The organism is Oceanisphaera sediminis (genome assembly GCF_039539745.1).
GTDB classification, from domain to species: Bacteria; Pseudomonadota; Gammaproteobacteria; order Enterobacterales; family Aeromonadaceae; genus Oceanimonas; species Oceanimonas sediminis.
Genome location: NZ_BAABDS010000036.1, coordinates 57,672 through 171,243, shown reverse-complemented (window position 1 = coordinate 171,243; position 113,572 = coordinate 57,672). Strand labels below are relative to the sequence as shown.

Genomic DNA, 113,572 nt, shown 5'->3' with positions numbered 1-113,572 from the left:
CATAATGTTGCTCCCAGCTCTGGCCGACCTCATCGATAATCAGCCGGCACTGATGATCGTAGAGGGTGTCGTGATTATAGGAGGGCGGGCTCTGGCGATAATCTACCGCGTAGTGATCCAGAATGCGGCGAAAGCTGACCACCAATTGTTGGTATTGCTGCTTATCCATGAAATCTCTCCATTTTCCTGAGTATATGCTACCCCGGCGGCTGCGGCTTTTTGGCTCTTTTATAGGCACTTGCCGCCGACAGCATAAAATAACCGATTTTTGCGCTTCATCAGGCTTTGCAAGGCGGCCCGGCCTTGGTAAGGTGAAAGTGGTTGCGTAAGAAAGAAATAACTTGATGTCAAATACGGCGCTGTTTTTCTTTTTATTTGGTTGTAATTATTTGTTTACAAGTGAGGATGTCATCATGCAGAAAGACACACTGAATAATATCCATATTCGATCCGAGAAGGTCATGATTACCCCGGCAGAGCTGAAGGCCAAGTTGCCTATCTCGGAACAGGCGCTGTCGTACATCGGCCAGGCCCGGCACACCATTTCCGATATTATTCAGCGCAAGGATCACCGTCTGCTGGTGATCTGTGGTCCCTGTTCCATTCACGATATCGACGCAGCCAAAGAGTACGCAACCCGCCTCAAAAAACTGCATGATGAATACAGTGACAGCCTTTATATCGTGATGCGCGTCTATTTCGAGAAGCCGCGCACCACCGTCGGTTGGAAAGGCTTTATCAACGATCCTCACCTGGATGGCAGCTTCGACATCGAAGAAGGTCTGCACAAGGCGCGCGAGCTGCTGTGCTGGCTGGCCGAGCTGGAACTGCCGCTGGCGACCGAAGCGCTGGATCCCATCAGCCCCCAATACCTGGCCGAGCTGTTTTCCTGGTCGGCCATCGGTGCCCGCACTACCGAGTCCCAGACTCACCGCGAGATGGCCTCCGGCCTGTCGATGCCGGTCGGCTTCAAGAACGGTACCGACGGCAACCTGGGTACCGCCATCAATGCGCTGAAGGCGGCGGCGGAGTCTCATGCTTTCATGGGCATCAATCAGGAAGGGCAGGTCGCGCTGCTGGTCACTCAGGGTAACCCGGACGGCCATGTGATACTGCGTGGCGGCAAGCACCCGAACTACGATTCGGTCAATGTCTCGCTGGCCGAAAAGGCGATGGTTTCCGCCGGGCTGTCGCCCAGTTTGGTGGTGGATTGCAGCCATGGCAATTCGAACAAGGATTACAGCCTGCAACCGCTGGTGACCGAGAACGTGGTACATCAGATTCAGGAAGGCAACCAGTCCATTCTCGGCATCATGCTGGAGTCGCACCTGCATGAAGGTAACCAGTCCAGCGAGCAGCCCAAGAGCGAGATGCGCTACGGAGTATCGATTACCGATGCCTGTATCGACTGGGACACCACCGCCGAGCTGCTGAAACGTTGTCACCAGCAGTTGGCCGCGCCCTTGAAGGCCCGACAGGGCTGAGGAGCGCCTTGGTGGTGACTCTAAAAATTGAATAGAGCCGCCTGACGCTAGGGTCTGTTGACCTTTCGAGGTTAAATTTTGTTCGAGTTAAACGCGTTTTTATCGCGGCGAGAGGGGTGTAGCCTAGTCATTCTAAGCAAAGCCCTCTCAACAAAGAGAAAAACGCGTTTAGCCGAACCCGCAGGGCAGCGCTTGTGGGGGCTTGCTACTGCGTTATCGCTTATTTATGTAGAGTGACTACACGGCATAAGCGATGCCTTGTATCAAGACCCCACAAACGGCTGCAAAAATCATCGCGAAAGGTCAACAGACCCTAGGGGACGACTGTCCCCGCCGGCGCTTCACAGGCATAATAGAGCACCGCGTCCGGGAAGGGCCGGTGCTTTTGTAATTGGGATGGGACCAATGGTAGATGAATTAGCAGTCCTGCGGGATCAGATAGACGAAGTTGACCAGCAGCTGGTTGAGCTGTTTGCCCGCCGCCTGAAACTGGTGGCGGGGGTAGGGGAAGTCAAGAGCCGCCAGGGGGTGCCGATTTATGCGCCCGACCGTGAAGCGGCCATGCTGGCCCGACGCCGGGCCGAAGCCGAAGCGCGCGGTGTACCGCCGGATTTGATTGAAGACGTGTTGCGCCGCGCCATGCGCGAGTCTTACGCCAGCGAAAAAGACACCGGCTTCAAGTGCATGAACCCCACACTGGGCAAGGCGGTGGTGATCGGTGGTGCCGGTCAGCTGGGTGGCCTGTTTGCGCATCTGCTGACCCTGTCCGGTTATCCGGTCGAGATCCTGGAAAAAGACGACTGGGCGCGAGCCGACCAGCTACTGGTCGGTGCGGGTCTGGTGGTGGTGGCGGTGCCCATCGATCAGACGGTGGCGGTGATCGAGCAATTGCCTCGGCTGGCCGACGACTGCCTGCTGGTCGATCTGACCAGCATCAAGGCCGAGCCGCTGGCGGCCATGTTGCAGGTACACGCCGGTCCCGTACTGGGGCTGCACCCCATGTTCGGGCCCGATGTGTCGAGCCTGGCCAAGCAGGTGATTATTTACAGCGAAGGCCGTGGCGCCGAGCAGTATGAATGGCTGCTGGCCCAGATGCGTATCTGGGGTGCGCGATTGCAGGCGGTAAATGCCGACGAGCACGACAAGGCCATGAGCCTGGTGCAGGCCCTGCGTCATTTCACCAGCTTTGCCTACGGTGCCCACCTCTGTGCCGAACAGGCGGATCTGGCGCAACTGTTGCGGCTGAGCTCGCCTATCTACCGGCTGGAACTGGCCATGGTAGGTCGTCTGTTCGCCCAGGATCCGGTGCTGTATGCGGACATCATTTTGTCGTCGCCTGGTAATCTGGAGATGATCCGTCGCTACCACCGCCGCTTTGGCGAGCTGCTGGAGCAACTGGAGCAGGGCAAGCGCGATGCCTTCGTGCAGCAGTTCTCCACCGTCAGCGAGTTTTTCGGCGACTATGCCGACACCTTCCTCAAGGAAAGCCGCATTCTGCTGGCCCAGGCCAACGACAGTCGTCATCATGCGGATTGATGGTGCGAGGTGTGAAAGGAATGTGAGGCGTGAAGGGTAAGGTGTGAGGAGAAAAACACCGAAGCATTAAACGAAAAAAGGCGCCGAATCTTCAGCGCCTTTTTTGATCTTGAGAGCCGACGGAATAGCAGCGATGTGCAACACCCCCTCCCTGCCTCCCCCTGGCGAGACCCCGCTGTGATGCCTGTATCCCTACTGCCAAGGGGGAGGGGCCGTCTGGCGCCAAGCTTCAAGCACGGCACCCGTTTTGCTCCCTCCCCTTAACTGCTGATTTGCAGAACGACGGCGGGGTGCAATGCAAGGGGAGGGCTGGGGAGGGGGTTCTGCAGCGCGTTCACATATTCGCCTCATCCTTCCCCCCTCACGCTTCAGTCCTGATACAGCCGCTGGGCCAGTTGCTGCAGCGGGACCATGTCGTCTTCTTCATTCAGCGTAATGCAGAAGCCCTGCATGCCGGCTTCCTTCAGGGCATGACCCAGTTCGGGCAGCAGGCTGTCCTGGCCCGGCAGCTGGCCGAGCAACGGCAGGCGACTCTGTTGCTGCAGACGCAGCAATTCGGGCAGCGAGCGACTTTGGGTGTCTAGCAGCGCCAGTTGCTGGTTGCCTTCGGTCAGTATCTGCTCGGCCTCGGCCAGGGTGTGTTCCAGCTTGTCTGCCAGTGGCAGCAATACCGGGCGGGTGCTGCGACCGGCCGCGGTCAGCAGCTCGTCGCGTCGGCCCTCGATGGGTTGCAGCAGCAGCAAATCGAGGGACTCTGCGGCCCGGCTCAGTTGCTCCGGGGTATGAACCAGGGTCATGGCCGCCAGGTCAAACTGGGCGGCAATCTCGCGCAACTGCTGCAGGCGTTGTTGTTGCTGCCGGCTGTCGCCCTGCTCGAAACAGGGAGCGGCCAGTACCTGACCGCCGTGCTCTTTCAGGCGTCGCGCCGCCTCCTGCAAGGCGGAGCGATCGGGCCAGGTCGCCAGCATGGCGGCCAGCAGCGGCTCCTGGCGGCTCATGTAAAAGCGGCCTATCTGCAGTGACATTGCGGCATTCTTGTCGGCAGGGCGGTGGGGCGGCACTGCCGGTACACCGGCGTTACCCTGGCTCAGTGCCTTGGAGGGAATGCGGGTCGGCGCCACCTCGGCGCTGGGATAACAGCCCAGTATCTTGATGAAACGGACGATATCCTTCAGCTCTTTCAGCGCCGCCTGCATCTCGTTACTGTTGACGTTGGCTGCCACATCCACATAGAACATTTCTTCCCAGGGATTGCCGATAATGGGGCGGGACTCGAGTTTGGTCATGGTGATGTGATGACTGCGCAGCACCAGCAGGGTTTCTACCAGGGCACCGCTCTGCTGGCCGGTCGACATGATGAAGCTGGTTTTGGCGGGAATTTGTGCCGCCACTTCTACCGGCTTGCGCGCCACCACGATAAAGCGGGTCATGTTCTGCTTCTGGTTGGCCAGGCCGCGTACCAGCGGCTTGAGGCCGTGCAGTTCACCGCCGTCGGCGCTGCCCATGGCACCGATATCGTCTTGCTTGAGGCTGGCCACCAGCTCCATGGCGTTGGAGGAGGCGGCACAGAATTCGACTTTAACGCCCGGCAGCGTTTTCAGGTACTGGGAACATTGCTGATACACCTGCGGATGGGTATACAGGGTTTTCAGTTTGCTGACGTCGGTGTTTACCGCCACCAGCAGACAGTGCTCTATGGGCTGGGTCAGTTCGCCGACGATGGACAGGCTGGTGTGCTGCATTAGATCGAACACGTCGTTGATGGCGCCCGAGCTGGTGTTTTCGATGGGCAGAATGCCGTATTGCGCCTGACCGGACTCGACGGTATCGAAGATCTGCTGAAAGGTTTCGCAGTTATGTTCGACCATGGTGGCCTGAAAACGGGACAGATACTTGCGGGCAGCCATGTTGGAGTAGGAACCGCGCAGGCCGAGAAAGGCCACGCTGATGGCCGGCACCTCATCCTGGGGGTTGAGCAGGTCCTGCAGCAGCGCCTGCTGCGACAGCACCGAGTCTTCGATGATGGTGTGGTAAAGCTGGGTGACGTAATGGGCGTCGAGCCCAAGCTGGCGGCCCTGGTTGATCAGCTCCACCAGCAGCGCCTGTTCCCGTACCTGATCCCGAATCGGTCGCGGGTTTTCCAGCTTGCTGCGGGCCACTTCCAGGCTCAGGCCCTTGCGTTTGGCCAGCAGGGTCAGCAGTTCCTTGTCGAGACGGCTGATGTGGGTTCTGATCTCATCCAGATTCATGAATAGGGCTTCCCTTATTACCTAAAAAAAGTGTCATCTAGGGTCTGTTGACCTTTCGCGGTGAAATTTTGTTCGAGTTAAACGCGTTTTTATCGCGGCGAGAGGGATGTAGCCTAGTCATTCTAAGCAAGGCCCTCTCAACAAAGAGAAAAACGCGTTTAGCCGAACCCGCAGGGCAGCGCTTGTGGGGTCTTGCTACTGCGTTATCGCTTATTTATGTAGAGTGACTACATGGCATAAGCGCTGCCTTGTATCCAGACCCCACAAACTGCTGCAAAAATCATCTCGAAAGGTCAACAGACCCTATAAAAAAACCTCCCGGTGGGAGGCTTGTCTGTTCGTCTTTCGCTTATTTCTTGCCAGACCAGATGCCGCCCCGTTTATGATGTAAACAAGCAGGATGCGAAAAAGAAGCGAAAGAAAAACAGGGAAACAGACACGGTGATTCTCGACGTTGATATATACCCTGATAGAAATACTTAAAAGCGGCGGCAAGGGCAAGCCTTTTCCGGGAATTTTTGGCGGCGAGGTGGGATTGGATGGCAAAAGGCGGTAAATGGTCGTTTTTTGCCATTTACCGCCTGACGCCTCGTGCCGAAAACGGCGCCGACTTCGGGAGCCATACTCTGGCTCCCGGGAGGACAATTATTCCGCTTCTTCGCCTTCGCTTTCGGTGATTGGCTGTGGGGTCTGGGTGCGCTGGGCCAGCGGTTTGTCGGCATAGCGGTTCAGCTGGCGCTCCAGCCGCTGTCCCAGTTCCTTGATGGCGGCGTACAGGTTTTCATCTTCTGCCTGGGCGAAAAGGGTATCGTTAGGAACACCTGCGGTCGCTTCCACCAGATAGTTTTGTCCCTCTTTCTGAATGATGACATGGGGGCTGATCAGCGCAACCTGGCGCCGGTTCAGCTTTTCGAAGCGACTTTCAATCCGTTCACGAATAGCGGGAGAGATGTCGATAACGTTGCTGGTAATGGTAATGGACATATGGACCCCCTGAGGTGTTTCTTTGTTGGTGTACGACTTCAGACTACCCTGACAGTAGTTTAATTTTGTGACCCTGATCAACTTTTACTGCCCGATCTGTCGTCACGACAAAAATCTGTGATCGAGCCGCGGCTACTATCAAAAAGCCCTTGTCAGGAGAGAGTGAAACAGGCCAGACTCGATCGGATAAGTTGTTCCGTTCTTTCCTCTACCCTCGTTATACCAATCTGTAAAACTAACTGATCTATTTAGCTGCTCGGTAAAGGTCGAACGAAGGGTCTACTCCACCGACACGCTGCAAGCACCTCCATGTGGCGCTCAGCACATGACGTCCTGTCATGTGATGGTCTCTGGAGTAGAACCCTTCATCCGCCCCTCTGCGGCGGCGGCACCTGTGGGGGTGCTCTGCAGACGACTCGGTGCTTAAGGAGAGGCAACAGAGATCGATTCCCACGACCGTGAAATGCCAAGGCCGGAAAATGCTCCTGCCGTTCCGGCATTCCCGCCCTCCCTGGCGGTCAGATGGCATTTCCCGAGCCCGTATGGGGCAGCTTGCTGCCGTGTATCTTTGTTGGGTAATGGACCGAATATCCAGTGAATATTCGCAGCCGTTACCCAGCAAAGATGGCTAGCCCAGTGGCGTGTCGAGGGAGGTGACTCTGTTTCCTCTCGTGTCCAGCTTTGAAATAGATCATATTTAGATTGGTATTAAATACGGCCTAAACTCGTCCGTGGCATCTGTCGTTACGTCCCGCCTTGTCTCGTCCAGACAGGCCCTTGCCTGACGCAAAAAGAGAATTTATCGCGCCCCATTGGCAGTGTTGTCACTATTCCTTAGGATAGCTCTCTATATCGCCATTTAAGGGAGTGCGCCGTGAGGGGCTGGTTGGGAGTAGGGCTGCTGCTGTTAAGTCTGGGAGCGAGTGTTCAGGCCTCGCCGTTGCGCGAGCAGTATCGTCAGGCCGAGCAGGCGCTGAAAAAAAATGACATACCCGGCTATGAACGGCTGCGCAAGGGACTGGATGCCTATCCATTGACGGTGTATCTGGATTATCAATATCTTGCCGATCGAATGCAGCAGCTGACCACGGCACAGGTGACCCGCTTCATGAACCGTTATTCCGACTCTTTGCTGGCCGACCGGCTGGAGCGCCGTTACCTGTTCCGGCTGGCGCGCGAGCAGCGCTGGCGGGAATTTCTGGCACTCTATCCCGCCCTGCCCAACAGCGTTGAATTACAGTGCGCTCACTACCGAGCCAAATGGGCAACCGGAGACAGAGCCACGGCCATCGCCGGTGCAGAAACGCTGTGGCTGCACGGCTATTCGCGGCCCGATATGTGCGATCCCTTGTTTGATGCCTGGACCGGCGCCGGTGGGCGAGGCGATGAACAGGTCTGGCAACGGATGCTGTTGGCATATGACCAGCGCCAGGACGGCCTGATGACCTATCTTGGCCGCCAGCTGAGCTCTTCCGCCAAACCGGCCGGTGATTTCTTGCTGTCGCTCGACAAGAAGCCCGAATTGCTGGCCGGCTCCCGTTTGCTGGTGGCCGGCTCGGACCGCCACAAGGCGGCGCTGGCCCGGGCCCTGTCGCGACTGGCAGACACCCGGCCCGAGCTGGTGATGAGCCTTTACCCCAAATATCGGCGTCAGTCAGACTTGAGCCGGCAGCAGGTGGCCGATATAGAGCGGCAACTGGCCCGGCGCCTGATGTTCAATCGTACCCGGGATTATCGCAGCTGGCTCGACAGTCGCCTGCCGGTGGTGGGCGATGCGGACCTGTTCGAGCTGCGAGCCCGGCTGGCCATCTGGGAGCAGGACTGGCGTGAGCTGCCCGACTGGATAGAGCGTTTACCGGCCGAAGCACAAAGAGACAGTCGCTGGCAATACTGGCGGGGCAGGGCGTTGAAGGCCCGGAACCGTCATGCAGAAGGGGACAAGGCCTGGCAACAGGCGGCGCAAAACCGGGATTACTACGGCTTTTTGGCGGCGCAGCAGGGTCGGCATCCGTATGATCTGCAAAAGCAGCCCTCGCCATCGGCCCCGTCCTTGAGCCAGGCTCGGCGGCAATGGCCGGCGCTGTTGCGGGTAGAAGAGTGGCTGGCGCTGGGCAACAAAACCGCGGCACGCACCGAGTGGTATCATCTGCTGGGCCGGGTCAACAAGGCCGATGGCCTGGCGCTGGGCAGTCTGGCCCTGAGCCGGGGCTGGTACGATAAATCCATCGTGGCCAGCATTCGGGTACGCGCCTGGGATCATCTGGATCTGCGCTTCCCGATTGTCTACCGTGATCTCTTTCAACGTCAGGCCCGCAAGCTGGGGCTGGATGAAGCGACGCTGTTTGCCATCGCCCGGCAGGAAAGTGCCTTTTATGAGCAGGCGCGCTCGCCGGTGGGTGCCGGTGGCCTGATGCAGTTGATGCCGGCCACCGCCAGGGAAACCGCGCGCAAGCACGGTATCGGCGATTATCAACATCCGGCCGATGTGTATCGCGCCGAGGTCAATGTGCAGCTGGGCTCCAGTTACTTCAGCGAGCTGCTTGAGCGTTACGACAACAACCGTATTCCGGCCATTGCCGCCTATAATGCGGGCCCTTCACGGATTAACCGCTGGCTGAACAACAGTGGCAGCCGCCCGATGGATGTGTGGGTAGAAAACATTCCCTACCGGGAAACCCGGGGTTATGTACAGAACGTGCTGGCCTTTTCGGTGATTTATCAGGATATGCTGGGGCAGCAGAAAACCTTCATCAAACCGGCGGAGCTGAAATATGTCTACTGAACTGCGCACCGAGTCGAACCTTGAACCGAACGTCGTCATCATGGGGCTGGGCTGGCTGGGCGAGCCGCTGGCGAAGACATTGCACGCCCGGGGCTATCGCGTGGCCGGCACCACCACCTCGCAGGAAAAGGCCGAACGGCTGAGGCTCGAGGGCATCAAGGCGCGGGTATGGGACATCAACGCCCCCTTGCCGTCGGCCTGGCCGGCCGATTTGGTCGCGAACACCCTGGTGCTGTGCGTACCGCCGGGCAAGGTGGATGATTATGCGGATACCCTGGGGCGGGTAGCTTCGCTTGCCGCCAGGGTCGGAGTGCAACGGCTGCTGTTTACCAGTGCCACCTCTGTGTATGGCGGACTCGGGTGCAAGACCGAGGCGGATGCCGCGCCGGACTCCCCCCGGGGGGAGCGCATGCTGGCGGCTGAGCAGGCGGTGCGCCACAGCGGCATGGCACAGGTGTTGTGCCTGCGGCTGTCCGGTCTGGTTGGCGGCAGCCGCGAGCCGGGGCGTTTTCTGGCCGGGCGCCGTTTCGACGGGGGTGAAGAGCCGGTCAATCTGGTGGCGCAGGAAGACCTGTTGCGCTTTATTCCCGCTATTCTGGCCCGTCACGACTGGCCGGACGTGCTTAATGTCAGCGCGCCGCACCATCCGAGCCGACGTGAATTTTATACCCGGGCCGCGTTGCTGCGTGACTTGCCAGCGCCGCTATTCGACGGCGGCGGCGAGGGCAAGCGGATCGACGGCAGTGCGCTCAGTCGCTGGCTGGGTCTCGACTATCGGGTAACGGACTGGTTTGCGTGGCTGGCAGCGCGTAAGGCGCAGGGCTGAGCAGGGGCGCCAGCGCCAGCAGCAGCGTATCCCGATACACCCGGCGCCGATCCAGCAGGTTGCGGGTCAGCACCCCGATGGCGCCGCCCTGCTGCTTGCAGTTGCTGAGGTTGAACAGTCGGTCCATGGCATGACCCAGCTCTTCCCCCTCGGCCACCGCCTGAGCGACGAACGGCGGTAGCGTCAGGCTGGCGCTGCGGGCGGCGTTGTCCAGCCCCGGTCCCAGCACCTGCAGCCAGGCGAAGGTGATGCTGTGTTGTTGTACCCGGTCGATACCGCCTTCCATACCAATCCACAGACTGGCTTCGGGAGTCGCCGCCCGGGCCGCCAATGCCCGGTTGCGGGCGCCGGTGAGGGTTTCGGCATCGCTCATCGGCTGCTCGGCCACGCCGGACGGTACGGCCAGGCCGCTTACCTGACAGCGGTTATCCGGAAATATCTGCTCAAGAGCCAGGCGGGCGGCCTCGATTTTGGCCGGGTTGAGCGATGCGACAATGACCTTCATGGAATCCCTTTTTACGTTGAAAATTGCGGCCGACGGGCCGGCTGATTATTATGCCCACTTTACTTGTCCGATAGGAGACGCAAACGCGATGACCGATCAACAAACCCCCAGGGGAGAGCTGCTGTTGCGCACCATGGCCATGCCGGCCGATACCAATGCCAATGGCGATATCTTCGGTGGCTGGATCATGTCGCAGATGGATCTGGGTGGCAGCCTGCTGGCCAACGAAATTGCCCTGGGACGGGTGTGTACCGTGGCGGTCAGCGACATGACCTTTCTGCGCCCGGTGCAGGTGGGGGATGTGGTGTGCTGCTATGGCGAGCTTGCCAAGGTGGGGCGCAGCTCCATTACCGTCAAGGTCGAGGTCTGGGTCAAGCCGGTACTGGTGCCGGAAAACGGCCCTCGCTATCGCGTAGCCGGCGCCCAGTTTGTGTATGTGGCCATCGACGAGAACGGACGCCCCCGTGCCGCCAAGCCCGGTGCTTAAATCCGGCCTGCTGGCCTCGGCGTTGTTGCCGGCGTTGTTGCTGAGCGGCTGCATCGAGGTGCCGAAAACGGTACTGCTGAGCGATGGCTTCGAGCCGGTGGCCGCCGCGTGCCTGTTTCCCTCTATGGACAGCAGTCAGTCGTTACCCTCGTCGTTTTCGCTGCTGAGCTGGAATATCTACAAGCAGCAGGGCGACTGGCAGGCAGAGCTGAATCGCTGGATTGATGACAGCGATCTGCTGTTGTTGCAGGAGGCCCAGAGTTCCGATGAGCTATACGGCTGGCTGCAGGTCCGGGATTATCGCTGGTTTCAGGTGGCTGCCTTCACCTGGCAGCAGCAGGCCAACGGTGTGCTGACCGCCTCACCAGGGCTGCCGACCCGGGTGTGCGGCCAACGCATACGGGAGCCGGCAACCCGAATTCCCAAGTCGCTGCTGTTTGGTTATTACTCTCTCGAGGGAGCAGATGAGCAACTGCTGGTGGTGAACCTGCATGCGGTGAATTTTTCGTTACGGGGCCGAACCTATCAGCAACAGCTGGATCATATCAGCGGTTTTATCGAACATTATGGTGGCCCGGTGATCGTGGCCGGTGACTTCAATCGCTGGAACCCGCGCCGAGTAGGTTTGCTGCAACGCTGGGCCGAGCGGGAACAACTGACCGAGGCGGTTCCGGTGCCGGATCACCGCACCCGTTTTGCCGGTTATCCGCTGGATGCGGTGTTTTATCGCGGGTTGGAACTGAATGGTGTGCAGAGCATGCGCTCACAGGCGTCCGATCACGGACCCTTGCAGGTCAGCTTCAGGGCGAAGGGCAGCGATAAGCCGTAAGCCGGCAGCGGTCAGACAGAATATCGTGAGGCGAGGGAACAAAAAGAGCCGCAATGATTGGCATTGCGGCTCTTGGTATTCACTTATAGCTGAAAGCTGATGGCTTAACGCTGTGTTTGTTACCCGGCGTTGGCGGCGACGATTAGGCTCTGTCCGGCGCGCAGGCTGTGCTTGTCGGGCAGCTGGTTCCAGCGCAGCAAGTCGGTAATGCTGACGCTGAAGCGGCTGGCGATGGCCGACAGGGAGTCCCCTGACTGCACGCGATAAACCCCGTCATTGGACGAAGGCGTCACAGCCCCGTATGCCCTGGGCAGCATCAGCGTCTGGCCCACTCGAATGGTGGTACCACGCATATTATTGGCCTGCTTGATGGCTTCTATGCTGGTGCCGTTGCGACTGGCGATTCTGCCGAGGCTGTCACCGCCCTTGACCTGATAACGCTGATAGGACTTGCGTTCCTGCTCGGGCAAGTCGGCCATGGCAATTTCAAAGCCCTCGGCATGAGCCACCGGCACCAGAATTTCGGCGTTGCGCACCGGTGAGGTGGCGGCACGCTTGAATGCCGGGTTGAGCTGCTTGAGCTGGCCCCGGTTCATGCCGGCCAGATCGGCGGCCATGTTCAGGTCAACCTGACCTTCCACTTCCACCACCGCCAGCTGCGGCCGATTGGGCACCGCCGGCACCTCCATACCATAGTGGCCGGGTTGCTTCAGAATATCGGCCAGTGCCAACAGCTTGGGCACATAATTCTGGGTCTCTTTGGGCAGCGACAGCGACCAGTAATCGGTGGGCTTGCCCTGGCGCCGATTGGCCTTCATGGCGCGCTGTACCCGGCCTTCGCCGGAGTTGTAGGCGGCCAGCGCCAGCACCCAGTCGCCATCGAAGAAACCGTTCAGGTATTCCAGATAGTCGAGTGCGGCGCGGGTGGCAGCCATCACATCGTACCGGCCGTCATACCAGCTGTCGTAATGCAGACCAAACTGCTTGCCGGTGCCCTGCAGCATCTGCCACAGACCCGCGGCGTGGCTATGGGAATAGGCACGGGGATCGAAGGTACTTTCCACCACCGGTAACAATACCAGCTCCATGGGCATGTTCCGTTTCTCTATCTCTTCCTTGATGAGATAGAGAAACGGTCTGGCGCGTTCGGATACGGAACGCATATAAGCCGGGTGTTTGAGGTACCACTTCCGTTGGGCCACAACCCTGGGATGATCCAGCGGCATATCCAGCTGCATGTTTGCCGCCAGATCGAGCCACAGATCCGACTGCTGCTGCTCAGCTTGCTGGCGCGGCGGTCGTTTGGTCGATGAATGGGATACGGTGCTGTAAGTCCGACCACTGGTGGTGGTCTTGCTTTGTATCCGCAGCGACGAATAGGTCGCTGATTTGGGGTAGAGCGGGCTGTTCGCCTGCTCACCAGCTGTTTCCTGATGGCCATAGGGATGTCGAACCGAATCGGTCGACATCGCCTGGCAGCCCGCCAGGAGCAAGGCACTGGATAATAAACAGAGTCTTCTCATGGTGTCTGCGTCTCACAAAAACGGCGGCCAGTGTATGCTTTGTGAGCAGCTTAATCAAGTTCGTTAAAAATCGTCCTTCCAGCGGCGAAGTGCGGCGAACACCTCGATGTCTCCGATCAACTCCGCTCCCTGATGCACCTGGGCCGCGGCTCGAACCCCCGCCAGATGGGCGCGGAGGAAGACATTGACGGCTTTTTCCCGGGCCAGGGTGCTGGGTAACGTAGGCACGCCCTGCTGGCGTAATTTGGCCACATTTTGCAGGTATTTCTTCAATTCAGGGTTGTTTGGCTCTACAGCATGACAAAAAGCCAGGTTTGCCTGGGTGTATTCGTGGGTGCAATAGACACGGGTATCGTCCGGCAGACTGGCGAGGCGCTGCAGAGACTCGTGCATCTGTTTTGGCGTGCCTTCAAACAGGCGGCCGCACCCGCCCGAAAACAGGGTGTCGCCGCAGAACAGCAACGGGGCTTCCGGCTGCTGATGGGCATAGTAGGCGATATGGCCCAGGGTATGGCCGGGTACCGACATCACCTTTAATTCCAGTGCCAGCGTGGGCAAAGATATCTTGTCACCATCGCTCAGCGCAATCGCGCCGGCTGCGGGCATGGCTTCTGCCGCGGGGGCATAAAGCTGTGCCTGGGGCCGGCTGGCCAGCAGGGCCTTGACGCCGCCGGTGTGATCCCAGTGGTGGTGAGTGATCAGGATGGCGTCCAGTGTCAGCCCGCGTTCGGCCAGTATTTTTTCGACCGGCGCGGCGTCACCCGGATCGACCACGACCGCATGGTTGTTATTCGTTATCAGCCAGATATAGTTATCCTGAAACGCGGGGATGGGACTTACGTTAAACATGGTGCTGTCCTTATGATCATATTCTGCAATAGCTTATCAGAGGCGCGATGAAATCAGCCAGTACGGATGCGGCTCCTGCCGCCTGGTCACGGTTGTTACGCGGCCGTCACCTTGCCGAACAGTTACAGCTGCGTCTGGACGAGTGGGCGCCGTCGCTGTTCGGGTTTACCCTGCTAAAAGTCGACGCCCTGAGTGCGGCCCTGTCGCTGGAGCAAAGCCGGCTGCTGCATTCGGTGCTGATGGGGCAGTCCGGTTTTGCAGGAATGGAACTGCAGGGGGATGCCACCGCCATGCCGTTTGCTCCGGGCAGCCTAGATGCCTGCCTGCTGGCCAATGTGCTGGATTACAGCAAACATCCCCATGCCATACTGCGCGAAACCGAAGTGGTGCTGCGCGACGATGGCTGGCTGATCATCACCGGCTTTAATCCCTACAGCAGTGCCGGTCTGGCCAGCCTGCTGCCGGGGCTGGGCCATCGGTTGCCGCCCTGGCAGCGTATGCTGGCGCCCGGGCGGCTGGAAGACTGGCTCAAGCTGCTGGGATTTGAGGTCATCAAGCAGGATGATATGGGGCTGACCGGCTGGTTCGACTTTCCTCGGCTCGGTCGCTGGCGACGCCGGTTTTGCCCCCGTTACTGCCCGTCGCTGGCGGCGGTGTATATCATCATGGCGCGCAAGCGGCGCTATCCGCTGACCCCGATTCGGCAATTCAAACCGCTACCCAGCGCGCTGCAGCCGGGCATGGCCTGTCAGCGCGAATAGCCGGTATCTTCATGGTGGGCATCGTTCAGCGCGGCTTCCCGGGCGAGATCGTCACAGCGTTCGTTTTCCGGGTGGCCCGAGTGGCCCTTGACCCAGTGCCAGGTGACCTGATGGCGCTGACAGAGTTCATCCAGCCGTTTCCATAAATCGACATTTTTGACCGGTGCCTTGGCGGCGGTTTTCCAGTTATTGCGTTTCCAGCCGGTGATCCACTGGGTAATGCCCTGGCGTACATACTGGCTGTCTGTGGTCAAATCCACGCTGCAAGCGTCGCTGAGGGTCTCCAGTCCGGCAATGGCGGCCATCAGCTCCATGCGGTTGTTGGTGGTCAGTCGGTAGCCTCCGCTCAGCTCCTTGCGGTGCTGTTTGTAAACCAGCACGGCGCCATAGCCGCCCGGGCCCGGATTTCCCAGACAGGAACCGTCGGTATACATCTGAATCTGTTTCATGATTATCCGTGTTGCAACAAGCAAACCGGAAGTCTGCCACAGCGCGGCGGCGCTCACCAGTCACCCGCGCGATTGTGCCAATAACGATAACCGCATATGTAGCCCGGTGGCGTTGGCAGTGGCAGTTATTTATACTGACCGTCGAATTGAGTGGAGAAAGCATTGATGAACCAGCAAAGTCACCAGCGGCAAATAGTGCTGGATACAGAAACCACCGGTATGAACATGGATACCGGCCCCCATTATGTAGGGCACCGGGTGATTGAAATCGGCTGTGTGGAAGTGGTCAACCGTCGCCTGACCGGTCGGCATTTTCACGTTTATCTCAAGCCGGACCGCAAGGTGGACGAAGAGGCGATTCGAGTACACGGCATTACCGATGACTACCTCGCCGACAAGCCGCCCTTTGCCGCCAAGGTTGACGAATTTTTGCAGTTTATCGACGGTGCCGAGCTGGTGGCGCACAACGCCCCCTTTGACGTCGGCTTTCTCGATTATGAAATGCAGCTGCTGGGGCGGCCCGAACGCATGGCGGCCCTGTGCAAGGTAACCGATACCCTGGCGCTGGCGCGCAAGATGTTTCCCGGCAAGCGCAACAACCTGGATATATTGTGCGACCGATTCGGCATAGACAACGGTCACCGAACCCTGCACGGCGCCTTGCTCGATGCGGAGATCCTGGCCGACGTTTACCTCTTGATGACCGGTGGCCAGACCAAGCTCAACCTGCAGAGCGATAACGGCCAGCAGGGTGATACCGGCGGCATTCGTCGCCTGAGTGCCGGTCGGGCGCCGCTGAAGGTGATTCGGGCCGATGAGCAGGAATTGCAGGCCCACGAGTCCAGGCTGGATCTGGTGATGAAAAAGGGAGGCAGTTGCCTGTGGCGCGCAGAATAGGCGCACTTCTGCTCGCCTTGTCGTGCGGGTTTGCGATGACGGCAAGCCATGCCGGTGAGCAGAGTGCCCGCTGGCTGAGCAACACCTTTCGTATCGATCCGTCCATTTCTTCCATTACCCTGCTGATCGAACGGGAAACGGCAACGACTCCTGTGGTGTTGATCCGGCCCGATGGCAGCAAATACTACTATCAGGATCATCCGGATAACGTCAGCTGGGCTGCCACCGCCAACCGGGATGTGATTACCCTGTGGCAACCGGAGCCCGGCCCCTGGCAGGCGACCGGCAAAATCAACCGGCACAGGGGCATTTCACTGCTCAGTGTGTTCGAGGTGCAACTGGCGCCTCTGCCGGAGCGGATTTTTCAGCACGAAGTGTTCAAGCTCGACGCCGAGTTGCGCCATCAGGATACTCGGCTGGATGCCAATTATTACCTGAAAGACCTGTCGCTGCGGGCGCAGCTGATCAAGCCGGACAAGGATGAAACATCGGCTTTTGCCCCGGTGCCGTTGGTCATCGGCGACTTTGCCGATGACGGTACCGGTCTGGATGCCTATCCCTCGGACGGCAAGCTGACGGCAGAAGTGCTGGTCGATACCTTGCCGGGCGAGTACCTGTTTCAGGCCCAAATCAGCAACCGGGTACTGGCACGCACTCACGAGCAACCGGTGCTGGTTTATCCCATGCCGGTCACGCTTGGATTCTCCACGCCGGACGCCAATGGCAAGTGGCAGATGAAGGTGACCGCCGCGAGTGTTCTGCTGCCGGATTCACTGGTGGTCACGGGAGAGCTGACCACACCGGACCGGCAGAGCATGGCGGTATCGGGCACGGGGGCGAACATTCGTTTGCCGGATGCGGTCGACCCCGGTAATTACTATTGGCAGGGACGTGCCTTCGCCACCACCCGCGAGGGGCGTGAAGTCCAGCTCAATCTGATGGAACAGGTGATCCGGGTCAGCCCCCCGGTCAGCGTGGCTGCCGTCGAGACGCCTCCGGTAAAAACAGGCTTGTCCATGATCTACCTGCTGGCAGGAATAACGTTGTTAACGGCGTTACTGGCCACTGGTTGGTTTTTGCGCAAAAAAATAATTGGCAGGCGGAAAAACAGCCCGGAACAGCAGAGTTAACTCCCTATTATCGGGAGTTGTGGGCAATAAATGGTCGAACGGCAAAAAAGGGGCTTTTTCAGTCTTGACCGCCGCCCGGAACGACTCTATTATCGCCCTGTCTGAAGCGATAGCATCAGGCGCCGGAGCGGTAGTTCAGTTGGTTAGAATACCGGCCTGTCACGCCGGGGGTCGCGGGTTCGAGTCCCGTCCGCTCCGCCAAACTCCAGAAAAAAGCCACCTTAACAGGTGGCTTTTTTCGTTTGGCTGCGCCGGACCTGCTGGATGAAGTCGGCGCTGCGCGCCTTCGCCTTCAAACGCGGTGCGTTTGCCACTTCGCCAAAGTTAAGAAGCCCTTAGCTAGTTGATAGCTAATACCAATCCCACTAAATAAATGATCTATTTCATTTTTGTATAAAAGTCGGGCAAAGGGCCCGCTCCCCCGACCCGCCGTGAATCCCTCCCTGGAGGCTCAGCCGCGCCATCCGTAGCGCGGATGGTCGGCTGAGCAGATCCCTTTGTCCTCCTTGATGCAACCGAGTTGTCTGTTAGCACCGTCTACAGACAACTCGGTGCTTAAGAAGAGGCAACAGAGAGCGGCTCCCACGACCGTGAAATGCCATGGACGGCATTTCCGAGCCCCCACGGATGGGTCTATGGCGTGTCGAGGGAGTCGACTGTGTTGCCTCTGAGCTCGAAGTTTAAAAATGATCAGATCTTTATTCAAATTGGTATAAGGGCTTTTTGCTGTCTGTTATTCAGTAAATTCATCCTTTCCTATATTGTCAAACCACCCCTCGTGCCATTTGGTGACCCAGAGCCAGTGTCCCTGTTCACCTAGAAGACCACAGGTTTTTCTCACCCATGCTCACGCTGTGGGTCAGCACCAGATGCACGCCATAGCCGATGATCACGCCCCATAGCGCCGATGACAGCCCGTATAGAGACAGGCCGGAGGCGGTGACGATAAAGGTGAGCAAGGATGCTTCGCGTTCGCGGGCATTGTCCAGTGCGGTCAACAAGTTGCTGGTAATGGCACCGAGCAGAGCCAGCCCCGCCAGCACCGCGATAAAGGCCGGGGGCAGGGAGGTGAACAGGCTGACAATGGTGCCCGCAAACAGGCCGCCCACCAGATAGAAGAAGCCATTGAACACCCCGGCCACATAGCGGCGGTCGTGATCTTCGTGAGCATCTTTACCGGCGCAGATGGCGGCGGTAATGGCGGCCACCACTATGCTGATACCGCCGAACAAGGCCATGGGTAGCGATACCAGACTGGTTATGCCGATCACCGGTTTGGTGCTGACCGGATAACCGGCGTTGTGCAACACCGCCATGCCCGGCAGGAATTGCCCGGTCAGGCTGACCAGTATCAGCGGTATGGCCAGGCTGAGGGTGGATGATAGGGTCCATTGCGGACTGATGAATTGTGGCGTGGCCAGCTCCCAGCGAATGCCGGAAAGGGAAGCGCCTTCAAACAACACGGCCAGCATAATTCCGACGACCAGCAGCAGGACCAGGGTGTACTTGGGCCACATTCGGCGAAAAAACACATAGGCAATGAGCATGCCGATGGCCAGCGCCGGCGAGGTTTCTATGGCGGTAAAGGCCCCCACGCCGAACTGGAACAGAATGCCGGCCATCATGCCGGCGGCGACGCCCTTGGGAATGAGGCGGACAATGGTATCGAATAGGCCGGAAACGCCGATAAGCAGCATAACGGCGGCCGCGGTAATATAGGCGCCGATCGCTTCGTTAAGGGACAACTCGGGAAACAGGGTGACCAGCAGGGCGGTGCCCGGTGCCGACCAGGCGGTGACCACCGGTGCCTTCAGCCACAGCGACAGCAGTATGCCGGAGATGGCGGCGCCGATCGAAATGGCCCACACCCAGGAGGTCATCATGGGGGCGGAAACGCCGGCGCCGGCACCGGCCTGAAACAGAATGGCCAGCGGCCCCGCATAAGACACCAGTACCGCAAGAAAGCCGGCGGCGACGGCGGGTAGCGACAGGTCACGCAGAAAGGACGACATAATTCAGCTCCTTTGAATCAGGGTGAACAATAAAAACAGCCCCGGCATAGGCCGAGGCTGTTTTGTCATTGGCCGGCAATCAGCTGTCGGCGGCGACCCTGGTGCCATCGGTTGCCTGGTCGGTGGCAGCCTGACGCCGACCCACCAGGGCAATGGCGATGGTGGCGATGGCGCCGGGCACGGCCAGTGCCAGAAAGTTCATCTGGTGGGGCAAGGCCAGCGCCAGCAGGGTACCGCCGAGCATGGGGCCCAGAATGGCGCCGTTACGGCCGATGCCCGAGGCCCAGCCGAGGGCGGTGGAGCGAATGTTGGCCGGGTAATACTGGGCTACATAGGCGTACAGCAGTATCTGCGAGCCGATAGTGGTGGCCCCGGCCACGGCCATCAGGCTGTACAGCAGCCACATGGGATGCGGATAACCGAGCGACACCAGCGAGGCGGACGCCAGCAGGAAGAAGCTCACCAGCACAGATCGCAGCGAGAAACGGTCGGCCAGCCAGCCACCGCCCACGGCCCCGACGATGGCGCCGATGTTGAGCACCATCAGGAACATCAGGCTGGAGCCCAGCTCGTAACCGGCGGCAGACATCAATTTGGGCAGCCAGGAGCCCAGCGCATACACCATCAGCAGGCAGCAGAAGAAGGCGGTCCAGAACATCAGGGTGCTCAGGTTACGGCCACCGCGGAACAGTTCCAGTACCGGCGCCTTCTGCACATTGGCCGGGGGAGCTATCAGCTGGTCCTGCTTGGTAATCTGCTGGGCGGGATCCACCTTCTGCAGCAGCGCGCGGGCTTCTTCCTTGCGATCTTGCGCCATCAGAAAGGCCACGGATTCGGGCAGGTACTTGATCATCAGCGGCAGCAGCAGCAGGGGCACGATCGCCAGATAAAACATGATCTGCCAGCCGTAGTTGGGCACTATCCAGATCCCGAGACCCGCAGACATCATGCCACCTACCGCATAGCCGCTGAACATCAGTGCCACCAGGGTACTGCGGCTTCTCTTCGGCGAGTATTCACTCATCAAGGAGACCACGTTGGGCATGACGCCACCGATCCCCAGGCCGGCGATAAAGCGCAATATACCGAATTGCCAGGGATTGGTGACCAGACCGTTGATGCAGGTGGTGAGGCTGAACAGCACCACGCAGATAAGGATGGTTTTCTTGCGTCCGAGCCGGTCCGACAGCATGCCGAAGCCCATGGCGCCGAACATCATGCCGAACAGGGCACTGCTGCCGAGCAGGCCGGCCACATAGGGGTTGAGGGCCCACTGGTCCATCAGCAGTGGCAGCACCACGCCGTAGATCACCAGGTCGTAACCGTCGAAAATAATGATGAGGGAACACCAGAACAGCACCTTCCAGTGAAAGGGGGTAAAGCTGGCGTTATCTATGGTTGCATTAACATCGATATTTCTCATTGCGGTATTACTCCGAATATTATCCTTAAGTCTGGAGTCCGAGGGAATCTATCCCTCCCGTTCATACAAAAAGGCTGCCCTTTCCGTTGGGCAGCCTTCTTTACATCAGCCCAGATCCCCGCCTGCGACGGGGAGTATGGTACCGGTGATATAACTGGCATCGTCGGAGGCAAGGAACAGGATGGCACCTGCCTGCTCATCCAGGGTGCCGTAGCGATGCATCAGGCTGGTGGCCTTGGTCTGATCCACCAGCGTCTGGTACCACTGTTGCTCGCGCTCGCCCTGGGTTTCGGTATTGCGCGGGGTCAGCCGAGGGGGTGCTTCGGTGCCACCGGGAGCGGTGGCGTTGACCCGAATACCCAGTTCGGCGTATTCGAACGCCAGCGCCACGGTCAGGGCGTTGACCCCGCCCTTGGCCGCGGCGTAGGGCACCCGCATCAGGCCGCGGGTGGCCACGGAAGACACGTTGACGATGACGCCTCCCTCGCGTTTCAGCAGATAGGGCAATACGGCTCGGCAGCACCAGAGGGTGGGAAACAGCGACCGCTGCACCTCTTTCTGGATCTGTTCCGGGCTGTAATGTTCGTAAGGCTGGGCCCAGATGGTACCGCCGACGTTGTTGACCAAGATGTCGATGCCACCAAAATGCGCGGCGGCTTTGGTCATCACGCTGTCGGCGCCATCCCAGGTTTCCAGGTTGGCCTGCACGGCGATGGCCTCTACGCCCTGCTGGTTAAACTCGGTCGTCAGCTCGAGCACATGATCGGCCAGATCCACCAGCACCAGCCGGGCACCTTCTTCTGCCGCCCGTTCGGCCACGCGCCGGCCGATACCCTGGGCGGCACCGGTGATCACCATCACCTTGTCGGTGAAACGCGGCTTCATGCGACCGCTCCCGCCACCGCAGAGACGCTGGGGCTGAACTTCTCGTAATGGAAGGAATTCGGTTTGATGCCCTGGTCACGGAAGTAGCCCAGCACGGCGTCCACCATGGGGGGCGGTCCACACAGGTAGACATCCACCTCGCCGTGATGGATGGGCGCATCCTGCATATGGTTGGTCACGTAGCCTTTGAGCGGATGAGCGCTGTCGGCGCTGGCCACCACTGTCTTGAAGCTGAAGTTCTCTATTCCGGCGGCAAACTGCTCCAGCGCCTCGATACACACCAGATCGTCATCGTTGGTAACACCGTAGATCAGATGGGTCGGCTGCCCGGTGCCGTTGACCTTGAGGTGCTCCAGCATGGCGAGGAAGGGCGCCAGGCCGGTACCGCCGGCCAGCATCAACACCGGACGTTCCACCGGGCGCAGGTAGAAGCTGCCCATGGGACCGGTGAGTGTCAGCGAATCTCCGGCCTTGCACTGACCAACCAGATAACTGCTCATCAGGCCGCCAGGCACGTTGCGGATCAGGAAGCTCAGTTCCCGGCTGCCGGGCCTGGAGCTGAATGAATAGGCACGGGTCTCTTCGGTACCCGGCACCTGGATATTCACATACTGGCCCGGCAGAAAGGCAATATCGTCTTCTGCGGCTACTTTCAGTTCGATGGCGGTGGGAGAAACCAGGTTCACCTCGAGTACGGTACCTTGGACCCTGGCGATGCCGGTCTTGCACATGGTGGACGCAACGGGGATTTCCACCACACAGTCGCTGGCGGGCACCATCTGGCAGGTCAGAATCATGCCCTGCTCGGCTTCATCGTCGGTCAGTGCTTCGTCGATGTACTCGTCACCCAGGTCAAACTTGCCCTGGTGGCAGCTACCCTTGCAGGTGCCGCATACGCCGTCGGAGCAGTCCATCGGCAGATTGATCTGGTTGCGGTAGGCCGCATCCAGTACGGTTTCCCCTTCATTACAGCGGATGAAGCGGGTAATGCCGTCTTCAAAGTTGAGCGCGATGTTGTAACTCATTTTGGTTTCTCCCCACCAATTACAGGTGATAGATATCAATCACCTGATTGATGTAATCGTTGTTCAGAACTACCTTCTTCTCGGTGATCAGGGGCTGGTCGCCGCCGATATCCAGGGTATAGAAGGAGGTACCGAAAAAGGTTTCGGTCTTGTGGTAGCGATGGCTGTTGGTCTGCCAGTTGAAGCGCAGTTTCACCTGGTTGCCTTCCCGGGACAGGATCTCCAGGTTGCTGGTCTGGTGAGTCGTGCGCGGCTCCGGCATGGAGCTGGCACCGGAGCGTTCGGTCTTGATCCGATACACCCGATCTTCCAGGCCATCACGGTTCGGGTAATAGATCAGCGAAATCTCGGTCTGCGGGTTCTCGGTCAGCCGGTCTTCGTCGTCCCACGCCGGCATCCAGTACACGACGTTTTCGCTGTAGCAGGTGAGCCACTCGTCCCACTGGCGGTCGTCCAGCAGACGGGCTTCACGGTAGATAAACGCCTGAATCTGTTCGAAGTTCATTCGGAGTCCTCCATGGAAGTGATGGAAATAAGCTGGGCGCGCTCGGTCTCTACCGCCTGCAGCATCTCTTTTACCCAGTGCTGGTGATGGGTCACGTACAGGCCTTCGTCTTCCGGCTTGGTACCGCTCAGCAGGGGCTTGAGGCCGATGGCGTCGGCGCCGGCATCCGGGCCTTCAATCCAGTGGCTGGCGCCCCGGCTCATGTCATTCCATTTCAGGCCACTGGCTTCGTAACCTTCCTGGCAGGCGCGGAATTCTTCCAGATCATCCGGGGTACCCATGCCGCTGACATTGAAGAAGTCTTCGTACTGGCGCAGACGCTTGGCGCGATCTGCCGCCGGCTCGTTTTTCGGTGCCCAGCAGTAGATGGTGATCTCGGTCTTGTTGACGGCAATCGGACGTAACACCCGAATCTGGGTGGAGAACTGATCCATCAGATAGACGTTGGGATATACGCACAGGTTTTTGGTGGTATTGACGATGGCGTCGGCGCGGGCGTCGCCCACTTTTTCCTGCAGTCGTGCCAACTGGTTGAACACGGGGCGTACCTGAGGGTTGGTCAGCCGGGTCCACAGCATCATGTGACCATGCTCGAAGCCATAGAAGCCACCTTCGCTGGACCAGCTTTTGGCATCCACGGCCTCGGTGCCGCCTTTTTCGTAGTTACGCTGGCCCATGGTGGACAGGTAGTTCCAGTGCACGGTGCCAACGTGATAGCCGTCGGCGCCGTTTTCGGCGGTCAGCTTCCAGTTGCCTTCGTAGGTGTAGGTAGAGCTGCCGCGCAGAATTTCGATGCCGTCTTCCGCCTGATCGACCATGTTGTCGATGATTTTGGTGGTTTCACCCAGGTACTCGGTCAGCGGCAGCACGTCGGCATTCAGGCTGCCGAACAGGAAACCGCGGTAAGACTCGAACTTCGGCAGCCGTTTCAGATCGTGGGAGCCGTCGTTGCTGAAGCTTTCCGGGTAACCGCCTTTCTTCTGGTCGCGGGCTTTCAGCAGCTTGCCGTCGTTCTTGAAGGTCCAGCCGTGGAAGGGGCAGGTGAAGGAGGCCTTGTTGCCGCGCTTCTTGCGACACAGGGTAGCACCACGGTGAGAGCAGGTGTTCAGCAACGCCTGCAGCTCGCCTTCCTTGGTGCGGGTGATCACCACCGGCTGGCGACCGACGGTCGTGGTGTAATAATCGCCGGGATTTTCCAGCTGGCTTTCGTGGGCCAGATAAACCCAGTTGCCTTCGAAGATGTGTTTCATCTCCAGGTCGAACAGTTGCTGATCGGTGAAGACGCCACGGTCACAGCGATAGTGGCCGGTGGTCGGATCGGCTTCCACCGCACCCCGGATCTTGTTTTCGAGTCGGTCGAGTTGGCGAGTCATGTTTGGTTACTCCATCTGGCGTTGCCGGCCTTTCGGGCCTGTGTGGTATCCGACCGCCTGCTAACGGCAGGCGGTCGGCTCACAAACAGCGTGTTATTAAAGGTTCAGGAGCCGCTGGCTCAGCTTTCCAGGGCGCGCAGGCGTTCGTGGCGGCTCTGCAGCTCGGCCTTGTCGGTAGACACCAGACGGATATTGAACTCCACGCGGGTGAACGGTTGGCTCAGGCCATATTGCTCGGCGGCGGCCGCATCTTCGACACGCACGGCGTCTACCACCAGCTCTTCGCGGGTGGCGAAGGCGAAGTCATCAAAGGTGTACTGATCACCGGCCAGGTTGATCTGGGTGGTCAGATGCTTGTGACCCGGCTTTGATACGAAATAGTGAATATGCGCAGGGCGGTTGCCGTGACGACCCAGCTGGTTGAGCAACGCCTGGGTTGAACCTTCGGGCGGGCAGCCGTAGCCGGACGGAATGATGCTCCGGGCGGTGTAACGGCCGTCGGCGTCGGTCTTGATGCGGCGGCGCAGGTTGTACTCGCTCTGGGACTGATCGAAGTAGGAGTAGGCACCTTTCAGATCGGCGTGCCAGATGTCGACGATGGTGTCGGCCAGCGGTTGGCCGTTTTCGTCGGTGACCTGGCCGGTGAGGATCATGGTCTCGCCTTGCTGGGTGCCGTCGTCCATGCGGGCGAAGCCGTCGGAAACCGGGGCACCGGCCACATACAGCGGACCTTCGATGGTGCGTGGGGTGCCACCGGACAGGCCGGCTTGTTCGTCTTCGGCATCCATGCGGATGTCCAGATACTTGTCCATCCCCAGGCCCGGGGCCAGCAGGGCGGCTTCGCCGTTTTTGCCCAGCTCGTTGATGTAGTAAACGGCGCTCCAGAACTCTTCCGGCGTGATATCCAGGTCTTCGATGATCTGAAATACGTCGTGCATCACACGGTGCACTATGGTCTTGACCCGGTCGTTACCGCCGGACTGATTGAATCCTGCCACTTTTTCCAGCAGCGTGATGACTTCCTGCGTTTCCATGGTTTTGACTGACATTGCTCTGACTCCTTGCGTGTCTTGTTATGTAGTTATTTGGTCGAAGGGTATTTCTGTTTGCTTAACGGTCATCCAGGTGGATGGAGGACGGGTGCCGACAAAGGGGCGCGACACTGATGTCCATGTAGGGAAACAGGGGCAGGGCACTGATCAAATCCTGCAATTCGGCGTTATCGGCCACATCGAAGATGCTGACGTTGGCGTAGCTGCCGGCCACCCGCCACAGGTGGCGCCACTTGCCCTGGGTCTGCAGTTCCTGGGCGTAGGCTTTTTCCCGGGCCTTGATGTCGGCAATCACGTCGGCCGGCATGTCATGGGGGATATTTACCTTCATCTCGACTTTAAACAGCATGATGCTTTCTCCGTTTGGATATTTTGGCGTCGGCGTTTATTTCCGGCGATAGTGTGTCAGCTTGTCTTCGTCTATCTCTATGCCCAGACCGGGGCCTGTGGGCAGCGCAACGCCGTTGTCATGGAAGTTCAATCGCTTGACCACGATGTCGTCCTTCATCAGCAGCGGGCCGAACATCTCGGTCCCCCAGTGAATTTTGTCGAGCGTGGACCAGGCATGCAGCGCGGCCACGGAGCCGATGGTGCCTTCCAGCAGGGTGCCGCCATAGAGGCCGATACCGGCGGCCTCGGCCACCCTGGCCACTTCCAGCGCCCGCAGCGGGCCGCCCGCCTTGGCAATTTTCAGCGCCACGGCACCGGCGAAGCCGGCGGCGGCCAGACTGAACATGTCTTTTGCATCGGCCACGGCTTCGTCGGCCAGAATGGGCAGATGGAACTTTTCGGACAGGCGCACCAGCGCCGCCAGATCCTTCATCGGGGTCGGTTGCTCGACCAGATCGATACCGGCGGCCTGCAGCTCGGCCATGCCTCTGGCGGCGGTGGCCTCATCCCAGGCCTGGTTGACATCGACCCGCACGCTGGCACTGTCACCCACGGCCGCCTTGATGGCGGCCACATGGCGCACATCGTCCATCAGGGCACGGGAGCCGATCTTCAGCTTGAAATCACAATGACGTCTGGCGGCAATCAGGCTGTGGGCTTCATCGATGTCTTTGGCGGTATCGCCGCTGGCCAGGGTCCAGAGCACGGGAAGGTGTTGATGCACGGCGCCGCCCAGCAGGTCCGACACCGGGCGATTCAGGCGCTTGCCCTGCAGATCCAGCAGGGCGGTTTCGATGGCGGACTTGGCCAGGTTGTTACCCCGGGTGGCATTGTTCAGCCTTACCCGCAGGGTATTGATGTTGTCTGCGGCCTGGCCAATCAGCAACGGTTTGAAGTAGGTGTCTATGGTCAGTTTGACACTTTCGGGGCTTTCCGGGCCGTAGGCCAGGCCGCCGATGGTGGTGGCTTCTCCCAGTCCCTCCAGACCATCTGAGTCTTTCATCCGGACGATCACCATGGTCTGAACCCCCATGGTGGTCATGGAAAGCTGGTGCGGGCGTATGGTCGGAATATCGACCAGGATGGCTTCAATGGACTGGATGCTTGCTGACATGTAATCTCCCGGTGTTACCGTATGACGCTTTGTTATTGGAAGGTTATGATGTTGAATGAATGTGAACCAATATTGATTAAGTTGCGAGTGATACCCTGGGGGTATGGATGGAGTTGAGGCACCTGCGATATTTCGTGGTGGTGGCCGAAGAGTTGAACCTGACCCGGGCCGCCGAGAAGTTGTTTATTGCCCAGCCGCCGTTGACCCGGCAGATCAAGCAACTGGAAGAGGAACTGGAGGTACAGTTGTTTATTCGCAAAGCCCGGGGGCTGGAGCTGACTCAGGGTGGCCAGTATTTTCTGCAGCAGGTACATTCGATCATGGACAGGCTCGATGCCAGCATCGAAGGGACGCGCCAGGTGGCTCAGCATCGCAAGACGGTCTTTTCCATCGGCTTTGTGCCGTCGGTGTTCTACGGTCAGTTACCCTTGATGGTGCGTCGTCTGCGCCGCAACAAGAACCTGGAAATCGTATTGCACGAGTTGAAGACTCAAGAGCAAATCGACGCGCTCAAGAGCGGCAAGATCGACATCGGGTTTGGCCGCATCAGCATCGAGGATCCGGACGTGGAGCAGGAAGTGCTGTTCAATGAACCCCTGATTGCCGCCCTGCCGGCCGCTCATCCCCTGACGAAGCAGGTGCCGACCATGCAGCAACTGGCGGAGGTGCCCATGGTGACCTTTCCGGCGGGGGCCGGGCCCAATTTTTCCGATGTGGCACTGGGGCTGTTTCATCGGCGGGGCCTGAAGGTGCAGGTGATTCAGCAGGTCAACGATTTGCAGACGGCGCTGTCACTGGTGGCGTCGGACATGGGCTTTGCGCTGGTGCCCGAGCAGGTGAAGAAACTGCGGCGTGAAGGGGTAGAGTTCGTGACGGTGGCCGATGAGAACATCACCACGCCGGTGATCGCCTCGCGTCGCCGCGGTGAAAACCCCAATGCGGTGATGCGGCTGGTGAACACCATACTGGCGGAGCTGGTCGAGAACCGGCTGAGCGGCCGCTACCCCTGACGTTGCCAGTATGGAATACGTTCTCTATGGCCGCTTCTTGAGTACTTGGCAGCCCAGAGACGGCAATAACTGATTTAGCTGTAACACGGCGTCACCCGATATTGATGACGCCGTGGCGAGTATCAATGACTGTTGGTGTAGTCCAGCACCAGGGCCGTCATGGCGCTGACGCCAATCGGTAGCGCCCCTTCATCCGGATTGAACCTGGGCGAATGATTGGGATAGGCCAGCGCCTGTCCCTCTGGTCTGGTGCCGAGGAAGAAGTACATGCTGGGGATGTCACTGGCGAAATAGGCAAAGTCCTCGGACGCCATGCTGCGGGTCGCTTCGCGGAACTTGTCGCCGGCGATACGCTGCAGGGTCGGGACCATGGCAGTGGTCAACTCGGGATTATTGATGGTAGCCGGATAACCCTTGTTGATCTTCACCTCAGCCGTCGCCCCGGTGCTTTCGGCAATATTCACCGCGGTCCGTTCGATACGCCGGTGGATCTCGTCTCTGGTGGTGTTGTCGAAGGTACGTATTGTTCCCTCCATCACCACCTCATCGGGAATGATATTACCGCGCACACCGCCCTTGATGGCACCGATGGAGATCACCGAGGGGGTGTTGGTGACGTCAAGCTGGCGAGCCGGAATGGTTTGCAAGCCCATGATTACCTGACTGGCGGTCACGATGGGATCCACTCCGTTCCAGGGCATGCCGCCATGGGTCTGCTTGCCCTTGATGGTGATGTGCAGTTGATCCGACGAGGCCAGCTGCCCCTGGCTGCGTACCGAAATTTCGCCCAGCGGGCTGGTCATGACATGCAGACCGAACATGGCCTCCGGCTTCAGGTCGCCGAACAGGCCTTCCTTCAACATCAGCGCGGCCCCGCCTTCCTCACCCACAGGAGCACCTTCTTCCGCCGGCTGAAATACAAAGATAACGGTACCGGCCAGTTCATCCTTCATCTCGGCCAGCACCTGGGCGGCGCCCATCAGAATGGCCACATGCATATCATGGCCGCAGGCATGGGCCACGCCTACCTCCTCGCCGTTGTATTCGGTTCTTACCCTGGATGCGAAGGGCAGTCCGGTGTCTTCGGTGACCGGCAGTGCATCCATGTCTGCGCGCAGCGCGACCACAGGGCCTTCTTTCGCTCCCTTCAGTATGCCGACTACACCGGTATGGGCGATGTCGGTGCGTACTTGCATCCCCAGCGACGTCAGGTGTTCGGCCACCAGGCCGGCGGTACGGGTTTCACGGTTGCCCAGCTCGGGATGCTGGTGGATATCGCGGCGCCAAGACACCACCTCTGGAGTGACCTGCTCTACCAGACTCTGCACTCCGGCCGGCAAGGTGTTACTGGAAGCCGCACCCGCCAGCATGGGCATGGCCAGCAGGCCGGCTATCGCCATGACCAGACCGGTACGTTTCAGACGTGGGATTCTATTCATAACAAGATCCTTTTTAGTTACGCTACAGTGGATGGACGGGAACTTAAGCCACTTTTCTGAGTTTGGTTGCTACCTTGCCGTCTTTGGTCAGGCTGAACAAGTCTCTGGGGTCGTCCAGTTCGGGTACCCGCTTGATAAAGCTGCCGAGATCGTCTTGTTCAGCCAGATCAAACAATAGGCACAGGACCGAGTCGCCTTCCAGTGCGAAACCGACCGAATCGAAGATGATGATCTCGTCGGCGCCGGTGCGACCGGAGTGGTTGTCGATAATCCGTTGGCACATTTCGGCCAGGGCCCGCCTTTGTGCGTTGGCAAACTTCATCAATGATTGTCTTATTCTCAATGCACCGCCATTCGTATCAGGCCGGCTTTCTCCTGCAGCAGCGGCAGGAAGCGCTCCCTCAGTGTTTCCATGTCTACCCGGGCCGCATTGGTGCTGATGTTGATGGCGCCCAGCAGAAATCCTTGCCGATCGAACACCGGTACCGCCACCGAACGCAGGCCGGAGTCCAGCTCCTGATCGACGATGGCATACCCCTGTACGCGCACCTCTTCCAATACCTGACGTAATGCATCGCTATCCACAATGCTTCGCTCGGTGTGGGCCTGCAGCCGAACCTGTTTCAGAAAGGTGTCCAATTCGGCGGTAGAGAGCTGAGCCAACAGCACCCGTCCCATCGAGGTGTAAGCGGCGGGCAGCCGGGTGCCCACCGACAGCTGTATGGCCATCAGCCGATGTTCGGCGGCGGAGCGGGCGATATAGACCACCTCGTCGCCGTCGAGGATGCCGAGCGAGGTGGACTCGTTGATTTGCCGAGTCATGTCTTCCAGATAAGGCTGAATCATGGTGCCGTAGCGGTTGACCGACAGAAAGGCATGACCCAGTTGCAGCACCTTGGGGGTCAGCTCGAAATGACGGTGCTGTTTCTTCAGATAATCCAGCGCATGCAGGGTCAGCAGAAAGCGGCGGGCCTTGGCCCGGTTCATGCCGGTTTTGGCCGCCACTTCGCTCAGGGTCATGCGAGGGCTGTTTTGATCGAACGCCTGTAACACTTCCAGTCCGCTGGCCAGCGCGGTGACGAAGTCGCGATCGTCCGGGTTGAGTTTGTCGTCCTGATTCATGCCGTATTTCCTGTCGCGGTATTGCTGGATAAAGGAGCCATCCATGATAGCAAAAGTTCGCATTGCGAACATGCATCATGGGTTATTTCTCCACGCCTTTAAAATGTCACCTCCAGGTAAAAAAATAACGGCTTATTTTACAGGTGGTTATAGTTTTTATTTGACGGGTGTCGAATTTTTTGGTTTGCGAGACCGGGAAAAGAGTGCAAATATGTTCGCAATGCAAACACAAGGTTCGCAATGCGAACTTTTAGGTTCACTCAGGGAGGCAAACACTCATGGCCCAATTCATGAGCTTGCACGACGCAGTTGCTCGCTATGTCCAGGATGGCGCTACTATCGCCATGGAAGGCTTTACCCATCTGATCCCCTTTGCGGCGGGTCATGAAATCATTCGGCAGGAAAAGCGCAAGTTGACGCTGATCCGCATGACGCCCGATATCCTCTATGACCAGTTGATTGGTGCCGGCTGTGCCGAGCAGCTGATTTTTTCCTGGGGTGGCAACCCGGGGGTCGGCTCCCTGCACCGGCTGCGCGATGCGGTGGAGAAGGGCTATCCCCAGCCGCTCGAGATTTTCGAACACAGTCACGCGGCCATGGCCTGTGCCTATGAAGCGGGTGCCGCCGGTCTGCCGCTGGCGGTGTTGCGCGGTTACATCGGCAGCGATCTGCCCAAGGTCAACCCGCAGATCCGTTTTATCGAATGCCCCTTCACCAATGAGCGGCTGGCGGCGGTACCCTCGGTGCGACCCGATGTCAGTATCATTCATGCCCAGCGTGCCGACCGGCAGGGCAATGTGCTGGTGTCCGGCATCGTCGGGGTACAGAAAGAAGCCGTTCTGGCGGGCAAGCACAGCATTGTGACCGTTGAGGAAATCGTCGATGACCTGCAGGCCGAGCCGAATGCCTGTGTGATCCCGGGCTGGGCCATCGACGCCATTGCCGAAGTGAAAGGCGGCGCCGCGCCGTCTTATGCCTACGGCTATTACCCGCGCAACAACAGCTTCTACAAGGAATGGGATGCGATCGCACGGGATCGCGACAGCTTCAATAACTGGCTGCAAGAGAATGTCTACAACGCAGGAGGGCAATCATAATGACACTCGAATTCACTTCTTCCGAAATGATGACGGTCACCGCCGCCCGCGCGCTGAGCAACGGCATGACCTGTTTTGTCGGCATCGGCCTGCCCAGCGAGGCGGCCAACCTGGCCCGACTGACCCATGCCCCCGAGGTGGTGCTGATTTATGAATCCGGCACCCTGCAGACCAGGCCCGATATATTGCCGTTGTCCATCGGTGACGGTGAGCTGTGCGAGTCGGCGCTGACCACGGTGGCGGTGCCCGAGATGTTTCGCTACTGGCTGCAGGGCGGCCATATCGATGTGGGTTTTCTCGGTACCGCGCAAATAGACAAATTCGCCAACCTCAATACCACCCTGATCGGTGACTACCAGTCGCCCAAGGTGCGCCTGCCCGGTGGCGGCGGTGCGCCCGAGATCGCCAGCAACGCCAAGGAAGTGTTTATCACCCTGAAGCACTCGCCGCGTGCCTTTGTGGAAGCGGTGGACTTCATCACCACCCTGGGCTATGGCCGCGATGGCAAGGGCCGTGATGATGTGCCCAACATCGGACAGGGTCCGACCAAGGTGATCACCGATCTGTGCGTGATGGCCCCTGATGCCGACACCAAGGAGCTGACCGTGGTGTCTCTGCACCCGGGCGTGACCCGCGAGCAGGTGAGTGAGGCCACCGGCTGGCCGGTACGCTTTGCCGACGAGCTGGCGCTGACCCCCGAGCCGAGCGCCGAGGAACTGGTTATTCTGCGTGAACTCAAGGCCAGAACCGCCGCCCATCACGCCAAACCCATCTCCCAGGAGGCCGCACAATGAAGCCGGTTTATCTGTGTCATCCCCGTCGCAGCGCCATCGGTCGCTTCGGCGGCACCCTGGCGGCGGTGCGTCCCGACGATCTGGCGGCCCAGGTGTTCAAGGCGGTACTGGCCGAGGTGCCGGCGCTGGATCCGGCGGCTATCGACGAAGTGATCATGGGCTGTGGCAACCAGGCCGGTGAAGACAACCGCAACGTGGCACGCATGTCGTCCCTGCTGGCCGGTCTGCCGGTAAGCGTACCCGGCACCACCATCAACCGCCTGTGCGGCTCGGGTATGGATGCGGTGGGCACGGCGGTGCGAGCCATCAAGGCCGGTGAGCTGGATTTGGTGCTGGCCGGCGGCGTGGAGTCCATGTCCCGCGCGCCCTATGTGATGGGCAAGGCCGACTCGGCCTTTACCCGCGGTCAGAAAATAGAAGACACCACCATCGGCTGGCGCTTTGTCAATGCGCAGATGAAAGCCCAGTACGGCGTGGATTCCATGCCGGAAACCGCGGAGAATCTGGCCGAGCAGTTCAATATTTCCCGGGAAGATCAGGACGCCTTTGCCGCCCGCTCCCAGGAGAAGGCTGCCGAGTCCCAGCGCAATGGCCGCTTTGCCGAAGAAATCGTGCCGGTGGAAATTCCCCGCCGCAAGCAGGAGCCGCTGATCTTCGCCGACGACGAGCACCTGCGCCCGGGCACCACCGCCGAGAAACTGGCCAAGCTGCCGACGCCGTTCCGCGCCGGTGGCAGCATCACCGCCGGTAACGCCTCGGGCGTGAACGACGGCGCCGCCGCCATGCTGATCGCCAGCGAAGACGCGGTGCAGCGCCACGGCCTCAAGCCGATGGCCCGTATTCTGGGCATGGCCACCGCCGGGGTCGAGCCGCGCATCATGGGCATAGGCCCGGTGCCTGCGGTGCAGAAGCTGCTGGAACGTCACCAGTTGACGATGGATGACATCGACCTGTTCGAGTTCAACGAAGCCTTTGCCGCCCAGGCCCTGGCCTGCATGCGCGAACTGGGGCTGAACGATAACGACCCGCGGGTGAACCCCAACGGCGGCGCCATCGCCCTGGGTCACCCGCTGGGCATGTCCGGCGCCCGTTTGCTGCAGACCGCCGCTCATGAACTGCATCGGCAGAACAAACGTCTGGCCCTGTGTACCATGTGTGTGGGCGTGGGTCAGGGTATCGCGACCCTGATTGAACGAGTTTAAGAGCTAAGGCCCAAGGCTGTCTTTTAGTGATAAATCGTTGAAGGCAATCGCAATACGAAGCAGCAGCGCGGTTGCGCTCCGCCGACACGCTTCAAGCCATCCTTGGGCGCTCGTCAAATGCCATCCCTGGCATTTGACGGTCGGCTACGGCAATCCCCGCTACTGCTTCGTGATGCTGCTGTGCGGTCTGTCAGATACGGGCCGTCAACTCGGAGCTCAGCCAAGGAGGGCAAAGCGTACCTGCTTTGCTGGCCCTCTGCGCCATGGCCGACGAAAGTACACGGTATGACAAACAACAATAACTTGTGATTAGGATCCAGGGCCCAAGGCCCAAGGCCCAAGGCCCAAGGCCCAAGGCCCTAACTATTTGGAGGCTGAATGTCTTTTCTGGAAATTAACGGTCGTGCCGTCGGCTACCGCCTGCTGGGCGATCCGGCGTTGCCGCTGGTGGTACTGGCCCACCCGCTGGGCATGAGCCAGGCGGTGTGGGATGAATTGCTGCCCATTCTGCTGCCCCACTACCGGGTGCTGAGCTGGGATCTGCCCGGCCACGGCAGCAGCGCGGCCTGGAACGGGAATGAAATCACTCCCGCCGCTCTGGCGGCGGAAGCCCTGGCCCTGGCCGAGGTGGCCGGCGCCGAGCGGTTTCATTTTGTCGGCACCTCCATCGGCGGCGTGATCGGCCAGCAACTGCTGAGCGCCCACGCCGAGAGGCTGCTGTCCGCCACCCTCACCAATACCGGTGCGGTGATCGGCACCCCCGAGGCCTGGCAAACCCGGGCTGCGGCGGTACGCGAACAGGGTCTGGCCATTATGGCGGCAGACATAGTGCCGCGCTGGTTTGGTCCCAACGCCTGTGAGGCGCAACCGGCGCTGCTCAAGGGCTGGAGCACCATCATGGGACGCGGCGACGCCAACAGTTATGCCTTGTTGTGCGAGATGCTCGGTGCCTGCGATTTCAGTGATCGGCTGGGTGAGCCTGGCGTGCCGCTGCTGCTGGTGGGAGGCCGCGACGATGTGGCCACCCCGCCGGAATCCCTGGAACACCTGGCCTGCTGTGCCGAAGCCGGTGAGCCGGTGATCCTGGACAAGGTGGGCCATGTGCCTTCGGTGGAAGTACCGGCCCGGTTTGCCGAACTGCTGCTCAAACGGGTGAGCTAACCCTCAACGATGGCGCCCCTGCCTGCTGGGACGCCATCGTTATCCACTGCAAGGTTCCTGTCTGCCGCAACCTCAGCCCAGAACCGGAAAGAGATAACTCATAATGGACTCCTATGAAGCTGGTATTGTTCGCGCAACCTGCCCGGGTTCTCATACCAAAACGGCGTTGATCACCTCCATTTGTACCACCATGATGCTGCTCATCGCCCTCTCCATTCGGCTGGGGGGGGAGGATGGCGTGGCGCTGACGCTGTCTCTGTCGGGTGCGCTGCTGGCTCTGGCTACGGCTTGCCTGGCCCTGCGGTTGCCGGCGCGTATTGTCTACCAGGTGGCTGCGAAGCCCGTCGTGGTTGAAACACCGCCGGTGTTGCCTCCGGCGGTGGTGCCCGTGCCAACCGCCGATCCGGTGCCCACTTCTGTCTACCCTCAACGCCTGCTGGCACAGCTCGACCAACTGGGTGCCAACGCCGGGCTGATCCTGGAAGAAATGGCACAGGCCGGCATGCTGGCCCAGCAATCCGGTAACAAGGTGGCCGAGACCGCCCACAGCATCCGCGCCTCGGAGGCCGCGATCCGCTCACTCGCCGGTGATATGGAGAAGATCGATCGGGTATTCAATCAGTTGCAGGATCAGTCCGCCGAGATCGGCGCCATCGTGGGCAATATTCAGGATATCGCCAAACAGACCAACCTGCTGGCCCTCAATGCCTCTATCGAGGCGGCCCGAGCGGGGGAACACGGCCGGGGCTTTTCGGTGGTGGCGGACGAGGTCCGCAATTTATCCCGCCGTGTGAACCAGTCCAGCGAACAAATTCGGGAGATTGCCGAGAACCTGGGGCATTCCGCCACCAGTGCCCGCACCGGGCTGGAGAACATCGACCAGTCCCGTGGTACCTGTTTGCAGGAGGCCGGCCAGGCGCTGGCCGCGATTGATGACATTCAGGCGGGCGCACAGACCCGCATGGAAATTGTGCAACAGGTCACCCAACGCGTGGGCCACCAGCAGTCGCTGGTGGCGGAGGTGCTGGCGGACATGGCCGGCCAGCACCGGTGGAAGCACTGATTAACGGCAACATCCTGGTGGCAGGATCTTGTCACAAAAATGAAAAAGGGCCTGCATGCGCAGGCCCTTTTTACTCAGGGAGCGGGCTTGTCTTCCGGTCGAAGTTATCCCAGTACGGCGGGTCGCCGAAGTATCCTTCCATAAAATCGATAAAGCATCTGACCTTGCTGGCCAGCAGTTTTCGGTGCGCGTATACGGCATACAGGCCCATGGCATTCGGTTCGTATTGCGGAAGAATCACCTTGAGTTTGCCTTCGGCAATGGCCGCACCGCAGATAAAGGTCGGTTGAACGATAATGCCGGCCCCTTCGACGGCGGCGTTGACCAGCACTTCCCCGTTGTTACAGATCATGTCACCGCTCGGTTCATGCCCGGTCGGCCGTAGCCACTCATTGGCGGGGAAGCCGGCGTTGTCTTCCATGTAGCTGTAGCGCAGATATCGGTGATTTTTCAGCTCATCCGGGCTGGAGGGCATGCCGTGCTGTGCCAGGTAAGCCGGCGCGGCGCACATGACCAGCCTGACCGGAGCGATTAATTTGGCAATCATCGACGAGCTTTTCAAGTGACCGATGCGCAGCGCTATGTCGAAGCCTTCTTCCACAATATCGACCTTCCGGTCATTCAGTTGTAAATCGATACTCACCAATGGATGAGCGCGCTGAAAGTGACAGATAAGGGGAGCCAGATGCAGGGTAGCGAAAGACACCGGTGCACTGATGCGTAGCTGTCCCCGAGCGCCTTGCTGCAGGTCATTCAGCTGACTGTCCATGTCGTCGATATCATCCAGTACCTGTTGGGCACGCCGGGCATAACGATGACCGGCTTCGGTCAAATGTACCTTGCGAGTGGTGCGATTAAGCAGGCGTGCTCCGAGCCGCTCTTCCAGTCGCGACACATATTTACTGACCAGCTGCGGCGACATGTCCAGCCGCTCTGCCGCACGGGTGAAGCTGCCTTCGCTAACCACGGTAATAAAGGCACGCATGGCATCGATACGGTCCATGAAAGCTCCTGACGAGAATGAAAACTTCATTATCAACAATTTGTTTATAATTAGGAAATAAGAACGGTATTAATCTTTACAGATAGGGCTAGTAAAGTGTTTCTCATACCTGAATAGCTACTTTCAGAAACACTCAAACATGACCTTTATTCGAGGAACCCCCATGAAAAATCAATTTGCACGGACATTGTTCAGTAGTACCGGCGGTTATGCAGCACTGGTGCTGCGGGTACCGGTCGGGCTCATTCTTGCGGCCCATGGCGCTCAGAAACTCTTCGGCTGGTTCGGTGGCTATGGTCTGGAAGGGACCGGACAGTGGCTGGCGAGCATCGGTATGGAACCGGGCTACCTGATGGCCCTGCTGGCCGGTGGTGCCGAGTTCTTTGGCGGTTTGGCGCTGGTGCTGGGCCTGCTGACCCGTCCGGCGGCACTGGTGTCGGCCTTTACCATGCTGGTGGCCATTTTTGCCGTGCATATCGACAATGGCCTGTTCATGTCCAACAACGGCTACGAATATGCCCTGACATTATTCGCGGCCACACTCGCCTTGGCTGTTCAGGGCGCAGGACGGTTCGCGCTGGACAAGGTGCTGCTGGAGCGTTTCGGTGGTGCGGGGAACGGGCTGCGTACCGACGCATGATAATCCCTGACGTGATCACGACACGGCAATAGCGGTTGGACTGGTGCGCGCTCATAAGTGGAGCGCGCTTCTGTAATGTACAGGAATATGAATTATGTTGGTTAACGGTGTTTGGCAAGAGAATTGGCAGCCGGTACAGGCTAAAGACGATGAGGGGCGGTTTATTCGCCAGGTTTCGCCGTTTCGGCACTGGATCACGCCGGATGGTACGCCTGGCCCTACCGGCTCTGGTGGCTTCAAGGCCGAGAAAGGGCGTTATCATCTTTATGTCGCCTATATTTGCCCCTGGGCGTCGCGGGCGCTGATGGTCCGCGAGCTGAAAGGGTTGCAGGATATTATCGGCGTCACCGTCGTCAACCCGCGGCTGACCGATCAGGGCTGGCAGTTCGGCGGCTACCCGGGTGCCGACGAGGATACGCTTAATGGCGCGCGCTACATGCATGAGTTGTACACCCGTGCGGATCCCGAGATTTCCGGTCGTGCCACCGTGCCGGTGCTGTGGGACAAGCAGACCGGGACCATCGTCAATAATGAGTCTGCGGATATCCTGCGGATGCTGAACAGCGCCTTTGCAGGAATAGTGGATTCGGGCCCGGACCTTTACCCGGAGGACCTTGCCGGCGAGATCAACACTCTGAACGACTATATATATACAGATCTGAATAACGGTGTTTATCAGGCCGGTTTTGCGTCCAGCCAGCAGGCTTATGACGAGGCTTACGGTAAAGTGTTTGCCGCGCTGGATGAACTCGAGTCGCGGCTGGCCGATGGGCGCCTCTACCTGTTCGGTGACCGTCTGACGGAAACCGATGTGCGGCTGTTTGTGACCCTGGTGCGCTTCGATGCCGCTTATCACGGGCTGTTCAAATGTAACCGTAATACCCTGCGGGCCATGTCGTACCTGCACGCCTACATGCAGCGGATCCTGGCGCTTGAGGGTATCGCCAACACGGTGAATATCGATCATATCAAGGCGGGGTATTATTCCATCAAAGCCCTGAACCCCAGCGGGATTGTGCCGGCAGGGCCCGGTGCAATATAACCTCGGTCACTGGAATCCTTGACCGACGCTAAGAGAGTAACCGCCATGAATGTAAAACCGGATGTTCTGTTCATTTCTCACGGTGGCGGCCCTATGCCGTTGCTGGGGGATCCGGGCCATCGAGAGATGGTGGCTCGGCTCACGGAGATTGCCGGCCTACTGCGCAAGCCCTCCGCAATACTGGTTATCAGTGCTCACTGGGAGGAAGCGATACCGACCATCACCTCGGGGGCCAACCCGTCTCTGATCTATGATTACTTCGGTTTTCCGCCTGAGTCCTACGACATCAAGTATCCCTGCCCCGGTGAGCCTGTACTGGCGGGGCAGATCCACGAAGTGTTGGAACAGGCCGGTATTGCTGCGCGGCTCGATGAGCGGCGGGGCTTTGATCACGGCCTGTTTGTGCCACTTAAACTGATGTACCCGCAGGCAGATATTCCGTGTGTGCAGTTGTCATTGGTCAACAGCCTGGATGCCACTACGCACCTCGCGATCGGCCGTGCGTTACAGGCTCTGGATTACGAGAATCTGCTGGTGATTGGCTCCGGTTTCTCCTTCCATAACATGCGCGCCTTCTTTGCGCCAAATACCCCGGAGATTCAGGCCGGTAACGAGGCGTTCGAAGACTGGCTGGAAGAAACCTGTACCCGTGTAGGCATGGAGGAATCGGAGCGGGCGGAGCGATTTACGCATTGGGATCGCGCCCCCTGTGCCCGATTCTGTCATCCTCGTGAGGAGCACCTTCTGCCGCTGCACGTCTGTTACGGGCTGGCGGAAAAGCCCTGTGATGCCCATATCTCGGTAACGGTCCTGGGGAAAAAGTCGGGAATGCTGTATTGGGGAGCGGAGTCTCTGGCTGATTTATCCACTGAAGTAGCAGGCTAAAACGAGCACAAGTCATCATGCTGACTCTAAGGTGTCAGCAGACCCTGGCACCATGAGGCGAAAACCCCGTCATTCATGAAGTGGGGCTTCGACTTGCACGCTGCACCATCAGGCAGGAACCCCGATGTTCCGAAAGTATCACTCGGTAATAAATCGGGGGCTTTTGTCAGGTGACCGTCGAGTCAGCTCCGGATTAGAGTCAACAAGCCGTTCCGTGCATGCTTTCGCTGGAGCAAAGCTGGTGTGGAAGGCGTTGAAATTATTGATTACAACTAGGAGGTCACGCATGCAGATTATTGATGCGGTAACGCCTGGCGAACAACTGAAAAAAGAATATCTAGAACCCATCGGTATTTCTCAATACCGTCTTGCAAAAGAAATAGGGATACCGGCACAGCGCATTGGACAGATTATCGCCGGCAAGCGTTCAATAACCGCAGACACTGACCTCCGGCTCTGTCGTTTCTTTGGTTTGCCCAATGGTTATTGGTTACGGGCTCAGGCGGCTTACGACACCGAGATGGCAGAAAATGCCCTTGAGGAGCAGCTGAAGAATATTCGGCCATGGAATTTCGCGCCACAAATGGGCAGGGCATAACCAACGGCTAAGTAATGCGGTATAACAGGTGTGGTTCTGTCGTCATTCCCGGCGAAGGAGGGAATCCAGACATGTGGCGCAGAACGGTCAGACTGTGGTTCGCCTGCAAAGACACTGGATCCCCGTCCCCGCCTTCGCGAGGGTGACGATAAAGGCAAGCTAGCCCCAAAATCCACATCAGCTATAGGATATTGCTTAGGCCCGCTGACTGGCGACCCATTGGGTATAGCCCGTCAGGTACTTCTGCAGAAAATCGCGGGTACTTTCATCAATTAAGCGGCCTTCCTCATCAAAAGCGGTATGCGCACAAGCCAGGGCAAAATCCGGAGTCAGATACACTGGCGTCAGGGTCGCCGCAAGAATATCGCGCAGATGAACCTGAGCTCGGGCTCCGCCAAGAGTACTCATCGAACTGCTCATCACGCCGGTGGGCTTGCCACGCATCACCGAGTTGAACGCCGGCCGCGAAGCCCAGTCAATGGCATTTTTCAGTACACCAGGAACGCTGTAATTGTATTCCGGGGTAGCGATCACAAGACCGTCAGCCTCGGCGATGGCATCCAGCAAAGCCTGCACCGGTGCCGGTTTGGTGTCTCCATCCAGATCGCCGTTGTAGAGGGGGATGTCAGCAATATCGAACAACTCGATTGATGTACCTTCATCGACAAACTCTGCAACTGTTTTCAGTAGTTGGGTATTGAGGGATTCTTTACGTAAACTGCCACTGATGGCCAATATCTTCATCGTATTATTCTCCTGTAGATAAATTCTGATCTTGTTTAGTCTTATTGCAGGAACTTACAGCATGCGTTTTAGCGTGTCGTCCCGATGAACAAAGTGGTGGGTCAGAGCCATGCCGATGTGACCGATAATCAGCACGGTCAAGGCCCAGGCCAGCGGTGAGTGCAGGCTGCCGATAGTTGCGGCCCAGGCAATTTCATCACCTTTGGCAAAGATCTCAAGGCCGAATGCGGTCAGGCCATATCCACCGCCCAGCATGACCATGATACCGGTAAGCGGCATCAGCAGCATGCCGGCAAAGAGCAGACCATGGCCGGCTTTAACCAGCCTGGCGGTGGCAGGATCCTGGGCGGGGCGCTGATGACGCTGGGTCATCACCCACACCAGGCGAAGCACGATCATTACCAGCAGTAAGGTACCGATGGACACATGCCAGGGTACCAAGGTTTCACCTACCCAGTGTTCGCCCTCGGCGATACGATCCCCGAACTTGAGTAGCTGCCAACCGATCAGTGCCGCCATTAACCAGTGAAAGGTTTTACTGACGCTGCCATAGCGTTCTTTTGAGTCATGTTTCATGTTCTGCTCCTGTGTTGAGTCGTCGTGATTGCAGCTTACTGTTACCCTTCGCCAGCAAGCCCTTCCTTGCCAGCTTTTTTCCTGTGGTTGATGGGGCGTTATGCAATACTCTCAACGATACCCCCCTCCACCCGCAGCGCCGCGCCAGTGGTGGCGCTGGCCTGAGGGGAGGCCGCATAAATACACAGATTGGCAACTTCCTCCGGTGTGGCGAAGCGCTTGAGCAATGTTGAAGGGCGGTTCTCTGCCAGGAACAGGGTTTCCATTTGTTCCGCTGTCACGCCACGTTCCTTGCCCATTTCAGCCATCATGGCCTGAGCACCTTCGGTACGGGTAGGCCCGGGTAATATGGTGTTAACGGTCACGCCACTGCCGGCCAGTACTTTGGCCAGACCGCGAGAAAAGCCCTGCAACGCCGCCTTACTGACGCCGTAGTGCACCATTTCAGCCGGGATATTGAGCGCCGATTCACTGGAAATAAACTGGATACGACCCCAGCCGCGTGTTTGCATGCCCTTCGCGTAGTGTCGGGCCAGGCGCACACCGCTCATCACATTCACCTGAAAGATCTCTTCCCAGGCATCGTCGTTAATGTCGAAGAATGGACAGCCGCCATAGATACCCAGGTTGTTGACCAGGATATCGGTTTCCGGAAGGGATTCGATGATCGTTTGACAGCCTACCGCCGTTCCGGCATCGGCCACTATGCCGCCGACATCGTCACGGCCGCTGGCTTGGCGAATGTAATTCAGAGCCGTGTCCACCTTGGCTTGGTCGCGACCAACCAGGGTAACCTGGGCACCGGCTTTGGCCAGCCCGGTGGTAATCGCGAGGCCAATACCGGCCGTAGAGCCAGTGACTAGCGCCTGCTTTCCAGAAAGTTCGATGTGCATAAGTGAGCTCCTACCGTTTTGCATGGATTGTGAATATCTTGCCGACGTTAAGGTTAAGGTTAAGGCTCAGCCAAAACGGAATGCCGATATCTGTGTCTTGAGTACCTGTTGTGTCACCGATTGGTCGGATAAATTCTGTGTCGCAGTCATCATCTCGTTCTTTGCCTCTGCGATCCGGTATAGGGAGGTGGAATCACTATATTATTACTCTTAAAGTAAGAGAAGATGCTACCTTTAGGTAACTCTTCCTACTGTGGGTATGAAATAAGTGTTAGATCGATTTACTGGCATGCGGGTTTTTGTGCAGGCTATTGCTCAGGGCAGTCTTTCTGCGGCGGGCCGTGTCCTGGAGATGTCTCCCGCCATGGCGACCAAACATGTGGATGCATTGGAAGCGAGACTGGGCGTCAAACTGATGCATCGCACGACGCGACAACTGACTCTGACCGACTCTGGCACTGAATACCTGGAAGCCTGCCAGCGCATTCTGCAAGAGCTCGATGAAGCCGAAGCCGAAGTGACCGCGCAACGAGTTGAGGCTGTGGGCCGATTGCGCATGAACGTGCCTTTATCTTTCGGGACCCGCTTTATCGCGCCCTTGTTACCGGCCTTCAGCCGCCGATATCCACTGGTTGAAGTCGAGTTGGGGCTCAGCGATTCGCAGCAGGACTTAATACAAGAAGGGTGGGATCTGCTCGTTCGAGTTGGATATCTCGGCGATAGCACGCTCAAAGCGAGGCGATTAGGAGATTGCCCGATGCGGGTGTGTGCGTCACCGCAATACCTGGCGCGGCATGGCACTCCTCGGCGTGTTGCTGAACTGTCCGGACATAACTGTCTCAGCTATACCCTGTCTCGGCGGCAGAATAAAGGCAGCTGGTTTTTTGGTCGTGAAGGTGACATTCAGGTACGCGTGAAAGGCAACCTAAAGGCCGACAACGGCGATGCACTGCTGGCCGCAGCGCTGGAGGGGCAGGGGGTGATCTATCAGCCACATTTTATCGTTTCCGATGCGCTGGCTAGCAATGCACTGGTTGCTCTGGAACTCGACCACCCTCCTATCGACTTGGGAGGCCTGTATGTCCTCTTCCCCCCGGATCGCCGCCTGCCAGCAAAAGTAAGAGCGATGATCGACTATCTCGTTGAAGTATTTTCAGAATCGCCCTGCCAACAGCCATAGAGTGGACACTATAAACGTCTAAGCGATTCCACTGGGAATTCGGCCGCTGACACTATGGCGAACATACATAGTTGCGCCCTTGCAACTCCGATTATTTTACCCCCAGTCGTGGTGAAGCGGGCTTCTTGCAATCCACCGTGTTTGCCAGAGCTTCGCTGGGCAAAAAAAGCCGCTACAGCAGCAGCGGCTTATATCCCCAGGGTTTACGGGGCATTCAGTAAGAATGACTGAATGAATGTAAATTATGCGGTGTAATTAGAACTTGATGGACTCACCATCCTCTGGAACCAGTACTCGGTCCTCGATTTTTTGTTCCTTCACAAATTCATTCAGTTCCTTGCGGCTGAGTGACATGTGGTTAACGGCATCCATATGCACTGCCACAATCGCGGCTTGAGGCGCAGCATCATACGCTTGACGAGTGTCCTGCTTGCCCATAATGATGGGATGCTCTTCAAAACCGGTCATAAGAGCGCTGCCGGTGTTGAGGATGACCATATCAGGCTTATCCTGTTCCAACACTTCACTCACTTCAGGTCGCCAGACTGTGTCGCCAGCTAAATAGACTGTTTTAAACTCGGGAGCAGAAAACACCACGCCCATGACCGAACCCAGAGACTCCGCAAAAGCAGCGTTTGCATACAGAAGATCTGAACCATGTTGCCCCCCTGTCTTCTTCATCGTCACACCATTGAACGTAGTGCTGTCATTGAGCACTCGCACGTCTTTAAAGCCTTGATCACGAATAGTTTTGGCGTCCGTTTCGTTTTGTACAAACACCGGTAGGTTCTTAGGAATTTGCTTTTGCGCAGCATCGTCCCAATGGTCCGTGTGGGTGTGGGTTACGATCACTGCTTCAACATTGTTCAGTACATCATTCACCGAGAATGGCAGCCCCACTAGGGGGTTGCGCAGCTCACTGCGGTAAGTACCTTCAAAACCCGGCCAAGCACTTTTAGGGGCCAGCATGGGGTCCACAAGGAATGTCGTACCGTCAAAATCGATTTTGACGGTGGCGTTGCGAATCAGTTGTACCTCTACCGAATTACCTGAAGGTGTTTCCGGTGCAGCCCAGGCGGAAGTAGCGGAAACTCCCAGTGATAAAGATAATAAAAGAGGACTCATAGTTTTTACTAAGTGCATGATGTGATTTCTTATGTTTTGAATGTATGGCTATTTTAAAGCATCAGCACTTAGCCCATAATTGACCCAACACTCAACTATCGAAACATTTGGGTCAAAGTATTATGTCTCAGTCTATGCCTACCGTCGCTCTCATAACCTACCCAAACTTCAGTCCCTTTCATTTTGGTGTGCCGTTCATGATCTTCAGTGCCATGCAACCCGAGCAAGCACTGTTTGATCTGAAGATAGTGACCCCGCATGGTGATATGCAAACTGCCGAGCGAGCCCTGTCAGTACAGCCAGATGGCGGTTTGGAGCTGGTTGCACAGGCGGACATCGTGATAGTGCCTGGCTGGCATGATCTGGACGCAATTCCCGAAACCGCCCTGATGGATGCCTTACACCAAGCACACCAGCGTGGCGCCTACGTGGTAGGACTTTGTTATGGCGCATATGCACTGGCCTATGCGGGTTTACTTGATGGAAAACGTGCTTCGACACACTGGATGGCTGAACAAGACTTCACACAGCGCTTTCCAAACGTGCAGCTGGATATGAATGCGTTATATGTGGATAACGACCGCCTGATCACGTCCGCCGGTACCGGAGCAAGCCTAGACTGCTGCCTCTACATTGTGCGCAAGTTCTACGGTCAGAAGATCGCCAATAAAGTGGCGCGTATGATGGTGCTTCCGCCGCATCGCGAAGGTGGTCAGGCCCAGTTTATTGAGCAACCTGTTGCGACGTCCACCCAAGATGCAAGAATCAACCAACTGTTAGACTATCTGAGGATACACTTGAACCAACCCCACTCGGTTGACGACTTGGCACAACGTGCAGTCATGAGCCGAAGCACTTTCACTCGACATTTTAGCAAGGCGACTGGTATGTCGTTGGGCGAATGGCTTACCAACGAACGGTTGCAACGTACACGGGAATTATTGGAAAGCACGACGCTGTCGGTGGAATCTATTTCAGCTTTAGTAGGATTTCAAACACCTACTTCTTTACGTAAACATTTCAAACGCAGAAACCAAGTCAGCCCAAGCGAATGGCGTCGAACTTTTGGCCGTGAATAATGATGAGGTAGAGCTGTCATCATCAATCAAAGCTAAATTGTGATGAATCATTATCATGTTCGATGTGACCCCGAGTAGGGGCTGAACAATTGGCAACGGTAACCTGACTGTCAATAATAGGCGTCAATGTTAAGTTGAAAATCACGGGTAATCGGTAGTCTTTATTTATCATCTTCTTTTATGGTTTTTCTGAAACCGTTGATGGAGCTGCCCAGGTCATGTCCTAGACCACGGAGCTTTTTTGAGCCGAATAACAGCACCAGAATAAATACCACAATAAGAAGCTGCCATGCACTAACACCACCCAGTCCCATAAGTCTATCTCCACTTTAATGACCGATATCTTCACCGTCAGGGCATGCAGGGAATAAACCACCTGTGTGCCGGTTTAAGTAACCGTACGGCATGTAAGAAACAACCGCTCTTCATATCGGCCGCCGGGACTTTCCCCTATTGTTCCGGAGGCAGATAATCTGAACGGTGGTTTCAATTAACGATTTATTCTATTTCTTCGTAGGGCAGGCCCACGTAGTTTTCCGCAATGGTTTTACGCCCGGCTTCGGAGCCGACAAAATACTCAAGCTCGGTCTGCAGCATACGTTTGGTGAAGGCGTCGTTTTCCGGGAAATCGTGCAGCATACTGGTCATCCACCAGGAGAAACGCTCTGCTTTCCAGATCCGGCGCAGACAAATCTCGGAGTATTTTTCCAGTAGTTCGGTGCGCCCTTCCTGATAGACCTTGACCAGAATACGGTACATGGTATTAACGTCACTGGCGGCCAGGTTTAACCCCTTGGCGCCGGTAGGCGGTACTATGTGAGCGGCGTCACCGAGCAGGAACAGTTTGCCGTATTGCATCGGCTCCACCACGAAGCTGCGCAGCGGCGCTATGCTCTTCTCCAGAGATGGGCCGGTTACCAGCTTGGCGGCCTGTTCGGCCGGCAGACGACTGCGGAGCTCTTCCCAGAAGCGTTCGTCGGACCAGTCTTCCACTTTTTCTGTTGTCGGCACCTGGACATAATAACGGGTACGAGTGGATGAGCGCATGCTGCACAGGGCAAAGCCACGCTCATGACGCGCGTAGATCAGCTCGTCGTGTACCGGCGGAGTATCCGCCAGCAGGCCCAACCAGCCGAAAGGGTAGACTCGCTCAAACTCGGTGAGTACCTCGGACGGAATCGACTTGCGTGATACCCCATGGAAACCGTCACAGCCGGCGATATAGTCACAGTCTAGGCGATAGGTTTCACCGTCCTTTTCAAAGGTGATATAAGGTCTGCCGGCTTTCATGTCATGAGGCTGAACGTTGCCGGCCTGATAGATGGACTTGGCGCCGCAGGCTTTGCGGGCGGCCATCAGATCACGGGTCACCTCGGTCTGGCCGTAGACCATCACGGTCTTGCCGCCGGTCAGGGTTTTCAGATCGATATGCTCCAGCCGGCCATCGAGTGCCAGTTCAAAGCCATCGTGCACCAGGCCTTCGGCATCCATCCGTTCGCTGACACCGGCTTCACGCAGCAGATCAACCATGCCCTGCTCAAGTACGCCGGCACGAATACGGCCCAGTACATATTCTGGTGTCTGGCGCTCTATAATTATATTGTCGATACCTGCCTTATGCAGTAACTGGCCCAGTAACAGGCCCGCCGGGCCAGCACCAATAATCGCGACTTGTGTTTTCATGTCTTTCTCCATGACAGATATCAATGGGTTGTTATTATGTTGTTAAGTTGTATTTTTAGTTAAATTAAGGCCGATATAAAGGGATTATTGAGGGTTGTAATTGGACTTTTTTAAACAACAGGAGAGGGTGTGAAGGAAAAAATCCCGACTTTTAAACTGTACGGAGAAAAAGGGAGTTGGATGACTCCCGATCTGTTGCATTATGAGTCTATCGCCCAGCGCAGCAGTCTGCATGATTGGGAAATTAAGCCGCATCGACACAGCGATTTATACCAGTTTCTCTATGTGCAACAAGGGCAAGTTGAGCTTAATATTGAGGGTGAAATCAGCATAGTTGAGGGGGGAGTATTACAGTGGATCACGCCTTTGTGTGTGCATGGTTTTCGTTTTTCTCAGAATGTACGTGGAGGAGTACTGACCCTGGCAATCCCCCTGGTTTCTCGTTTCGAGGAGAGCATGAATATGCCGATAGCTTTTGGTGCCTCTTCGCTTATTTTGGAGATAGGAGAGGATCGCACGTTTCTTGATTCTCTGTTTACATCGTTGGAGCAGGAATACAGCCACTATACTCCGGGAAGGGAGCTAGCGTTGGAAGCCTGGATTAACTTGTTGCTGACTTGGTTGCAACGGCGAAGTATCGAGCAGCATGCGTTCAGCGAGCCGCGCCCGAAGGGATATGCCTATTTTGCTCGTTTTTCCAGCATGGTAGAGCATCATTATCCTGAACAATGGTCGGTACAAAAATATGCAACAACTCTGGGGGTCTCGGTGGTACGGTTGAATACCATCTGCCATCAGGTGAGCAAACAGACGGCGTTGCAGTTTATTCATCAACGACAGTTGCTGGAGGCGAAGCGCAGCCTTATCTATACGGCCATGACCGTAGCACAGGTCTCTGACAGTTTAGGGTTCAGTGAGCCGGCTTATTTTTCTCGGTTTTTTAGAAGACTGACAGGGCTCTCACCCAGCGAGTTTCGACAGGCTGGAGTCGGGCAATTAAGCGGGTTAGCAGGCCCTAGCGTTACCCATGAATAAACTTTATTCGGGTCGGCTGCCGTTCCATGACCGCTGTAATAGAGCCCGAATCGCTTTACGTTCTAGTGGTCGGGGATTCCAGTAGGGGTTCTTGACTACAATATCGGCGGCATAGTCCAGCTCGCTTTCCTTCAATCCCAGATCCTTCAACGCTATGGGCGCTCCCAGACTGACGGCAAAGTCATAGAGGCCATCGCCGATATTATTGCCGAACAGCTTGGTTATTGGTGTCAGCGTCTCGGCTGCTGCAATGGCGTTATAGGCGATGGTATGTGGCAGCGTGATTGCGTGGGTGGCTGCATGAGGCAGGTTGAAACTGCCGCCCAGGGTATGGCACAGCTTGTGGTGCAGAGCCATACCGACGCTGCCGAGTACGGAACCGCATAGCCAGGCACCGTAAAGGGCATCGGTACGCGCTTGGATGTCGATTGGGTTTGCAACGATAAGGGGCAATGCGTGTTTTAGGGTACGAATCCCCTCGATTGCCATCAAGGAGGTGACAGGGTTACGGTTCAGGGCATAGAGTCCTTCCACCGCATGAGCCATGGCATTGAGACCACTGGTGATACTTATCTGGACCGGCAGGCTCAGAGTCAGTTCGGGGTCGTAGATCACGACTTCGGGCAAGATGGAGATATCACTGACCGTGGTTTTTATCCTATTTTCGGTCTGACCCAGTACCGAAGTGACTTCGGAACCGGCATAGGTGGTGGGCACCACCAGCTGCGGTGCGTTATTACGATAGGCGATGGCCTTGCCCAAACCAATGGTGGAGCCACCGCCGAGGGAGACGACACAATCGGCACCGCACGCAGCAAAGATGGTCATGGCTTGCTCGGTGACCGCCACCGGGGTGTGCATGATGGCGTTGGTGTAGATACCGGCACTCAGGGTGCACAGTTGTTCGCTCAAGAGCTGGGCATTGGGGTGCTGAGAAGGAGTAGATAACACCAGGGCCCGGGTGCCACCCAGTCGGCGTAGTTCCTTGGCTATCTGCCGGATCGAGCCTGCTCCGAATACGATGCGGGCAGGGTTGCTCGTGTAGACGAAAGATTGCGCCATAACATCCTTTTGTTATCAACGTGAATGATGCAGACCCGGCCTCAAATCCCCTTGACGTCGGGCCCTGCTGGTTTAGAACACCTTGGTCATATTGATTCGGAATAGGTCACCCTGCGGGCCGTTTTTGACTTCATATTCATTCAGGTAGGCGGCGCTCATGCCAAAGCCCAGGTTCGGCCAGAAGTAGCTGGCCTCCAGGCCCAGAGCGTGCTTTTCCCGCTTGCCGGGCACGGAATCGCCGCCGGTGTTTTCTTCCAACTGCCAGCCGTCATAGCCGAGCAGTCCCAGCTGTATACCGTTGTCCAGGCGCTTGCCCAGCCCCCATTCCACCAGCCAACTGTCGCCTCGGTCGATACCCTTGTCGTCATCGAAGTTGATTTCGTAACGAGATAGTGCCGAGAAGGACCAGGTCTTGGCCGCGTCCGGATAGAAGGTGCTGCCGAGGGTGATCATGGTGCTCTTGTACCCCTTGCCGGGGGAGGTCGGCTCGGAGGTGCTGCCGGTGTCAAACCAGACCCCGGAGGCAAATACGGCATCCCATTGCTGACCATGCCAGCCGAGGATAACCGGACCGACAAAAATATCACCCACGCCGCCGTCTGAGCTGTCGATACCGGAGATATTGAAATCCAATGAATTATGCAGGATAGGAATGATGATATCGAAGCCGTAGTCGGCATTGAGAAACTTCTTGTCGGTAATATGGATAAAACGGTTGGCTAAGGCGGTGACCGAACCTGTGTTGTTACCGGGTACAGCGTTGCCATTGTTGTCGCTAAGCTGGTTGATTTCGTACCGAACAGCGTAGCCACGATAGTAGGTGCCGGGTGGGGGTACGGACGATCCCTTAACCTCTGCGACCCCGGGTACATAGTGGCCGGTTACGGCCAGGGCTGCGCCGGGAGTACATAGCAGTAAGGCCATGAGGGCCTTTATCTTAAAGCTGTTTTTCGGGTTCGGTGAATAGGCTGGGTGATCACTTTTCATACGAGTTTCCTTACTGTGGAAAGTTGCAACTTTATTCATGGGTTCACCTCGATGGTGTTAGTTGTCAGCGTCCTTGCAGTTACCGAACTACTGAAAATTTATAAATATTGGTTTCATTGATACAACAAAAATAAAACAATTGATCGGTGGTGAATAATGAATAATGAGCCCTTTACTATATTTGTTTCGATATAGTAAAGGGCCGGCAGCGGGAATAGTTGAAGGTTATTGGAGGAATAACAACAGCACTGAAATAGTGAAGAAGGCGGTGACTGTGGTCAGCATCAGGGCACTGGCGGTGAAGTTGCGGTGTCCATACTGACTGCCGAAAATGGGATAGATGCTCATCATCGGCATCGCTGCCAGCAGGATAGCCGCCAGTTGCAGTTCGGGCGCGAAGGGCGGCAGCAGCCAGATCAGTAACGCCACCAGCAAGGGATGGACAAGCAGTTTGCCGACCAGAACCGGCGTGATGCCGACGAGCTTGCCCTTGAGCGGACTGCCGACTAGGGAGGCGCCGATCATGAACAAAGCGATCGTCGCCGAGGACTGGCCCAGCATTTTCAGGGTGGTGTTGACCGCTTTAGGCAAGGTTATGTCCAGGGTCGAAATCAGGAGGCCGGTAGCGATGGCGATGACCAGCGGGTTGCGGAGTATTTGTTTAGGCAATTTGAGTAATACCCGGCCCAGGGACAGGCCGGTACTGCGCGAGGCATGGAACTGCAGCAGCGTCATCGATAACGGTATGATCAGCAGGGCCTCGACCAGCAATGCCATGGAAAAGGCCTTGCCAGCGCTGCTTTCCACTACCTGTAACAACACGGGAAAGCCGAAATAGGGGGTGTTGGGCATGGTCATGCCCATGGCCTTCAGGGAGGCGAGCACCGGCTCATTGCCGAGTACCTTCCGGGTCAATAACAGCCCCAGCCCCATCATCAGTAGCGTACCCAGACCATAGGCCAGCATAAAGCCAGGCTCGATGATCTCTTCGATGTCCATGGAACCCAGGGTACTGAGGATCAGCCCCGGCATGGCAAAGTAGAGTACAAAGCGACCCAGGCCGGGGATTGCTTCATGGGGGAGCATGCGCCAGCGCACAGCGGCGTAGCCGATAGCAATCAGCAGGAAAATGGGAGCGGTAATGGACACTATGGCCAGCAAGAGTATCTCCATTTATGTGATCGAATAATTCAGTGGTCGGTGGCTGCCAGTATTTCCTCGAACCAGGCAGAGGTCGCGCCTCCTTCCAGCAGATGCTGCTGCAGCCGGGCCAGGTCCAGCTCGATACCGCATTGCTCCTTGATAAGCGTAAACAGGTGGCGATCACCGCCGATGGCCTGCTTGCAGGCCGCCTTGACCAGATTTGCCGCCTGATCCCGTGGCATCTGTCGGGCCAGGGCAAAGGTGGCGGCCTCGGCGAAAATTACCCCGTTGTACAGTCCCAGGTTGGCCTGCAGCCTGTCGGTGTTGATCACCAGATGGTTGAGTGCATCTTCGGCGTGGTGCAGGGCCACCGCCGTACACATCAGCATGGTGGGTAACACCAGCCATTCCTGGGTCCAGGCGCTGCCGCTGCGCTCGTGCTCCTGCAGCATGGCCTGATGCATTTGTCCGATCTGACCGGCATTGTGACGGGCCATGGCGACCAGGATCTCGGCGTTCACCGGGTTGCATTTTTGGGGCATGGTGGAGGATCCGCCGCCATTGGTGAAGGTGATCTCACCCACCTCGGTCTGGCTCAGCCATAGCCAGTCCTGACCTGTTTTTCCGAGTAGCCCTGTGGTCAGTGCCAGCCAGTTGGCCAGCTCTACGAGGCTGTCGCGCTGGGTATGCCAGTTGCGGCCGGCGGCCAGGTTCAGTCGCTCGGCCAGCCGAATGGCGATGGCTGGGGCCTGCTCGCCCATGGCGGCCAGGGTACCGACGGCCCCGGCCAGCTGTACCTTGAGCAGGCGCGGTTTCAGTTGTTGCAGCCGTTCCTGCTGGCGCAGCAGCGGGGCCAGCCAGTTGGCGACCTTGAAGCCGAAGCTCATGGGTACCGCCTGCTGGGTTCGAGTACGGCCGGCGGTCAGGGTATGGCGATGAGCCCGGGCCAGTCGGGCCAGGAGGTCGATGATCATGGTCAGCCGGGCTTCATAGAGGCCGAGCAACTCCCGGCAATTGAGTACCAGCGCGGTATCAACAATATCCTGACTGGTGGCGCCGAAGTGCACCCAACGTGCCTGTTCGGCGGGCAGTGCCTGCTTCAGTGCCTTGACCAGGGCCGGTACCGGCACCCCGGCCGCCGCAGTGCCGGACGCCAGCTTGATGGCGGGCAGTTCGAGGATGGCGGCGGCCCGGGCGATGGCGTCGGCGGCCTCGGCGGGGATCAGGCCGCAGTCGGCCTGGGCCAGTGCCAGCTCGCCCTCGACTTTCAGCATGGCGGTGATCTGCGCCTCATCGCCCAGCCAGCGAGCGGCATCCGGGTTGGACAGCAGTTCCCGGAACAGGGCGGAATCAAAAGGAGAGATGGAAAACATGTCGGCCTCGCTGCAATGACGGTTGCTGGTTCAAGGGTATAAAAAGGGAAACCGTTCCCATAGCCATTATGACTCACGAGTCGCCATGGCTATGGACAAGGTCTGCCAAGATACTCCCGTTTGGGCGGGAGTGATATTCGCCAGGCCTGCTGGCGCAGGCCTGGCGATGTTTACGCCACTGCTTTCAGGGCAGTGCTTGCCGCGTCGCTTCCATTCCAGCGCGGCGGTGCCGGTGATGCGTATACCCGCAGATGACCTAGGTTGATTCCGTTTATACCTCGAAGAACACGGTTTCCTGGTCACCCTGCATATGAATATCGAAGCGATATTCCACACCGGTACCGGTTTCTTCACGCCGGGCGATCAGGGTCTGGCGACGCTCGGCGGGCACCTGATTCAGCACCGGATCCGTTTCGTTGGCCGTGGCTTCATCGGCAAAGTAGATACGGGTATAGGCATGGCTCAGCAGACCACGCAGAAACACCACCACAGTAATGAAGGGCGCGTGACCGTCCTGGGCCGCTCCCGGCTTGACGGTATCGAAGCTGAAGCTCAGATCCATGCTGGTGCCGGTGCCACAGCGGCCAAAGCCCAGAAAGCCCTCGTCCAGAGCGCGGTCGGCGCGGTTATCCAGCGGGTGGTTGAAACGACCGGCGGCATTGGCCTGCCAGATTTCGATCATGGCGTCATCCACCACCGCCCCCTGGCCATCGAACACCTGGCCGGTGACGCGGATGCGCTCACCCTTTACCTCACCCTTGACCAGCTGACTGCCGGCGACTTGGGAGTAAGGATAGTGATATTGCTGGGCAGTCAGGCCGTAGGCGAAGTAGGGACCGACGGTTTGCGACGGGGTTTGTTTCATGGTCATGGCTCAGGCCTCCACAGGGGTGGCGTTTACACCACGCAGTACGATATTGAAGATATAACCCAGGGCGAAGCCTTCTTCGGTCACATCCAGGGAAAAATCGCTGATCAGCCGGTCGCGGGCTGCCGCCGGGGTGGCTTCGAAGATGGGATCCAGGGGCAGCAGGGGATCGCCGGGAAAGTACATCTGGGTCACGATGCGGGTGGCGATGGACGGTCCGAACAGAGAGAAGTGGATATGGTTCGGACGCCACGCATTGGGATGGTTACCCCAGGGATAGGCGCCGGGCTTGATGGTATAGAACTTGTAGCGGCCCTCGGCATCGGTCAGGCAGCGACCCGAGCCCAGGAAGTTGGGATCCAGCGGCGCCTCGTGCTGGTCAGCCTTGTGCACATAACGGCCGGCGGCATTGGCCTGCCAGATCTCGACCAGGGTGTTGGCCACCGGCTGGCCGAATTCGTCGAATACCTGGCCGGTCACCACGATGCGCTCACCGAGGGGCTCGCCGTTGACCCGGCCGTTCTTGGTCAGATCGTGATCCAGCGGTCCTACTACTTCCGGGCCAAAGGCCGGGCCGGTCAGTTCGGCCAGCTCGGGATCGATTTTCACCAGGCTCTGGGACACGCCGCGCAGGGTGGACGACTTGTATTCCGGCGAGAGATAGGCGGGATGGCTGGACCAGTCCCTGTTGGTAATGCTGCTCATGATCATTGTTCCTCTTGGTTTTCGAGTTCGTTATAGACTTCCTTGGCGATGCGGAAGGCGACATTCGAGAAGGGTACACCCGCATACACGGCGAGGTGCAGCAGGGTTTCCTGTACTTCCGCCTTGCTGGCGCCGGTATTGCGGGTGGCGCGAATATGCATGGCCAGCTCTTCTTCATGGCCGAGTGCGGCCATCAGGGCGATGGTCAGCAGGCTGCGATCCCGCTTGCTCAGACCGGGGCGGCTCCAGACTGAGCCCCAGGCGCCTTCGGTGATAAAGGTCTGAAAGGGCTCGTCGAAGGCACTTTTATTGGCATTGGCCCGGTCGACATGGGCGTTGCCCAGCACAGCACGGCGTACCTGCATGCCCTGGTCAAAACGGCTCGGTTCTGGGTGGTGCTGATGAAGAAAATCGAGGATCAGCGCCGCCAACGCGGCCGGTTGCTCGACGCAGGGCAGGTGGCCGGCGTCCTTGATGACTTTGAAGCGGCTGTCCGGGATCAGAGCGGCGGTGCTCTGCACCAGAGCCGGCGGGGTGGCGCCGTCCTGATCGCCGACCACACACAGGGTCGGCTGGGTCAGGCGCGCCGAGCTGTCGCTCAGATCCGCATCACGAATGGCGGCGCAGGTACCTATATAACCTTCCAGCGGGGTACGGACCAGCATGTTGCGCCACAGGGCCAGTTCCACCGGCTTTTGGCCGCGGAATTCGGCGGCAAACCAGCGTTCCATCACGGCGTCGGCGATAAAATCGATGCCCTTGTCGCGGATAGTAGTGATGCGATCTTCCCAGCCATGGACAGGACCTATCTTATGGGCGGTGTCGCACAGGATTAGCTCTTTCACCAGCTCCGGCCGGCGGGCGGCCACGCCCTGGGCGATGATGCCTCCCACCGACAGGCCACAGAGGGCCACCTGGCTCAGCTCGAGCTGGTCGAGCAGGCCGATCAGATCCTCGATGTGGTCATCGATATGGTAGGGGGCTGGGGGACAATCCGACAGGCCGTGGCCGCGTTTGTCGTAGCGTAAAAAACGGTATTTACCGGCCAGAAAGGGGAGCAGTGGCTCCCATACCCGCATATCGGTGCCGAGAGAGTTGGAAAAGACCAGCAGGGGCAGGTGGCTAGGACCGTCCAGTCGGTAGTGGAGCATGACTCCGTTGATTGCCAGGGTCTGTGTCATGATGTTGGCCTGTGTTGGCTACAGAAAAATACTGAGCTTAATGTTGCCCAAAGTAATGATTATGTAAAATAAGGTTTTATTAATTTAATATATTGAAATCGATATGAAATGTGCAGGTGTGTGATGAGGAGGCAGTTCGACGACAGAAATTAGGCTTTCGATTTTAGATTCGATAGGTTCTCGTAGTTTATTTTTTTCTCTGGTGGTCATACAGCTCTGAGTAAATAGGAATAGCCAAGCATGAGGCTTTACGGCTAAGCATATCGTTTTCGATATAGTATTTAGCTTGAATTTCATTTTTCACTCCCATTGTTAATAATTAGGCTTAGGTAACATTGATATAACATTACTGTCTACTCCGGATCGTAACTGTTTACTGGCAGAGGGCGCCATGACCCTGGTGATCAACCCATAAGGTCATTCTCTGCGTAACCGGCAGTTTGTCACTGCTGATACCAATCTAAAGAAAGGATGTTTTATGACAACCAGTTCTTATCAGAACCTTGAGCTGCAGCCCCTGGCTGGTCAATGGCGGCCCGGACGCTCCGAGCGTAAACTGCAAGTCGTTAACCCTTATACTCAGCAGTCTCTGCTGGAACTGAACCTGGCTACCCGGGAAGATCTTGACGAAGCTTTCGTTACCGCGCGCGAGGCCCAAAGAGGCTGGGCGGCCATGGCGCCGGCTGCGCGTGCCGCCGTCATGCTGAAAGCGGTGGAGATTTTTGATAAGCGCAGGGAAGAAATTGTCGAGTGGATCATCAAGGAGTCGGGTAGTACCCGCATCAAGGCGCAAATCGAGTGGGGAGCGGCCCGCGCCATTACCCTGGAAGCGGCAAGCTTCCCGTCTCGGGTGCACGGCCGCATCTTGCCTAATGACATCCCGGGTAAAGAGAGCCGGGTTTATCGCAAGCCGCTGGGTGTGGTGGGCGTGATCAGCCCCTGGAACTTCCCCCTGCACCTGACCCAGCGTTCGCTGGCGCCGGCCCTGGCCCTGGGTAACGCCGTGGTGGTCAAGCCGGCCAGCGATACGCCGGTCACCGGTGGTCTGCTGCTGGCGCACATCTTCGAAGAAGCCGGTCTGCCAGCGGGCGTGTTGAGTGTGGTGGTGGGGTCCGGTGCCGAGATCGGCGATGCCTTCGTAGAGCATCCGGTACCCGGCTTTATTTCTTTTACCGGCTCGACCGAGATCGGCCTCAATATCGGTCGTCTGGCCAGTGGCGGCAAGCACCTCAAGCATGTCGCGTTGGAACTGGGCGGCAACAGCCCCTTCGTGGTGCTGGCCGATGCCGATGTGGAGCAGGCGGTCAACGCCGCCGTGGTCGGCAAGTTCCTGCACCAGGGCCAGATCTGCATGGCGATCAACCGCATCATAGTGGAGCAGCCGCTGCTTGAAGAGTTTAGCCGCCGTTATGCGGAACGGGTCAAGGCGCTGCCCTACGGGGATCCGAGCAAGCCCGACACCGTGGTGGGCCCGGTGATCAACGCCAAGCAGCTGCAGGGTCTGCTCGCCAAAATCGAAACCGCCAAGGCCGAAGGCGCCACCCTGCTGGTGGGCGGCGAGGCGCAGGGCAATGTGCTGCCGCCCCATGTGTTCGGCAATGTCACCGCCGACATGGAGATCGCCCGCGAAGAAATTTTCGGTCCCCTGGTGGGTATTCAGACCGCCCGCGACGAGCAGCACGCCCTGGAGTTGGCCAACCAGAGTGAATATGGCCTGTCTAGCGCCGTCTTTACCGGCAGCCTGGAGCGGGGCGTGCGCTTTGCCCAGGGCATTCAAGCAGGCATGACGCATATCAACGACATGCCGGTCAATGATGCACCCAACGCCGCCTTTGGTGGCGAAAAGAGCTCGGGCCTGGGGCGTTTCAACGGTGAATGGGCAATCGAGGAGTTTACCACCGACCACTGGATTACCGTGCAGCACGAGCCGCGTCGTTATCCATTCTGATCGAACCCGTTGCCTGTTTAAGCAAGGAGCATCCATGTTTTCATCTATCAAGGTCAAATTTGTTGCCGCGGCCTGCCTGGTATTGCCAGCGGCGCTGGCCAGCTTCTCTGCCAACGCCAGTGGCGATGGTCAGTGGAAGGGCGGCGAGCATGTCTATCAGAAGGTCTGTGGCCACTGTCATGAAACCAGTGGCGAAATCGGCCCTGTGCTGGCCGGTCGTGGCCTGCCGCCGGTCTATATCAGCACCATAGTGCGTCAGGGCTTCCGGGCCATGCCGGCGTTCCCGGCTTCCTTTATCGATGACGTCTCGCTGCAGCAGGTCGGCGAGTACATTCAACAGCTGCCGGCCCCCGGACAGGAGTAATCATGAGCATTGAACGTCGTTCCGTACTCAAGGGCATGGCGCTGGGCGGACTGGCCGGTCTGGCCCTGGGCCGCGCCGGCCTGGCCAGTGCCGGTACTGCCGCCGAGCCTCTGACCCGCAAACCCCTTCTGGTGCTGGTGAGTGGTGACGAAGCTGAAGCTGTCTTTGCCGGCGGCGCCCGGGCGCACCCGGCCGTCGGTACCACCACCGTGTTGCGTACCGATCATGGGCTGGAATTCATTTCGGCCCTGCAGCGTCGGTTGAAGGGATCTTCCGGCGAGCGCATCATCGGCCTGGTCGATGATGCCAGCGGCACCCTTATTCTGGATCTGGCCCGCAGCGCCGGTGCCCGTTTGCACTGGTCCGGTCAGCATGTCACCGAGGGCGGCCAGTCCCGCCACCGGGTGTCGGCTACCTCGGGCGTGACTGATTGCATCGGTCAGTTTGCGGCCCTGACCGACGGCTGCAGCCGTCCATCCGCCTTGCCGGAGCAAACGCTGGCCGCCAGTCGCCAGTGGGCGCCGGCCCTGGGTTTTGCCCTGGCCTCGCCGGAGCCGGGTCGTCGCTACCTGCGCGCCGCGCCGCCGGCCCATGCCGTAGCCTTGACCGGCCACTATGTTTCATTTTCCATCGAGACCTGAAGGAACCCGAGATCATGAGTGAACAAAACTATAAGGTATTGCCGACGGGTGTCGAGCAGGGGGATTTCCATCAGGCGATAGAGAAGTTTCGTTCCCTGCTGGGTGCAGAAAATGTGCTGGTTGAAGAGGCACAGCTCAAGCCCTACAACAAGATCATGATGCCCAGCGACGATACCGAGCACGCCCCTTCCGCCGCCGTGACCGCCACCACCGTCGAGCAGATTCAGGGCGTGGTCAAGATCTGTAACGAGTTCAAGATCCCGGTGTGGACCATCTCCACCGGCCGTAACTTCGGTTACGGCACGTCCGCCCCCCATCATCGCGGACAGATCATCCTGGATCTGAAGAAGATGAACAAGATCCTTCATGTGGATGCGGAACTGGGTACCGCCCTGGTCGAGCCGGGCGTGACCTACCAGCAGCTGTACGATTACATCCAGGAAAACAACCTGCCGCTGATGCTGTCCTTCTCGGCGCCGTCGGCCATTGCCGGCCCGCTCGGCAACACCATGGATCGCGGCGTGGGTTATACCCCCTATGGCGAGCACTTCCTGATGCAGTGTGGCATGGAGCTGGTACTGGCCAACGGTGAGGTTTACCGGACTGGCATGGGCGGTGTGGAAGGCGACAAGGCCTGGCAGGTATTCAAGTGGGGTTACGGCCCGACTCTGGACGGCATGTTCACCCAGGCCAACTACGGTATCTGCACCAAGCTGGGCTTCTGGCTGATGCACAAGCCGCCGGTGATCAAGCCGTTCGAGATCCAGTTTGACGAAGAAACCGATATCGCCGAAATCGTCGAGTTTATCCGTCCATTGCGCATCAATCAGGTGATCCCCAACTCGGTGGTAATCGCCGGCGTACTGTGGGAAGCGTCCACCGCCGGGGTGCGTCGTTCCGACTACACCACAGAGCCGGGGGCTACCCCGGATGCCATTCTCAAGCAGATCCAGAAAGACAAACACCTGGGGGCCTGGAACGTTTACTGTGCCCTGTACGGTACCAAGGAGCAGGTGGAGGTAAACTGGAATATCGTCACCGGCGCGCTCAAGCAACTGGGCAAGGGGCGTATCGTCACCGAGGAGGAGGCGGCCGGCACAGAGCCGTTCACCTACCGTGCCAAGCTGATGTCCGGTGTGCCCAACCTGCGGGAATTCGGCCTGTACAACTGGCGCGGGGGCGGCGGCTCCATGTGGTTTGCCCCGGTCAGCCAGGCCAAGGGCGTCGAGTGCGATAAGCAGTATGCGCTGGCCAAGCAGATACTCAACAAGCACGGCCTGGACTATGTGGGCGAGTTTATCGTCGGCTGGCGTGACATGCACCACGTCATCGACGTGCTCTACGACCGTACCAACCCGGAAGAGACCCAGCGTGCCGACGCCTGTTTCAACGAGCTGCTCGACGAGTTCGAGAAGCGCGGCTACGCCGTGTACCGGGTCAACACCCGCTTCATGGATCGGGTGGCCGACAGTTACGGCCCGGTGAAGCGTCGTCTGGAACATACTCTCAAGAAGGCCCTGGATCCGAACAACATATTGGCGCCGGGTAAATCCGGTATCGATCTGGACAAGTTCACCGACTGGTAAGCAGCCAGCGGTGTCGATGACATCGTTGCGATAAATAGCTATCCGGAGCCGGTTTTATCTCGTTACTGAGACGATAAAAACAGGCTCCGGTTTTTTGTACCCTCGACTCGGTCAATTGATGAAAAAACATCCGCCCGAAGCGAACAATTAAATTGAGTCAATAAGGAATTTTTCATGAAAGGAACCCTCAAGCCCTTGATTCTGGCCCTGACCCTGGCAGGCCTGGCCCCTTCTGTCGCCCTGGCCGAGAGCCAGTCGGCGTCGGCCGCCGAAGTGAAGGAGCAGAGTAAGACCCATGTGGTGATGCTCGGCACCGGCACCCCGACCTTGCAGCACAAGCGGGCCGGTCAGGCCATCCTGGTGGTGGTCGACAAGGAAATGTACCTGTTTGATGCGGGCCCCGGCTTTGTGCGCAACTTCAAGGCGCTGGCCGGCCAGGACTTTATGCCGCCGGATGTGATGTTTACTAATGAGTCTGTTTATGGCGCCATGGACAAGGTATTTATTACCCATCTGGATTCTGACCATGTACTGGGCCTGCCCGAGTTGCTGCTGCGTCCCTGGATATTGGGCCGGGATCAGCCGATGAAGGTGATAGGCCCCAAGGGGACTCAGAAGTTGGTCGACAACAGCCTGGCGGCATTCAAGGATGATATCGATCATCGCCTGTACGGCACCCAGCCGGCCAATGCCAACGGTTACAAGGGGGAGGTGACCGAGATCAGCGAAACCCAGATAGTGCACCAGGACGACAAGGTGACGGTGAAGGCGTTCCGGGTGCCCCATGGCAGCTGGGATGAGGGCATGTCGTTTGGCTACCGGGTTGAAACCCCCACCAAGACCATCGTCATCAGTGGCGATACCCGCATGGACGAAGCCAACTACGAGCACTTCAAGGGGGCGGATATCCTGATCCACGAAGTGATGCATGAAGGCGCCATCGCCGCCATGCCGGAAGACTGGCAGCAGTACATGTACCATGCCCACACCAGCACCAGGCAGCTGGCCGAGATTGCCAAGGCGGTCAAGCCCGGTTTGCTGGTGATGAACCACCCGCTGTTCTTTGGCAAGACAGATGAAGACATGGTGGCGGAGCTGGCGCAGCATTATGATGGAAAATCCGTGCTGGCCAGCGATCTGGATATCTACGAATAAGGGCCGTTTGGTTTCTTGATCAAGAGGGCGCTTAGCGTCCTCTTTTTATTACAGTTCCCCGTTCTTGTCGGCTACCGAGACGGCCGCGCTGCGGATACTGTTCATGAACATCTCCACTGCGGGTGTGGGAAGGGTATCGGCCCGGGTGGTCAGGCCCACGGGTCCCAGGGTTTCTTTTGTATCCAATGGCAACTCGACCAGCTCCCCTTCCTCTATCTCGCGCGCCACCACCCCCCGGGAAATGATCCAGATGGCGTCGGTCTGACGAATATATTCCTTGCCGAACGAGACCGAGATGGTTTCTATGCGATCCGGCAGCAGGCCAATCCCCTGGGAGATCAGGAAACGTTCGGTCGCCACGGCGATGATTGATTCTCTGGTGGGGAAGAGCACGTTGAAGTGGCGAATGTCCTGGATATTGAACGGGGTTCGGTGAAGCAGGGGATGACCGGGCCGGACCACGAAGGTCACACGCTCCGAATAGAGATGTTGAAAAGACAGTCCGGTCATCAGCTCGGGCTCGGCCAGCCGGCCGACCACCAGATCCAGCTCGCCGACCCGCAACTGTCCCAGCAGCAGGGTATTGGGGCCAGCACTCAGGTTGAGGGTGACATCCATTCCCGACTGACGAAAATGGATCACGGCGGCCGGCAACACATTGGCCGCGACCGTGGGCAGAACCCCTACACTGATACGCATTGAGCCCTTCATCTGGGCCTGGATGATGCTGTCGGTCCCTTCGCGTAGGGCGGACAGGCTGGCTCCTGCATATTTGAGAAACACTTTACCGAACTGGGTAAGTTCAATGCCTTTTTTACTGCGGTTCATCAGTTTCACTTCAAGCATTTCTTCCAGTTCTTTCAGGCTTTTGGATACAGCCGGTTGTGTCAACGATAGTACATCGGCAGCGCGAGTGACGCTGTTTTGGCGGGCGACTTCTATAAAACACTGCAGGTGCCGGAACTTGATTCGATTTTCTATCATTTTTGCCTCTGTAGCTAAGCTTAATATGCGATTAGGACAAACAATACTCATACAGATGCTGAATTATTCATTATAAACCCATTGTATCTGGCATGTTGTAGGAGGATTTTATTTTTAATAAAAATTTATATCAGTATCTTATTTAAAATTAATAATTAATTGTCAGTTGAATTAGGCCATATTAACTACCTGCAGAGAATGCCACAGTGTATGTATAACTAGTATTCAAGTCTGTTTTTTAGCCTGCCGGTGGCGTGTTTTGCTCAACCGCCTTTTTTTGTTCTTCCACATAGCTCAATAGCTCTCCTGGCTCACATTCGAAGTATTTGCACAGGGCATTGATAGTATCTGTGTTAGTGACATTCCCAGGAACATTGGCGATGCGCGTCAATGTGGCCCTGCTGATCCCCGTTTTCTCACTGACCTCGGACAGCGTGATGCGCCGCTTTTCACGGAATGATTTTTCGTCCAACAGTTTGATAAGCAAGATTCTAATCATGAGTCATCCATAAGGCATAATTTTCTTAAGTATACCAAATGAATCATACATGACGCAAAAAGAGCCTTTATAATACAGGTGGGTGATTTAGTGTCATCTTATAAGGTTTAAATGAGTCATATGTGAGTCAATTGGAGGTTGGTATGAATACCTATCTAACCACTGAAGAGCTGTCTTCTCGTATCAAGTACGACGTACGCACCATTCGTCAGTGTCTGAAAGGCTCTGTGCTGTTTGAAGGGGTGCACTACATCCGTCCCTTTGGTGGCCGGAAGATTTTGTTTATTTGGGAGTGGGTGGAAGAAACCATGCTGCAAGGCCTGTTGGCTAATGGTGACATCGGAATATAAGCGGCTAATTAACCGGTAAGCCGGTGTCTACTCGGTATCCAGCTCAACGCTCCATGGCAGCAGATCGGACAGATCGGCGCCGGGAAACGCCACGCGACGTCTGGCCAAACGTTTAAGCAAGTTGCCAGAATTAACCGTGCAGTATTATGACTACTTTCAACATCATCATGGCAGTGTCAGGGCCGCTTCCATACCATCGGCACTGCATATGGCGCAGGGCATAGAGCAGCAGTCAACCGACTCATCCCCAAAAGGGGGATACTGGGAGTAGTGGCCAATATTGGTTACAGTGAGGCATGGTCATGTTAGGCATGACACCCATTGATGAGCCAGTATATTAAGATGAGGAGACGATATGACGCGTGAATATCACGTTCCCACCGTGTGGACCCAGCCCAAAGACGACGGCAGTACCTGGGCAAAAACCAACCGTCCCGTATCGGGTGCCACCCACGAGAAAACCTTACCCAAAGGTAAGCATCCGCTGCAGCTGCATTCCATGGGTACGCCCAATGGCCAGAAAGTCACTATTATGCTGGAAGAGTTGCTGGCACTGGGTATTACCGAGGCCGAATACGATGCCTACATGATCAGCATTGGCGACGGGGAGCAGTTTTCCAGCGGCTTTGTCGAGATAAATCCCAATTCCAAAATTCCGGCACTGCTGGATTGCTCAACGACGCCCCCCATTAGAGTGTTCGAGTCCGGCAACATACTGCTGTATCTGGCAGAAAAGTTTGGCCGTTTTTTGCCAACCAACATTGCCGAACGCACAGAAATCCTGAACTGGCTGTTTTGGCTACAAGGCTCGGCACCGTATCTGGGCGGCGGTTTTGGTCATTTTTATGCCTATGCGCCGGTAAAAATAGAGTACGCCATTAACCGCTTCACCATGGAAACCAAGCGACAGCTCGATGTGCTGGACAAGCAACTGGCGGATAACCCCTATATTGCCGGCAACGAATACAGCATTGCCGACATCGCCATCTGGCCCTGGTACGGCAACCTGGTGCTGGGGCGGGCATACGATGCCGCCGAGTTTATCGATGCTGCCAGTTATACAAACGTGCTGCGCTGGGCGAAAGAGATTGCCGCACGGCCCGCCGTACAAAGAGGGCGTATCGTCAATCGCACCAGTGATGTGCCCGGGGAGGCGCTGGCCGAGCGTCACTCGGCGGCAGATATCGATGCCGTGTTGGCGCAAAAAATCTAACACCAACAGCCCGGCCCACTGGATTCCCGCCTTCGCGAGAATGACGACAGAAGGGACTGTTTAATAGCGCCGTAAGGCGCTTTGTTCATTTATTAAGCCCTGACATAACTCCAGCCTTGTTGCTGGCGCTTGGCCAGGTGCCGTATGGCGGCGCTCACCTGCTGCGTGTCGCCGGGGGCCGTGATGTTTTGTGCCGCGCACGCTGTGATCTATGGAACTATCGGTCGGCATGATGACCCGGTCTGATCATGAATTGTTGGTGGCCGCGCAGGCGCGGTATGACATATTGCTGAATTCTGCGACACCGGCGCCATAGGACAACATTTTCTGCGCTATTCTGAGAAGACTCTGTGTTATAACAGGCGCGTTTGGCAACGGTCACCGGGCTGGCATAGTTGTCAGTCGGTGTTATTTTTCGCTGCATAATGATTGTAAAGTAGCCGTTCAGACCCGAATTCAAGCAGTTGCCGGGTTTTTTGTGTTAACTTTACCGAGTGTTTCATTACAGCTCTAATGATTTTTAGAGTGCAAGGGATCTGAGCAATGACAGATAAAGACAATCATGATGTGATCGCCCCGGAAGGCAAGGTGAATCCCATCGATACCGACTATCAGGTGGGGCAGGACAACATCGCCATGCAGATAGGCCCCTTCGGGCTGGATATTCATAACCGGGTGTTCATGATCTCCGGCCTGGCCATCGTCGCTTTCGTGTTTTTGACGCTGGCGTTTCAGAACCAGGTGGCGCCGCTGTTCAGTGACTTGCGTGGCTGGCTGACCTCCAACCTGGACTGGTTTTTTATCGGCTCCGGCAATATTTTCGTGCTGCTGTGCCTGGGCCTGATAGTGTCTCCCCTCGGCAAGGTGCGCATCGGCGGCACCGAAGCCACTCCCGACTTTACCTATATCGGCTGGTTCTCCATGTTGTTTGCCGCCGGTATGGGTATCGGTCTGATGTTCTATGGCGTATCCGAACCGTTGTCTCATTTTGGCACCTCCTTCGGCGGTATCAGCGTAGAAAACGGTGTGCGTACCGACTGGGCGCCGCTGGGCGCAGCCATGGGTGATGCCGACGCCGCCAGAAGCCTGGGCATGGCCGCCACCATTTATCACTGGGCGCTTCACCCCTGGGCGATATATGCGACGCTGGCGCTGGGGCTGGCTATTTTCTCCTTCAACAAGGGCTTGCCGCTGACGGTACGCTCCGTGTTCTATCCGCTGCTGGGTGAGCGGGTCTGGGGCTGGCCGGGGCATTTAATTGATATACTGGCGGTCATTGCCACCATGTTTGGTTTGGCGACGTCACTGGGTTTCGGTGCTTCTCAGGCCAGCGCCGGCCTGAACTTTCTGTTTGGACTGCCAACGGGCACTACCACCGAAATCGTGCTGGTGATCATTATTACCGCCATCGCTCTGGTGTCGGTACTGGCCGGGCTGGATGCGGGTGTGAAGCGGCTGTCCGAGATCAACATGGCGCTGGCGGCCTTGCTGCTGGTGTTCGTGATCATCGTCGGACCGACCCTGCTCATCATGAGCGGCTTCTTCTCTAACCTGATTTCTTATGTCGAGCACCTGCCGGCGTTGTCGATGCCGTTCGAGCGAGAAGATGCCAACTACTCCCAGGGCTGGACCGCCTTCTACTGGGCCTGGTGGATTTCCTGGTCTCCGTTTGTCGGCATGTTTATCGCCCGCGTATCTCGTGGCCGTACCGTGCGTGAGTTTCTGGTATCGGTGCTGCTGGTACCCTCGACCGCCTGTGTGCTGTGGATGACCGCCTTCGGCGGCACCGCCATCAGCCAGCTGGTGAACGACGGCTATCAGGCGGTGGCCGATGCTGCCGTGCCGCTGCAGTTGTTTATCATGCTCGATGCGCTGCCGCTGGCGCAGATCACCTCCTTCATCGGTATCATACTGGTGGTGGTGTTCTTTGTGACCTCGTCCGACTCCGGCTCGCTGGTGATCGACACCATCGCCTCCGGCGGCAAGGTCAATTCGCCCAAGCCGCAGCGGGTGTTCTGGTGTACCTTTGAAGGCCTGGTGGCCATTGCGCTGATGCTGGGTGGCGGTCTGGCCGCCCTGCAGGCCATGGCGGTATCTACCGGGTTCCCGTTCACCATAGTGCTGCTGGTATCTTGTGTGTCGTTGATCAAGGGACTGGCATCGGAGCCTCGCGGTAGCTGAGCAAGGCGCTACCCTGTGGGTTAGATGGTTCAAGGCAGGCGGGGGCATCCCGTCTGCCTTTTTCGTTTTTTGCATTGAGTGAGTCAGGTTATGGAAGCTGAGCAACTGGAAATTCTGGGGTTTATTCGCCGTTTTCCTCCCTTCGATATGTTGGAGGAGCACACCCTGGAGCATATTGCCGGGCAAATAGAAATTGCCTATTACCGGGCCGGCACCGTGATCCTGAATTACGGGGATCGGGTGCATGATCTGTTTTTGATCCGCAGCGGGGCGGTGGAGATGCACCGGCGTAGCGGCGAGCTGCATAACCGGCTGAGTGAGGGCAGTCTGTTCGGCCAGATGGGGCTGCTGATGAACAATCGGGTGCGGATGTCGGCTACTGCGCTGGAAGATACCCTGGCCTATTGCCTGCCCGAGGCGCTGTTCAACGAGCTCTATGAGGAGTTCGAGTCCTTTGCCGATTTTGTGGAAGTGGAAGACAGAACCCGATTGCGGCAGGCGGTTTCCCGCCAGGAAGGAGGCGATGAACTGCTGACCTCGACGGTGCGGGAGTTGATCTCGCGCGAGCCGGTGACCATACCGCTGTCGGCCACCGTGTTCGAGGCCGCGAAGAAGATGACCGAAGAAGGGGTTTCGTCCATTCTGGTGCTGAATTCCAGCCCCGAGTCGGAAGACGAACCGGTAGCCGGTATTCTGACCGACCGGGATTTGCGCACCCGGGTACTGGCAGAAGGACTGTCGGTTGAAACCCGGATAGAGGAGGTGATGTCACTGGATCTGCTGGCGCTGGAAAGCGGCCAGTTCGTGTTTGAAGCCATGCTGATCATGCTGCGCTACAACCTGCACCACCTGCCCATACTGCACAAGGGCAAACCGATAGGGGTGATTGCGCTGTCGGATGTGATGCGCCACGAGTCGCGCAGCAGTCTCTTTGTGGTGCGGCATATATTCAGGGCACAAAATGCCGACGAGCTGGCCGCCATTGCCGATGACGTCAAGGCCTGTTTTGTGCGTATGGTGAACGAAGACGCCAACTCCCAGATGATAGGTACCGCCATGGCCGGCATAGGTCGCAGCTTCAAGCAGCGCCTGCTTGAGCTGGCGGAAGCCGAACTGGGCCCGCCGCCGGTGCCCTACTGTTTTCTGGCGCTGGGCTCGATGGCGCGGGACGAGCAGCTGATCGTAACCGATCAGGACAACGCCATTATTCTCGATAACCGCTATGACGCCGCCCTGCACGGTCCCTACTTTGCTGCCCTGGCCAAGCGGGTCTGCGACGGCCTGGCCGCCTGTGGCTACAGCTACTGCACCGGGGGCATCATGGCCACCAATGTGGAGTGGCAGAAAACCCGCCGCCAGTGGGAGCAATGTTTCAGCGACTGGATTGATAACCCCAGCCCGCAAACACTGCTGAACAGTTCCATTTTCTTCGATCTGGATGGGGTCTACGGCAAAATCGAGTGGGCCGATCAATTGAATTCCCTGATCTCGCGCCGGGCCAAACGCAGCCCGCGTTTTCTGGCCAGCATGGCCCGCAACGCCCTGGGTCGTACGCCACCGCTTGGTTTTTTCAAGGAATTCGTGATGGAGCAGGACGGCAAGCATAACAACTCCATCAACCTCAAGCGGCGGGGCACGGCACCACTGGCGGATCTGATCCGGGTGCATGCGCTGGCGGTCGGCTCCAAGGCGCACAACTCCTTCGACCGGCTGAACGATGTTATCGAGTCGAACATACTGCCCAAGGGGCGAGGGCCGGACTTGCGCGATGCCATGGAATTTATCGCCACGGTGCGCATTCGTCACCAGGCGCTGGATGTGGAGGCGGGCTCCGATCCGGACAACAATATCGAACCCGAGAATCTGTCGGACTTCGAGCGCCGCAACCTGAAGGATGCCTTTCAGATCCTGAGTCATGCGCAGAAGTTTCTTAAGTTTCGCTATCAGCCGAATCGGAGCTAAGCTGCATGTTTTATTTAAGACCCGACGATATCAGGCCGAGTGCGGAAATACCGGACTGGCAGACGCTGTTTGGCGAGCTGGCCCGCCATGCACGGGATTATCGGCTGGAACGGTATTATCGCGCCGGCGCCGTCGATGCACAGACGCCGCTCAATGAGGTGCCTTTTGTGGCGCTGGACTTCGAGACGACCGGACTCAATGCCAAAAAAGACGCCATCGTCAGCATCGGTCTGGTGCCCTTCGATCTGCAGCGTATTCGCTGCCGGGAAGCCAGACACTGGATTTTGAATCCGCACAAGCCGATGGCGGAAGAGTCGGTGGTGATCCACGGCATTACCCACTCCGAGGTGAAGGCGGCGCCGGACCTGCTGCTGGTGCTGGACGATTTGCTCACCGCTCTGGCGGGGCGGGTGGTGGTGGTGCATCACAGAACCATAGAGCGCGGTTTTCTGGACCGGGCGCTGAAGGCACGGCTGAACGAAGGCATCGAATTTCCGGTGGTGGATACCATGGAGCTGGAGGCGCGGCTGCACCGGCGCAAGCCGCTGGGGCTATGGGCCCGTCTGCGGGGCAGGGCACCGGTCTCGATTCGGCTGGCCGACAGCCGCAGCCGTTATCATCTGCCGTTCTACCATCCACACCATGCCCAGACCGACGCCCTGGCCACCGCCGAGCTGTTGCAGGCGCAAATAGCCCACCACTTCAGCCCGGATACGCCGATCGGCGACCTGTGGGTTTAAGCCCTTCGGGGAAGCTTTCAGCCGTAAGCTTTCAGCTGTAAGTCGGTGCTGACGGTGAGTGTTGAGTAGTACTTGTGGGATGCGATGCCCACAAGCATCACTCGTTACCTGCAATCTCCACCCCTTACAGCTGATCGCTTACAGCTTATGGCTATTAAAGCGCGGTTCGTTGTGATCGTCTGATTGTTCTTCGTCCGGCAGGCTGAGTACCGGCTCGACCCGGCCTTGCCCTGCAGGAGCGATGACGGGGCGGGACTGCTTGAGGGTAGCCAGTATCTCGTCACGCAGGGCGGCGGCAGAGAGTCCGTCCTTGGGCGAGAGGTGAATAACCGGCAGGCCGGTGTCCTGAATCTGTTGCAGCAGCAGCTGACGCTGGCGGCCGTCGGTTTTGCTCAGGCTGTCGTCAATCAGGGCGACCACGGCCCTGACCTTGAGATCCTTGGGCGAGCAGAGCACGAAGTCCATTTTTTCGCCGTAGATGTCGTGCAGGGCCTGTTCGCGCTGGGCCTTTTTCAGTTTGGGATTGAGCTCTACCAGTTCGCTCAGGCTGACGGCGGCAAAGACCCGCAGTTGTGCTCCCATCGCCTCGTCCAGTAAGCGCAGGGCGGCGGCAGACTCGGGGCTGAACAGCAATTTCTGCTGATAGGGTTGTTTGGGCGCACCGCGCCACAGTCGGCGCAGCAGGACAAACAGCACCAGCAAAATCAGCAACAGCACCAGGCTGAACATCAGCCAGTCGAGCAGGGAAACGGGAAGCATGTCGGTCATGGGTGGCCTGAACAGAGATGAAAGAAAGCGGTACTCAGTGTAGCAGAGGAGGCGGCATAAAATGAATATCGCCACCGCCCTGTCCGGCGGTGGCGTCGGGCAAGCCGTTGGTGGGACGATAATTGTTTTGCTTTATGTTGGCGGCGCTGGCTTGTCGTTCGCCGGCCCCCTATAATCCCGCCATTAGAAAAGCTTATCGAGGTATCGATGTCCCGGCGACTCCCCCCGCTCAATGCGCTCAAGGCATTTGAAGCCGCCGCCCGTAATTTGAGTTTTACCCGGGCGGCGGAAGAACTGTTCGTTACCCAGGCGGCGATAAGCCATCAAATCAAGGGGCTGGAGGAATATCTGGGCATCAAGCTGTTTCGCCGGCGCAACCGTTCCCTGCTGTTGAGCGAAGAAGGCCAGAGCTACTTTCTGGACATCAAGGATATTTTTTCCGGCATTTCCGATGCCACTGAACGATTGCTGGCGCGCAGTGCCAAGGGCGCGCTGACGGTGAGCCTGCAGCCGAGCTTTGCAATTCAATGGCTGGTGCCGCGGCTGGTGCGTTTCAGCGAGGTCCATCCGGACATCGACGTGCGCATCAAGGCGGTGGATCTGGATGAAGGTTCGCTTACCGATGATGTTGACGTGGCGATTTATTATGGTCGCGACAACTGGCCGGGCCTGCGGGCCGACAAGCTGCATGCGGAATACCTGATTCCGGTGTGCTCTCCCATGCTGCTGATGGGTACCAAGCCGTTGAAGACCCCCGAAGATCTGATGCGGCATACCCTGCTGCACGATACTTCGCGGCGGGACTGGAAAGCCTGGTTCAAGCAGCTCGATATTCAGGCGGCCAATGTCAATCAGGGGCCGATATTCAGTCACTCGTCGATGGTGATCCAGGCGGCGATTCACGGCCAGGGGGTGGCGCTGGGGCACAGTGTGCTGACCCAGCCCGAGATTGATGCCGGCCGGCTGGTGTGTCCTTTCGAGCATGTGCTGATGTCCAAGAATGCCTATTACCTGGTGTGTCATGAATCCCAGGCGGCGCTGGGCAAGATTGCCGCCTTTCGGGAGTGGATGCTGGCGCTGGTGGTTAAAGAAGAGCAGCAAAAGGCGCTGAACGGATGAGTCATGTATTGATAAACGGGGCCGACAATGCCCCCAATCGGGTGTTGCTGGCCCACGGTGCCGGGGCCGGTATGGAACATGCGGTGATGAACAGCCTGGCATTGGGGCTGGCCGATGAAGATATTCAGGTGATCCGCTTCGAATTTCCCTTTATGCAGAAAACCCGGGCAGATGGTCGCAAGCGACCGCCGGATCGGGAGCCGGCGCTGCTGGATTGCTGGCGCGAGATGGCGGCCGAGTTTGCCCATCCCCGGCTGTTTCTGGCGGGCAAGTCGATGGGCGGGCGTATGGCCTCGCTGGTGGCCGATGAACTGGCCCCGGCCGGCCTTATTCTGCTGGGATTTCCCTTTACGCCGCCGGGCAAGCCGGATCGCTTTCGCGGGCAGCACCTGGCCACGCTCGCCACGCCAACCCTGCTGGTCCAGGGGGAGCGGGACAATTTCGGCAACCGGGAGGCGGTGGCCGGTTATGATCTGGCAACCGGCGTGAACACCCAGTGGGTGAAGGACGGCGATCACGGCTTCAGCCCGCGCAAGTCGTCGGGCACCACGCTGGAACGCAATCTGGCGGCCATTGTGGCCGGTATGAGGAGGTTTGTGCTTGCTGGTTAATCTCTGGTTTTATCTGGCGGCCCTGTTCGGGTTGAGTGCCACGGCGCTGGGTGCCTACGGCGCGCACGGCCTGGCTGCGAGGGGCCTGTCTGGCTCTCTGGTGAGTGCCTTTAACACCGGGGTGCAGTATCAGTTTTATCATGCCCTGGCACTCTTGCTGGTGGTGCTGGCCTGGCGGTTCAAACCGGCCGTGCCACTGCAGGTGGCGGCGGCGTTTTTTGCGCTGGGCACCCTGTTGTTCAGTGGTAGTATTTATGCTTTGGTGCTGTTTGGTACCAAAGGTATGGGTTGGTTGACTCCCCTGGGGGGAGTTTGTTTTATGGCGGGCTGGTTAAGTGTATTGCTGGCCGGTCGCACTTGGTTGAGGTCTTGATGAAACACTTATTAATATATTGTCGCCCCGGGTTCGAGAAAGAGGCGGCAGCGGAAATTCAGGACAGAGCAGGGCAGTTTGGCTGCCCTGGATTTGCTCGTACCAAGGACGACAGCGGCTTTGTTATTTACGAATGCTTTCAGCCGGACGACGCCGATTTAATGGCGCGCAAGCTGTGGTTCAGAGAGCTGATTTTTGCCCGCCAGATGCTGGTGGTCTGTGCCGAAATAAAAGACTTGCCGCTGGACGATCGCATTACGCCGCTGCTGGACGCGGCCGAGGGCATGGAGCTGTGTGGCGATATTCGAGTCGAAACGCCGGATACCAACGACGGCAAGGAGCTGTCCCGCTTCTGCCGCAAGTTTACCGTGCCCATGCGCCAAGCGTTGCGTGGCAAGGGGTTGCTGACCCGGCACGAGTCGGACACCAAACCCGTGCTGCACCTGTTTTTTATGGCCAATAATCACGCCATATTGGGCTATTCCTATACCTTTAATAACTCGCCCTTCCACATGGGGATTCCCCGGCTGCGTTTCCCGGCCGATGCGCCCAGCCGTTCCAGCCTGAAGCTGGAAGAGGCGTTTCATGTGTTTGTTCCTCGCCATGAGTGGGATCTGCGCCTGACATCGGGTTTGCGGGCGGTCGATCTGGGTGCCGCGCCCGGCGGCTGGACCTATCAGCTGGTGAACCGGGGCATGATGGTCACCGCCATCGATAATGGCCCCATGGCTCAGACATTGATGGATACCGGACAGGTCAAACATTACCGGGAAGACGGTTTTACCTGGCGTCCGGCACGCAAGAATACCTACTGGCTGGTGTGTGACATGGTCGAAAAGCCGGCGCGCGTGGTGGCGACCATGGCCGACTGGCTGGTGAACGAAGACTGCCAGGAAGCCATGTTCAACCTGAAGCTGCCGATGAAGAAGCGCTACGCCGAGGCGGTGCATAACCTGCAGCAACTCAAGGACAAGCTGGCCGAGCTGGGCGGTTTTCAGGTGCAGGCCAAGCAGCTGTATCACGACCGGGAAGAAATTACCGTGCACGTGTATCAGCCGCGCAAGATCGCCAAGCTGCAACCCAAGGAATAAAACGACGTAAGGGGTAAAGCGTGAGGGGGGAGGTGTAAAATTACGCCTCACGCCTCACGCCTCACGCCTCACGCCTCACGCCTCATACCACCACGCCTTTAAAACCGGTATTTACAATCCAGCCTGGATTCGTCGTCGGTGATCTTGATGTCGAATTCCAGCCGGGTGTCGGGATCGGAGGGGCGAATGTTCAGCTTGATGCCGTCTCCCCGCAGTTTCAGCGAGGTTTTAAAACCGCCCCCTTCGAAATTGAGCCGGGGGCGCAGGTTCTTGAGCGACAGGCTGACCGAACTTTGCGGCGTCAGCTTCAGGCTGGGATACGCCGCCAGACGCTGGTTTCCGTCCGTTGTCGACTGTAACTCGATATCGAGCCCGTAACGCCTGGGAATATCAGAGTTAATACTGGGGGAGGGCAGGCTAAAACGCAGCGGCGGTTGTTGAGTGGCGGTGGCTTGCTGGTAGCTTGGGCTGGTTTGTTCGTAGGCTTGACTGGAGGTGATGCAGGCTAATTGCGGAAGGAAAAGGAACGCGAGCAGTAGTATTTTTCGACCGTCCATGACCTGTTCCCTCCATCTATAAAACTAACTATAGTTGGCTGTCTGTGAACGGAGCGGTGTTTTTTTGAACAAAACTTGTTGGCCGAGGCGTTCGAGTCTGTAGTGGATAATGGACTAAAAAAGGGCCTTTCGGCCCTTTAACTTATTTGTCAGTTGGTTACAGATTGGCGATGATCGCCTGGGTAAACTCGGTGGTGCTGGCGTTGCCGCCCAGATCCCGAGTGACCGTTTTGCCTTCGGCGATGGTCTTGCGAACCGCCTCACGAATTTGACGGGCCTTGTCCTGCATGCCCAGATGCTCCAGCATCTGAATAGAGGCGAGGATCACCGAGCAGGGGTTGGCGATGTTCTGGCCGGCAATGTCCGGTGCCGAGCCGTGTACCGCTTCGAAGATAGCCACGTCTTTACCGATGTTGGCACCGGGTGCCATGCCCAGCCCGCCGATCAGGCCGGCACACAAGTCGGAGATAATATCGCCAAACAGGTTGGTGGTAACGATAATGTCGAAACGTTCGGGATACATCACCAGGTTCATGCAGACGGCGTCCACAATCATTTCGTTGGTTTCGATGTCCGGATAGCGCAATGCCACTTCGCGGGCCACTTCCAGAAACAGACCGGAGGTGGATTTCAGAATATTGGCCTTGTGGACTATGGTGACCTTTTTGCGGCCTTCTTTACGGGCCAGCTCGTAGGCAAACACCGTAATGCGCTCGGCGCCTTCGCGGGTGATGATGCTCATTGCCTCGGCGCTGGCATTGTCTTCGGAACGCTTCTGACCGGCGCCGGAATACATCCCTTCGGTATTTTCCCGAATGGTGATGATATCGATGTTTTCAAACCGGCTCTTGGTCCCTTCAAACGACACCACGGGACGCAGGTTGGCGTACAGGCTGAAGTGCTTGCGCAACGAGACGTTGATGGAGGTGAAGCCGCCACCGATGGGCGTGGTCAGGGGACCTTTGAGGGTGATTTTGTTTTTGGCTATCAGGTCAAGGGTGCTTTGGGGGAGGAGTTCGCCGTGCTTTTCGAGGGCTATCAGGCCGGCGTCGGCATAGTCGTAGTGAAAGTGACAACCTGCGTGATCCAGAATGTTCAGGGCGGCATCGATAATGCTTGGGCCGATACCATCACCCGGGATCACGGTAATACTGCGTTTGTTCATGGGCAGCGTTCCGTTTTTAGTTATAGGTCGAGGGGAAGTCTTATTACCCCTTGTTTATAGCATTTTCGCCGTCATTTTCCTATGACCCTTTAGTCGGAGGTGGATAACGCAGATCCTGCAAATTGAACCCCAATTCTATATCATCCACCAGTTTGACCAATTGTCTTGACAGCAAGGCATGGTGCTGATGGGTATGCACGGTATTTTCATCTTTCAGCTGTGGGGGCGTGGCAAGCAGCTGGTCCAGCGTATGGTATTGTTGCAGCAGCGCTTTGGCCCGCTTGGGACCGATGCCGGGTACGCCCTTGATCTGGCTGCCGGACACCCCGGTCAGTGCCCAGTAATCCACCAGCTGCCCGACCTTCAGCCCGAAGTGTTGCTGTACGAATGCTTCATCCAGCCAGCGTTGATTGAAGTGATCCCATAGCCGGATATGCGAGTTCAACAGCTGACAAAAGCCCTGATCGGTAGACACGATAATGCTGCTTTTGCCGTGGCGGCTCAGGGTACTGGCGAGGGTAGCGATAAGATCATCCGCCTCGTCGGTGTCGGACAGCAGGGCGTCGATGCCCTGTTGCCACAGCAGTTGTTGCAGCTCACCGAGGTAACCGGCCAGCGCCTCGGGCATGGGCTTGCGTCCGGCCTTGTATTCCGGATACAGGTGATGACGAAAGCCGACCGGCGCGCCATCAAACACCGCCACCACATGGCTGGGCTTGAACTGGCCGAGCAAACGGTTGGCGGCATTGGTCAGGGCGGCACCGGTGGCAGCCAGCGCCGTTGCTTCATGTTGATGCCGTTGCGCCTGTACCGCATGTAACCGGCGGATCAGGTTCAGGGCATCGATGATCAGTAACTGCATTTAACGGTACATCTTGTTAGCGTGTGATTTGGTAGCAGGGCACATACACAGATCCGGGAAGCTTCATGCGCTGTTGCTCTACAAACGCCTGCAGCAGCGTGTCCATCATCTGCATCATTTTCGGCTCGCCACTGAGCAGGAAGGGACCTTCTTGTTCGATGGCTTTGATGCCGCCTTCCTTGACGTTGCCGGCCACGATGCCGGAAAAGGCCCGCCGCAGATTGGCTGCCAGCTGCTGAGGCGGCTGATCGCCGCTCAGATTCAGGCTGGCCATGCTTTTATGATCCGGGTTAAAGGGCAGCTGAAATTCCGGTTCTATCTTCAATGACCAGTTGAAGGAGTAGGCGTCACCGACCGATTTGCGATAATCCCGTACCAGCGGCATGGCGTTCTTGACGCGCCGCGCCACCTCGGCCGGATCATTGATGATGATCTGGTACAGCGATTGGGCATCGGGACCCAGGGTATTGCCGATAAACTCGTCGACGCTGCGAAAGTAGTCGGCACTTTCCTCAGGACCGGTCAGGATGATGGGAATAGGCTGGTGCCGATTTTCCGGGTGCATCATGATGCCGAGAATATAGAGAATTTCTTCGGCGGTACCGGCGCCACCGGGGAAGATAATGATACCGTGGCCCAGACGCACAAAGGCTTCCAGCCGTTTCTCGATATCCGGCAGTATCACCAGTTCGTTGACGATGGGGTTGGGCGGCTCGGCGGCGATGATGGACGGCTCGGTCAGGCCGATATAGCGGCTACCGGTAACTCGCTGTTTGGCGTGACCGACGGCGGCGCCTTTCATCGGACCTTCCATGGCGCCGGGGCCACAGCCGGTACAGATGTTCATCTCGCGCAGCCCCAGCTCGTTGCCGACCTCGCGGGTGTACTGATATTCGGTGGCGTTGATGGAATGGCCGCCCCAGCATACTGCCAGATTAGGCTCGGAGCCGGGATTGACGGCCCGGGCATTACGCAGAATGGAAAACACCAGGTCGGTCAGATGCAGCGACGAGGTTAGGCTCAACTGACTTTCTTGTTGCAACTTGCTGTTGACGTAGATGATGTCACGCAGCACCGAAAACAGATGATCCTGGATACCGCGGATAATTTCACCGTCTACAAAGGCATGATCCGGCGGGTTGAACAGCTCCAGCTTGACCCCGCGCTCGCGGCGGATCACATTGATATCGAAAGACTGGTAACGGTCGAGAATTTCCTTGGAGCTGTCGGTTTTGCTGCCGGAGTTGAGTACCGCCAGGGCGCAATTGCGAAACAGTTTGTACAGGGCGCCGGAGGCGGACTGTTTGAGGTGATCGACTTCTACCTGCGACAGCAGGTTCATGCTGCCGACCGGATTAATATGGGTGATCATGGCCACTCCCGTAATATTGTTATAGGTCAATCCATGACTATCTGATCACGCCCGGCGTGCTTGGCACGATACAGGGCTTGATCGGTGCGCTCCAGAGCGGAAGTGATGCTGTCGCCCTGCCGAAACAGGGTGGCACCGATGGATGCGGTGATGGTCACGCGCTCTTCTTTAAAACGGAACGGAATGTTTTTGATTTGCTCGCGCAGCTTTTCCAGTGGAACCTTGAGATGAGCGGGATCGATGTTGTTCAGCAGAACAATAAACTCTTCGCCCCCGAATCGCGCGACGAAGTCGCTTTCCCGCAATGATTGCTGGATGGTTCTGGCAATCAGACGCAAGGCCTTGTCTCCCGCCAGATGACCGTATTTATCGTTGATTTCCTTGAAGTAATCAATATCTATCAGGGCGATACACAAGGGGGCCTGATAACGAAGCCAACGACGATATTCAATTTCCAGTCGGGCATCCATACCGGCCCGGTTATGGATCTGGGTCAGGCTGTCGATAAACAGCTTTTCATTCTGTGCCCTGAGCTGTTGTCTGAAATGTACCGTTTCGCTTTTGAGCGATTGTATCTGTTGGTCCATTTCATTCATGCGTTTCAGTAATGACTGTTCGCGTTCCTGCAGCCGCTCATGTTGTACCAGAATATGGCTGATGCCGCGCATGCGCAGTTCGATTTCTTCTTTCAGGTGTTCGCTATCCTGACTGACCAGATGCTCGCCAATGGCCCTGAGCTCACCGGCGATATGCTGGCCATGGTGGGTACGGGCATCAAATAACGCCTGGCCCTCACTCAGAGAAATGGCGAAGTGGTGCTGCATTTCCCCCAGATTACTGTGGAGCTTGGTCAGAAACAGGGTGGAGTTTTTGCGCTCACATCGGCAGCCTTCGATGGTGAGCTCGATCAGACGCAGGCAAATACCCGGTAGCTGGGCGGTTTCTGTCTGCCGTGACAGTTGACGCTGTATCTTGTCCAGCTCGATGGCAACCTCGCCGGCGAAGTTGAACTCCGCAATCAGCTGCTGCAGTCGGGAACACAGTTCGTGATAGTGTTCCTGGTGTTGACTGTGCTGTTCGGTGCAGAGGTGCAGAGCGGTCTGGTAGCAGTCCAGCAGCCGCCATAATTTTTTCTCATGGCCCTCGTTGCCGTGTTTCAGTTTTGCCAGCCGGGCCTGGGTCTCGGCGGGGATGAAAGGGGATTGCTGCAGCTGTGCCGCTACCTGTTGCAGTTTATTGCCGTTGAGTTGCTGTGCACCAGACAGCCGGGTATGCCCTTGCCGCAGTCGGGCAAGCTGTTGCTCCAGCTCGGTCAATAGCCGGGACTGAACGGGTGACGCTTCCGGCTCGGACGGGACAACAAACAATTTCTGCCAATGGCTGATAAGACGACCGGCCGGCTCCGAAAATGTGCCACCGGATAGCGAGGCTGGCGACTGCTGTTCTTGTTGTTGCAGGCCGCCCAGAATGGCTTCCAGCCTGTCAATAACGGATGCCAGTTCCATTAACATCTTATTATTGTCGATATTGTCCATGGTTCACCATTACACCCTAGCGCAGAAGGGCCTGTAAAATTATATCGAGATTGCCGGCTCGGGGGCCAATGCATTCCAGTCAATCTGTTGTTTTTTATGTGAACTATTGACCTTGACCAGTCCTTTCAGAATAGCCTGAATACAGCAGTGGCGAATATCGCCATTAAAAAAAGCGGCTTGCTGACAATCAACCGCCAGCAGCTCTACCCAGGCGCGTTCACCGGTTTGTTCTGCAAGCTGGTGGGCGGCAGCCATGGCCAGATAAAGAATATCGCCCAGGCGCATGTCATCCAGGGCGTGGGGCGCCTTCGGCAGGAACGGATGCCCGATAATGCCGATGGCCATACGCTGATCGAGCCGGAATCGACAGGGAAACTCCATAAACATGCGTTCAAGGCTGGCGACCGTTTGTTGCAGCGAGTTGACCTGGCGTTGCGAAATCACGTAGATGAACTGCCCTTCGCGCAAGTCATAGATCCGGGCCTTGGGATGAATGCGTCCTTGCAGGTATTCGCCCAGCTCTTTCTGCAGGGCGGCCGCATGGGCCAACCCTATCCGCTCGCTCAGATCGACCATAAAGGGGACATGCAGCAGCAGATAATAGATTTTATCGTTAAACGGTTGTGCTTCGGCTTCGTTGAGATACCACTGCTCGGAACGTTGCTGGCGCTTGGCCATTTCCTGGGGTAAACGCAGCATCAGCTGGCGCCAGTTGGGTAAACCGGTTCTGGGCTCGAGCAACAACGATTGTTGCAGTTCGCTCTTGTCCTGCAACAGGCGGCGGCTGCGAATATAATTACGCAGCCAGCCGTAAAGCAGCAGCGGGGCAATCAGTCCCAGGCTGGTTGCAAGCAGGGTAAAGCGCCCTTTGTCTTGCTGCAGTTGTTCATTCTGCTGGCGTAGCGTGGTCAGCTCGCGTTCTTGCTGCAACTGCTGATCGCTGTCCTGCACCAGGCTCTGGGTCAGCAGCCGGTTGAGCCGGCTGGCTCGTTCGTAATAGCCATGAAAGGCCTTGTGATGAACCAGCGCCTGGGTCAGATTACCGCTGGTTTCAAACAACAGGGCCAGCAGCCGGTGGCTTTCGATCAGGCGGGGCACGTCATCCAGTTGTTCGGCCAGTTGGCGTGCCCGGTCGAGCTGTAGCAGGGCCAGGCCGTTTTCCTGTTGTTCCAGATGCAGCTGACCCAGTTGCAGCAGCGTGTCTATTTGGCGAGGAATATCCTCACTGCGCTCGAAGCTGGCCCGGGCCAGGGTCAGGTAATGGCGCGCTTCGGCATAGGTCTTCAGCAGCCGGTAGGAATGGCCGATTTCCAGATAAAGACGAGCCATCAGGGTGGCATCGCCCTGAATCTTGACCAGATCGAGCGCATTGAAAAAATAAACCAGCGCCAGGCTGGCGTCGTTACCGGCGCGAGTGACCCGGCCCAGATTCAGCAGTGAGCCTATCAGCAGGCTGGAGTTGCCCAGCAATTCGAACTCGGTGGTGGCCTGGTTGGCGTAATGTACCGCCTGTTCGCCTTTGCCCAGCGAGGCGTACAAGGTGGCCGCCTTGTCGGCGGCCATGGCCTTGAGATAGTACTGACGACGTTTGCCCAGCAGATCCAGGGTTTCCACATAGTGTGACAGCGCCAGTTCATCCTGTTGCAGCAACAGATAATATTCACCCAGCAGATAGTTGGCCCAGGCCTGCTGAATATATTCGCCTTGCTGCTGGGCCTGCACTCGAATCTGCTCGAACGCCAGCCGGGCTTCATCACCGCGGTGCTGATACAAGAGTACGCTGGCCTGCAACAGGGGCAGGGCGGCTGTCAGGGAGGGTGGGGCACTGGTCGTTAACAGGGCGCCGGCTTCATCGAGCAGGGTATCGGCCTGCTCGGTATCCTGCTTTATCAGCGCCAGCTTGGCCTTGATCATCAGGCTGGCGGCCTCGGCATCGGGCTGATGATGGCGTTTGGCGAGCTTGATGGCCTGATTGATGCTGGTATCGGCCGGTAATGTCAGGCCTTCGTTGGCCTGGCACAGGGCCTGAATTTGCCAGGCGGTCTGACTTTGCTCCCGAGTGCGATAGCGCCGGGCCAGCTCCTGGTGATCGAAGTCCTGACGCGAGTTAATCATCTGCGCCGGGTCGACTTCCTTGCGTTGCAGAAAGAAGTTGGTCAGGGCGATGCACTCGCCGGGCCGGCTCAGCATCAGCTGCCGCGCCCGTTGCAATTCAACGGGTTCGGGTTGGTACGGCGACAGCGCCGGGGCGCCTGCCAGATGCGAGACCAGGACGGCAGCAGACAGAATCACAATAACGAATACCGAATAATATGCGGATGACGCGCCAGTTTACGTAGCAGGCCGAAGGGAGTCCAGCTTCTGACGCAATCCGGCGTATTGATCGCCTGGATTCGCTTGTTACTGTCGCTGCAGACGAACATTGGCGGCCTTGCCGGCCACATTACTGCGATAGGGATTGATATCCAGGCCGCCACGACGGGTGTAACGGGCATAGACGGTCAGCTCTTTCGGCTGGCAGTGCTGCATCAGATCCATGAATATCCGCTCGACACACTGTTCATGAAACTCGTTGTGCTGGCGAAAGGACACCAGATAACGCAGCAGCGCTTCGCGGCGAATACGCGGGCCCTGATAGCGGATCATCAGGCTGCCCCAGTCCGGTTGGCCGGTGACCAGGCAGTTGGACTTGAGCAGATGGGAATGCAGCGTCTCACAAACCTCTTCGGCGTCCGTGGCGTTAATGAGCAGGTCGGCCTGGGGCTGGTAATGCTGAATCTCGATATCGAGCCCATCGATGCAGTCGCCGGGCAGCATGCCAAACTGGCTCGGCGCCGCCTGCAGTTCATACAGCTTGACCTTGACCGAGCCTTGCGCACAGAGGGTGAGATCCCGGGTCAGAATATCTTCTACCTCTTCAATACTGTCGAACCGGCTTTGATTGAAGCTGTTCAGATACAACTTGAACGACTTGGACTCGATCAGGTTGCGGCTGCCGGCGGCCACACGCACCTCGCCCATGGCGACCATGGGCTTGCCCTTGCGATTCAGCCAGGACAGTTCATAGAGGTTCCACAGATCCTCCCCGGCAAAGGGCAGGGTATCGGCGCTTAGCCCAAGATCGTCACGGTTCAGGCTGCGGGGCACGGGCTGCAACTGGCCGGCATCGTATTCACAGACGTAGCTGCTTTGCTTGCCCAGGGGAAGGTCATCCAGCGCGGTGCTGGCCTGGTATTTCTGCTCGGGTGTCATTTCGGGATCCAGTTGATAGAATGCGGGTCACTGAGCCTATTGTGAGACTTTAACATGCAAGATCAAGTGGTGATGGCGCTGGCCGAGCTGTTTGCACGCCAGCGACGACTGGGGGGCATACCGCTGGTGGATCACGACGCCGATTTTGCTTCCCCCGCCGAGCAATTACCGGCTCGGGGCGGGCGGGTTGGCTGGCAGCCCTGGCGCTTGCCCGAGCCCGGCCATTTCGACAATATTGCTACCGCGCTGGCGATGCCGGTGCACCCGGATATCAGTGCGGTGTTCGGCCATTATTATGCGGGTAATGTACCGGGCTGCTTCAAGGGGCTGTTTCTGACCCTGCTGCAGCCCTGGAATAAGCAGGATTTCGAACGACTGCAGCAAAACCAGATTGCGCACCAGCTGATGCTGCAGAAACTCAAATTACCCGCGACCTGGTTTCTGGCCACCTGTCGGGATGAACAACGGCTGGTGACCCTGGATAACGCCAGCGGCGAAGTCTTGCTGGAACGGCTGGGCAAGGGCCCCATCGGCGTGCTGGCACCGAATCTGGCCCAGTTTCTGCGCCGGCTGGAGCCCTGCGGCTAAAACAAGTAAGGAGTGAGGGGAAAGGCGTGAGGAGTAAAACAAGCGTCGAATTGACCGCTTGGCACCGAACTGCACCTCCCCCTTGGCAGCGGGGGCACAGGCATAGCGGCGGGTATTCACTAGGGGGAGGCGGGGAGGGGGTGTCAGGCCTGGGCACCGGAGCGGCAGAGTATGCAGGTATTCTGCAGTAACCCCTCCCCAGCCCTCCCCTTGCGTTGCACCCGCTATTATTCTGCGGGGGTGGTGTTCAAGGGGAGGGAGCAAGGCGACACCGTACCTGAACATTCCAATGTGCCATCGGGCTTGCGCCGCATCAATGGGCGCCCATTTTTGCCTCACGCCTCACGCTATTAACTCTTGAAATCCCAGGACAGGTTGGACACCAGCCGGCAGGGTTCGCAGACGAAGTCGAAAATCTCGTGCACCGGCTCGACCAGTCGCCACTCCTCGCCGCAATTCGGACAGGGCCGGTTGAGCTCTGCCTCCAGGCTGTCGCCACCGACCCGATACAAGTAGTAGAAGGTCGGCACCTCGGTCAGGTATTCGATGCGTTTGGCCAGATCACGACCGCGTTTGGCCAGGCGACTGTTCGGCTCGCTCAGCTCGTTCACGGCACCGTGCTCCAGAATGGAGCCGTTCATCTGCAGCTGATCACAGGCTTCCCAGTCTTCCTGCCACTTCAGTATCTGCTTGCTGTCGCCATTGGCGACCGGCGGTATGCGATACAGTGGCACCGGGGTGAAATGGTCGCCACAGCGTAGCGGCGAGCAGCTATGCAGGTAGGTGGTATACAGCAGTTGCCAACGGCGCTGCTCGCAATGATCCGTGGTATCCGAATTGAGGTCCTGGCCCCTGAGTTGCACCTTTGGGCTGGTCAGCCCGGCCTGGTGCAACTGCTCGATGGCCAGTGTCACCTGGCGGCTGTGATAACGCGGGTGCAGGCTGTCTTTTTCCGGACAGACCACCCGGGCGTTGAGCCAGCCCTGATGCATGGAGGTGGGAAATTCCCGGCCCAGGATCTGGCCGTTATAGCGCAGGGCATCGATAAACTGGCGAATGGCCGGCTCGGCCTGGGCCAGCTCTATGTCCTGGTAACAATCGAAGTTCAGTTCACAGACCCACATCAGTCGTGTTGTTCCTCTTTAAGGGCGGTTGACGACGTCAACAGGGTTTCCAGCCGGGCGACCCGGGCTTCCAGCTCGGCCACTTTAGCGGCCAGGCTGGCGTCGTGTTGCGGCTCGTCGACGGCGTTGATGGGCTCGGCCGCCGGCAGGCTGCCCGGTGACTGCTTGTAACGGCTGACCAGTTGCAGCAACTGGACCATGTTGACCGGGCCACTGACCCGAGCCTTGACGGCGGCGGTGGAGATGGCCTTGCCTTCTCGCACCAGGCTGTGAATGGCGTCGATAATATTCTGTTGGGGCATGATGGCTCCGGTGGTGTTATCTCAGGCTGGCGTTCAGCTGATCGATGATTTCGGCCCAGTCCGAGTCGTCCTGCAGCCCTTCTTTCAAAAAACCGGCCTGGGATGCGCTCCAGAAGGGGGCATCCATCAGCTCCACCTCGGGCGGCAGGCGGTGAGTGGAGAGAAAATGCTCTATGCCTTCATGGCTGGCATCCAGCCCCAGTTGCTCGAACAGTTCACTGAAAGGGTGAGTGATATGTTCCATTATCGTCTCCTTGTTACCGTCAAAATAGGGTGTGGCTGACACATGAAGCGAACACCTTGCGGCCAGGCAAGGGTCGTCCATGCATTACAGCATAGGTGACGGGGGTTCGCGCAACACCGGTACCGACACATTCAGCACGGTCAGGCTGTGCAGCCAGAGATCGCCTTCGTCGCGCTGCAGACCGTCGTGACTGAATTCGAATCGAAAGCGGGCCAGCAAGCGGCCCTTCTTCCAGACATAACGATAGCGATAGACGCTCAGCAGCTGAAATTGCTGCTGGCGGCAATAGCGCTCCAGCCAGCGACGGGCAAACTCGCTTTGACGACGAACCTGCCAGTAGCCGGCCCCCAGCAGGCAGATGGCCAGTAGCCCCAGCAGCTCAGTCACGATTACTCGCCGGCGATGAGCCTGAAAACAGGGTGCCGATGGCGTTTTTCAGCGACACGGACAGCACCGGGTTATGCAGGTTGGTCAGGATCAGCGGGCGCAGGGCCGGAATCGACACCAGCTCGGCAAACAGGCCGTTGAACAGCTCGGCATGGTGTTCGGCCAGCTGCTCCAGGTAGCTCAGCAGCAGCGCTTCGTCGGTCAGCTCCTGCCACAGTCGCGCCGCCAGGCTCAGCATCAGCGGCTGGCTCGGCGTCAGTGCAAGCAGGGTGGCGATTTTCTGGCGCCGTGCTGCGAAGGGCGCGCAACCGGCGGTGGCCCGCAGCAACAGGGCGATGCGCTCCTGATCCGGCGTCTGGCGCTCCAGCTCGGTGCTGATGCCGCGCAGCAGGTTGTCGGTCACTTCGGTGGGCTGAGGGTGATGTTCGCACTGGCTCAGCAGTGCCAGTTGTACCGGCTGCGGCAGGCTGAACAGCCGGGATGCCAGTTGCCGGCTTAACAGGGTGTCCTGATGCAGGCGTGCCGCCACATCGGCCAGCCCCTGCAAGCCCAGCTGTTGCCAGTCGTGGCGCTCGGGCGCGGCCAGATAATCGAGTACGCCCTGATAAAAGGCGGAAGGCGGTAGCTCCAGATCAAGGCTTAAGCGGGCATGAAAGGCGGCCAGCTTGTCCTGGGCGGGCTGAAAGGTAAAAGGGGTCTGGGCCAGTCGCTCTTGTTGCTCGTCGCTGAGCGGCGCACTCGGGTCCTGCCCCAGTTGCTCGACCAGTGCCGCCAGGAAGTGTTTGACCGCGGCATTGTTGAACAGGCCGCGTTCGTCCAGCGGCAGCTTGAGAAACCAGACATAGGGCTGAGGCTGGTCTTGGCGCTGCCAGTAGCATACCGCCAGCCAGGCATGGCGTTGCAATGGCCAGGGATAAGGGCGTTGCCCCGCTTCGATGGCGGCAAAGTCGTCCTGGCGCAGCGGCTGCAGGCGGCGGCCCAGATCGTAAAGGCGAAACTCGGTGCCTGCCTGGGTTAAAAATTCACTCAAGGTATCTATTTGCATCGGCTTCTCCTGTCGTACCGGGGCGAATTATAGGGAGTCACAGGCCAAGATGGTATAGTAGCCGGGTGTTTAAAGAGGATGTTATCCATGTCTGCCGAACCCCAAACCTTGTTGTATGCCATTGAACGGGAACTGAAAGCCCTGTCATGGTGGGAAAGTGTGCCGCCGTCAGCCCAGGCGCTGGCCAGTACCGAGCCGTTTTGTCTGGATACCCTGAGTTTTGCCCAGTGGCTGCAATTTGTGCTGTTGCCGCGGCTGCAGGCGATGATTGATGCCGGTGCGCCGCTGCCGAGCCGGATTGCCCTCTACCCCATGGCGACCGAAAGCTTCAAAGTGCTGCCCGAAGACACCGGCGCGCTGGAAGAGACCATCGCCCATCTGGACGAAGCCCTGTCCGGCCAGCCGGTGCGGCGCCAGGCATGAGCGTTGACATCATCCATGAAGACGAGTCGCTGGTGGCCATCAACAAGGATGCCGGTTTGCTGGTGCATCGCAGCTGGCTGGACAAGGGGGAAACCCGTTTTGCCATGCAGCTGACCCGGGACGCCGTGGGCTGCCATGTGTTTCCGGTACACCGGCTCGACCGACCCACCTCGGGGGTTCTGCTGTTTGCCAAGAGCGCCGAGGTGGCCCGCACCCTGACCGAGGCCTTCGGTGAACGCCGGGTCGACAAGCAGTATCTGGCGGTGGTGCGCGGCTATATGCCGGAGCAGGGTACACTCGACTATGCCCTGAGCCACCAGCTGGACGACATTGCCGACAAGTTTTCCGATACCGACAAGCCGCCGCAGCCGGCGGTCACCCACTGGCAGGCGCTGGCGCAGACTGAGCTGCCCTTTGCGGTGTCGAAGAAGCACGACACCAGTCGCTACAGCCTGGTGCGGCTCGCTCCGGAAACCGGGCGCAAGCACCAGCTTAGACGGCACATGGCGCACCTGTTTCATCCCATCGTCGGCGATACCACCCATGGCGATGGCCGCCACAATCGCTTCTTTCGTCAGCAATACGGCTGTGAGCGGATGATGCTGCATGCCAACCGACTGACCCTGACCCATCCGGTCAGTGGCGCACCGCTGCAGCTGGAAGCCGGGCTGGATGCACACTGGCTGCGACTGGCGGATGAATTTGACTGGCAAACGGCACTCGATTAACGGAAACGACTCGGGTTATCATCTATTTTCAATAGCTTGGATATAGCGTTCTTCATACTCGGTGCATGAACAGGAGTGAAAATGGCGGCAGTAGATATCATTATCGGCAGTGTATACGGCTCGGCGGTGCTGGTGGCCGAGACCCTGGAGCAGGCGTTGACCGAGGCGGGGCATCGGGTGCAATTGCATGAAGACGCCATGCTGGCGGATCTGGATACCGAGCATTTCTGGCTGGTCGTCACCTCCACCACGGGGCAGGGCGATCTGCCGCCCAATCTGTTGCCACTGTTTGAAGAGATGCGTGAATGCTGCCCGCCCATGCCCCAGTTGCGCTATGCGCTGGTGGCGCTGGGTGACAGCAGCTACGACAACTTCTGCGGCGGCGGTCGCCAGTTTGACGAGTTGCTGCAAGAGTTGCAGGCGCAGGCGGTAGTCAAGAGGCTACAGCTGGACGCCACCGAAACCCTGGAGCCGGAAGAGCCAGCACTGGTCTGGCTGAAAGGCTGGATGGCACAGATCTGACAACTAATACCAATCCCGAACAAAGGGCCCGCTCCGCCGACCCGCTCAAGCACCTCCATGTGACGCTCAGCACATGACATCTGACCGCCACGGACGGCGGGAATGCCGAAATGGCAGGAGCACTTTTCGGCCCTGTCATGTGATGGTCGGCTGAGCAGATCCCTTTGTTCTCCTTGATGCTTCGGAGTCTACTGCCGGCAACGCTTGCAGAAAGCTCCGTGTTCAAGGAGAGGTAACAGAGATCGGCTCCCACGACCGTGAAATGCCAGGGATGGCATTTCACGAGCTCCCATGGATGGGTTTATGGCGTGTCGTGGGAGATGACTCTGTTGCCTCTGGGGTACAACACCGAAGTCTGATCAGATACTGAATGTAATTGGTATTACTGCTTACGGATACCGTCGGCCTCGATCAGGATCTTGCCCTGCTTGTACAAGCCGCCGATGGCCTTCTTGAAGGTGCCCTTGCTGATGCCGAACAGGCGAAAGATGGTGTCGGGATCGGTCTTGTCGTTGACCTTCATGGCGCCACCGGCCATCTCCAGCTTGTCGAGCACCGCCTGCGCCGCATCGTCTACCTTGCCGGCACCGGGCTTGAACAGGGTCAGATCGATCTTTCCATCGTCACGAACCTGCTTGATGTAGCCTTTGGTGGTCAATCCTGTCGGCACCCGGCCGGCGATATCTGACTTGAATACCAGCCCCCAGAAACGGTTATCGACCACCGCCTTGAAACCCAGCGGCGTATGCTCGGCAATGAGCAGGTCCACTTCCTGATCGGGGCGATAGGGCGGCAGCTCACGGCTGAGAAAACTGTCCAGCTTGCTGCTGGCCACCATGCGGCCTTCATGATCCAGATACAGGTAGACCACATAGTTGCGACCTTCCTGCATGGGCTGCGACTGGCTACGCTGAGGCACGAAGATGTCTTTTTTCATGCCCCAGTCGAGAAAGGCGCCCAGGCGATTAATGGTAACCACTTTCAGCGAGGCGAACTGGCCGACCCGCGCCTTGGGCTTGTCGGTGGTGATCACCGGCGCCTGATCCGAGTCCAGATAGATAAATACCGCTATCTCATCACCGGGCTGACAACCGGCAGGTAACTGACGACGGGGCAAAAAGGCCTCGCCGTATTCTCCGGCATCCAGCCAGCCGCCTTTATCGTCCAGTCGCAACAGGGGCAGGGTGTTATTATCGCCAAGCTTGATCATGAGAATTACCGTATTCGTAAAAGAACCGATCTTAGCCTGACCGGGCGATAAAGACCACCGTTGTTCACCATGACACTTGATACTCTGATATGTGGTTAAGCTTTTAAATTCAATGAATTATGAGTTACCCATTGCAGGTGGCGACAAAAATACTGCTACACTGCAGAAATTGAGCGGTCGCATTGATGGTTAAAGATAATACGTGATTCTGACAGGGCTACAGTACACACTTCCAGGCAGCTACTCCGCCATGATCAGGAGCCGAAAATAGTATGACCCCATCACAGATCACCATCCTTGTCATTCTGGTTGCCACCGTGCTGATGTTTCTGTGGGGCCGTTGGCGTCACGACATGGTGGCGGCGGGGGCCTTGCTGGCCTGTATTATAACCGGGCTGGTACCGGCCGAGATTGCCTTTGACGGACTCAGTCATCCGGCCGTGATCACCGTGGCCTGCGTGCTGGTGCTGAGCAAGGGCCTGCAGATCTCCGGGGCCGTCGATGTACTGACCCGGCTGCTGTTACCGTCCCAGGCCGGTCCTACCCTCTCTATTGCTGCCCTGACCGGGCTGGGCGCCATACTGTCTGCCTTCATGAACAACGTCGGTGCCTTGGCGCTGTTGATGCCGGTGGCGATTCAGATGGCCCGCCGTCAGAAATTGTCATCCGGAAAGGTGCTGATGCCGCTGTCCTTTGGCACCATTTTGGGCGGCATGACCACCCTGATTGGTACGCCGCCCAACCTGATTGTGTCCGGTTTTCGCCAGGCCAGCGGCGAGGGCATGTTCGGCATGTTCGATTTCACCCCGGTGGGATTGACGGTGGCTACGGTAGGGGTCGGTTTCGTGGCCCTGATCGGCTGGCGTATCGTGCCGGGACGCAAGCAGTCGGGTGCCGAGGCCTTCGACTCGGGCGCCTATATTACCGAGGCGCGGGTGCCGGCCGGTTGCAAGGCCGAAGGCATGACCCTGCGAGAAATAGAGCTGGCGCTGGTGGAGGCGGATGCGCAGGTGCTGGGGTTGGTTCGCAACGAGGTGCGGGTAACACCGCCCAGTCCGCGCCGCCGGGCCCGGGCCGGTGACATTCTGATGCTGGAGGCGGAAGTGGAAGCGCTGCCTCATGCGCTGTCCAGCCTGGGGCTTAAACTGGAAGAGGCCAAGGCAACCCGAGAAGAAAAAGAGAAAGAAAAAGGGAAAGAAAAAGAGAAAACCAAAGACAGTGGCAACGCCGAGGCCCAGATCATGCCCGCGGCTGCCAAACAGAATGAAGAAGACAACGGCGAGGGCAGCGGATCGGATGCATCCGATGAAGTGGTGCTGATGGAGCTGGTGATACTGCCGAGCTCCGGGCTGCTGGGACGCACGGCAACAGGCATTCAGCTGCGAACCCGCTATGGCGTGAATCTGCTGGCGGTATCACGTCAGGGCCAGCGTTCGGTCAAGCGGCTGCGGGCCCTGCCCTTCAGGGCCGGTGACTTGCTGATGATGCAGGGCGGGCCGGAAGCCATCGCCGAATTTGCCTCCAGCACCGGTTGTGTACCGCTGGCCGAGCGTGACCTGCGCATACCCGATAAGCGCAAGGCGCTGATGGCCACCGGCATCATGGCGGCATCGGTTGCTGCCGCGGCGCTTGGGCTGCTGCCGGCGGCGGTGGCTTTTTCCGCCGGCGTGCTGGCGTCCATGGTGCTGCGCACCGTGCCCCCTCGTTCGGTGTATACCGCCGTCGACTGGCCGGTGGTGGTACTGCTGGCCGCCCTGATCCCGGTCGCTCAGGCGATGGAGTCCACCGGTACCGCCCAGTTGATTGCCAACCTGCTGTTGAACGAGGTGGCCCAGGGGCATGAAGTGGTGGCGCTGGTGTTGATTCTGGTGGTGACCATGAACCTGTCGGATCTGATGAACAATGCGGCGACGGCGGCGGTGATGTGCCCCATCGCCATCGGTACTGCCAACCAGCTGGGTGTGAGCATGGATCCCTTTCTGATGGCGGTGGCCATCGGCGGCTCCTGTGCCTTTCTGACGCCGATTGGACACCAGAACAATACCCTGATCCTGGGGCCGGGGGGCTTTCGCTTCGGCGACTACTGGCGCCTGGGACTGCCGCTGGATTTGTTGGTAATACTGGTCACGGTCCCTATGTTATTGTGGGTATGGCCGTTGTAACGGAACCGAATGGATAAGGAAGGAGATAACGATGCAGAATGAATTGAATAATAAAATCGTGCTGGAGGTCTTCGACAAGATTCAGCGTTTTGGTGAACCTCATGAAGATGGTCATATTCTGGATGGCGTGGTGGCGAGCAGTGACTTTGACGGTTACAGCGTGGTGTTGTCCGGCAGCGGGGTGACCTTGCAGTTGAACTTTCACCAGAGTTATCGTTTCGATTACAGCACCGACAAACTCAAAGATCAGTTCATGGCGAAGATTGATTATATTCATCACCATTACAACGATCGTCAGCAAGACAACTGATACCAATCTGAATAAAGATCTGATCTTCTCAAGTCCGAACTCAGAGGCAACACAGCCGGCTCTCACGACACGCCGTAAACTCGTCCCTGAGGGCTCGGAAATGCCATCCCTGGCATTTCACGGTCGTGGGAGCTCGTCTCTGTTGCCTCTTTCTGAGCCCCGAGTTGCTTGCAGACAGTGCCAACAGATGACTCTGTAGCATCAAGGAGGACAAAGGGATCTGCTCAGCCGACCATCCGCACTACGGATGGTGCGGCTGAGCCCCCAAGGAGGGGTTCACGGCGAGTCGGCGGAGCGGACCCTTTGCCCTACTTTTGCAAAGCAACCGAATAGATCAGTTATTTAATCAGTTTGGTATGACTCGTGCTCTCGTGCACGAGCAGCAAAAATCCAACCCGATCACCCAAAAAGGGCAATCGGGTTGGATTGAATCGTCTTAGCCTACCATGCGAGCCCGTACGGTACGGCCCTTGATTTTACCCTGCTGCAAGTGCTTCAGCGCCTGTTTGGCCACATCTCTGTGTACCGCCACGTAAGACTGCATCTCGGAGATATCAATCTTGCCCACCTGAGCACCGGCAATACCGGCCTCACCGGTGAGGGCGCCCAGAATGTCGCCGGCGCGAATCTTGCTTTTGCGACCGCCGGCGATATTGAGGGTGACCATTTCCGGCTGCAGCGGCGCCGTGTTGCCGTTCAGGTCGGCCAGGGATCCCTGCACTATGGGCGCCTGCTGATATTGCTCGATCATGTTGACCCTATAGGCCTCCTGCGGGCTGTACAGGCTGAGCGCCAGACCCTGCTGGCCGGCACGACCGGTGCGGCCGACACGATGCACGTGTACTTCCGGATCCTGGGTGATGTCGTAGTTGATGACCGCCGCCAGCTCCTTGATATCCAGACCGCGGGCCGCCACGTCGGTGGCTACCAGAATATTGGCGCTGCCGTTGGCGAAGCGGATCAGTACCTGATCCCGCTCGCGCTGTTCCAGATCACCATTCAACGCCAGGGCGGAAAAGCCCAGGGTGGTCAGGTGCTCGGCCACTTCCTGACAGGCGCGTTTGGTGTTGCAGAACACCACCGCCGAGCGCGGCGCATAGTGGGCGAGCAGGGTGGCCAGCGCCTGCTTGCGCAAGTTGGGTACCACTTCGAACAACAGCTGGACTATGGTATCGCCACGAAACTCGTCGGCGACCGATACTCGCTCCGGTTGTTGCTGCAGGCCGCGACTCAGCTCGGCGATGCCTTCGGGATAGGTGGCCGAAAACAGCAGGGTCTGGCGTGTTTTGGGCGCGAACGCCACCACCCGTTCAATGTCGTCGACAAAGCCCATGTCCAGCATGCGATCCGCTTCGTCCAGTACCAGGGTGTTGAGGTCGTCCAGCACCAGGCTGCCCTGTTCCAGATGCTTGAGGATGCGACCCGGGGTGCCGACCACGATGTGGGCGCCGAATTCGAGCGAGGCGGTCTGTGCCGCGGTGGGTGAGCCACCGCAAAGCGCCACCAGCTTGACGTTGGCCATGGCCCGGGCCAGACGACGCAGCTCGCGGGCGACCTGATCGGCCAGCTCGCGGGTAGGGCAGAGCACCATGGTTTGTACGCCCATGCGGTTGACGTCGAGACGAGCCAGTAACGCCAGGCCAAAGGCGACGGTTTTACCGCTGCCGGTGCTGGCCTGGGCGATGACGTCTTTGCCTTCCAGCATCAGCGGCAGGCTCTGGGCCTGAATCGGGGTCATCCGGGTGTATTCCAGGCTGGTCAGGTTGGCGATCAGCGACGGGTCCAGGGACAGGGTGGAAAATTCGGTGTTGGTCACGGGGAAGCTCTTGATATCGAATAAAATAAATAGGGGCGCACTAAGGCCAACAGACCCTGAGGCGGGGCCGCATCATAGCAGAAAAGCGACGGGGATGGTGTTTTTTGGCCATTAGTTAAACAAAAAGCCCTCGCATGCGAGGGCTTTGCTGTCTTGCGATCTTGCTTGGTTGCTTGGTTGCTTGGTTGCTTAGTTGTGCTTGTGCAGCTCGGCGTTCAGCTCGACGGCAGACTTGTTGGTTTTCACCTCGATGCGGCCGTTCTGGGAGTTGCGACGGAACAAGAGGTCGGATTTACCGGCCAGCTCGGCAGCCTTAACCGTTTGCACTTCCTGATTCTGGTCGTCCAGCACGGTTACCTTGGCACCGGCGGTGATGTAGAGACCGGATTCGATGGTGCAGCGATCGCCCAGCGGGATACCCAGGCCGGCGTTGGCGCCCAGCAGGCAGCCTTCGCCTACAGAGATGATAATGTTGCCGCCACCGGACAGGGTGCCCATGGTGGAACAACCGCCGCCCAGATCGGAGCCGTTACCGACGATCACACCGGCAGAGATGCGCCCTTCGACCATACTGACACCCAGGGTACCGGCGTTGAAGTTGATGAAACCTTCATGCATGACGGTGGTGCCTTCGCCCACGTGTGCACCCAGACGAATACGGGAGGCATCGCCGATGCGCACGCCGGCCGGCACCACGTAGTCGGTCATTTTCGGGAACTTGTCGACAGAATTAACGCTGATGGTGCGACCCTGTGCACGGGCTGTCAGCTGACGCCTGGCCAGCTCGTCGACCGCGATGGCACCTTCCGAGGTCCAGGCCACGTTGGGCAGCAGGCCGAACATACCGGACAAGTCCAGACCGTGCGGCTTGACCAGACGGTGGGACAGCAGCGCCAGCTTCAGATAAACCTCGGCGGTGCTGGTGGGGGCGGCGTCGGTTTCCAGAATGGTCACCACCAGCGGCTGGCTGGTACCTTCCAGAACCTTGACGATGTCGGCCTGCTCTTGAGCGTCCACAGACAGGAAAGCCGCTTCCAGGGAGTTCAGTTGCGCGGCGCTGATCTCGATTGCGGCGTTGCCGCCCTGGTAACCGATTTTCGCAGCGACTGCGTTAACCAGTGCGTCATTAGCGTTCAGCAGTGGCAGGTTGTAGTAAACCTCCAGCCATTCACCTTTGGCGGACTTGGTGCCCACACCCAGACCGAAAGCAAAGTGTGCCATCGTGGTAACTCCGTTTATTTGGTTTGAACTCGTAATCGGCTGGCGCGTACCGCGACCAGCCGGGTGTTAATCAGTTGCAGGCCGAGCCCGACTGTTTCGTTGAACCATTCAGCGGCGAACGATGTCGCCAGGCTCGAAGGGGATGTCGATAATGGCGTGCAGTGCAGACATTCAAAACCCCTTCCTGTTTCTTAATTCAATTCTGGTGCATCTTTTATCATATTTTGCCGTCCTGGTTGAGCTCCTCGACCACTTTTTCTCGCAACAACACCTGCTCTTGCTCGTTTAATGGTCGATCTTCCTTGTTGGTGAGACTGAAAAAGTCTTCGACCCGTTCGCCGATGGTGGTGATTTTGGCGGCGTGCAGGTTGAGACCCAGTCGACTGAAGACCGAGCCGATGCGGGCCAGCAGGCCGGGGGTGTCGAGCGCAACCAGCTCCATCAGGGTACGTTTGGTCAGCCGCTGGGGCTGCAGAAAATTGACCTGAGTCGTGACGGTAAATTCCCGATGCCGTCGTGAAGGCGGACGAATACGCACCGTGGGCGGCGCCGGGATCAGCAGCACCTCGCTCAGGCTGTGACACAGATCGCTGAGTCGGTCGCCACTCACCGGCTGGCCGTCGGGTTCGAGCACGATAAAGGTATCCAGGGCATAACCGTCTTTCGAGGTCATGATCTGGGCATCGTGGATGTTGAGATTTTTCTGATCCAGCGCCGCCGCCACCCGGCCGAACAGGTTGGGGGAGTCGGGGCTGTAGATAAACAGCTCGCTGCCGCCCCGGCCCGGTTGCTGACTGATTTGTACCAGGGGGCGCCAGCTGTCGTGGTGGGCCAGAATATGGCGGCTGTGCCAGGCGATTTGATCCGGCGTGTGGCGCAGAAAATAATCGGCAGTAAAGCGGGCCCACAGCGGCTTTATTTGTGCGACCGGGGTATCCAGGTGCTCCAGAATCTGGCGGGCCTGACGTTGGTTTTCGCGGATGCGCAGACGCAGATCCGGCGGGTTTTCCAGGCCCCGGCGCAGCGCCTTCTGGGTGGCGAAATAGAGCTCGCGCAGCAGGGTCCCTTTCCAGTCGTTCCACAGGTGATCGTTGGTGGCGCAGATATCGGCCACCGTCAGACTATAGAGAAAGTCCAGACGCAGCTCGTCTCTGACCAGGCCGGCAAATTCGCCGATCACATCCGGATCGTAGATGTCACGACGTTGCGCGGTGACCGACATCAGCAGGTGGTGGCGTACCAGCCAGGCCACCAGACGGGCGTCGGATTTGTCCAGATCGTGCTGCAGGCAGAACGCCAGCGCGTCTTCTGCTCCCAGTTCGGAATGATCGCCGCCCCGGCCCTTGGCAATATCATGAAACAACGCGGCAAGGTTGAGCAGCTCGGGCTTGCGCAAGCGGGTGCAGATTTCAAAACACAGCGGGTGACTGTGTTTGGCGGCGGGCTTGCGAAACCGGTAGATGTTTTTAAGTAGCCGGTGGGTATGTTCGTCGACCGGGTAGGCGTGAAACATATCGAACTGCATCTGGCCGACAATTTTACTCCACTGGGGGAAATAGGCGGCGAGAATGCCGTAGCGGTGCATCAGCGTCAGTGCCAGGCCGCAGCCTCGTGGATGGCGTACCAGCATCATGAACAGCCGCCGGCAATCGGGCCGTTCGCACAGAAATCCGGTCAGGCGACGGCGGGCATCCCGCAACTGGCGCAATGTGGTGGAATAGATGCCGGTGATCTGGGGGTTGGCGGCAATCTGGTAGAAGAGCCGCAGAATGGCCGCGGGCTCGGCTCTGAACAGCTCGGGATTGATGACATCGATCAGGCGACCGCGCAGGCGAAACTCGGGGGTGAGCATCTTCACGTCCATGGCGATATGGCCAAGAATGGCTTCATCGAACAGCTGCAGCAGCATTTCGTTGAGTTCGGCTACCCGCCGTACCGTCTGATAGAAGCGTTTCATCATCTGCTCTATCGGCTCGTTACCCTCGCCGGCAAAGCCCAGCGCCGTGGCCACGGCCCGCTGGCGGTCGAACAGCAGGCGGTTGTCGGGGCGGTGAATGGCCATGTGCAGCGCAAAACGCAGCTTCCACAGAAAATTCTGGCAGTCGAGCAGTTCATGATACTCGGCCCGGCTCAGAAAACCGTGGCTGACCATTTCGCTCAGGGTGGCCGCGCCGAAGTGGCGGCGGGCGACCCAGCTGATGGTTTGAATGTCGCGCAGGCCGCCGGGGCTGCTCTTGATGTCCGGCTCCAGTTTGTAGCTGGTGTCCTGAAACTGGCGATGGCGCTCTTCCTGCTCGGTGCGTTTGGCCTCGAAAAAGGCCTGGCTGGGCCAGAATTTGTCGGGCTGGGTGGCCTGGGTGAGGGCGGCAAAGGTGTCGTAGCAGCCGGTGATCAGTCGCGCTTCAATCAGATTGGTGGCGATGGTGATGTCTTTGTCGCCCTGGCGAATACATTCGGCCACCGAGCGTACACTGTGGCCGACTTCCAGGTGCAGATCCCACAGCAGGGTAACAAAGCTGCCGATACGGTCATTCAGCGCTGCATCGGGGGTGCCGTTGCACAGGATCAGCAGGTCGATATCCGAATAGGGATGCAGTTCGCCCCGGCCGTAGCCGCCTACCGCCACCAGCGCCAGCTGTGGATCCTTGTCCAGGCCATGACGCTGCCACAAGCCGGTGAGTAACTGATCCATATGCTGGGAGCGGGTGACCACCAGCTCCATGATATCGTCGCCGGCATTGAAGCGTTGTTCCAGCCAGTCTTGCAGGCGAGCCAGTATTTCCTTGCACTTGGGCAAGGTCAGTTCGGTAGGGGAAAGCAGGGCCGGAGCGAGCAGGCTGGCGTCCATGAGGCGGCGATATCCTTGTAGGCGTAAGTAACGACTACGTTAGCAAAGTCGGCTTCGGCGGGAAAGCGGATCCCTTGGTGAAGGGCAGAGATAAGCGGCCGTTTGTTGCTATGATGACGTCCTCTGTTTACATGGACACATGGTATTGATGATGACAGCTCGTGCTGAATTGCCCTCCTGGATCCGTCGTTTTATCGGTTCGGGATACCTGCTGCCGGTGCTGTTTTTTGCCTCTCTGCTGGAAGCGATTATCGTTCCTATACCGCTGGAACTTGTGTTGATCCCGCTGTTGCTGCTGGAACGGGATCGACGCTGGTTACTGGCATGGGTGGCCCTGGCAGGCTGTGTGACGGGTGCCGTGCTGGGCTACTGGTTTGGTGCCTTGTTGTTTGACAGTCTGGGTCAGTGGCTGCTTGACACGCTCGGTGCCGCCGAAGAGTTTGAGCATTTCCAACAGGTGCTGGCAAAGGAAGGCTTTATGGCAATAGTGGTGATGGGCGTGACGCCGGTGCCATTTCAGGTGGCCATGCTGGCGGCGGGAGCCGCCGGATACTCGCTGACCGGGTTTGTTCTGGCGGCGACGCTGGCGCGAGGCGTTCGCTATTTTGGTCTGGCACTACTGGTACAGCTGTTTGGCGAGCAGGCCATGACACTGTTTCGCCGGCATGCCCGGCCCGTGGGGTTTGCACTGCTGGCACTGGCGTTGGTGGGTTATGGCGTTCACTGGTGGTTGTCGGCTTGATGGACATCCAGGGATGGGCGTTGCGGATACAATAAAGGCGCCGAAGCGCCCTGATTTCTAGATACTGTGTATCCGTGCTTAATTATTGTCGGCCGCAGGTATTATGCTTGTTGCATGGTTACCTTTGGGGCCTTCTTCGATTTTATATTGTACCAACTGGCCCGCTTTCAGGGTTCTGTATCCGTCCATCTGTATGGTGGAGAAATGTGCAAACACATCGTCACCGCCTTCCTGTGGGCAGATAAAGCCAAATCCCTTAGCATTATTAAACCACTTCACCGTACCGGTCGTCATAACGTCTGCATCCTTTTGCTCAAACATCCAAAACAACATTGAGTAACTGACCACTGCCAGTTTTTACGACAGGCGAACCCGCCGGATGCGGTAATCCGAATGTAAAGTGCCAGATGACACTTGATTACATCGGTTACCAATCAATCACTCTAGCCAAACACCGGGGCGAGTCAAGCGTTTGTTTGTTATCGCATTATGTCAAAGAAAGACGGTTGACAGCACGGGTGTAAGCGGTAGTGTGAAGGAAAGACTGACAGCCGCGTTCCTGATATCCTGACCAAAAGAGCCAGCTCTTGGCCTGAAAGCGACGCCCGGCAGCGGCACCACATCCGGCACCGACTGCTGTAGCGAGATCCGGAACAGTGATTTAGAGTAAATATATGAGCAGGAGAACACAGCAGCTTGATGGTGATCAGTTAAAAGAGGCGGAAGAAACAGCGCTGCAACCCCCTCCTATGTACAAGGTCATCCTGAACAATGACGATTACACTCCCATGGATTTTGTGGTGGAGGTACTGCAAAGATTCTTCGTAATGGATGTGGACAAGGCCACGCAGGTGATGATGGCGGTTCATTATCAGGGGAAAGGAGTCTGTGGTCTGTTTACCGCAGAAATAGCTGAAACCAAGGTAGCGCAAGTGAACAAGTTTGCCCGTATGCATGAACATCCGCTGTTGTGCACCATGGAGCAGGAATGAGTCAGTACCCGCCGCAACGGGACACCGCAGTTTTTTAGGGGAGGTGCCTATGTTGAACAAAGACCTTGAGAGCACATTGAACGACGCTTTCAACGAAGCGCGCCGTGCTCGCCACGAGTTTATGACGGTGGAGCACCTGCTACTCGCGCTGTTGAACAATCCGTCTGCCCAGGAGGCCCTGACGGCCTGTGGCGCAGATCTCGAACAGCTACGCCGTGAAACCCATCTCTTTATCGAACAGACCACACCGCTGATACCGGCGGGAGACGATGAAATAGAAACGCAACCGACCCTCGGTTTTCAGCGCGTGCTGCAGCGGGCGGTCTTTCATGTGCAATCTTCCGGCAACGCCGAAGTGACGGGGGCCAATGTACTGGTCGCCATCTTCAGCGAGCAGGAGTCTCAGGCCGCCTACCTGCTGAAAAAGGTGCAGATCAGTCGACTGGATGTGGTTAACTTTCTGTCTCATGGTGTGCGCAAAGACGGTCAGCAGGAAGAGGCACCACCCGCCCAACTGGAAGAAAACACCGACGAGGCGGCCAACAACCAGACCGAAGGCTTTGTCATCAACCTGAACCAGTGGGTGAAGGAAGGTCGCATCGATCCGCTTATCGGCCGGGATCATGAAGTGAATCGCGCCATTCAGGTGCTGTGTCGTCGGCGCAAGAACAACCCGCTGCTGGTAGGCGAGGCCGGGGTCGGTAAAACGGCCATCGCCGAGGGCCTGGCTTATCGCATCGTACATGGTGATGTGCCGGAAATCATCGCCGACAGCATCATCTATTCGCTGGATATGGGCTCCTTGCTGGCGGGCACCAAGTATCGTGGTGATTTCGAGAAGCGCTTCAAGGCGTTGCTCAAACAGTTCGAGAAACAGAAAGGCGCCATCCTGTTTATCGATGAAATTCACACCATCATCGGCGCCGGTGCCGCCTCGGGTGGCCAGCTGGATGCGGCCAACCTGTTGAAACCCATGCTGTCGAGTGGCCAAATTCGCTGCGTCGGCTCCACCACCTATCAGGAATACAGCCAGATTTTCGAAAAAGACCGGGCGCTGGCGCGGCGCTTCCAGAAAATCGACATCCTGGAGCCATCGGTGGAAGATACCACCAAGATACTGCTGGGGCTGAAGAGCCGTTACGAGTCACATCACGATGTGCGCTATACCGGCAAGGCCATTCGGGCCGCGGCCGAGCTGTCGGCCAAGTACATCAACGACCGGCATCTGCCCGACAAGGCGATTGACGTTATCGACGAGGCCGGGGCGCAAATCCGCATGATGCCCCCTTCCAAGCGCAAGAAGACCATAGGGGTGGGCGATATCGAAGCTATTGTGGCCAAAATTGCCCGCATTCCCGAGAAATCGGTGTCCAGCTCCGACAAGGAGGCGCTGAAGAACCTGGAGCCCAAGCTCAAGATGGTGGTTTTCGGTCAGGACAAGGCGATAGAGGTGTTGACCGACTCCATCCGGCTCAGTCGCTCCGGCCTCGGCAACGAGAAGCGGCCCATCGGCTCCTTCCTGTTTGCCGGCCCGACCGGGGTCGGCAAGACCGAGGTGACCCAGCAGTTGGCGCGGGTACTGGGTATCGAACTGGTACGGTTCGATATGTCCGAATACATGGAGTCCCATACGGTGTCACGCCTTATCGGTGCGCCGCCGGGCTATGTGGGATTCGATCAGGGGGGCTTGCTCACCGATGCGGTTATCAAGCACCCGCACGCGGTGGTGCTGCTCGATGAAATCGAAAAGGCGCACCAGGACGTGTTCAACCTGCTGCTGCAGGTGATGGACAACGGAACCCTCACCGATAACAACGGTCGCAAGGCGGACTTTCGCAACGTGATACTGGTGATGACCACCAACGCCGGGGTGCAGGAGACGATACGCAAGTCCATCGGTTTCCAGCAGCAGGATCACAGTCATGACGCCATGACCGAAATCAACCGCACCTTTGCTCCGGAGTTCCGTAACCGGCTCGACCATATCATCTGGTTCAACCACCTGAACATGGAAGTGATTCACCGGGTGGTGGACAAGTTTATCGTTGAACTGCAGGCGCAGCTGGATGCCAAGGGCGTATCGATGGAAGTGAGCGAGCAGGCTCGTCACTGGCTGGCAGAGCAAGGCTACGACAAGTCGATGGGCGCACGTCCCATGGGGCGGGTGATTCAGGAAAAACTGAAAAAGCCGCTGGCCAACGAGTTGCTGTTCGGCGAACTGGTCGGTGGCGGCTCGGTCAAAGTCACGCTAGAGGACGACAAACTGCATTTTGACTATCAGTCGGAAGCCTCGCTGGCCCACTGAAATCGGGCCTTGGGGCATAGCACCACAATGCCCGGCACCAGTAATGGTGCCGGGCATTTTTTATCCAAGAGGTGTATGCCTGACGGAACAGGGGGCGAACAAATTACCCAAAGGTACAACTACCGGTAACAGACGCCGCCATGTCACACTCGGAGTGACTAGCGAACGGATTAGCGAGCGCGGAAGACGATGCGTCCTTTTGACAGATCGTAGGGAGTCAGTTGAACAGTGACCTTGTCACCGGTGAGGATGCGGATGTAGTTCTTGCGCATCTTGCCGGAGATATGAGCGGTGACCACGTGGCCATTTTCCAGCTCTACGCGAAACATGGTGTTCGGAAGGGTGTCCAGAATGGTCCCTTGCATTTCAATACTGTCTTCTTTAGCCATTGAGTCCTCTTGTTAACGCAGGCAATAAAAACGGCATCGATCATGCCGGATTTCGCCTCAAGTGTAAAGTTTCCGCTCAGTCTTTCATCGCCTGCCAGTGTCCGGCCACGAGTCGCTGATGCGGGCGGAAGTGCTGTTTATAATTCATTTTTTTACAATCATCCACCTGGTAGCCCAGATAAACCCAGCTCTTGTTCAAACCTGACGCCAGTTCCAGTTGGCTCAAAATGGCGAAAGTACCCAGGGATCTGTGCTCCAGAGCGGGATCGTAAAAAGTGTACATGGCGCTGAGTGCATGGCCGAGCAGGTCGGTGACCGCCACCGCGACCAGCTGTTGATCCAGCCGGAATTCCATAAATACCGGCGGCAGCCAGTCACAAAGCAGAAAGCCGTCGTACTGCTGGCGACTGGCGGGATACATGGCCCCATCCTGGTGCCGTTCGTTGATATACCGCTGATACAACCGAAAATACTCCGGCTTTTCCTGTTCACTCAGGCTGACGCTCAGATCCTGGTTTTGCCGCTTGATGCGTTTCTGGCTGCGGCTGGGTGTAAAGCGGGCGACATCGATGCGCAGTGACTCGCAGGCGTGGCATAGCTGGCAGTGCGGGCGATAAATGTCCGAGCCGCTGCGACGAAAGCCCGCGCTGAGCAATTGTTCATACCCTTCCGGACACAGCAGGTCCTTGTCGAGCAAGACCAGCAGTTGTTCCTGCCGGTTGGGCAGATAACTGCATTGGTGTTTGGGCGTCAGCCCCACCTTGAGATTCACTTCTCTCATAACATCAGCTCACCTGGTTGCCAGCACCCATGTGTTAGCGGCTGCTGTTGCAGCTCTTTGAGTTTATGTAAAAAACGCGTGCGCGGCCAGCTGGTTACCCCCAGGCTCATCAGGTGCGGGTTGGGCAGCTGACAGTCGACAAGCTCGCCGCCATGACGGCTCAGGTGCCGGCACAGTGCGAGCATGGCCAGCTTGGAGCCATTATCGACCCGGTGAAACATCGACTCACCACAAAACAGTTTGCCCAGAGCGATGCCATAGAGTCCGGCCACCAGGCTGTCCTCCTGCCAGACTTCGACCGAGTGGGCGTGGCCCTGCTGGTGCAGTCGGCAGTAGGCCTGCTCGATGCCGGGGGTGATCCAGGTGCCCTCGCGATGTTCCCGTAACTGGCGGCAGGCACGAATGACCCGGTCGAAGGCGGTATTGAGGGTAAAATGATACTGGTTACGGCGTGCCAGTTTGGCCAGGCTGCGACTGATGTGCAATTGCGCCGGCTCCAGCACGGCCCTGGGATCGGGTGACCACCACAGCAGGGGCTGGCTTTGATCGAACCAGGGAAATATCCCCATACGATAGGCCAGTAACAGTCGCTCGGGGCTCAAGTCACCGCCCATGGCCAACAGACCATCGGGATCGTTCAGCGCCAGCGCCGGATCCGGAAACCAGAGCCGGTTATCGAGTAAGGTCAGCATGGCAGCCCCGGTCAGTCCTGACTCGCATCGAGCCAGTCTTTACCGGTTTGTTGCTCGATATAGTCGCGAATGAACTGGCGTACCTTCTGGGATGGGGTCACGTCTTCTTCGGCGCAAAGCTGTTCAAACAACGCCTTTTTTCGAGGGTCTATCAGCAGGGTCAGGCGAGCGGTTCTTTGTTCCATATCGGCTCCGATAACGACTAAAACATGTTAATCATATTAACATTGAATGATTAATTGATGAGCATATAATCGATTGAATAATACTAATATAAATTATCGCCGGGAGAGAACCATGCCGCATCGGGCCCACCTGTTTTCGTTACGCATCGGCCATGCTTTACGCGAAAGCTGCCTGCAGGAACAATATGGTCGCCAACGTTTGCTCAAGGATGTGCTGGCCGGGATCACGGTGGGCATTATCGCCATTCCGCTGGCCATGGCGCTGGCCATTGCCAGCGGGGTTGCCCCTCAGTACGGGTTGTACACCGCCATTATCGCCGGCTTTATCATTGCGTTGACCGGTGGCTCCCGACTCAGTATTTCCGGCCCTACCGCCGCCTTTGTGGTGATTCTTTATCCCATCGCTCAGCAGTACGGCCTGGGTGGCCTGCTGTTGGCGACCGTCATGTCCGGGGCCATCCTGGTGGGCATGGCGCTGGTGCGACTGGGTCGTCTGATCGAGTACATTCCCGAGCCGGTTACTCTCGGTTTTACCGGTGGCATAGCGGTGGTGATTGCCACCCTGCAGTTGAAAGACTTTCTGGGCTTGAACCTGACGGCGTTGCCCGAGCACTATGCGGGCAAGGTGGCAGCCCTGGTGTCGGCCTTTCCGGGGCTGCACTGGCCCAGCCTGGTCATAGCGCTGCTTACCCTGGCCATCATGCTGCTCTGGCCCCGGCTGAAAACCGGGGTGCCGGCCCATTTGCCGGCGGTGATCCTGGCCAGTGTCATCACCCTGTTGCTGAATCGCCAGGGCATGGATATCGCCACCATCAGCAGCCAGTTCAGTTATCTGCTACCGGATGGCAGCAGCGGGCAGGGCATTCCGCCGGTGTTGCCCGAATGGATCTGGCCCTGGCTGCAACCGGGGCCGGGGGGGAGCGAGTTAACGCTGAGCTGGGCGCTGTTGCGCGACTTGCTGCCGGCCGCCTTCGCCATCGCCATGCTGGGGGCCATCGAGTCGTTGTTGTGCGCCGTGGTGCTGGATGGCATGACCGGCAAGCGTCACAGCGCCAACAGCGAACTGCTGGGGCAGGGTATTGGCAATATCATAGCGCCGTTTTTCGGCGGCATTACCGCCACCGCCGCCATTGCCCGCTCGGCCGCCAACGTCAAGGCCGGTGCCGAGTCACCGGTGGCGGCCATGGTGCATGCGCTGGTGGTACTGGCCGGACTGGTATTGCTGGCTCCCTTGCTGGCCTATTTGCCGATGCCGGCCATGGCGGCTCTGCTGATGGTGGTGGCCTGGAACATGAGTGAGGCCCACAAGGCGGTCAAGCTGCTGAAAACCGCCCCGGTGGCCGACATGCTGGTGTTTTTGACCTGCTTTTCGCTCACCATACTGTTCGACATGGTGCTGGCGATTACCGTCGGTATTCTGGTGGCCGCGGTGCTGTTCGTACGCGACATCGCCGAGATGACCCGGGTGTCGGATATTTCCGGACATCGGCGACTGCTGGAAACACCGCTGCCGGCGGGCTGGTCGGTGTTCAAGATCAATGGCCCGCTGTTTTTTGCCGCCGCCGACCGGGTGTTCAGCGAGCTGGCCGAGATGTCCCGGCAACGGCGTGGCGTCGTACTCTATATGGATGGGGTGGCTATTCTGGATGCGGGCGGCATGGCGGCGCTGAATCGCTTTATCGAGCGGTGCCGAGAGGAGCAGATCGAGGTGGTGATGGCAGATCTGCAATATCAGCCACTGAAGACGCTGGCCAGAGCCGGTGTCAAGCCGGTTTCCGGTGAGCTGACCTTTTACTCGACCCTGCAGGAAGCGATGGAGAAGGTGGCCAAGGCACCGCTGACTGCCGTCGGATAAGCTTGCCTTTCTCGTCACCTTCGCGGGAATGACAACAGAACCACATCTGTGATGCCCCATTGCTTATCGATAGAAACAGAAACGGCGCTGTAGCAACAGCGCCGTTTTTTATTACCGTATGTGGCTGGTGTTTTACTTCAGGCCGTCGAGGTAGCGTTCGGCATCCAGTGCCGCCATGCAACCGGTACCGGCTGAGGTAATGGCCTGGCGATAAACGTGATCCATGACGTCACCGGCGGCAAACACGCCTTCGATGCTGGTCTGGGTGGCATTGCCATGCAGGCCGGACTGTACCTTGAGGTAGCCGTTTTCCATCTCCAGCTGACCTTCGAAGATCTGGGTGTTGGGCTGATGGCCGATGGCGATGAAAACGCCGGCCAGCTCCAGCTGCTCGGTGGCATCGGTCCGGGTGTCTCTCAGGCGAACACCGGTCACGCCCATCTCGTCGCCCAGCACTTCGTCCAGGGTACGGTTGGTGTGCAGCACTATGTTGCCGTTCTCTACCTTGTCCATCAGGCGGTCGATCAGAATCTTCTCGGAGCGGAACTGTTCGCGTCTGTGTACCAGATGTACCTCGGCGGCGATATTGGACAGATACAGCGCTTCTTCTACTGCGGTGTTACCACCGCCGACCACGGCGACTTTCTGGTTGCGATAGAAAAAGCCGTCGCAGGTGGCACAGGCGGATACGCCACGGCCCTGATAGGCTTCTTCCGAGGGCAGGCCCAGGTATTTGGCGGAAGCGCCGGTGGCGATTACCAGGGCATCACAGCTGTATTCGCCATCGTCGCCTTTCAGGCGGAACGGACGTTGCTGCAGATCCACGCTGTTGACATGGTCGAACAGGATCTCGGTTTCAAAGCGCTCGGCGTGCTCTTTCATGCGCTCCATCAACGCCGGACCGGTCAGTCCTTCGGCGTCACCCGGCCAGTTTTCCACTTCGGTGGTGGTGGTCAGCTGACCACCCTGTTGAATACCGGTTACCAGTACCGGATTAAGGTTGGCGCGGGCCGCATAAACGGCGGCGGTATACCCTGCAGGGCCAGAACCCAGAATCAGCAGTTTGGCGTGTTTGGCTTGGCTCATTTGTCTCTCCAACCTTGGCACATAGGCAGATAAAAAGTGGTCCCGATTGTAGGGGATAGGCCAGAGGGAATAAAGCGCCACGAGGGTGATTGTCGCCACCGGCATGGTGCAAAAGGGCTTGTTTTAACGAGAACATTATGACGATGGCAAGTTATAACGAATAGTTATGCAATATAACGTTTTCCGACATGAGCGGTGGTGGTGGCATTAAATCAACATAAAATAGGTTTTTTATGTTAATTCACAGGTGTAGTATCGGTAATGTAGATAGCTGGCGGATACTTAACCTGTTTTTTGACGAAAACGATCAGGCTTGACGTCTCCGTAGTTAAAATAGCCGGTTGCAGGCATAAAAATTTGGTAATGATAGTTATTTCATATGAATATCAAACGTATGTGCTATCTGTTTGCTATTTGCCATGTTAAGCTACTGAATATCTCGATTGTATACATAATCGTTTTTTCTGTTTTTTTATTTGCTTTTAGCCTGTGGGTTGCAATGCCGGATATCGCCGCCGAGCGTTGGCAACTGGTTGAAAAACTGGCTTCTGGTGAAAGGGCTATTGCAGAGATGTATGGTTTTATGCCATATAGGTTTAATGTTCATAGTGGAATGTATCGAAAATGAGTCAAAGGATGGATGAAGTGTTGGATTTAAACAGCAGGCCGGCCAAAGAGCTCGACCGTATCGATCGCAACATACTCAATGAACTGCAGCAAGACGGCCGTATTTCCAACGTAGAGTTGTCAAAGCGTGTCGGGCTTAGCCCGACGCCTTGCCTCGAGCGGGTACGTCGTCTGGAGCGTCAGGGTTATATCGAAGGTTATACCGCCATTCTCAACCCCCAGTTCCTGGATGCGTCGCTGCTGGTTTTTGTTGAAATTACCCTTAACCGCGGCACACCGGACGTGTTTGACGAATTTAACGACGCGGTGCAGAAGCTCGAAGAAATACAGGAATGCCATCTGGTATCCGGTGACTTCGACTACCTGCTCAAGACCCGGGTGGCCGACATGTCTGCCTATCGCAAGCTGCTGGGCGAAACCCTGTTGCGGCTGCCGGGCGTGAACGATACCCGCACCTATGTGGTGATGGAGGAGGTAAAGCAGAGCAACCGTCTGGTGATAAATACCCGATAAGCTGTGCTAATGCGTCTGGCTCTGGTATTTTTATGCCGGGCGGGGACCGATGTGAACCTGACTCTGCGAGCGGCCCCGGCCGCTCGTTTGTCGTTTGATGGCTGACGACTTTTACTGTCGCAGCCTTTCTATTGCGTGACACAACCTATAAGAGCGAGGAGCGGGCGTTTGGCGGAGAAAAAGCTGTTTACTCCCATGTCTGGTTTACAGCGTCTGTTTGAGGCCGGATTGATCAGCATTATTTTACTGGCGATCTTCATGATGTTATCGCTGGTTTCTTACCATCCCTCGGATCCGGGCTGGTCGCAAACCGCATGGGGCGGAGACATTCGCAATGCTGCCGGGCCGGCGGGGGCCTGGCTGGCAGACATACTGCTGTTTGCCTTCGGCTTCTCGGCCTATATGGTGCCATTTTTCATGGTGCTGATCGGCTGGGTGACCCTGTGGCGCCCGCGGGCATTGAGCGATATCTGCTATCTGACCCTGAGCCTGCGCATTATCGGCTTTCTGATGTTATTGCTCAGTCTGCTGGCGCTGGCCAGCATGAACGTGGGCAATATCTATTACTTTTCTTCCGGCGGCCTCATCGGCGATATGCTGGCCTCGGCCCTGAGCTCGATATTTGGCTCCCTGGGCACCACCCTGGTGCTGTTGTGCGGCTTTGCCACCGGCGTCACCTTCTTCAGCGGCTGGTCCTGGTTGTTGATCGTCGAGCGGCTGGGCGCGGCGGTATTGAATGCGCCTGATTGGCTCAGTCAGATTCCGCAGCGGCTGGTCGACTGGCAGAGTGGCGCCGGGCGTCGCCGCGAGAGCCCCGGCGAACCCGCCATACCGGCTCAAACAGCGGCAGTTGCCGAGGCCGAGCCAAATACGGCCGAGGCGGGATTCGTGGGTTGGCGCCGGTTCAAGGAGCGACTGGGTGGTCAGGTAGAATCAGACACGAGTCCGGAGCCGGAATGGGAGCGGGTACAGGAAGCAGAACAGGACGATCCCCTGTTGGCCCCGGCTGCCGCCATTGTAGAAAAACGGGCTCCGATCCAGAAGAAAACCCCGCCGGTACGCAAAGAGCCGGTACTGGGCGCCGTTTCCGAGCAGGACACGGCCATTGCCACCCTCGCCGAGGCGAACGGCTGGGCCCTGGACGATGACGATAATGACGAGCTGGATCTGCCCTGGCTGAACGAGGGCGATGCCCCGGCCGACCCGGCTTCGGTACCGGCGCCACCACAGCCGGCGCCGGTGGCTTCAAAGCGCAACGATCTGTCTCCCTTGCCCTCGGTCGAGCTGCTGGACTTGCCCAAGCCCCGGCAACACACGGTCAGCGAGGCGGAACTCGACCGCATCGCCCGGTTGGTGGAAGCCAAGCTGGCGGATTACAACGTGCAGGCCAACGTGGTCGGAGTCTATCCGGGCCCGGTGATTACCCGTTTCGAGCTGGATCTGGCGCCCGGGGTCAAGGTCAGCAAAATCACCAATCTGGCCCGGGATCTGGCCCGCTCGCTGTCCGCCATCAGTGTGCGAGTAGTGGAAGTCATTCCCGGCAAGCCCTATGTGGGTCTGGAGCTGCCCAATACTCGGCGCGAAACCGTCTATCTGCGCGAGGTGATGGACAGCGACGCCTTCGCCCGCAACGATCATCCCTTGACCCTGGTGCTGGGCCAGGATATTGCCGGCGAGCCGGTGATCGTCAACCTGGCCAAGATGCCCCACGTGCTGGTGGCCGGTACCACCGGCTCCGGTAAGTCGGTGGGGGTCAACGTCATGATATTGTCGATGCTGTACAAGGCCACGCCGGACGAAGTGCGCTTCATCATGATCGATCCCAAGATGCTGGAATTGTCGGTCTACGAAGGCATACCGCATCTGCTGACCGAGGTGGTCACCGACATGAAAGAGGCCGCCAATTCCCTGCGCTGGTGCGTGGGCGAAATGGAACGTCGTTACAAGCTGATGTCGGCCATGGGGGTGCGTAATCTCAAGGGCTTCAACACCAAGGTGCAGGATGCCATTGATGCCGGTGAGCCGCTGCGGGATCCTCTGTGGGAGCCGACCCAGTCGATGGACACCTATCCGCCGGCGCTGGAAAAGCTGCCCCATATCGTGGTGGTGATCGACGAGTTTGCCGACATGATGATGATCGTCGGCAAGAAGGTGGAAGAGCTGATCGCCCGTATCGCCCAGAAGGCGCGGGCGGCCGGTATTCATTTGATTCTGGCGACCCAGCGGCCGTCGGTGGATGTGATCACCGGTCTTATCAAGGCCAACATTCCGACCCGAATGTCGTTTCAGGTGTCGAGCAAAATCGACTCGCGCACCATTCTCGATCAACAGGGGGCCGAATCGCTGCTGGGCATGGGCGACATGCTCTATCTGCCCGCCGGCGACAGCAACCCGACCCGGGTACACGGCGCCTTTGTGGACGATCATGAAGTGCACCGGGTCGTCGCCGCCTGGAAGGAGCGGGGTGAACCGAATTATATCGAGGATATTCTGAGCGGCGAAGTGGGCGCCGATGGCCTGCTGCCCGGCGAAGCGCCGGAAGGCGGTGATGAAGAGCTGGACCCGCTGTTTGACGAAGCGGTGGCTTTTGTCGTAGAGAGCCGTCGTGGCTCTACCTCCAGCGTGCAGCGCAAGTTAAAAATAGGCTACAACAGGGCCGCCCGGATGATCGAACAGATGGAATACCAGGGTATCGTCAGTTCCGCCGGCGGCAACGGTCAACGTGAAGTGCTGGCGCCTCCGCCAGCCAGGGAGTAACCATGAAAAAACTGGCAACCGTGGGAATACTGCTGTGGTCGGTAAGTGCCGTGGCACTGGCCGATGCGCGCGCCGAATTGCAGCAGAAGCTGGCCTCCTTCGACCGATTCTCAGCCAGCTTCAGCCAGCAGGTATTCGATGAGCAGGGGGCACCGATGCAAAGTGCTCAAGGCACCATGCAGCTGGCCCGGCCCGACCGGTTTCGCTGGCATACGGTGTCACCGGACGAGAGTCTGATCGTGTCCAACGGCAATGATGTCTGGGTGTACGACCCCTTCGTGGAGCAGGTGAGCATAGCGCCGCTGGAGCAGGCGATTCAGAACACGCCGTTTCTGCTGATTGCCGGCGGTGACGGTCGGCGCTGGCAGCAATACGATGTGGCCCGCCAGGGCGCCGATTATGTGGTGACCAGCAAGGATCCGGGCGAGCTGATCAGTCAGTTCAGCCTGCGCTTCGATCGCAGCAACCGCATTCAGCGCTTCACGGTGATCGAGTCCGGCGGCCAGCGCAGCGAATTTACCCTGCAGCAGGTGAATACCAAACCCGCCACCGGGGCCGACACCTTTACCTTTACGCCCCCGGACGGGGTCATGGTCGACGACCAACGCTGAGGGACTTGATACAGCAGGTAGTCGGACAAAGGGCACTACTCCGCCGACACGCCGTAAACCCCTCCCTGGGGGCTCCGCTGCGCCATCCATGGCGCAGAGGGTCGGCAGAGCAGACACCCTTTATCCTCCCTCTGGCAGCTGAGTCGCCTGTTGGCATCGCCAGCAGATGACTCGGGGATTAAGAAGAGGCAACAGGGATTGCCTCCGCCGACCGTCACATGCCAGGGACGGCATGTGCTGAGCGTCACAGGGATGTGCTCGAAGCGTGTCGGGGGAGGTAACCCTGCTGCCTCTTTATTCCACAGTTGATTTGTGACCTATAGACAAGTTGACTGCTTACCGCTTTGTTTTATGGGGATGAAATGACATGAGCACCCTGAGTCTGGACTTTGAACAGGACGACTTTCGCCCACTGGCGGCGCGGATGCGACCGCAACGGCTGGAACAATACCTGGGCCAGGTGCATATTCTGGGGCCGGGCAAGCCGTTGCGCCGGGCGCTGGAAGCCGGTCACTGTCATTCCATGATACTGTGGGGGCCGCCGGGCACCGGCAAAACCACCCTGGCCGAGCTGATTGCCCACTACTGTGATGCCCAGGTAGAGCGAGTGTCGGCGGTGACCTCCGGCGTCAAGGAGATCCGTGCCGCCATCGAGCGGGCGCGGGAGCACAAGCTGGCCGGCCGGCGCACCATACTGTTTGTGGACGAAGTACACCGCTTCAACAAATCCCAGCAGGATGCCTTCTTGCCTCATATCGAGGATGGCACCGTCACCTTTATCGGCGCCACCACCGAAAATCCCTCTTTCGAGCTGAACAACGCACTCTTGTCCCGGGCCCGGGTTTATCTGCTCAAGCGACTGGAGCCGGCCGAAATCGAGCAGATGATTGCTCAGGCGTTGACCGACGAGCGTGGACTGGCCGGGCAGGGCATAGTGCTGGCCGACGGGGTGCAGCGGGCGCTGGCCGAGCTGGTGGACGGCGATGGTCGCAAGGCGCTGAATTATCTGGAGCTGCTGGCAGACATGGCCGAAGACGTCGAGGGTCTTCGCCGTATCGACAAGACGCTGCTGGCGGAGGTGACCGGCGAGCGGCTGGCCCGGTTCGATAACCAGGGCGATCTCTATTACGACCTGATTTCAGCGATACACAAGTCGATTCGCGGCTCCAACCCGGACGCCGGCCTCTACTGGTATGCGCGCATGATCAGTGCCGGCTGCGATCCGCTCTATATCGCCCGTCGTCTGCTGGCTATCGCTTCGGAAGACGTCGGTCTGGCCGATCCCAAGGCGATGGAGGTGGCACTGGCCGCCTGGGATTGCTTTACCCGGGTCGGTCCGGCGGAAGGAGAGCGCGCCATCGCCCAGGCTATCGTTTATCTGGCCTGTGCCCCCAAGAGCAATGCGCTCTATACCGCCTGGAAAGCGGCGCTGAAAGATGCCCGAGAACTGCCCGATTATGAAGTGCCGGTACATTTGCGCAACGCGCCCACCAGACTGATGAAAGAGCTGGGTCATGGCGCCGAATATCGATACGCCCACAACGAGCCGGGTGCCTATGCCGCCGGCGAAGTGTATCTGCCGGAGGCGCTGACACAACGGCGTTATTACGAGCCCAGCGAGCGAGGTTTCGAGCAAAAGGTCAGGGCCAAGCTAGACTACCTGAACAGTCTCGACGAGCAGGCCGGTGGCTAGTTGGCTCCCACCCCGCTAAGCTGATAAACTTGACATCGATTTAGTGACTTCCGACCCTGCGTATGACACGCAGTACAAGCATCAAATAAGGTAACTCATGCTGGACTCCAAATACCTGCGCGGCGATATCGCCGACACGGCGGCGCGGCTGGCAAGCCGTGGTTTTACACTCGACATCGACCTGTTCAACGGCCTCGAAGAAAAGCGGAAGTCTCTGCAATCCCGTACCCAGGAACTGCAGGCCGAGCGCAATGCCCGCTCCAAGGCCATCGGCCAGGCGGCGCGCAGCGGTGAAGACATAGCCCCGTTGAAGGCGGCGGTCACGGCCATCAATGACGAGCTGGACGGCTGCAAGGTTGAGCTGGACCAGTTGCTGAGTGAAATTGAAGCCTTCGGTGCCGCCATTCCGAACCTGCCGCACGAGTCGGTGCCGGTCGGTAAAAGCGAAGACGACAACCAGCAGGTTCGGGTCTGGGGTGAGCCTACCGCCTTCGATTTTGAACCGCGTGACCATGTGGCGCTGGGCGAAGCGCTGTCCGGTCTGGACTTCAAGGGCGCGGTCAAGATCTCCGGCTCCCGCTTCGTGATCATGCAGGGCCAGATTGCCCGCATGCACCGGGCCCTGGCGCAATACATGCTGGACTTGCACACCAACGAGCACGGCTACATCGAGTGTTATGTGCCTTATCTGGTGAACAGCGACAGTCTGTACGGCACCGGTCAGCTACCCAAGTTTGCCGCCGACCTGTTCCATACCGCCATCGAAGGGGAAGGCGACGAAGCCGGCAAGACCCGCCGTTTCTCGCTGATCCCCACCTCGGAGGTGCCGCTGACCAACATCGGCCGGGACGAGATCTTCGATGCCAAGGAGCTGCCACTGAAATTCACCGCCCATACTCCTTGCTTCCGCTCCGAAGCGGGATCCTATGGCCGTGATACCCGCGGTCTGGTGCGCATGCATCAGTTCGACAAGGTGGAAATGGTACAGCTGGTTCATCCGGATCACTCCTGGGATACCCTGGAAGAAATGGTCGGCCACGCCGAGAAGGTACTGCAGGGCCTGAATCTGCCCTACCGGGTAATGGCCTTGTGTACCGGTGACATGGGCTTTGGCGCCGCCAAAACCTATGATCTGGAAGTGTGGCTGCCGGCCCAGAACACCTACCGTGAAATTTCGTCGGTATCCAACTGTGGTGACTTCCAGGCGCGCCGCATGCAGGCGCGGGTACGGGGTGCCGATGGCAAGCCCCAGTTGCTGCATACCCTGAACGGCTCCGGACTGGCCGTGGGCCGTACCCTGGTGGCGGTACTGGAAAATTACCAGCA

At 58.0% G+C, this 113,572-nt stretch carries 109 protein-coding genes, 1 tRNA gene, 1 pseudogene and 1 other annotated feature (2 of these 112 only partly in view); of the genes and pseudogenes, 53 read left to right on the top strand and 58 right to left on the bottom strand.

Annotation, left to right across the window (positions count from 1 at the left end):
• Positions 1-169: the 5' portion of a hypothetical protein gene (locus tag ABD827_RS11995; RefSeq protein ID WP_344964994.1), read on the bottom strand. It extends 125 nt beyond the left edge of the window; 169 of the gene's 294 nt are visible here — the first part of the coding sequence; its start codon is at positions 167-169; its stop codon lies off the left edge, out of view.
• A 244-nt stretch (positions 170-413) separates the two neighbouring features.
• Between ABD827_RS11995 and ABD827_RS11990 the strand changes: the two genes are divergently transcribed.
• Positions 414-1,484: a 3-deoxy-7-phosphoheptulonate synthase gene (locus ABD827_RS11990; protein WP_344964993.1), complete on the top strand. Its 1,071-nt coding sequence runs from the start codon at positions 414-416 to the stop codon at positions 1,482-1,484.
• 405 nt (positions 1,485-1,889) lie between these two features.
• Positions 1,890-3,020: a bifunctional chorismate mutase/prephenate dehydrogenase gene (tyrA, locus tag ABD827_RS11985; protein WP_344964992.1), complete on the top strand. Its 1,131-nt coding sequence runs from the start codon at positions 1,890-1,892 to the stop codon at positions 3,018-3,020.
• A gap of 1,100 nt (positions 3,021-4,120) precedes the next feature.
• On the opposite strand, the pseudogene ABD827_RS11980 reads toward tyrA, so the two are convergent.
• Positions 4,121-5,269 (bottom strand): annotated as a pseudogene (locus ABD827_RS11980) (chorismate mutase); the annotation flags it as partial.
• A 304-nt stretch (positions 5,270-5,573) separates the two neighbouring features.
• Positions 5,574-5,710, bottom strand: a sequence feature (Phe leader region).
• A gap of 204 nt (positions 5,711-5,914) precedes the next feature.
• Positions 5,915-6,253: a ribosome hibernation-promoting factor, HPF/YfiA family gene (gene hpf, locus ABD827_RS11975; protein WP_298717967.1), complete on the bottom strand. Its 339-nt coding sequence runs from the start codon at positions 6,251-6,253 to the stop codon at positions 5,915-5,917.
• An 874-nt stretch (positions 6,254-7,127) separates the two neighbouring features.
• Here hpf and ABD827_RS11970 point away from each other — a divergent pair.
• Positions 7,128-9,035: a transglycosylase SLT domain-containing protein gene (locus ABD827_RS11970; RefSeq protein ID WP_344964991.1), complete on the top strand. Its 1,908-nt coding sequence runs from the start codon at positions 7,128-7,130 to the stop codon at positions 9,033-9,035.
• Positions 9,025-9,861: an NAD-dependent epimerase/dehydratase family protein gene (locus tag ABD827_RS11965; RefSeq protein WP_344964990.1), complete on the top strand. Its 837-nt coding sequence runs from the start codon at positions 9,025-9,027 to the stop codon at positions 9,859-9,861. Before ABD827_RS11970 ends, ABD827_RS11965 begins: the two co-directional genes overlap by 11 nt.
• Here ABD827_RS11965 and yjjX read toward each other — a convergent pair.
• A complete protein-coding gene (yjjX, locus tag ABD827_RS11960) occupies positions 9,785-10,366 on the bottom strand; it encodes an inosine/xanthosine triphosphatase (RefSeq protein ID WP_344964989.1) in 582 nt (193 codons plus the stop codon). The two genes, ABD827_RS11965 and yjjX, sit on opposite strands and share 77 nt — an antisense overlap.
• 88 nt (positions 10,367-10,454) lie before the next feature.
• On the opposite strand from yjjX, the gene yciA reads away from it, so the two are divergent.
• Together yciA and ABD827_RS11950 are read left to right on the top strand one after the other, a co-directional pair.
• Entirely contained in the window at positions 10,455-10,853 is a 399-nt protein-coding gene (gene yciA, locus ABD827_RS11955; RefSeq protein WP_298717978.1) for an acyl-CoA thioester hydrolase YciA, read from the top strand.
• Positions 10,831-11,682, top strand: a complete 852-nt coding sequence (locus tag ABD827_RS11950) for an endonuclease/exonuclease/phosphatase family protein (protein ID WP_344964988.1) — start codon at positions 10,831-10,833, stop codon at positions 11,680-11,682. Before yciA ends, ABD827_RS11950 begins: the two co-directional genes overlap by 23 nt.
• Before the next feature lie 119 nt (positions 11,683-11,801).
• On the opposite strand, the gene ABD827_RS11945 is transcribed toward ABD827_RS11950, so the two are convergent.
• A complete protein-coding gene (locus ABD827_RS11945) occupies positions 11,802-13,205 on the bottom strand; it encodes a LysM peptidoglycan-binding domain-containing protein (RefSeq protein ID WP_344964987.1) in 1,404 nt (467 codons plus the stop codon).
• 63 nt (positions 13,206-13,268) lie between these two features.
• Complete coding sequence (gene gloB / locus ABD827_RS11940) at positions 13,269-14,054, bottom strand: hydroxyacylglutathione hydrolase (RefSeq protein ID WP_344964986.1); 786 nt, start codon at positions 14,052-14,054, stop codon at positions 13,269-13,271.
• Between the two features lie 47 nt (positions 14,055-14,101).
• Between gloB and ABD827_RS11935 the strand changes: the two genes are divergently transcribed.
• Positions 14,102-14,815, top strand: coding sequence for a class I SAM-dependent methyltransferase (locus ABD827_RS11935; protein ID WP_344964985.1), 714 nt, complete (start codon positions 14,102-14,104; stop codon positions 14,813-14,815).
• On the opposite strand, the gene rnhA is transcribed toward ABD827_RS11935, so the two are convergent.
• On the bottom strand, positions 14,803-15,267 hold the full coding sequence (gene rnhA, locus ABD827_RS11930) for a ribonuclease HI (protein WP_344965062.1): 465 nt from the start codon (positions 15,265-15,267) through the stop codon (positions 14,803-14,805). The two genes, ABD827_RS11935 and rnhA, sit on opposite strands and share 13 nt — an antisense overlap.
• 162 nt (positions 15,268-15,429) lie before the next feature.
• Between rnhA and dnaQ the strand changes: the two genes are divergently transcribed.
• The 3 genes from dnaQ (at position 15,430) to ABD827_RS11915 (ending at position 17,492) form a co-directional block, all read left to right on the top strand.
• Positions 15,430-16,161: a DNA polymerase III subunit epsilon gene (gene dnaQ, locus ABD827_RS11925; RefSeq protein WP_344964984.1), complete on the top strand. Its 732-nt coding sequence runs from the start codon at positions 15,430-15,432 to the stop codon at positions 16,159-16,161.
• Positions 16,162-16,196: 35 nt separating this feature from the next.
• Positions 16,197-17,291 (top strand): hypothetical protein, encoded by a 1,095-nt coding sequence (locus tag ABD827_RS11920; protein ID WP_344964983.1) that lies wholly within the window; start codon positions 16,197-16,199, stop codon positions 17,289-17,291.
• A 124-nt stretch (positions 17,292-17,415) separates the two neighbouring features.
• Positions 17,416-17,492, top strand: a tRNA-Asp gene (locus ABD827_RS11915).
• A 611-nt stretch (positions 17,493-18,103) separates the two neighbouring features.
• On the opposite strand, the gene ABD827_RS11910 is transcribed toward ABD827_RS11915, so the two are convergent.
• From ABD827_RS11910 to ABD827_RS11870, 9 genes are all read right to left on the bottom strand, one after another.
• Positions 18,104-19,303 carry a benzoate/H(+) symporter BenE family transporter gene (locus tag ABD827_RS11910; protein WP_344964982.1) on the bottom strand — a complete coding sequence of 400 codons (1,200 nt, stop codon included), beginning with the start codon at positions 19,301-19,303 and terminating at the stop codon, positions 18,104-18,106.
• Positions 19,304-19,382: 79 nt separating this feature from the next.
• Positions 19,383-20,726 carry an MFS transporter gene (locus tag ABD827_RS11905; protein ID WP_344964981.1) on the bottom strand — a complete coding sequence of 448 codons (1,344 nt, stop codon included), beginning with the start codon at positions 20,724-20,726 and terminating at the stop codon, positions 19,383-19,385.
• Between the two features lie 105 nt (positions 20,727-20,831).
• Entirely contained in the window at positions 20,832-21,611 is a 780-nt protein-coding gene (gene benD, locus ABD827_RS11900; protein WP_344964980.1) for a benzoate diol dehydrogenase BenD, read from the bottom strand.
• Positions 21,608-22,636 carry a benzoate 1,2-dioxygenase electron transfer component BenC gene (gene benC / locus ABD827_RS11895; RefSeq protein ID WP_344964979.1) on the bottom strand — a complete coding sequence of 343 codons (1,029 nt, stop codon included), beginning with the start codon at positions 22,634-22,636 and terminating at the stop codon, positions 21,608-21,610. Before benC ends, benD begins: the two co-directional genes overlap by 4 nt.
• A 19-nt stretch (positions 22,637-22,655) precedes the next feature.
• Entirely contained in the window at positions 22,656-23,141 is a 486-nt protein-coding gene (gene benB, locus ABD827_RS11890) for a benzoate 1,2-dioxygenase small subunit (protein WP_344964978.1), read from the bottom strand.
• The gene (locus tag ABD827_RS11885; RefSeq protein WP_344964977.1) at positions 23,138-24,514 is read right to left on the bottom strand and encodes a Rieske 2Fe-2S domain-containing protein; all 1,377 of its coding nucleotides are present in this window, start codon (positions 24,512-24,514) and stop codon (positions 23,138-23,140) included. Before ABD827_RS11885 ends, benB begins: the two co-directional genes overlap by 4 nt.
• Before the next feature lie 119 nt (positions 24,515-24,633).
• Positions 24,634-25,563, bottom strand: coding sequence for a catechol 1,2-dioxygenase (catA, locus tag ABD827_RS11880; RefSeq protein WP_344964976.1), 930 nt, complete (start codon positions 25,561-25,563; stop codon positions 24,634-24,636).
• A 61-nt stretch (positions 25,564-25,624) separates the two neighbouring features.
• On the bottom strand, positions 25,625-25,915 hold the full coding sequence (gene catC / locus ABD827_RS11875; RefSeq protein ID WP_298718016.1) for a muconolactone Delta-isomerase: 291 nt from the start codon (positions 25,913-25,915) through the stop codon (positions 25,625-25,627).
• A gap of 36 nt (positions 25,916-25,951) precedes the next feature.
• Positions 25,952-27,070 carry a muconate/chloromuconate family cycloisomerase gene (locus ABD827_RS11870; protein ID WP_344964975.1) on the bottom strand — a complete coding sequence of 373 codons (1,119 nt, stop codon included), beginning with the start codon at positions 27,068-27,070 and terminating at the stop codon, positions 25,952-25,954.
• Between the two features lie 107 nt (positions 27,071-27,177).
• On the opposite strand from ABD827_RS11870, the gene ABD827_RS11865 reads away from it, so the two are divergent.
• On the top strand, positions 27,178-28,080 hold the full coding sequence (locus ABD827_RS11865; RefSeq protein ID WP_344964974.1) for a LysR family transcriptional regulator: 903 nt from the start codon (positions 27,178-27,180) through the stop codon (positions 28,078-28,080).
• Between the two features lie 122 nt (positions 28,081-28,202).
• Here ABD827_RS11865 and ABD827_RS11860 read toward each other — a convergent pair whose 3' ends face one another.
• The 3 genes from ABD827_RS11860 to ABD827_RS11850 are packed head-to-tail and all read right to left on the bottom strand — an operon-like array spanning position 28,203 to position 30,704.
• Positions 28,203-29,519, bottom strand: coding sequence for an amidohydrolase (locus ABD827_RS11860; RefSeq protein ID WP_344964973.1), 1,317 nt, complete (start codon positions 29,517-29,519; stop codon positions 28,203-28,205).
• 43 nt (positions 29,520-29,562) lie between these two features.
• Positions 29,563-29,841, bottom strand: a complete 279-nt coding sequence (locus tag ABD827_RS11855; RefSeq protein WP_344964972.1) for a Rossmann-fold NAD(P)-binding domain-containing protein — start codon at positions 29,839-29,841, stop codon at positions 29,563-29,565.
• 17 nt (positions 29,842-29,858) lie between these two features.
• Positions 29,859-30,704 (bottom strand): IclR family transcriptional regulator domain-containing protein, encoded by an 846-nt coding sequence (locus ABD827_RS11850; protein ID WP_344964971.1) that lies wholly within the window; start codon positions 30,702-30,704, stop codon positions 29,859-29,861.
• A gap of 215 nt (positions 30,705-30,919) precedes the next feature.
• Here ABD827_RS11850 and ABD827_RS11845 point away from each other — a divergent pair, with 215 nt between their 5' ends.
• The 5 genes from ABD827_RS11845 to ABD827_RS11825 all read left to right on the top strand — a co-directional run bounded on the left by ABD827_RS11845 (position 30,920) and on the right by ABD827_RS11825 (position 35,958).
• A complete protein-coding gene (locus tag ABD827_RS11845; protein WP_344964970.1) occupies positions 30,920-31,738 on the top strand; it encodes a CoA transferase subunit A in 819 nt (272 codons plus the stop codon).
• A complete protein-coding gene (locus tag ABD827_RS11840; protein WP_344964969.1) occupies positions 31,738-32,532 on the top strand; it encodes a CoA-transferase subunit beta in 795 nt (264 codons plus the stop codon). Before ABD827_RS11845 ends, ABD827_RS11840 begins: the two co-directional genes overlap by 1 nt.
• Complete coding sequence (pcaF, locus tag ABD827_RS11835) at positions 32,529-33,734, top strand: 3-oxoadipyl-CoA thiolase (protein ID WP_344964968.1); 1,206 nt, start codon at positions 32,529-32,531, stop codon at positions 33,732-33,734. The genes ABD827_RS11840 and pcaF overlap by 4 nt, the downstream gene beginning before the upstream one ends.
• 378 nt (positions 33,735-34,112) lie before the next feature.
• Positions 34,113-34,895: an alpha/beta fold hydrolase gene (locus ABD827_RS11830; protein WP_344964967.1), complete on the top strand. Its 783-nt coding sequence runs from the start codon at positions 34,113-34,115 to the stop codon at positions 34,893-34,895.
• A 103-nt stretch (positions 34,896-34,998) separates the two neighbouring features.
• Positions 34,999-35,958 (top strand): methyl-accepting chemotaxis protein, encoded by a 960-nt coding sequence (locus ABD827_RS11825; protein WP_344964966.1) that lies wholly within the window; start codon positions 34,999-35,001, stop codon positions 35,956-35,958.
• A gap of 70 nt (positions 35,959-36,028) precedes the next feature.
• Here ABD827_RS11825 and ABD827_RS11820 read toward each other — a convergent pair whose 3' ends face one another.
• Entirely contained in the window at positions 36,029-36,961 is a 933-nt protein-coding gene (locus ABD827_RS11820) for a LysR family transcriptional regulator (RefSeq protein WP_344964965.1), read from the bottom strand.
• A gap of 163 nt (positions 36,962-37,124) precedes the next feature.
• Between ABD827_RS11820 and ABD827_RS11815 the strand changes: the two genes are divergently transcribed.
• The 4 genes from ABD827_RS11815 to ABD827_RS11800 all read left to right on the top strand — a co-directional run bounded on the left by ABD827_RS11815 (position 37,125) and on the right by ABD827_RS11800 (position 40,126).
• On the top strand, positions 37,125-37,601 hold the full coding sequence (locus ABD827_RS11815; protein WP_344964964.1) for a DoxX family protein: 477 nt from the start codon (positions 37,125-37,127) through the stop codon (positions 37,599-37,601).
• 94 nt (positions 37,602-37,695) lie between these two features.
• Positions 37,696-38,643, top strand: a complete 948-nt coding sequence (locus tag ABD827_RS11810; protein ID WP_344964963.1) for a glutathione S-transferase family protein — start codon at positions 37,696-37,698, stop codon at positions 38,641-38,643.
• A 45-nt stretch (positions 38,644-38,688) separates the two neighbouring features.
• Complete coding sequence (locus tag ABD827_RS11805) at positions 38,689-39,528, top strand: DODA-type extradiol aromatic ring-opening family dioxygenase (RefSeq protein WP_344964962.1); 840 nt, start codon at positions 38,689-38,691, stop codon at positions 39,526-39,528.
• A 286-nt stretch (positions 39,529-39,814) separates the two neighbouring features.
• Positions 39,815-40,126, top strand: a complete 312-nt coding sequence (locus ABD827_RS11800; protein WP_344964961.1) for a HigA family addiction module antitoxin — start codon at positions 39,815-39,817, stop codon at positions 40,124-40,126.
• A 195-nt stretch (positions 40,127-40,321) separates the two neighbouring features.
• On the opposite strand, the gene ABD827_RS11795 is transcribed toward ABD827_RS11800, so the two are convergent.
• From ABD827_RS11795 to ABD827_RS11785, 3 genes are all read right to left on the bottom strand, one after another.
• Positions 40,322-40,870: an NADPH-dependent FMN reductase gene (locus ABD827_RS11795; protein ID WP_344964960.1), complete on the bottom strand. Its 549-nt coding sequence runs from the start codon at positions 40,868-40,870 to the stop codon at positions 40,322-40,324.
• Between the two features lie 54 nt (positions 40,871-40,924).
• Positions 40,925-41,446: a cytochrome b gene (locus ABD827_RS11790; protein ID WP_344964959.1), complete on the bottom strand. Its 522-nt coding sequence runs from the start codon at positions 41,444-41,446 to the stop codon at positions 40,925-40,927.
• A 98-nt stretch (positions 41,447-41,544) separates the two neighbouring features.
• Positions 41,545-42,339 (bottom strand): SDR family NAD(P)-dependent oxidoreductase, encoded by a 795-nt coding sequence (locus tag ABD827_RS11785; RefSeq protein ID WP_344964958.1) that lies wholly within the window; start codon positions 42,337-42,339, stop codon positions 41,545-41,547.
• Positions 42,340-42,607: 268 nt separating this feature from the next.
• Between ABD827_RS11785 and ABD827_RS11780 the strand changes: the two genes are divergently transcribed.
• Entirely contained in the window at positions 42,608-43,519 is a 912-nt protein-coding gene (locus tag ABD827_RS11780; RefSeq protein WP_344964957.1) for a LysR family transcriptional regulator, read from the top strand.
• A gap of 255 nt (positions 43,520-43,774) precedes the next feature.
• On the opposite strand, the gene ABD827_RS11775 is transcribed toward ABD827_RS11780, so the two are convergent.
• Positions 43,775-44,662 (bottom strand): MBL fold metallo-hydrolase, encoded by an 888-nt coding sequence (locus tag ABD827_RS11775; protein WP_344964956.1) that lies wholly within the window; start codon positions 44,660-44,662, stop codon positions 43,775-43,777.
• Positions 44,663-44,778: 116 nt separating this feature from the next.
• Here ABD827_RS11775 and ABD827_RS11770 point away from each other — a divergent pair, with 116 nt between their 5' ends.
• Positions 44,779-45,723: a GlxA family transcriptional regulator gene (locus ABD827_RS11770; RefSeq protein ID WP_344965061.1), complete on the top strand. Its 945-nt coding sequence runs from the start codon at positions 44,779-44,781 to the stop codon at positions 45,721-45,723.
• A gap of 161 nt (positions 45,724-45,884) precedes the next feature.
• On the opposite strand, the gene tatA is transcribed toward ABD827_RS11770, so the two are convergent.
• Together tatA and pobA are read right to left on the bottom strand one after the other, a co-directional pair.
• Positions 45,885-46,037, bottom strand: coding sequence for a twin-arginine translocase TatA/TatE family subunit (gene tatA, locus ABD827_RS11765; protein WP_344964955.1), 153 nt, complete (start codon positions 46,035-46,037; stop codon positions 45,885-45,887).
• 184 nt (positions 46,038-46,221) lie between these two features.
• Positions 46,222-47,406 (bottom strand): 4-hydroxybenzoate 3-monooxygenase, encoded by a 1,185-nt coding sequence (gene pobA / locus ABD827_RS11760; RefSeq protein ID WP_344964954.1) that lies wholly within the window; start codon positions 47,404-47,406, stop codon positions 46,222-46,224.
• A gap of 129 nt (positions 47,407-47,535) precedes the next feature.
• Between pobA and ABD827_RS11755 the strand changes: the two genes are divergently transcribed.
• On the top strand, positions 47,536-48,441 hold the full coding sequence (locus ABD827_RS11755) for a helix-turn-helix domain-containing protein (RefSeq protein ID WP_344964953.1): 906 nt from the start codon (positions 47,536-47,538) through the stop codon (positions 48,439-48,441).
• 3 nt (positions 48,442-48,444) lie between these two features.
• On the opposite strand, the gene ABD827_RS11750 is transcribed toward ABD827_RS11755, so the two are convergent.
• The 7 genes from ABD827_RS11750 to pcaDC all read right to left on the bottom strand — a co-directional run bounded on the left by ABD827_RS11750 (position 48,445) and on the right by pcaDC (position 55,760).
• A complete protein-coding gene (locus ABD827_RS11750; RefSeq protein WP_344964952.1) occupies positions 48,445-49,503 on the bottom strand; it encodes a maleylacetate reductase in 1,059 nt (352 codons plus the stop codon).
• Between the two features lie 72 nt (positions 49,504-49,575).
• Entirely contained in the window at positions 49,576-50,529 is a 954-nt protein-coding gene (locus ABD827_RS11745) for a SphA family protein (protein ID WP_344964950.1), read from the bottom strand.
• Between the two features lie 186 nt (positions 50,530-50,715).
• The gene (locus tag ABD827_RS11740; protein WP_344964949.1) at positions 50,716-51,663 is read right to left on the bottom strand and encodes an AEC family transporter; all 948 of its coding nucleotides are present in this window, start codon (positions 51,661-51,663) and stop codon (positions 50,716-50,718) included.
• Between the two features lie 17 nt (positions 51,664-51,680).
• Positions 51,681-53,006 carry a class-II fumarase/aspartase family protein gene (locus ABD827_RS11735; protein ID WP_344964948.1) on the bottom strand — a complete coding sequence of 442 codons (1,326 nt, stop codon included), beginning with the start codon at positions 53,004-53,006 and terminating at the stop codon, positions 51,681-51,683.
• Positions 53,007-53,277: 271 nt separating this feature from the next.
• Positions 53,278-53,877, bottom strand: a complete 600-nt coding sequence (pcaG, locus tag ABD827_RS11730; protein WP_344964947.1) for a protocatechuate 3,4-dioxygenase subunit alpha — start codon at positions 53,875-53,877, stop codon at positions 53,278-53,280.
• 3 nt (positions 53,878-53,880) lie between these two features.
• The gene (gene pcaH, locus ABD827_RS11725) at positions 53,881-54,579 is read right to left on the bottom strand and encodes a protocatechuate 3,4-dioxygenase subunit beta (protein ID WP_344964946.1); all 699 of its coding nucleotides are present in this window, start codon (positions 54,577-54,579) and stop codon (positions 53,881-53,883) included.
• Positions 54,580-54,581: 2 nt separating this feature from the next.
• Positions 54,582-55,760 (bottom strand): bifunctional 3-oxoadipate enol-lactonase/4-carboxymuconolactone decarboxylase PcaDC, encoded by a 1,179-nt coding sequence (pcaDC, locus tag ABD827_RS11720; RefSeq protein WP_344964945.1) that lies wholly within the window; start codon positions 55,758-55,760, stop codon positions 54,582-54,584.
• Positions 55,761-56,238: 478 nt separating this feature from the next.
• Between pcaDC and pchA the strand changes: the two genes are divergently transcribed.
• The 5 genes from pchA to ABD827_RS11695 all read left to right on the top strand — a co-directional run bounded on the left by pchA (position 56,239) and on the right by ABD827_RS11695 (position 61,454).
• Positions 56,239-57,708, top strand: a complete 1,470-nt coding sequence (gene pchA / locus ABD827_RS11715; protein ID WP_344964944.1) for a 4-hydroxybenzaldehyde dehydrogenase — start codon at positions 56,239-56,241, stop codon at positions 57,706-57,708.
• Between the two features lie 34 nt (positions 57,709-57,742).
• A complete protein-coding gene (locus tag ABD827_RS11710) occupies positions 57,743-58,072 on the top strand; it encodes a c-type cytochrome (protein ID WP_344964943.1) in 330 nt (109 codons plus the stop codon).
• A gap of 2 nt (positions 58,073-58,074) precedes the next feature.
• A complete protein-coding gene (locus ABD827_RS11705; RefSeq protein ID WP_344964942.1) occupies positions 58,075-58,713 on the top strand; it encodes a hypothetical protein in 639 nt (212 codons plus the stop codon).
• Between the two features lie 14 nt (positions 58,714-58,727).
• Positions 58,728-60,299: an FAD-binding oxidoreductase gene (locus tag ABD827_RS11700; protein WP_344964941.1), complete on the top strand. Its 1,572-nt coding sequence runs from the start codon at positions 58,728-58,730 to the stop codon at positions 60,297-60,299.
• A gap of 174 nt (positions 60,300-60,473) precedes the next feature.
• On the top strand, positions 60,474-61,454 hold the full coding sequence (locus tag ABD827_RS11695; RefSeq protein WP_344964940.1) for an MBL fold metallo-hydrolase: 981 nt from the start codon (positions 60,474-60,476) through the stop codon (positions 61,452-61,454).
• 48 nt (positions 61,455-61,502) lie between these two features.
• Here ABD827_RS11695 and pcaQ read toward each other — a convergent pair whose 3' ends face one another.
• The gene (gene pcaQ, locus ABD827_RS11690; protein WP_344964939.1) at positions 61,503-62,438 is read right to left on the bottom strand and encodes a pca operon transcription factor PcaQ; all 936 of its coding nucleotides are present in this window, start codon (positions 62,436-62,438) and stop codon (positions 61,503-61,505) included.
• A 238-nt stretch (positions 62,439-62,676) separates the two neighbouring features.
• Entirely contained in the window at positions 62,677-62,937 is a 261-nt protein-coding gene (locus ABD827_RS11685) for a helix-turn-helix domain-containing protein (RefSeq protein WP_344964938.1), read from the bottom strand.
• A 143-nt stretch (positions 62,938-63,080) separates the two neighbouring features.
• Here ABD827_RS11685 and ABD827_RS11680 point away from each other — a divergent pair, with 143 nt between their 5' ends.
• From ABD827_RS11680 to ABD827_RS11660, 5 genes are all read left to right on the top strand, one after another.
• Positions 63,081-63,287: a hypothetical protein gene (locus ABD827_RS11680; RefSeq protein ID WP_344964937.1), complete on the top strand. Its 207-nt coding sequence runs from the start codon at positions 63,081-63,083 to the stop codon at positions 63,285-63,287.
• A gap of 355 nt (positions 63,288-63,642) precedes the next feature.
• Positions 63,643-64,500, top strand: coding sequence for a glutathione-dependent disulfide-bond oxidoreductase (yghU, locus tag ABD827_RS11675; RefSeq protein ID WP_344964936.1), 858 nt, complete (start codon positions 63,643-63,645; stop codon positions 64,498-64,500).
• A gap of 543 nt (positions 64,501-65,043) precedes the next feature.
• A complete protein-coding gene (locus ABD827_RS11670) occupies positions 65,044-66,681 on the top strand; it encodes a BCCT family transporter (RefSeq protein WP_344964935.1) in 1,638 nt (545 codons plus the stop codon).
• 90 nt (positions 66,682-66,771) lie between these two features.
• The gene (locus ABD827_RS11665; protein WP_344964934.1) at positions 66,772-68,643 is read left to right on the top strand and encodes a DUF294 nucleotidyltransferase-like domain-containing protein; all 1,872 of its coding nucleotides are present in this window, start codon (positions 66,772-66,774) and stop codon (positions 68,641-68,643) included.
• A 5-nt stretch (positions 68,644-68,648) separates the two neighbouring features.
• Positions 68,649-69,383, top strand: coding sequence for a 3'-5' exonuclease (locus ABD827_RS11660; protein ID WP_344964933.1), 735 nt, complete (start codon positions 68,649-68,651; stop codon positions 69,381-69,383).
• A gap of 138 nt (positions 69,384-69,521) precedes the next feature.
• Here the strand turns inward: ABD827_RS11660 and ABD827_RS11655 are convergent, their stop codons facing one another.
• A complete protein-coding gene (locus ABD827_RS11655; protein ID WP_344964932.1) occupies positions 69,522-70,151 on the bottom strand; it encodes a DUF2726 domain-containing protein in 630 nt (209 codons plus the stop codon).
• A gap of 207 nt (positions 70,152-70,358) precedes the next feature.
• Between ABD827_RS11655 and ABD827_RS11650 the strand changes: the two genes are divergently transcribed.
• The 4 genes from ABD827_RS11650 to rlmM are packed head-to-tail and all read left to right on the top strand — an operon-like array spanning position 70,359 to position 73,345.
• On the top strand, positions 70,359-71,270 hold the full coding sequence (locus ABD827_RS11650) for a transcriptional regulator GcvA (protein WP_298718111.1): 912 nt from the start codon (positions 70,359-70,361) through the stop codon (positions 71,268-71,270).
• Positions 71,267-71,881 (top strand): alpha/beta fold hydrolase, encoded by a 615-nt coding sequence (locus ABD827_RS11645; RefSeq protein WP_344964931.1) that lies wholly within the window; start codon positions 71,267-71,269, stop codon positions 71,879-71,881. Before ABD827_RS11650 ends, ABD827_RS11645 begins: the two co-directional genes overlap by 4 nt.
• Entirely contained in the window at positions 71,871-72,254 is a 384-nt protein-coding gene (locus ABD827_RS11640) for a DUF423 domain-containing protein (protein WP_344964930.1), read from the top strand. The genes ABD827_RS11645 and ABD827_RS11640 overlap by 11 nt, the downstream gene beginning before the upstream one ends.
• On the top strand, positions 72,254-73,345 hold the full coding sequence (gene rlmM / locus ABD827_RS11635) for a 23S rRNA (cytidine(2498)-2'-O)-methyltransferase RlmM (RefSeq protein WP_344964929.1): 1,092 nt from the start codon (positions 72,254-72,256) through the stop codon (positions 73,343-73,345). Before ABD827_RS11640 ends, rlmM begins: the two co-directional genes overlap by 1 nt.
• A 98-nt stretch (positions 73,346-73,443) precedes the next feature.
• On the opposite strand, the gene ABD827_RS11630 is transcribed toward rlmM, so the two are convergent.
• The 7 genes from ABD827_RS11630 to queF form a co-directional block, all read right to left on the bottom strand.
• Entirely contained in the window at positions 73,444-73,902 is a 459-nt protein-coding gene (locus tag ABD827_RS11630; RefSeq protein WP_344964928.1) for a hypothetical protein, read from the bottom strand.
• A gap of 157 nt (positions 73,903-74,059) precedes the next feature.
• Complete coding sequence (locus ABD827_RS11625; protein WP_344964927.1) at positions 74,060-75,067, bottom strand: isocitrate dehydrogenase; 1,008 nt, start codon at positions 75,065-75,067, stop codon at positions 74,060-74,062.
• Positions 75,068-75,146: 79 nt separating this feature from the next.
• Positions 75,147-75,929, bottom strand: a complete 783-nt coding sequence (xni, locus tag ABD827_RS11620) for a flap endonuclease Xni (protein ID WP_344964926.1) — start codon at positions 75,927-75,929, stop codon at positions 75,147-75,149.
• Between the two features lie 16 nt (positions 75,930-75,945).
• Positions 75,946-77,301 carry a nucleotide 5'-monophosphate nucleosidase PpnN gene (gene ppnN / locus ABD827_RS11615; RefSeq protein WP_344964925.1) on the bottom strand — a complete coding sequence of 452 codons (1,356 nt, stop codon included), beginning with the start codon at positions 77,299-77,301 and terminating at the stop codon, positions 75,946-75,948.
• 26 nt (positions 77,302-77,327) lie between these two features.
• Entirely contained in the window at positions 77,328-78,806 is a 1,479-nt protein-coding gene (locus tag ABD827_RS11610; RefSeq protein WP_344964924.1) for a GGDEF domain-containing protein, read from the bottom strand.
• 69 nt (positions 78,807-78,875) lie between these two features.
• Entirely contained in the window at positions 78,876-81,128 is a 2,253-nt protein-coding gene (locus tag ABD827_RS11605; protein WP_344964922.1) for a GGDEF domain-containing protein, read from the bottom strand.
• A gap of 108 nt (positions 81,129-81,236) precedes the next feature.
• The gene (gene queF / locus ABD827_RS11600; RefSeq protein ID WP_344964921.1) at positions 81,237-82,088 is read right to left on the bottom strand and encodes an NADPH-dependent 7-cyano-7-deazaguanine reductase QueF; all 852 of its coding nucleotides are present in this window, start codon (positions 82,086-82,088) and stop codon (positions 81,237-81,239) included.
• Between the two features lie 54 nt (positions 82,089-82,142).
• On the opposite strand from queF, the gene ABD827_RS11595 reads away from it, so the two are divergent.
• Entirely contained in the window at positions 82,143-82,676 is a 534-nt protein-coding gene (locus ABD827_RS11595) for a SecY-interacting protein Syd (protein WP_298718135.1), read from the top strand.
• A 350-nt stretch (positions 82,677-83,026) separates the two neighbouring features.
• Here the strand turns inward: ABD827_RS11595 and ABD827_RS11590 are convergent, their stop codons facing one another.
• The 5 genes from ABD827_RS11590 to ABD827_RS11570 all read right to left on the bottom strand — a co-directional run bounded on the left by ABD827_RS11590 (position 83,027) and on the right by ABD827_RS11570 (position 85,778).
• Positions 83,027-83,800: a Zn-ribbon-containing protein gene (locus ABD827_RS11590; RefSeq protein WP_344964920.1), complete on the bottom strand. Its 774-nt coding sequence runs from the start codon at positions 83,798-83,800 to the stop codon at positions 83,027-83,029.
• A complete protein-coding gene (locus tag ABD827_RS11585) occupies positions 83,800-84,102 on the bottom strand; it encodes a hypothetical protein (protein ID WP_344964919.1) in 303 nt (100 codons plus the stop codon). Before ABD827_RS11585 ends, ABD827_RS11590 begins: the two co-directional genes overlap by 1 nt.
• Positions 84,103-84,118: 16 nt before the next feature.
• Positions 84,119-84,346, bottom strand: coding sequence for a DUF2789 domain-containing protein (locus ABD827_RS11580; protein WP_298718141.1), 228 nt, complete (start codon positions 84,344-84,346; stop codon positions 84,119-84,121).
• 84 nt (positions 84,347-84,430) lie between these two features.
• Positions 84,431-84,733: a DUF3301 domain-containing protein gene (locus tag ABD827_RS11575; protein WP_298718143.1), complete on the bottom strand. Its 303-nt coding sequence runs from the start codon at positions 84,731-84,733 to the stop codon at positions 84,431-84,433.
• Positions 84,726-85,778 (bottom strand): DUF3549 family protein, encoded by a 1,053-nt coding sequence (locus tag ABD827_RS11570; protein WP_344964918.1) that lies wholly within the window; start codon positions 85,776-85,778, stop codon positions 84,726-84,728. The genes ABD827_RS11575 and ABD827_RS11570 overlap by 8 nt, the downstream gene beginning before the upstream one ends.
• Before the next feature lie 87 nt (positions 85,779-85,865).
• On the opposite strand from ABD827_RS11570, the gene ABD827_RS11565 reads away from it, so the two are divergent.
• The 3 genes from ABD827_RS11565 to ABD827_RS11555 all read left to right on the top strand — a co-directional run bounded on the left by ABD827_RS11565 (position 85,866) and on the right by ABD827_RS11555 (position 87,451).
• On the top strand, positions 85,866-86,201 hold the full coding sequence (locus ABD827_RS11565) for a YqcC family protein (protein WP_298718147.1): 336 nt from the start codon (positions 85,866-85,868) through the stop codon (positions 86,199-86,201).
• Positions 86,198-86,929: a tRNA pseudouridine(65) synthase TruC gene (truC, locus tag ABD827_RS11560; RefSeq protein ID WP_344964917.1), complete on the top strand. Its 732-nt coding sequence runs from the start codon at positions 86,198-86,200 to the stop codon at positions 86,927-86,929. Before ABD827_RS11565 ends, truC begins: the two co-directional genes overlap by 4 nt.
• An 81-nt stretch (positions 86,930-87,010) precedes the next feature.
• Entirely contained in the window at positions 87,011-87,451 is a 441-nt protein-coding gene (locus tag ABD827_RS11555) for a flavodoxin (RefSeq protein ID WP_344964916.1), read from the top strand.
• A 382-nt stretch (positions 87,452-87,833) separates the two neighbouring features.
• Here ABD827_RS11555 and ABD827_RS11550 read toward each other — a convergent pair whose 3' ends face one another.
• On the bottom strand, positions 87,834-88,661 hold the full coding sequence (locus ABD827_RS11550; protein WP_298718153.1) for a CvfB family protein: 828 nt from the start codon (positions 88,659-88,661) through the stop codon (positions 87,834-87,836).
• 272 nt (positions 88,662-88,933) lie between these two features.
• Here ABD827_RS11550 and ABD827_RS11545 point away from each other — a divergent pair, with 272 nt between their 5' ends.
• Together ABD827_RS11545 and ABD827_RS11540 are read left to right on the top strand one after the other, a co-directional pair.
• Complete coding sequence (locus ABD827_RS11545) at positions 88,934-90,823, top strand: SLC13 family permease (RefSeq protein ID WP_344964915.1); 1,890 nt, start codon at positions 88,934-88,936, stop codon at positions 90,821-90,823.
• Between the two features lie 31 nt (positions 90,824-90,854).
• On the top strand, positions 90,855-91,133 hold the full coding sequence (locus ABD827_RS11540; protein ID WP_298719333.1) for a DUF3081 family protein: 279 nt from the start codon (positions 90,855-90,857) through the stop codon (positions 91,131-91,133).
• Positions 91,134-91,569: 436 nt separating this feature from the next.
• Here ABD827_RS11540 and dbpA read toward each other — a convergent pair whose 3' ends face one another.
• The 3 genes from dbpA to glnD all read right to left on the bottom strand — a co-directional run bounded on the left by dbpA (position 91,570) and on the right by glnD (position 97,018).
• The gene (dbpA, locus tag ABD827_RS11535; RefSeq protein ID WP_344964914.1) at positions 91,570-92,949 is read right to left on the bottom strand and encodes an ATP-dependent RNA helicase DbpA; all 1,380 of its coding nucleotides are present in this window, start codon (positions 92,947-92,949) and stop codon (positions 91,570-91,572) included.
• Between the two features lie 189 nt (positions 92,950-93,138).
• Entirely contained in the window at positions 93,139-94,170 is a 1,032-nt protein-coding gene (gene dapD / locus ABD827_RS11530; protein ID WP_344964913.1) for a 2,3,4,5-tetrahydropyridine-2,6-dicarboxylate N-succinyltransferase, read from the bottom strand.
• Positions 94,171-94,387: 217 nt separating this feature from the next.
• On the bottom strand, positions 94,388-97,018 hold the full coding sequence (gene glnD / locus ABD827_RS11525; RefSeq protein WP_344964912.1) for a bifunctional uridylyltransferase/uridylyl-removing protein GlnD: 2,631 nt from the start codon (positions 97,016-97,018) through the stop codon (positions 94,388-94,390).
• 148 nt (positions 97,019-97,166) lie between these two features.
• On the opposite strand from glnD, the gene ABD827_RS11520 reads away from it, so the two are divergent.
• Positions 97,167-97,760, top strand: coding sequence for a YqaA family protein (locus ABD827_RS11520; RefSeq protein WP_344964911.1), 594 nt, complete (start codon positions 97,167-97,169; stop codon positions 97,758-97,760).
• 78 nt (positions 97,761-97,838) lie between these two features.
• Here the strand turns inward: ABD827_RS11520 and cspD are convergent, their stop codons facing one another.
• On the bottom strand, positions 97,839-98,054 hold the full coding sequence (gene cspD, locus ABD827_RS11515) for a cold shock domain-containing protein CspD (RefSeq protein WP_298719323.1): 216 nt from the start codon (positions 98,052-98,054) through the stop codon (positions 97,839-97,841).
• A gap of 380 nt (positions 98,055-98,434) precedes the next feature.
• Here cspD and clpS point away from each other — a divergent pair, with 380 nt between their 5' ends.
• Together clpS and clpA are read left to right on the top strand one after the other, a co-directional pair.
• A complete protein-coding gene (clpS, locus tag ABD827_RS11510) occupies positions 98,435-98,752 on the top strand; it encodes an ATP-dependent Clp protease adapter ClpS (protein ID WP_298719321.1) in 318 nt (105 codons plus the stop codon).
• Between the two features lie 49 nt (positions 98,753-98,801).
• Positions 98,802-101,057, top strand: coding sequence for an ATP-dependent Clp protease ATP-binding subunit ClpA (gene clpA, locus ABD827_RS11505; RefSeq protein WP_298719320.1), 2,256 nt, complete (start codon positions 98,802-98,804; stop codon positions 101,055-101,057).
• A 170-nt stretch (positions 101,058-101,227) separates the two neighbouring features.
• On the opposite strand, the gene infA is transcribed toward clpA, so the two are convergent.
• The 4 genes from infA to ABD827_RS11485 form a co-directional block, all read right to left on the bottom strand.
• Positions 101,228-101,446: a translation initiation factor IF-1 gene (infA, locus tag ABD827_RS11500; protein WP_007419779.1), complete on the bottom strand. Its 219-nt coding sequence runs from the start codon at positions 101,444-101,446 to the stop codon at positions 101,228-101,230.
• 76 nt (positions 101,447-101,522) lie between these two features.
• Entirely contained in the window at positions 101,523-102,227 is a 705-nt protein-coding gene (locus ABD827_RS11495; RefSeq protein WP_344964910.1) for an arginyltransferase, read from the bottom strand.
• Positions 102,224-102,919 (bottom strand): leucyl/phenylalanyl-tRNA--protein transferase, encoded by a 696-nt coding sequence (gene aat, locus ABD827_RS11490; RefSeq protein WP_344964909.1) that lies wholly within the window; start codon positions 102,917-102,919, stop codon positions 102,224-102,226. Before aat ends, ABD827_RS11495 begins: the two co-directional genes overlap by 4 nt.
• 11 nt (positions 102,920-102,930) lie before the next feature.
• Positions 102,931-103,104 carry a CopG family transcriptional regulator gene (locus ABD827_RS11485; RefSeq protein WP_298719304.1) on the bottom strand — a complete coding sequence of 58 codons (174 nt, stop codon included), beginning with the start codon at positions 103,102-103,104 and terminating at the stop codon, positions 102,931-102,933.
• A gap of 112 nt (positions 103,105-103,216) precedes the next feature.
• Between ABD827_RS11485 and dauA the strand changes: the two genes are divergently transcribed.
• On the top strand, positions 103,217-104,959 hold the full coding sequence (dauA, locus tag ABD827_RS11480) for a C4-dicarboxylic acid transporter DauA (RefSeq protein ID WP_344964908.1): 1,743 nt from the start codon (positions 103,217-103,219) through the stop codon (positions 104,957-104,959).
• Positions 104,960-105,091: 132 nt separating this feature from the next.
• On the opposite strand, the gene trxB is transcribed toward dauA, so the two are convergent.
• The gene (gene trxB / locus ABD827_RS11475) at positions 105,092-106,045 is read right to left on the bottom strand and encodes a thioredoxin-disulfide reductase (RefSeq protein ID WP_298719300.1); all 954 of its coding nucleotides are present in this window, start codon (positions 106,043-106,045) and stop codon (positions 105,092-105,094) included.
• A 379-nt stretch (positions 106,046-106,424) separates the two neighbouring features.
• Here trxB and ABD827_RS11470 point away from each other — a divergent pair, with 379 nt between their 5' ends.
• The 6 genes from ABD827_RS11470 to serS all read left to right on the top strand — a co-directional run.
• Positions 106,425-106,673 carry a hypothetical protein gene (locus tag ABD827_RS11470; protein ID WP_298719299.1) on the top strand — a complete coding sequence of 83 codons (249 nt, stop codon included), beginning with the start codon at positions 106,425-106,427 and terminating at the stop codon, positions 106,671-106,673.
• A gap of 8 nt (positions 106,674-106,681) precedes the next feature.
• The gene (gene lrp, locus ABD827_RS11465) at positions 106,682-107,185 is read left to right on the top strand and encodes a leucine-responsive transcriptional regulator Lrp (RefSeq protein WP_239552505.1); all 504 of its coding nucleotides are present in this window, start codon (positions 106,682-106,684) and stop codon (positions 107,183-107,185) included.
• Positions 107,186-107,353: 168 nt separating this feature from the next.
• Positions 107,354-109,942, top strand: coding sequence for a DNA translocase FtsK (locus ABD827_RS11460; protein ID WP_344964907.1), 2,589 nt, complete (start codon positions 107,354-107,356; stop codon positions 109,940-109,942).
• A 2-nt stretch (positions 109,943-109,944) separates the two neighbouring features.
• A complete protein-coding gene (lolA, locus tag ABD827_RS11455; RefSeq protein WP_344964906.1) occupies positions 109,945-110,553 on the top strand; it encodes an outer membrane lipoprotein periplasmic chaperone LolA in 609 nt (202 codons plus the stop codon).
• 367 nt (positions 110,554-110,920) lie between these two features.
• Positions 110,921-112,246, top strand: a complete 1,326-nt coding sequence (locus ABD827_RS11450; protein ID WP_344964905.1) for a replication-associated recombination protein A — start codon at positions 110,921-110,923, stop codon at positions 112,244-112,246.
• A 97-nt stretch (positions 112,247-112,343) separates the two neighbouring features.
• Positions 112,344-113,572, top strand: partial view of a serine--tRNA ligase gene (serS, locus tag ABD827_RS11445; protein ID WP_298719293.1) — the 5' portion only. 70 nt of this gene lie beyond the right edge of the window; 1,229 of the gene's 1,299 nt are visible here — the first part of the coding sequence; the start codon lies at positions 112,344-112,346; its stop codon lies beyond the right edge, outside the window.

Bases quoted from the DNA above. Each gene is read 5' to 3' on its own strand.
- glnD (WP_344964912.1), bottom strand. From the start codon at position 97,018: ATGGACGCCAGCCTGCTCGCTCCGGCCCTGCTTTCCCCTACCGAACTG.
- ppnN (WP_344964925.1), bottom strand. From the start codon at position 77,301: ATGATCACCCATATTAATCCGGTCGGCAGCATGAACCTGCTGTCGCAG.
- truC (WP_344964917.1), top strand. From the start codon at position 86,198: ATGAGCGTTGACATCATCCATGAAGACGAGTCGCTGGTGGCCATCAAC.
- ABD827_RS11870 (WP_344964975.1), bottom strand. From the start codon at position 27,070: ATGTCAGCAAGCATCCAGTCCATTGAAGCCATCCTGGTCGATATTCCG.
- dauA (WP_344964908.1), top strand. From the start codon at position 103,217: ATGCCGCATCGGGCCCACCTGTTTTCGTTACGCATCGGCCATGCTTTA.
- ABD827_RS11485 (WP_298719304.1), bottom strand. From the start codon at position 103,104: ATGGAACAAAGAACCGCTCGCCTGACCCTGCTGATAGACCCTCGAAAA.
- ABD827_RS11625 (WP_344964927.1), bottom strand. From the start codon at position 75,067: ATGAACAAACGCAGTATTACCGTGATCCCGGGTGATGGTATCGGCCCA.
- ABD827_RS11565 (WP_298718147.1), top strand. From the start codon at position 85,866: ATGTCTGCCGAACCCCAAACCTTGTTGTATGCCATTGAACGGGAACTG.
- catA (WP_344964976.1), bottom strand. From the start codon at position 25,563: ATGTCAGTCAAAACCATGGAAACGCAGGAAGTCATCACGCTGCTGGAA.
- tatA (WP_344964955.1), bottom strand. From the start codon at position 46,037: ATGGGACTGGGTGGTGTTAGTGCATGGCAGCTTCTTATTGTGGTATTT.
- ABD827_RS11910 (WP_344964982.1), bottom strand. From the start codon at position 19,303: ATGTCGTCCTTTCTGCGTGACCTGTCGCTACCCGCCGTCGCCGCCGGC.
- ABD827_RS11645 (WP_344964931.1), top strand. From the start codon at position 71,267: ATGAGTCATGTATTGATAAACGGGGCCGACAATGCCCCCAATCGGGTG.
- ABD827_RS11685 (WP_344964938.1), bottom strand. From the start codon at position 62,937: ATGATTAGAATCTTGCTTATCAAACTGTTGGACGAAAAATCATTCCGT.
- pcaG (WP_344964947.1), bottom strand. From the start codon at position 53,877: ATGACCATGAAACAAACCCCGTCGCAAACCGTCGGTCCCTACTTCGCC.
- clpA (WP_298719320.1), top strand. From the start codon at position 98,802: ATGTTGAACAAAGACCTTGAGAGCACATTGAACGACGCTTTCAACGAA.
- pcaDC (WP_344964945.1), bottom strand. From the start codon at position 55,760: ATGACACAGACCCTGGCAATCAACGGAGTCATGCTCCACTACCGACTG.
- ABD827_RS11800 (WP_344964961.1), top strand. From the start codon at position 39,815: ATGCAGATTATTGATGCGGTAACGCCTGGCGAACAACTGAAAAAAGAA.
- ABD827_RS11555 (WP_344964916.1), top strand. From the start codon at position 87,011: ATGGCGGCAGTAGATATCATTATCGGCAGTGTATACGGCTCGGCGGTG.
- pchA (WP_344964944.1), top strand. From the start codon at position 56,239: ATGACAACCAGTTCTTATCAGAACCTTGAGCTGCAGCCCCTGGCTGGT.
- ABD827_RS11710 (WP_344964943.1), top strand. From the start codon at position 57,743: ATGTTTTCATCTATCAAGGTCAAATTTGTTGCCGCGGCCTGCCTGGTA.
- ABD827_RS11570 (WP_344964918.1), bottom strand. From the start codon at position 85,778: ATGCAAATAGATACCTTGAGTGAATTTTTAACCCAGGCAGGCACCGAG.
- queF (WP_344964921.1), bottom strand. From the start codon at position 82,088: ATGACACCCGAGCAGAAATACCAGGCCAGCACCGCGCTGGATGACCTT.
- ABD827_RS11790 (WP_344964959.1), bottom strand. From the start codon at position 41,446: ATGAAACATGACTCAAAAGAACGCTATGGCAGCGTCAGTAAAACCTTT.
- ABD827_RS11920 (WP_344964983.1), top strand. From the start codon at position 16,197: ATGACGGCAAGCCATGCCGGTGAGCAGAGTGCCCGCTGGCTGAGCAAC.
- ABD827_RS11670 (WP_344964935.1), top strand. From the start codon at position 65,044: ATGACAGATAAAGACAATCATGATGTGATCGCCCCGGAAGGCAAGGTG.
- ABD827_RS11750 (WP_344964952.1), bottom strand. From the start codon at position 49,503: ATGGCGCAATCTTTCGTCTACACGAGCAACCCTGCCCGCATCGTATTC.
- xni (WP_344964926.1), bottom strand. From the start codon at position 75,929: ATGCAGTTACTGATCATCGATGCCCTGAACCTGATCCGCCGGTTACAT.
- ABD827_RS11935 (WP_344964985.1), top strand. From the start codon at position 14,102: ATGAAATCAGCCAGTACGGATGCGGCTCCTGCCGCCTGGTCACGGTTG.
- ABD827_RS11885 (WP_344964977.1), bottom strand. From the start codon at position 24,514: ATGACTCGCCAACTCGACCGACTCGAAAACAAGATCCGGGGTGCGGTG.
- ABD827_RS11585 (WP_344964919.1), bottom strand. From the start codon at position 84,102: ATGCCCCAACAGAATATTATCGACGCCATTCACAGCCTGGTGCGAGAA.
- benD (WP_344964980.1), bottom strand. From the start codon at position 21,611: ATGAAGCCGCGTTTCACCGACAAGGTGATGGTGATCACCGGTGCCGCC.
- pobA (WP_344964954.1), bottom strand. From the start codon at position 47,406: ATGAAAACACAAGTCGCGATTATTGGTGCTGGCCCGGCGGGCCTGTTA.
- ABD827_RS11945 (WP_344964987.1), bottom strand. From the start codon at position 13,205: ATGAGAAGACTCTGTTTATTATCCAGTGCCTTGCTCCTGGCGGGCTGC.
- ABD827_RS11735 (WP_344964948.1), bottom strand. From the start codon at position 53,006: ATGTTTTCCATCTCTCCTTTTGATTCCGCCCTGTTCCGGGAACTGCTG.
- ABD827_RS11775 (WP_344964956.1), bottom strand. From the start codon at position 44,662: ATGCACTTAGTAAAAACTATGAGTCCTCTTTTATTATCTTTATCACTG.
- ABD827_RS11545 (WP_344964915.1), top strand. From the start codon at position 88,934: ATGACCCCATCACAGATCACCATCCTTGTCATTCTGGTTGCCACCGTG.
- ABD827_RS11495 (WP_344964910.1), bottom strand. From the start codon at position 102,227: ATGAGAGAAGTGAATCTCAAGGTGGGGCTGACGCCCAAACACCAATGC.
- ABD827_RS11795 (WP_344964960.1), bottom strand. From the start codon at position 40,870: ATGAAGATATTGGCCATCAGTGGCAGTTTACGTAAAGAATCCCTCAAT.
- ABD827_RS11865 (WP_344964974.1), top strand. From the start codon at position 27,178: ATGGAGTTGAGGCACCTGCGATATTTCGTGGTGGTGGCCGAAGAGTTG.
- benB (WP_344964978.1), bottom strand. From the start codon at position 23,141: ATGAACTTCGAACAGATTCAGGCGTTTATCTACCGTGAAGCCCGTCTG.
- ABD827_RS11700 (WP_344964941.1), top strand. From the start codon at position 58,728: ATGAGTGAACAAAACTATAAGGTATTGCCGACGGGTGTCGAGCAGGGG.
- ABD827_RS11855 (WP_344964972.1), bottom strand. From the start codon at position 29,841: ATGAAGTTTGCCAACGCACAAAGGCGGGCCCTGGCCGAAATGTGCCAA.
- ABD827_RS11825 (WP_344964966.1), top strand. From the start codon at position 34,999: ATGGACTCCTATGAAGCTGGTATTGTTCGCGCAACCTGCCCGGGTTCT.
- infA (WP_007419779.1), bottom strand. From the start codon at position 101,446: ATGGCTAAAGAAGACAGTATTGAAATGCAAGGGACCATTCTGGACACC.
- ABD827_RS11815 (WP_344964964.1), top strand. From the start codon at position 37,125: ATGAAAAATCAATTTGCACGGACATTGTTCAGTAGTACCGGCGGTTAT.
- ABD827_RS11785 (WP_344964958.1), bottom strand. From the start codon at position 42,339: ATGCACATCGAACTTTCTGGAAAGCAGGCGCTAGTCACTGGCTCTACG.
- gloB (WP_344964986.1), bottom strand. From the start codon at position 14,054: ATGTTTAACGTAAGTCCCATCCCCGCGTTTCAGGATAACTATATCTGG.
- ABD827_RS11660 (WP_344964933.1), top strand. From the start codon at position 68,649: ATGTTTTATTTAAGACCCGACGATATCAGGCCGAGTGCGGAAATACCG.
- yciA (WP_298717978.1), top strand. From the start codon at position 10,455: ATGACCGATCAACAAACCCCCAGGGGAGAGCTGCTGTTGCGCACCATG.
- ABD827_RS11905 (WP_344964981.1), bottom strand. From the start codon at position 20,726: ATGAGAAATATCGATGTTAATGCAACCATAGATAACGCCAGCTTTACC.
- ABD827_RS11745 (WP_344964950.1), bottom strand. From the start codon at position 50,529: ATGAATAAAGTTGCAACTTTCCACAGTAAGGAAACTCGTATGAAAAGT.
- ABD827_RS11840 (WP_344964969.1), top strand. From the start codon at position 31,738: ATGACACTCGAATTCACTTCTTCCGAAATGATGACGGTCACCGCCGCC.
- aat (WP_344964909.1), bottom strand. From the start codon at position 102,919: ATGCTGACCTTACTCGATAACCGGCTCTGGTTTCCGGATCCGGCGCTG.
- ABD827_RS11695 (WP_344964940.1), top strand. From the start codon at position 60,474: ATGAAAGGAACCCTCAAGCCCTTGATTCTGGCCCTGACCCTGGCAGGC.
- ABD827_RS11680 (WP_344964937.1), top strand. From the start codon at position 63,081: ATGAATACCTATCTAACCACTGAAGAGCTGTCTTCTCGTATCAAGTAC.
- pcaQ (WP_344964939.1), bottom strand. From the start codon at position 62,438: ATGATAGAAAATCGAATCAAGTTCCGGCACCTGCAGTGTTTTATAGAA.
- rlmM (WP_344964929.1), top strand. From the start codon at position 72,254: ATGAAACACTTATTAATATATTGTCGCCCCGGGTTCGAGAAAGAGGCG.
- ABD827_RS11550 (WP_298718153.1), bottom strand. From the start codon at position 88,661: ATGATCAAGCTTGGCGATAATAACACCCTGCCCCTGTTGCGACTGGAC.
- ABD827_RS11580 (WP_298718141.1), bottom strand. From the start codon at position 84,346: ATGGAACATATCACTCACCCTTTCAGTGAACTGTTCGAGCAACTGGGG.
- catC (WP_298718016.1), bottom strand. From the start codon at position 25,915: ATGCTGTTTAAAGTCGAGATGAAGGTAAATATCCCCCATGACATGCCG.
- ABD827_RS11610 (WP_344964924.1), bottom strand. From the start codon at position 78,806: ATGGAACTGGCATCCGTTATTGACAGGCTGGAAGCCATTCTGGGCGGC.
- yghU (WP_344964936.1), top strand. From the start codon at position 63,643: ATGACGCGTGAATATCACGTTCCCACCGTGTGGACCCAGCCCAAAGAC.
- cspD (WP_298719323.1), bottom strand. From the start codon at position 98,054: ATGACGACCGGTACGGTGAAGTGGTTTAATAATGCTAAGGGATTTGGC.
- pcaH (WP_344964946.1), bottom strand. From the start codon at position 54,579: ATGAGCAGCATTACCAACAGGGACTGGTCCAGCCATCCCGCCTATCTC.
- ABD827_RS11450 (WP_344964905.1), top strand. From the start codon at position 110,921: ATGAGCACCCTGAGTCTGGACTTTGAACAGGACGACTTTCGCCCACTG.
- ABD827_RS11965 (WP_344964990.1), top strand. From the start codon at position 9,025: ATGTCTACTGAACTGCGCACCGAGTCGAACCTTGAACCGAACGTCGTC.
- ABD827_RS11470 (WP_298719299.1), top strand. From the start codon at position 106,425: ATGAATATCAAACGTATGTGCTATCTGTTTGCTATTTGCCATGTTAAG.
- ABD827_RS11540 (WP_298719333.1), top strand. From the start codon at position 90,855: ATGCAGAATGAATTGAATAATAAAATCGTGCTGGAGGTCTTCGACAAG.
- ABD827_RS11830 (WP_344964967.1), top strand. From the start codon at position 34,113: ATGTCTTTTCTGGAAATTAACGGTCGTGCCGTCGGCTACCGCCTGCTG.
- dapD (WP_344964913.1), bottom strand. From the start codon at position 94,170: ATGGCACACTTTGCTTTCGGTCTGGGTGTGGGCACCAAGTCCGCCAAA.
- yjjX (WP_344964989.1), bottom strand. From the start codon at position 10,366: ATGAAGGTCATTGTCGCATCGCTCAACCCGGCCAAAATCGAGGCCGCC.
- tyrA (WP_344964992.1), top strand. From the start codon at position 1,890: ATGGTAGATGAATTAGCAGTCCTGCGGGATCAGATAGACGAAGTTGAC.
- ABD827_RS11810 (WP_344964963.1), top strand. From the start codon at position 37,696: ATGTTGGTTAACGGTGTTTGGCAAGAGAATTGGCAGCCGGTACAGGCT.
- lolA (WP_344964906.1), top strand. From the start codon at position 109,945: ATGAAAAAACTGGCAACCGTGGGAATACTGCTGTGGTCGGTAAGTGCC.
- lrp (WP_239552505.1), top strand. From the start codon at position 106,682: ATGGATGAAGTGTTGGATTTAAACAGCAGGCCGGCCAAAGAGCTCGAC.
- clpS (WP_298719321.1), top strand. From the start codon at position 98,435: ATGAGCAGGAGAACACAGCAGCTTGATGGTGATCAGTTAAAAGAGGCG.
- ABD827_RS11990 (WP_344964993.1), top strand. From the start codon at position 414: ATGCAGAAAGACACACTGAATAATATCCATATTCGATCCGAGAAGGTC.
- ABD827_RS11595 (WP_298718135.1), top strand. From the start codon at position 82,143: ATGCAAGATCAAGTGGTGATGGCGCTGGCCGAGCTGTTTGCACGCCAG.
- ABD827_RS11705 (WP_344964942.1), top strand. From the start codon at position 58,075: ATGAGCATTGAACGTCGTTCCGTACTCAAGGGCATGGCGCTGGGCGGA.
- ABD827_RS11860 (WP_344964973.1), bottom strand. From the start codon at position 29,519: ATGAATAGAATCCCACGTCTGAAACGTACCGGTCTGGTCATGGCGATA.
- pcaF (WP_344964968.1), top strand. From the start codon at position 32,529: ATGAAGCCGGTTTATCTGTGTCATCCCCGTCGCAGCGCCATCGGTCGC.
- dnaQ (WP_344964984.1), top strand. From the start codon at position 15,430: ATGAACCAGCAAAGTCACCAGCGGCAAATAGTGCTGGATACAGAAACC.
- ABD827_RS11655 (WP_344964932.1), bottom strand. From the start codon at position 70,151: ATGACCGACATGCTTCCCGTTTCCCTGCTCGACTGGCTGATGTTCAGC.
- ABD827_RS11770 (WP_344965061.1), top strand. From the start codon at position 44,779: ATGCCTACCGTCGCTCTCATAACCTACCCAAACTTCAGTCCCTTTCAT.
- ABD827_RS11665 (WP_344964934.1), top strand. From the start codon at position 66,772: ATGGAAGCTGAGCAACTGGAAATTCTGGGGTTTATTCGCCGTTTTCCT.
- ABD827_RS11820 (WP_344964965.1), bottom strand. From the start codon at position 36,961: ATGGACCGTATCGATGCCATGCGTGCCTTTATTACCGTGGTTAGCGAA.
- ABD827_RS11520 (WP_344964911.1), top strand. From the start codon at position 97,167: ATGATGACAGCTCGTGCTGAATTGCCCTCCTGGATCCGTCGTTTTATC.
- trxB (WP_298719300.1), bottom strand. From the start codon at position 106,045: ATGAGCCAAGCCAAACACGCCAAACTGCTGATTCTGGGTTCTGGCCCT.
- ABD827_RS11845 (WP_344964970.1), top strand. From the start codon at position 30,920: ATGGCCCAATTCATGAGCTTGCACGACGCAGTTGCTCGCTATGTCCAG.
- ABD827_RS11740 (WP_344964949.1), bottom strand. From the start codon at position 51,663: ATGGAGATACTCTTGCTGGCCATAGTGTCCATTACCGCTCCCATTTTC.
- ABD827_RS11850 (WP_344964971.1), bottom strand. From the start codon at position 30,704: ATGCGAACTTTTGCTATCATGGATGGCTCCTTTATCCAGCAATACCGC.
- ABD827_RS11650 (WP_298718111.1), top strand. From the start codon at position 70,359: ATGTCCCGGCGACTCCCCCCGCTCAATGCGCTCAAGGCATTTGAAGCC.
- benC (WP_344964979.1), bottom strand. From the start codon at position 22,636: ATGAGTTACAACATCGCGCTCAACTTTGAAGACGGCATTACCCGCTTC.
- ABD827_RS11805 (WP_344964962.1), top strand. From the start codon at position 38,689: ATGAATGTAAAACCGGATGTTCTGTTCATTTCTCACGGTGGCGGCCCT.
- ABD827_RS11630 (WP_344964928.1), bottom strand. From the start codon at position 73,902: ATGGACGGTCGAAAAATACTACTGCTCGCGTTCCTTTTCCTTCCGCAA.
- hpf (WP_298717967.1), bottom strand. From the start codon at position 6,253: ATGTCCATTACCATTACCAGCAACGTTATCGACATCTCTCCCGCTATT.
- ABD827_RS11590 (WP_344964920.1), bottom strand. From the start codon at position 83,800: ATGTGGGTCTGTGAACTGAACTTCGATTGTTACCAGGACATAGAGCTG.